This window comes from Mycoplasma suis str. Illinois (assembly GCF_000179035.2).
Lineage (GTDB): Bacteria > Bacillota_I > Bacilli_A > Mycoplasmatales > Mycoplasmoidaceae > Eperythrozoon_A > Eperythrozoon_A suis.
Map to the genome: position 1 here is coordinate 461,369 of NC_015155.1, position 115,343 is coordinate 576,711.

Annotated in this window: 167 protein-coding genes and 1 rRNA gene (2 of these 168 running past the window's edge); 11 read left to right on the top strand and 157 right to left on the bottom strand. The window is 31.5% G+C overall.

All coding sequences use genetic code 4. From position 1 onward, the window contains the following. The 14 genes from MSU_RS02695 to MSU_RS04640 all read right to left on the bottom strand — a co-directional run. Positions 1–895: the 5' portion of a hypothetical protein gene (locus MSU_RS02695; protein WP_013609931.1), read on the bottom strand. The gene continues 611 nt to the left of window position 1, outside the view; the window shows 895 of its 1,506 coding nt (coding positions 1–895); its start codon is at positions 893–895; its stop codon lies beyond the left edge, outside the window. A 115-nt stretch (positions 896–1,010) separates the two neighbouring features. Next, complete coding sequence (locus MSU_RS04775; protein ID WP_013609932.1) at positions 1,011–1,409, bottom strand: hypothetical protein; 399 nt, start codon at positions 1,407–1,409, stop codon at positions 1,011–1,013. Beyond that, positions 1,376–2,509, bottom strand: coding sequence for a hypothetical protein (locus tag MSU_RS02700; protein ID WP_013609933.1), 1,134 nt, complete (start codon positions 2,507–2,509; stop codon positions 1,376–1,378). Before MSU_RS02700 ends, MSU_RS04775 begins: the two co-directional genes overlap by 34 nt. Before the next feature lie 11 nt (positions 2,510–2,520). Continuing rightward, the gene (locus tag MSU_RS02705) at positions 2,521–3,627 is read right to left on the bottom strand and encodes a hypothetical protein (protein ID WP_148221844.1); all 1,107 of its coding nucleotides are present in this window, start codon (positions 3,625–3,627) and stop codon (positions 2,521–2,523) included. Beyond that, complete coding sequence (locus tag MSU_RS04360; protein ID WP_013609935.1) at positions 3,608–4,033, bottom strand: hypothetical protein; 426 nt, start codon at positions 4,031–4,033, stop codon at positions 3,608–3,610. Before MSU_RS04360 ends, MSU_RS02705 begins: the two co-directional genes overlap by 20 nt. Before the next feature lie 13 nt (positions 4,034–4,046). Then, positions 4,047–5,549: a hypothetical protein gene (locus MSU_RS02710; protein ID WP_013609936.1), complete on the bottom strand. Its 1,503-nt coding sequence runs from the start codon at positions 5,547–5,549 to the stop codon at positions 4,047–4,049. Positions 5,550–5,561: 12 nt separating this feature from the next. After that, the gene (locus tag MSU_RS02715; RefSeq protein ID WP_013609937.1) at positions 5,562–7,013 is read right to left on the bottom strand and encodes a hypothetical protein; all 1,452 of its coding nucleotides are present in this window, start codon (positions 7,011–7,013) and stop codon (positions 5,562–5,564) included. 129 nt (positions 7,014–7,142) lie between these two features. Continuing rightward, complete coding sequence (locus tag MSU_RS02720; RefSeq protein WP_013609938.1) at positions 7,143–8,351, bottom strand: hypothetical protein; 1,209 nt, start codon at positions 8,349–8,351, stop codon at positions 7,143–7,145. 235 nt (positions 8,352–8,586) lie between these two features. Then, positions 8,587–8,892, bottom strand: a complete 306-nt coding sequence (locus tag MSU_RS04780; protein WP_013609939.1) for a hypothetical protein — start codon at positions 8,890–8,892, stop codon at positions 8,587–8,589. After that, on the bottom strand, positions 8,852–9,832 hold the full coding sequence (locus MSU_RS02735) for a hypothetical protein (RefSeq protein WP_013609940.1): 981 nt from the start codon (positions 9,830–9,832) through the stop codon (positions 8,852–8,854). Before MSU_RS02735 ends, MSU_RS04780 begins: the two co-directional genes overlap by 41 nt. 237 nt (positions 9,833–10,069) lie before the next feature. After that, complete coding sequence (locus MSU_RS02740) at positions 10,070–11,431, bottom strand: hypothetical protein (RefSeq protein ID WP_013609941.1); 1,362 nt, start codon at positions 11,429–11,431, stop codon at positions 10,070–10,072. Between the two features lie 380 nt (positions 11,432–11,811). Then, positions 11,812–12,051, bottom strand: a complete 240-nt coding sequence (locus MSU_RS02745) for a hypothetical protein (RefSeq protein WP_013609942.1) — start codon at positions 12,049–12,051, stop codon at positions 11,812–11,814. Between the two features lie 48 nt (positions 12,052–12,099). Beyond that, positions 12,100–12,276 (bottom strand): hypothetical protein, encoded by a 177-nt coding sequence (locus tag MSU_RS04690; RefSeq protein ID WP_013609943.1) that lies wholly within the window; start codon positions 12,274–12,276, stop codon positions 12,100–12,102. 174 nt (positions 12,277–12,450) lie between these two features. Further along, positions 12,451–12,636, bottom strand: a complete 186-nt coding sequence (locus MSU_RS04640; protein ID WP_158304035.1) for a hypothetical protein — start codon at positions 12,634–12,636, stop codon at positions 12,451–12,453. A 223-nt stretch (positions 12,637–12,859) separates the two neighbouring features. On the opposite strand from MSU_RS04640, the gene MSU_RS04785 reads away from it, so the two are divergent. From MSU_RS04785 to MSU_RS04790, 3 genes are all read left to right on the top strand, one after another. After that, the gene (locus MSU_RS04785) at positions 12,860–13,015 is read left to right on the top strand and encodes a hypothetical protein (RefSeq protein ID WP_237696886.1); all 156 of its coding nucleotides are present in this window, start codon (positions 12,860–12,862) and stop codon (positions 13,013–13,015) included. Positions 13,016–13,551: 536 nt separating this feature from the next. Next, positions 13,552–13,683: a hypothetical protein gene (locus tag MSU_RS04920; protein WP_272941026.1), complete on the top strand. Its 132-nt coding sequence runs from the start codon at positions 13,552–13,554 to the stop codon at positions 13,681–13,683. A 107-nt stretch (positions 13,684–13,790) separates the two neighbouring features. Then, entirely contained in the window at positions 13,791–14,393 is a 603-nt protein-coding gene (locus MSU_RS04790; protein ID WP_013609947.1) for a hypothetical protein, read from the top strand. Between the two features lie 75 nt (positions 14,394–14,468). On the opposite strand, the gene MSU_RS04560 is transcribed toward MSU_RS04790, so the two are convergent. The 22 genes from MSU_RS04560 to MSU_RS04645 form a co-directional block, all read right to left on the bottom strand. Continuing rightward, complete coding sequence (locus MSU_RS04560; RefSeq protein ID WP_158304036.1) at positions 14,469–14,624, bottom strand: hypothetical protein; 156 nt, start codon at positions 14,622–14,624, stop codon at positions 14,469–14,471. A 36-nt stretch (positions 14,625–14,660) separates the two neighbouring features. Next, entirely contained in the window at positions 14,661–14,876 is a 216-nt protein-coding gene (locus tag MSU_RS02770) for a hypothetical protein (RefSeq protein WP_013609949.1), read from the bottom strand. 101 nt (positions 14,877–14,977) lie between these two features. Further along, the gene (locus tag MSU_RS02775; RefSeq protein WP_013609950.1) at positions 14,978–15,403 is read right to left on the bottom strand and encodes a hypothetical protein; all 426 of its coding nucleotides are present in this window, start codon (positions 15,401–15,403) and stop codon (positions 14,978–14,980) included. 53 nt (positions 15,404–15,456) lie between these two features. Then, a complete protein-coding gene (locus MSU_RS02780) occupies positions 15,457–15,777 on the bottom strand; it encodes a hypothetical protein (protein WP_013609951.1) in 321 nt (106 codons plus the stop codon). Between the two features lie 46 nt (positions 15,778–15,823). Next, a complete protein-coding gene (locus tag MSU_RS02785; RefSeq protein WP_013609952.1) occupies positions 15,824–17,245 on the bottom strand; it encodes a hypothetical protein in 1,422 nt (473 codons plus the stop codon). A 788-nt stretch (positions 17,246–18,033) separates the two neighbouring features. Next, the gene (locus MSU_RS02790) at positions 18,034–18,588 is read right to left on the bottom strand and encodes a hypothetical protein (RefSeq protein WP_013609953.1); all 555 of its coding nucleotides are present in this window, start codon (positions 18,586–18,588) and stop codon (positions 18,034–18,036) included. Between the two features lie 216 nt (positions 18,589–18,804). Next, positions 18,805–19,338, bottom strand: coding sequence for a hypothetical protein (locus tag MSU_RS04795; protein WP_237696887.1), 534 nt, complete (start codon positions 19,336–19,338; stop codon positions 18,805–18,807). A gap of 605 nt (positions 19,339–19,943) precedes the next feature. Continuing rightward, on the bottom strand, positions 19,944–21,038 hold the full coding sequence (locus tag MSU_RS02800) for a hypothetical protein (protein ID WP_013609955.1): 1,095 nt from the start codon (positions 21,036–21,038) through the stop codon (positions 19,944–19,946). A gap of 199 nt (positions 21,039–21,237) precedes the next feature. Further along, a complete protein-coding gene (locus MSU_RS02805; RefSeq protein WP_013609956.1) occupies positions 21,238–21,762 on the bottom strand; it encodes a hypothetical protein in 525 nt (174 codons plus the stop codon). A gap of 81 nt (positions 21,763–21,843) precedes the next feature. After that, positions 21,844–22,332, bottom strand: coding sequence for a hypothetical protein (locus MSU_RS02810; protein ID WP_013609218.1), 489 nt, complete (start codon positions 22,330–22,332; stop codon positions 21,844–21,846). A gap of 60 nt (positions 22,333–22,392) precedes the next feature. After that, on the bottom strand, positions 22,393–22,599 hold the full coding sequence (locus MSU_RS02815; RefSeq protein WP_043885166.1) for a hypothetical protein: 207 nt from the start codon (positions 22,597–22,599) through the stop codon (positions 22,393–22,395). A gap of 448 nt (positions 22,600–23,047) precedes the next feature. Beyond that, positions 23,048–24,558, bottom strand: a 16S ribosomal RNA gene (locus tag MSU_RS02825). Positions 24,559–24,753: 195 nt separating this feature from the next. Continuing rightward, entirely contained in the window at positions 24,754–25,251 is a 498-nt protein-coding gene (locus MSU_RS02830; protein ID WP_013609958.1) for a hypothetical protein, read from the bottom strand. Between the two features lie 157 nt (positions 25,252–25,408). Beyond that, positions 25,409–26,191, bottom strand: coding sequence for a hypothetical protein (locus MSU_RS02835; protein ID WP_013609959.1), 783 nt, complete (start codon positions 26,189–26,191; stop codon positions 25,409–25,411). Positions 26,192–26,341: 150 nt separating this feature from the next. After that, on the bottom strand, positions 26,342–26,818 hold the full coding sequence (locus MSU_RS02840) for a hypothetical protein (RefSeq protein WP_013609960.1): 477 nt from the start codon (positions 26,816–26,818) through the stop codon (positions 26,342–26,344). Between the two features lie 210 nt (positions 26,819–27,028). Then, complete coding sequence (locus tag MSU_RS02845; protein ID WP_013609961.1) at positions 27,029–27,604, bottom strand: hypothetical protein; 576 nt, start codon at positions 27,602–27,604, stop codon at positions 27,029–27,031. 63 nt (positions 27,605–27,667) lie between these two features. Next, positions 27,668–28,366 (bottom strand): hypothetical protein, encoded by a 699-nt coding sequence (locus tag MSU_RS02850; protein WP_013609962.1) that lies wholly within the window; start codon positions 28,364–28,366, stop codon positions 27,668–27,670. 223 nt (positions 28,367–28,589) lie between these two features. Next, on the bottom strand, positions 28,590–28,727 hold the full coding sequence (locus MSU_RS04800; protein WP_237696888.1) for a hypothetical protein: 138 nt from the start codon (positions 28,725–28,727) through the stop codon (positions 28,590–28,592). 115 nt (positions 28,728–28,842) lie between these two features. Further along, complete coding sequence (locus MSU_RS02855) at positions 28,843–29,874, bottom strand: hypothetical protein (protein WP_013609964.1); 1,032 nt, start codon at positions 29,872–29,874, stop codon at positions 28,843–28,845. Between the two features lie 106 nt (positions 29,875–29,980). Beyond that, complete coding sequence (locus MSU_RS02860; protein ID WP_013609965.1) at positions 29,981–30,652, bottom strand: hypothetical protein; 672 nt, start codon at positions 30,650–30,652, stop codon at positions 29,981–29,983. Beyond that, entirely contained in the window at positions 30,653–30,874 is a 222-nt protein-coding gene (locus tag MSU_RS02865; protein ID WP_013609229.1) for a hypothetical protein, read from the bottom strand. Positions 30,875–30,954: 80 nt separating this feature from the next. Beyond that, positions 30,955–31,119, bottom strand: a complete 165-nt coding sequence (locus MSU_RS04645) for a hypothetical protein (protein WP_013609230.1) — start codon at positions 31,117–31,119, stop codon at positions 30,955–30,957. Between the two features lie 343 nt (positions 31,120–31,462). Here MSU_RS04645 and MSU_RS02870 point away from each other — a divergent pair, with 343 nt between their 5' ends. Then, positions 31,463–31,666: a hypothetical protein gene (locus MSU_RS02870; protein ID WP_013609967.1), complete on the top strand. Its 204-nt coding sequence runs from the start codon at positions 31,463–31,465 to the stop codon at positions 31,664–31,666. A gap of 211 nt (positions 31,667–31,877) precedes the next feature. Here MSU_RS02870 and MSU_RS02875 read toward each other — a convergent pair whose 3' ends face one another. The 77 genes from MSU_RS02875 to MSU_RS03215 form a co-directional block, all read right to left on the bottom strand. Then, positions 31,878–32,312: a hypothetical protein gene (locus MSU_RS02875; protein WP_013609968.1), complete on the bottom strand. Its 435-nt coding sequence runs from the start codon at positions 32,310–32,312 to the stop codon at positions 31,878–31,880. Between the two features lie 136 nt (positions 32,313–32,448). Continuing rightward, positions 32,449–32,751, bottom strand: a complete 303-nt coding sequence (locus MSU_RS02880) for a hypothetical protein (RefSeq protein ID WP_013609232.1) — start codon at positions 32,749–32,751, stop codon at positions 32,449–32,451. 41 nt (positions 32,752–32,792) lie between these two features. Then, the gene (locus MSU_RS02885; protein ID WP_013609233.1) at positions 32,793–33,179 is read right to left on the bottom strand and encodes a hypothetical protein; all 387 of its coding nucleotides are present in this window, start codon (positions 33,177–33,179) and stop codon (positions 32,793–32,795) included. A 31-nt stretch (positions 33,180–33,210) separates the two neighbouring features. Beyond that, positions 33,211–34,332, bottom strand: coding sequence for a hypothetical protein (locus MSU_RS02890; protein WP_013609969.1), 1,122 nt, complete (start codon positions 34,330–34,332; stop codon positions 33,211–33,213). A 235-nt stretch (positions 34,333–34,567) separates the two neighbouring features. After that, complete coding sequence (locus tag MSU_RS02895) at positions 34,568–34,858, bottom strand: hypothetical protein (RefSeq protein WP_013609970.1); 291 nt, start codon at positions 34,856–34,858, stop codon at positions 34,568–34,570. A gap of 299 nt (positions 34,859–35,157) precedes the next feature. Beyond that, positions 35,158–35,424 (bottom strand): hypothetical protein, encoded by a 267-nt coding sequence (locus tag MSU_RS02900; RefSeq protein WP_013609971.1) that lies wholly within the window; start codon positions 35,422–35,424, stop codon positions 35,158–35,160. Positions 35,425–35,496: 72 nt separating this feature from the next. Further along, the gene (locus MSU_RS04925; RefSeq protein WP_272941027.1) at positions 35,497–35,625 is read right to left on the bottom strand and encodes a hypothetical protein; all 129 of its coding nucleotides are present in this window, start codon (positions 35,623–35,625) and stop codon (positions 35,497–35,499) included. A gap of 284 nt (positions 35,626–35,909) precedes the next feature. After that, positions 35,910–36,125 carry a hypothetical protein gene (locus tag MSU_RS02905; RefSeq protein WP_013609238.1) on the bottom strand — a complete coding sequence of 72 codons (216 nt, stop codon included), beginning with the start codon at positions 36,123–36,125 and terminating at the stop codon, positions 35,910–35,912. Positions 36,126–36,288: 163 nt separating this feature from the next. Further along, positions 36,289–36,489 carry a hypothetical protein gene (locus MSU_RS02910; RefSeq protein ID WP_013609973.1) on the bottom strand — a complete coding sequence of 67 codons (201 nt, stop codon included), beginning with the start codon at positions 36,487–36,489 and terminating at the stop codon, positions 36,289–36,291. Between the two features lie 10 nt (positions 36,490–36,499). Then, on the bottom strand, positions 36,500–36,622 hold the full coding sequence (locus MSU_RS04930) for a hypothetical protein (protein ID WP_013609974.1): 123 nt from the start codon (positions 36,620–36,622) through the stop codon (positions 36,500–36,502). 180 nt (positions 36,623–36,802) lie between these two features. Beyond that, positions 36,803–37,009 carry a hypothetical protein gene (locus MSU_RS02915; protein WP_013609240.1) on the bottom strand — a complete coding sequence of 69 codons (207 nt, stop codon included), beginning with the start codon at positions 37,007–37,009 and terminating at the stop codon, positions 36,803–36,805. 82 nt (positions 37,010–37,091) lie between these two features. Continuing rightward, positions 37,092–37,280: a hypothetical protein gene (locus tag MSU_RS04565; RefSeq protein WP_013609241.1), complete on the bottom strand. Its 189-nt coding sequence runs from the start codon at positions 37,278–37,280 to the stop codon at positions 37,092–37,094. 7 nt (positions 37,281–37,287) lie between these two features. Further along, positions 37,288–37,464, bottom strand: a complete 177-nt coding sequence (locus tag MSU_RS04650) for a hypothetical protein (protein WP_013609975.1) — start codon at positions 37,462–37,464, stop codon at positions 37,288–37,290. A 2-nt stretch (positions 37,465–37,466) separates the two neighbouring features. Beyond that, positions 37,467–37,673: a hypothetical protein gene (locus MSU_RS02920; RefSeq protein WP_013609242.1), complete on the bottom strand. Its 207-nt coding sequence runs from the start codon at positions 37,671–37,673 to the stop codon at positions 37,467–37,469. Beyond that, complete coding sequence (locus MSU_RS04655; RefSeq protein ID WP_013609976.1) at positions 37,674–37,850, bottom strand: hypothetical protein; 177 nt, start codon at positions 37,848–37,850, stop codon at positions 37,674–37,676. A 111-nt stretch (positions 37,851–37,961) separates the two neighbouring features. Continuing rightward, the gene (locus tag MSU_RS02925; RefSeq protein ID WP_013609253.1) at positions 37,962–38,189 is read right to left on the bottom strand and encodes a hypothetical protein; all 228 of its coding nucleotides are present in this window, start codon (positions 38,187–38,189) and stop codon (positions 37,962–37,964) included. 14 nt (positions 38,190–38,203) lie between these two features. Beyond that, positions 38,204–38,476 (bottom strand): hypothetical protein, encoded by a 273-nt coding sequence (locus tag MSU_RS02930; protein ID WP_013609254.1) that lies wholly within the window; start codon positions 38,474–38,476, stop codon positions 38,204–38,206. 98 nt (positions 38,477–38,574) lie between these two features. Continuing rightward, entirely contained in the window at positions 38,575–38,928 is a 354-nt protein-coding gene (locus tag MSU_RS02935) for a hypothetical protein (RefSeq protein ID WP_013609977.1), read from the bottom strand. 13 nt (positions 38,929–38,941) lie between these two features. Beyond that, positions 38,942–39,190, bottom strand: coding sequence for a hypothetical protein (locus tag MSU_RS02940; RefSeq protein WP_013609256.1), 249 nt, complete (start codon positions 39,188–39,190; stop codon positions 38,942–38,944). A gap of 59 nt (positions 39,191–39,249) precedes the next feature. Then, positions 39,250–39,711, bottom strand: coding sequence for a hypothetical protein (locus MSU_RS02945; protein WP_013609257.1), 462 nt, complete (start codon positions 39,709–39,711; stop codon positions 39,250–39,252). Positions 39,712–39,722: 11 nt separating this feature from the next. Then, positions 39,723–40,133 (bottom strand): hypothetical protein, encoded by a 411-nt coding sequence (locus MSU_RS02950; RefSeq protein WP_013609258.1) that lies wholly within the window; start codon positions 40,131–40,133, stop codon positions 39,723–39,725. A 32-nt stretch (positions 40,134–40,165) separates the two neighbouring features. After that, positions 40,166–40,387 (bottom strand): hypothetical protein, encoded by a 222-nt coding sequence (locus MSU_RS02955; RefSeq protein ID WP_043885167.1) that lies wholly within the window; start codon positions 40,385–40,387, stop codon positions 40,166–40,168. 9 nt (positions 40,388–40,396) lie between these two features. Beyond that, positions 40,397–40,795, bottom strand: a complete 399-nt coding sequence (locus tag MSU_RS02960; protein WP_013609978.1) for a hypothetical protein — start codon at positions 40,793–40,795, stop codon at positions 40,397–40,399. Positions 40,796–40,811: 16 nt separating this feature from the next. Further along, a complete protein-coding gene (locus MSU_RS02965) occupies positions 40,812–41,162 on the bottom strand; it encodes a hypothetical protein (RefSeq protein ID WP_013609979.1) in 351 nt (116 codons plus the stop codon). 9 nt (positions 41,163–41,171) lie between these two features. Continuing rightward, positions 41,172–41,594 carry a hypothetical protein gene (locus tag MSU_RS02970; RefSeq protein WP_013609980.1) on the bottom strand — a complete coding sequence of 141 codons (423 nt, stop codon included), beginning with the start codon at positions 41,592–41,594 and terminating at the stop codon, positions 41,172–41,174. Between the two features lie 88 nt (positions 41,595–41,682). Further along, the gene (locus MSU_RS02975; RefSeq protein WP_013609981.1) at positions 41,683–41,928 is read right to left on the bottom strand and encodes a hypothetical protein; all 246 of its coding nucleotides are present in this window, start codon (positions 41,926–41,928) and stop codon (positions 41,683–41,685) included. Between the two features lie 575 nt (positions 41,929–42,503). After that, positions 42,504–42,698, bottom strand: a complete 195-nt coding sequence (locus MSU_RS02980) for a hypothetical protein (protein WP_013609982.1) — start codon at positions 42,696–42,698, stop codon at positions 42,504–42,506. Positions 42,699–42,747: 49 nt separating this feature from the next. Next, positions 42,748–42,906 (bottom strand): hypothetical protein, encoded by a 159-nt coding sequence (locus MSU_RS04695; RefSeq protein ID WP_013609265.1) that lies wholly within the window; start codon positions 42,904–42,906, stop codon positions 42,748–42,750. 9 nt (positions 42,907–42,915) lie between these two features. Then, entirely contained in the window at positions 42,916–43,086 is a 171-nt protein-coding gene (locus MSU_RS04700; RefSeq protein ID WP_013609266.1) for a hypothetical protein, read from the bottom strand. A gap of 5 nt (positions 43,087–43,091) precedes the next feature. Beyond that, positions 43,092–43,262: a hypothetical protein gene (locus MSU_RS04660; protein WP_158304037.1), complete on the bottom strand. Its 171-nt coding sequence runs from the start codon at positions 43,260–43,262 to the stop codon at positions 43,092–43,094. A gap of 14 nt (positions 43,263–43,276) precedes the next feature. Then, positions 43,277–43,558 (bottom strand): hypothetical protein, encoded by a 282-nt coding sequence (locus MSU_RS02985; RefSeq protein WP_013609267.1) that lies wholly within the window; start codon positions 43,556–43,558, stop codon positions 43,277–43,279. Positions 43,559–43,635: 77 nt separating this feature from the next. Next, positions 43,636–44,373, bottom strand: a complete 738-nt coding sequence (locus MSU_RS02990) for a hypothetical protein (RefSeq protein ID WP_013609984.1) — start codon at positions 44,371–44,373, stop codon at positions 43,636–43,638. Positions 44,374–44,576: 203 nt separating this feature from the next. Further along, positions 44,577–44,702 (bottom strand): hypothetical protein, encoded by a 126-nt coding sequence (locus MSU_RS04935; RefSeq protein WP_272941028.1) that lies wholly within the window; start codon positions 44,700–44,702, stop codon positions 44,577–44,579. Next, the gene (locus MSU_RS02995; RefSeq protein ID WP_013609985.1) at positions 44,686–45,267 is read right to left on the bottom strand and encodes a hypothetical protein; all 582 of its coding nucleotides are present in this window, start codon (positions 45,265–45,267) and stop codon (positions 44,686–44,688) included. Before MSU_RS02995 ends, MSU_RS04935 begins: the two co-directional genes overlap by 17 nt. A 3-nt stretch (positions 45,268–45,270) precedes the next feature. After that, entirely contained in the window at positions 45,271–45,711 is a 441-nt protein-coding gene (locus tag MSU_RS04805; protein WP_013609986.1) for a hypothetical protein, read from the bottom strand. 59 nt (positions 45,712–45,770) lie between these two features. Continuing rightward, positions 45,771–46,340: a hypothetical protein gene (locus MSU_RS04810; protein WP_013609987.1), complete on the bottom strand. Its 570-nt coding sequence runs from the start codon at positions 46,338–46,340 to the stop codon at positions 45,771–45,773. Positions 46,341–46,521: 181 nt separating this feature from the next. Beyond that, entirely contained in the window at positions 46,522–46,968 is a 447-nt protein-coding gene (locus tag MSU_RS03005; protein ID WP_013609988.1) for a hypothetical protein, read from the bottom strand. Between the two features lie 114 nt (positions 46,969–47,082). Then, positions 47,083–48,171, bottom strand: a complete 1,089-nt coding sequence (locus MSU_RS03010; RefSeq protein ID WP_013609989.1) for a hypothetical protein — start codon at positions 48,169–48,171, stop codon at positions 47,083–47,085. 111 nt (positions 48,172–48,282) lie between these two features. Further along, positions 48,283–48,486 (bottom strand): hypothetical protein, encoded by a 204-nt coding sequence (locus tag MSU_RS03015; RefSeq protein ID WP_043885168.1) that lies wholly within the window; start codon positions 48,484–48,486, stop codon positions 48,283–48,285. A 7-nt stretch (positions 48,487–48,493) separates the two neighbouring features. Next, positions 48,494–48,676 carry a hypothetical protein gene (locus MSU_RS03020; RefSeq protein ID WP_043885169.1) on the bottom strand — a complete coding sequence of 61 codons (183 nt, stop codon included), beginning with the start codon at positions 48,674–48,676 and terminating at the stop codon, positions 48,494–48,496. A 236-nt stretch (positions 48,677–48,912) separates the two neighbouring features. Continuing rightward, the gene (locus tag MSU_RS03025; RefSeq protein ID WP_013609990.1) at positions 48,913–49,998 is read right to left on the bottom strand and encodes a hypothetical protein; all 1,086 of its coding nucleotides are present in this window, start codon (positions 49,996–49,998) and stop codon (positions 48,913–48,915) included. Positions 49,999–50,024: 26 nt separating this feature from the next. After that, entirely contained in the window at positions 50,025–50,447 is a 423-nt protein-coding gene (locus MSU_RS03030) for a hypothetical protein (protein WP_013609991.1), read from the bottom strand. A 109-nt stretch (positions 50,448–50,556) separates the two neighbouring features. Continuing rightward, positions 50,557–51,057 (bottom strand): hypothetical protein, encoded by a 501-nt coding sequence (locus MSU_RS03035; RefSeq protein WP_013609992.1) that lies wholly within the window; start codon positions 51,055–51,057, stop codon positions 50,557–50,559. Positions 51,058–51,067: 10 nt separating this feature from the next. Further along, positions 51,068–51,562: a hypothetical protein gene (locus MSU_RS03040; RefSeq protein ID WP_013609993.1), complete on the bottom strand. Its 495-nt coding sequence runs from the start codon at positions 51,560–51,562 to the stop codon at positions 51,068–51,070. Between the two features lie 26 nt (positions 51,563–51,588). After that, a complete protein-coding gene (locus MSU_RS03045; RefSeq protein WP_013609994.1) occupies positions 51,589–52,113 on the bottom strand; it encodes a hypothetical protein in 525 nt (174 codons plus the stop codon). Positions 52,114–52,122: 9 nt separating this feature from the next. Further along, entirely contained in the window at positions 52,123–52,650 is a 528-nt protein-coding gene (locus MSU_RS03050; protein WP_013609995.1) for a hypothetical protein, read from the bottom strand. Between the two features lie 15 nt (positions 52,651–52,665). Further along, the gene (locus tag MSU_RS03055; protein WP_013609996.1) at positions 52,666–53,160 is read right to left on the bottom strand and encodes a hypothetical protein; all 495 of its coding nucleotides are present in this window, start codon (positions 53,158–53,160) and stop codon (positions 52,666–52,668) included. 87 nt (positions 53,161–53,247) lie between these two features. Beyond that, positions 53,248–53,706 (bottom strand): hypothetical protein, encoded by a 459-nt coding sequence (locus tag MSU_RS03060; RefSeq protein ID WP_013609997.1) that lies wholly within the window; start codon positions 53,704–53,706, stop codon positions 53,248–53,250. A gap of 36 nt (positions 53,707–53,742) precedes the next feature. Further along, a complete protein-coding gene (locus MSU_RS03065) occupies positions 53,743–54,240 on the bottom strand; it encodes a hypothetical protein (protein WP_013609998.1) in 498 nt (165 codons plus the stop codon). A gap of 14 nt (positions 54,241–54,254) precedes the next feature. Further along, positions 54,255–54,806, bottom strand: a complete 552-nt coding sequence (locus tag MSU_RS03070) for a hypothetical protein (RefSeq protein WP_013609999.1) — start codon at positions 54,804–54,806, stop codon at positions 54,255–54,257. Positions 54,807–54,902: 96 nt separating this feature from the next. Next, a complete protein-coding gene (locus MSU_RS03075) occupies positions 54,903–55,355 on the bottom strand; it encodes a hypothetical protein (protein WP_013610000.1) in 453 nt (150 codons plus the stop codon). A 248-nt stretch (positions 55,356–55,603) separates the two neighbouring features. Continuing rightward, positions 55,604–55,927: a hypothetical protein gene (locus MSU_RS03080; RefSeq protein WP_013610002.1), complete on the bottom strand. Its 324-nt coding sequence runs from the start codon at positions 55,925–55,927 to the stop codon at positions 55,604–55,606. Positions 55,928–56,007: 80 nt separating this feature from the next. Beyond that, a complete protein-coding gene (locus MSU_RS04370; RefSeq protein ID WP_013610003.1) occupies positions 56,008–56,415 on the bottom strand; it encodes a hypothetical protein in 408 nt (135 codons plus the stop codon). A gap of 249 nt (positions 56,416–56,664) precedes the next feature. Beyond that, entirely contained in the window at positions 56,665–57,099 is a 435-nt protein-coding gene (locus MSU_RS03090; RefSeq protein ID WP_013610004.1) for a hypothetical protein, read from the bottom strand. A 17-nt stretch (positions 57,100–57,116) separates the two neighbouring features. Beyond that, positions 57,117–57,788, bottom strand: a complete 672-nt coding sequence (locus tag MSU_RS03095; RefSeq protein ID WP_013610005.1) for a hypothetical protein — start codon at positions 57,786–57,788, stop codon at positions 57,117–57,119. A gap of 187 nt (positions 57,789–57,975) precedes the next feature. Further along, entirely contained in the window at positions 57,976–58,548 is a 573-nt protein-coding gene (locus MSU_RS04445) for a restriction endonuclease subunit S (RefSeq protein ID WP_081453791.1), read from the bottom strand. Next, positions 58,491–59,165: a restriction endonuclease subunit S gene (locus MSU_RS03110; RefSeq protein ID WP_052293984.1), complete on the bottom strand. Its 675-nt coding sequence runs from the start codon at positions 59,163–59,165 to the stop codon at positions 58,491–58,493. Before MSU_RS03110 ends, MSU_RS04445 begins: the two co-directional genes overlap by 58 nt. Positions 59,166–59,355: 190 nt before the next feature. After that, complete coding sequence (locus tag MSU_RS04815) at positions 59,356–60,171, bottom strand: hypothetical protein (protein ID WP_013610007.1); 816 nt, start codon at positions 60,169–60,171, stop codon at positions 59,356–59,358. Positions 60,172–60,396: 225 nt separating this feature from the next. Next, positions 60,397–61,494: a hypothetical protein gene (locus MSU_RS03120; protein WP_013610008.1), complete on the bottom strand. Its 1,098-nt coding sequence runs from the start codon at positions 61,492–61,494 to the stop codon at positions 60,397–60,399. Positions 61,495–61,658: 164 nt separating this feature from the next. Then, the gene (locus MSU_RS04570; RefSeq protein WP_148221848.1) at positions 61,659–62,147 is read right to left on the bottom strand and encodes a hypothetical protein; all 489 of its coding nucleotides are present in this window, start codon (positions 62,145–62,147) and stop codon (positions 61,659–61,661) included. Then, positions 62,038–62,664, bottom strand: coding sequence for a hypothetical protein (locus MSU_RS03130; protein ID WP_013610010.1), 627 nt, complete (start codon positions 62,662–62,664; stop codon positions 62,038–62,040). The genes MSU_RS04570 and MSU_RS03130 overlap by 110 nt, the downstream gene beginning before the upstream one ends. A gap of 81 nt (positions 62,665–62,745) precedes the next feature. Next, positions 62,746–63,738 (bottom strand): coiled-coil domain-containing protein, encoded by a 993-nt coding sequence (locus MSU_RS03135; RefSeq protein ID WP_013610011.1) that lies wholly within the window; start codon positions 63,736–63,738, stop codon positions 62,746–62,748. 79 nt (positions 63,739–63,817) lie between these two features. Next, positions 63,818–64,162: a hypothetical protein gene (locus tag MSU_RS03140; protein ID WP_013610012.1), complete on the bottom strand. Its 345-nt coding sequence runs from the start codon at positions 64,160–64,162 to the stop codon at positions 63,818–63,820. A gap of 50 nt (positions 64,163–64,212) precedes the next feature. Then, entirely contained in the window at positions 64,213–64,794 is a 582-nt protein-coding gene (locus tag MSU_RS03145) for a hypothetical protein (protein ID WP_013610013.1), read from the bottom strand. A 148-nt stretch (positions 64,795–64,942) separates the two neighbouring features. After that, positions 64,943–65,434 (bottom strand): hypothetical protein, encoded by a 492-nt coding sequence (locus tag MSU_RS03150; protein WP_013610014.1) that lies wholly within the window; start codon positions 65,432–65,434, stop codon positions 64,943–64,945. 39 nt (positions 65,435–65,473) lie between these two features. Continuing rightward, a complete protein-coding gene (locus MSU_RS03155) occupies positions 65,474–66,025 on the bottom strand; it encodes a hypothetical protein (RefSeq protein ID WP_013610015.1) in 552 nt (183 codons plus the stop codon). A gap of 68 nt (positions 66,026–66,093) precedes the next feature. Continuing rightward, positions 66,094–66,534: a hypothetical protein gene (locus MSU_RS03160; RefSeq protein WP_013610016.1), complete on the bottom strand. Its 441-nt coding sequence runs from the start codon at positions 66,532–66,534 to the stop codon at positions 66,094–66,096. Then, positions 66,497–67,081, bottom strand: a complete 585-nt coding sequence (locus MSU_RS03165) for a hypothetical protein (protein WP_013610017.1) — start codon at positions 67,079–67,081, stop codon at positions 66,497–66,499. Before MSU_RS03165 ends, MSU_RS03160 begins: the two co-directional genes overlap by 38 nt. A 63-nt stretch (positions 67,082–67,144) precedes the next feature. Further along, positions 67,145–67,426 (bottom strand): hypothetical protein, encoded by a 282-nt coding sequence (locus MSU_RS03170; RefSeq protein WP_148221849.1) that lies wholly within the window; start codon positions 67,424–67,426, stop codon positions 67,145–67,147. Positions 67,427–67,541: 115 nt separating this feature from the next. Next, entirely contained in the window at positions 67,542–68,156 is a 615-nt protein-coding gene (locus tag MSU_RS03175; protein ID WP_013610019.1) for a hypothetical protein, read from the bottom strand. A gap of 66 nt (positions 68,157–68,222) precedes the next feature. After that, a complete protein-coding gene (locus tag MSU_RS03180; RefSeq protein WP_013610020.1) occupies positions 68,223–68,582 on the bottom strand; it encodes a hypothetical protein in 360 nt (119 codons plus the stop codon). Positions 68,583–68,608: 26 nt separating this feature from the next. Further along, positions 68,609–69,223, bottom strand: coding sequence for a hypothetical protein (locus tag MSU_RS03185; protein ID WP_013610021.1), 615 nt, complete (start codon positions 69,221–69,223; stop codon positions 68,609–68,611). Between the two features lie 59 nt (positions 69,224–69,282). Further along, positions 69,283–70,302, bottom strand: coding sequence for a coiled-coil domain-containing protein (locus MSU_RS04575; protein ID WP_013610022.1), 1,020 nt, complete (start codon positions 70,300–70,302; stop codon positions 69,283–69,285). A 56-nt stretch (positions 70,303–70,358) separates the two neighbouring features. Beyond that, positions 70,359–70,778 (bottom strand): hypothetical protein, encoded by a 420-nt coding sequence (locus MSU_RS03200; protein WP_013610023.1) that lies wholly within the window; start codon positions 70,776–70,778, stop codon positions 70,359–70,361. A gap of 100 nt (positions 70,779–70,878) precedes the next feature. Continuing rightward, positions 70,879–71,394 carry a hypothetical protein gene (locus tag MSU_RS03205; RefSeq protein ID WP_013610024.1) on the bottom strand — a complete coding sequence of 172 codons (516 nt, stop codon included), beginning with the start codon at positions 71,392–71,394 and terminating at the stop codon, positions 70,879–70,881. 61 nt (positions 71,395–71,455) lie between these two features. Beyond that, positions 71,456–71,854 carry a BAR domain-containing protein gene (locus tag MSU_RS03210; RefSeq protein WP_013610025.1) on the bottom strand — a complete coding sequence of 133 codons (399 nt, stop codon included), beginning with the start codon at positions 71,852–71,854 and terminating at the stop codon, positions 71,456–71,458. Positions 71,855–71,859: 5 nt separating this feature from the next. Then, positions 71,860–72,462, bottom strand: a complete 603-nt coding sequence (locus tag MSU_RS03215; protein WP_013610026.1) for a hypothetical protein — start codon at positions 72,460–72,462, stop codon at positions 71,860–71,862. A 279-nt stretch (positions 72,463–72,741) separates the two neighbouring features. Between MSU_RS03215 and MSU_RS03220 the strand changes: the two genes are divergently transcribed. Further along, positions 72,742–73,368 carry a hypothetical protein gene (locus MSU_RS03220; protein ID WP_013610027.1) on the top strand — a complete coding sequence of 209 codons (627 nt, stop codon included), beginning with the start codon at positions 72,742–72,744 and terminating at the stop codon, positions 73,366–73,368. Between the two features lie 62 nt (positions 73,369–73,430). On the opposite strand, the gene MSU_RS03225 is transcribed toward MSU_RS03220, so the two are convergent. From MSU_RS03225 to MSU_RS03340, 26 genes are all read right to left on the bottom strand, one after another. Beyond that, on the bottom strand, positions 73,431–73,904 hold the full coding sequence (locus MSU_RS03225) for a hypothetical protein (RefSeq protein WP_013610028.1): 474 nt from the start codon (positions 73,902–73,904) through the stop codon (positions 73,431–73,433). Between the two features lie 279 nt (positions 73,905–74,183). Further along, complete coding sequence (locus MSU_RS03230; RefSeq protein WP_013610030.1) at positions 74,184–74,654, bottom strand: hypothetical protein; 471 nt, start codon at positions 74,652–74,654, stop codon at positions 74,184–74,186. A gap of 19 nt (positions 74,655–74,673) precedes the next feature. Further along, positions 74,674–75,222 carry a hypothetical protein gene (locus tag MSU_RS03235; protein ID WP_013610031.1) on the bottom strand — a complete coding sequence of 183 codons (549 nt, stop codon included), beginning with the start codon at positions 75,220–75,222 and terminating at the stop codon, positions 74,674–74,676. 13 nt (positions 75,223–75,235) lie between these two features. Beyond that, positions 75,236–75,388, bottom strand: a complete 153-nt coding sequence (locus MSU_RS04665; protein ID WP_158304038.1) for a hypothetical protein — start codon at positions 75,386–75,388, stop codon at positions 75,236–75,238. Between the two features lie 23 nt (positions 75,389–75,411). Then, positions 75,412–75,945 carry a hypothetical protein gene (locus tag MSU_RS03240; protein WP_013610032.1) on the bottom strand — a complete coding sequence of 178 codons (534 nt, stop codon included), beginning with the start codon at positions 75,943–75,945 and terminating at the stop codon, positions 75,412–75,414. Between the two features lie 83 nt (positions 75,946–76,028). Then, complete coding sequence (locus tag MSU_RS03245) at positions 76,029–76,424, bottom strand: hypothetical protein (protein ID WP_013610033.1); 396 nt, start codon at positions 76,422–76,424, stop codon at positions 76,029–76,031. A gap of 58 nt (positions 76,425–76,482) precedes the next feature. Further along, complete coding sequence (locus tag MSU_RS03250; protein ID WP_013610034.1) at positions 76,483–76,689, bottom strand: hypothetical protein; 207 nt, start codon at positions 76,687–76,689, stop codon at positions 76,483–76,485. 53 nt (positions 76,690–76,742) lie between these two features. Beyond that, complete coding sequence (locus tag MSU_RS03255) at positions 76,743–77,285, bottom strand: hypothetical protein (RefSeq protein WP_013610035.1); 543 nt, start codon at positions 77,283–77,285, stop codon at positions 76,743–76,745. 36 nt (positions 77,286–77,321) lie between these two features. Then, positions 77,322–77,852, bottom strand: coding sequence for a hypothetical protein (locus MSU_RS03260; RefSeq protein WP_013610036.1), 531 nt, complete (start codon positions 77,850–77,852; stop codon positions 77,322–77,324). A 14-nt stretch (positions 77,853–77,866) separates the two neighbouring features. After that, positions 77,867–78,316 carry a hypothetical protein gene (locus MSU_RS03265; protein ID WP_013610037.1) on the bottom strand — a complete coding sequence of 150 codons (450 nt, stop codon included), beginning with the start codon at positions 78,314–78,316 and terminating at the stop codon, positions 77,867–77,869. Between the two features lie 145 nt (positions 78,317–78,461). Further along, complete coding sequence (locus tag MSU_RS03270) at positions 78,462–79,028, bottom strand: hypothetical protein (RefSeq protein ID WP_013610038.1); 567 nt, start codon at positions 79,026–79,028, stop codon at positions 78,462–78,464. A gap of 5 nt (positions 79,029–79,033) precedes the next feature. Further along, positions 79,034–79,615 carry a hypothetical protein gene (locus MSU_RS03275; RefSeq protein ID WP_013610039.1) on the bottom strand — a complete coding sequence of 194 codons (582 nt, stop codon included), beginning with the start codon at positions 79,613–79,615 and terminating at the stop codon, positions 79,034–79,036. A gap of 114 nt (positions 79,616–79,729) precedes the next feature. Then, positions 79,730–80,245, bottom strand: coding sequence for a hypothetical protein (locus MSU_RS03280; RefSeq protein ID WP_013610040.1), 516 nt, complete (start codon positions 80,243–80,245; stop codon positions 79,730–79,732). Between the two features lie 104 nt (positions 80,246–80,349). Continuing rightward, complete coding sequence (locus tag MSU_RS03285) at positions 80,350–80,886, bottom strand: hypothetical protein (protein ID WP_013610041.1); 537 nt, start codon at positions 80,884–80,886, stop codon at positions 80,350–80,352. Positions 80,887–80,935: 49 nt separating this feature from the next. Then, positions 80,936–81,460, bottom strand: a complete 525-nt coding sequence (locus MSU_RS03290) for a hypothetical protein (protein WP_013610042.1) — start codon at positions 81,458–81,460, stop codon at positions 80,936–80,938. A 14-nt stretch (positions 81,461–81,474) separates the two neighbouring features. Next, positions 81,475–81,696, bottom strand: a complete 222-nt coding sequence (locus tag MSU_RS04385; protein WP_013610043.1) for a hypothetical protein — start codon at positions 81,694–81,696, stop codon at positions 81,475–81,477. After that, positions 81,651–81,965 carry a hypothetical protein gene (locus tag MSU_RS03295; RefSeq protein WP_013610044.1) on the bottom strand — a complete coding sequence of 105 codons (315 nt, stop codon included), beginning with the start codon at positions 81,963–81,965 and terminating at the stop codon, positions 81,651–81,653. Before MSU_RS03295 ends, MSU_RS04385 begins: the two co-directional genes overlap by 46 nt. 3 nt (positions 81,966–81,968) lie before the next feature. Beyond that, a complete protein-coding gene (locus MSU_RS03300) occupies positions 81,969–82,484 on the bottom strand; it encodes a hypothetical protein (protein WP_013610045.1) in 516 nt (171 codons plus the stop codon). A gap of 3 nt (positions 82,485–82,487) precedes the next feature. Next, positions 82,488–82,853, bottom strand: a complete 366-nt coding sequence (locus MSU_RS03305; protein ID WP_013610046.1) for a hypothetical protein — start codon at positions 82,851–82,853, stop codon at positions 82,488–82,490. A 194-nt stretch (positions 82,854–83,047) separates the two neighbouring features. Beyond that, a complete protein-coding gene (locus MSU_RS03310; RefSeq protein ID WP_013610047.1) occupies positions 83,048–83,587 on the bottom strand; it encodes a hypothetical protein in 540 nt (179 codons plus the stop codon). 7 nt (positions 83,588–83,594) lie between these two features. After that, on the bottom strand, positions 83,595–84,230 hold the full coding sequence (locus MSU_RS03315; RefSeq protein ID WP_013610048.1) for a hypothetical protein: 636 nt from the start codon (positions 84,228–84,230) through the stop codon (positions 83,595–83,597). A gap of 156 nt (positions 84,231–84,386) precedes the next feature. Next, a complete protein-coding gene (locus MSU_RS03320) occupies positions 84,387–84,764 on the bottom strand; it encodes a hypothetical protein (RefSeq protein WP_013610049.1) in 378 nt (125 codons plus the stop codon). A 147-nt stretch (positions 84,765–84,911) separates the two neighbouring features. Next, a complete protein-coding gene (locus tag MSU_RS03325; protein ID WP_013610050.1) occupies positions 84,912–85,472 on the bottom strand; it encodes a hypothetical protein in 561 nt (186 codons plus the stop codon). 176 nt (positions 85,473–85,648) lie between these two features. After that, on the bottom strand, positions 85,649–86,200 hold the full coding sequence (locus tag MSU_RS03330) for a hypothetical protein (RefSeq protein WP_013610051.1): 552 nt from the start codon (positions 86,198–86,200) through the stop codon (positions 85,649–85,651). 14 nt (positions 86,201–86,214) lie between these two features. After that, positions 86,215–86,808, bottom strand: coding sequence for a hypothetical protein (locus tag MSU_RS03335; RefSeq protein ID WP_013610052.1), 594 nt, complete (start codon positions 86,806–86,808; stop codon positions 86,215–86,217). Positions 86,809–86,888: 80 nt separating this feature from the next. After that, positions 86,889–87,350, bottom strand: coding sequence for a hypothetical protein (locus tag MSU_RS03340; protein WP_013610053.1), 462 nt, complete (start codon positions 87,348–87,350; stop codon positions 86,889–86,891). A 35-nt stretch (positions 87,351–87,385) separates the two neighbouring features. Here MSU_RS03340 and MSU_RS03345 point away from each other — a divergent pair, with 35 nt between their 5' ends. After that, positions 87,386–87,847: a hypothetical protein gene (locus tag MSU_RS03345; protein ID WP_043885173.1), complete on the top strand. Its 462-nt coding sequence runs from the start codon at positions 87,386–87,388 to the stop codon at positions 87,845–87,847. Between the two features lie 140 nt (positions 87,848–87,987). Here MSU_RS03345 and MSU_RS04670 read toward each other — a convergent pair whose 3' ends face one another. The 5 genes from MSU_RS04670 to MSU_RS03365 all read right to left on the bottom strand — a co-directional run bounded on the left by MSU_RS04670 (position 87,988) and on the right by MSU_RS03365 (position 90,737). Beyond that, positions 87,988–88,140: a hypothetical protein gene (locus tag MSU_RS04670; RefSeq protein ID WP_158304039.1), complete on the bottom strand. Its 153-nt coding sequence runs from the start codon at positions 88,138–88,140 to the stop codon at positions 87,988–87,990. A 3-nt stretch (positions 88,141–88,143) separates the two neighbouring features. Continuing rightward, positions 88,144–88,410, bottom strand: a complete 267-nt coding sequence (locus MSU_RS03350) for a hypothetical protein (RefSeq protein WP_013610056.1) — start codon at positions 88,408–88,410, stop codon at positions 88,144–88,146. Positions 88,411–88,475: 65 nt separating this feature from the next. Beyond that, the gene (locus MSU_RS03355; RefSeq protein ID WP_013610057.1) at positions 88,476–89,606 is read right to left on the bottom strand and encodes a hypothetical protein; all 1,131 of its coding nucleotides are present in this window, start codon (positions 89,604–89,606) and stop codon (positions 88,476–88,478) included. 491 nt (positions 89,607–90,097) lie between these two features. Next, entirely contained in the window at positions 90,098–90,364 is a 267-nt protein-coding gene (atpE, locus tag MSU_RS03360; protein ID WP_043885225.1) for an ATP synthase F0 subunit C, read from the bottom strand. Between the two features lie 115 nt (positions 90,365–90,479). Beyond that, positions 90,480–90,737: a hypothetical protein gene (locus tag MSU_RS03365; protein ID WP_237696889.1), complete on the bottom strand. Its 258-nt coding sequence runs from the start codon at positions 90,735–90,737 to the stop codon at positions 90,480–90,482. Between the two features lie 295 nt (positions 90,738–91,032). Between MSU_RS03365 and MSU_RS03370 the strand changes: the two genes are divergently transcribed. From MSU_RS03370 to MSU_RS03385, 5 genes are all read left to right on the top strand, one after another. Further along, positions 91,033–92,268, top strand: a complete 1,236-nt coding sequence (locus MSU_RS03370; RefSeq protein WP_043885174.1) for a hypothetical protein — start codon at positions 91,033–91,035, stop codon at positions 92,266–92,268. Between the two features lie 77 nt (positions 92,269–92,345). Beyond that, positions 92,346–93,557, top strand: coding sequence for a hypothetical protein (locus MSU_RS03375; protein WP_013609340.1), 1,212 nt, complete (start codon positions 92,346–92,348; stop codon positions 93,555–93,557). Between the two features lie 151 nt (positions 93,558–93,708). Then, positions 93,709–93,930 carry a hypothetical protein gene (locus MSU_RS04820; protein ID WP_013610061.1) on the top strand — a complete coding sequence of 74 codons (222 nt, stop codon included), beginning with the start codon at positions 93,709–93,711 and terminating at the stop codon, positions 93,928–93,930. A gap of 7 nt (positions 93,931–93,937) precedes the next feature. After that, positions 93,938–94,849, top strand: a complete 912-nt coding sequence (locus tag MSU_RS03380) for a hypothetical protein (protein WP_013610062.1) — start codon at positions 93,938–93,940, stop codon at positions 94,847–94,849. Between the two features lie 81 nt (positions 94,850–94,930). Next, entirely contained in the window at positions 94,931–96,160 is a 1,230-nt protein-coding gene (locus tag MSU_RS03385) for a hypothetical protein (RefSeq protein ID WP_043885226.1), read from the top strand. Positions 96,161–96,830: 670 nt separating this feature from the next. Here MSU_RS03385 and MSU_RS03390 read toward each other — a convergent pair. From MSU_RS03390 to eno, 13 genes are all read right to left on the bottom strand, one after another. Then, the gene (locus tag MSU_RS03390) at positions 96,831–98,054 is read right to left on the bottom strand and encodes a hypothetical protein (RefSeq protein ID WP_013610064.1); all 1,224 of its coding nucleotides are present in this window, start codon (positions 98,052–98,054) and stop codon (positions 96,831–96,833) included. Between the two features lie 73 nt (positions 98,055–98,127). Continuing rightward, complete coding sequence (locus MSU_RS03395; protein WP_013610065.1) at positions 98,128–99,402, bottom strand: hypothetical protein; 1,275 nt, start codon at positions 99,400–99,402, stop codon at positions 98,128–98,130. Between the two features lie 111 nt (positions 99,403–99,513). Further along, positions 99,514–100,704 (bottom strand): hypothetical protein, encoded by a 1,191-nt coding sequence (locus tag MSU_RS03400; protein WP_013610066.1) that lies wholly within the window; start codon positions 100,702–100,704, stop codon positions 99,514–99,516. A 63-nt stretch (positions 100,705–100,767) separates the two neighbouring features. After that, the gene (locus MSU_RS03405) at positions 100,768–101,958 is read right to left on the bottom strand and encodes a hypothetical protein (protein ID WP_013610067.1); all 1,191 of its coding nucleotides are present in this window, start codon (positions 101,956–101,958) and stop codon (positions 100,768–100,770) included. Positions 101,959–102,004: 46 nt separating this feature from the next. Then, a complete protein-coding gene (locus tag MSU_RS04975; protein ID WP_334198810.1) occupies positions 102,005–102,676 on the bottom strand; it encodes a hypothetical protein in 672 nt (223 codons plus the stop codon). Next, positions 102,601–103,266, bottom strand: a complete 666-nt coding sequence (locus tag MSU_RS04980) for a hypothetical protein (protein ID WP_013610069.1) — start codon at positions 103,264–103,266, stop codon at positions 102,601–102,603. The genes MSU_RS04975 and MSU_RS04980 overlap by 76 nt, the downstream gene beginning before the upstream one ends. 68 nt (positions 103,267–103,334) lie before the next feature. Further along, positions 103,335–103,937: a hypothetical protein gene (locus tag MSU_RS05000; protein ID WP_408632407.1), complete on the bottom strand. Its 603-nt coding sequence runs from the start codon at positions 103,935–103,937 to the stop codon at positions 103,335–103,337. Next, the gene (locus tag MSU_RS05005; RefSeq protein WP_013610071.1) at positions 103,922–104,296 is read right to left on the bottom strand and encodes a hypothetical protein; all 375 of its coding nucleotides are present in this window, start codon (positions 104,294–104,296) and stop codon (positions 103,922–103,924) included. Before MSU_RS05005 ends, MSU_RS05000 begins: the two co-directional genes overlap by 16 nt. A gap of 108 nt (positions 104,297–104,404) precedes the next feature. Continuing rightward, complete coding sequence (locus tag MSU_RS03420) at positions 104,405–104,677, bottom strand: hypothetical protein (RefSeq protein ID WP_013610072.1); 273 nt, start codon at positions 104,675–104,677, stop codon at positions 104,405–104,407. Positions 104,678–104,696: 19 nt separating this feature from the next. Next, a complete protein-coding gene (rpoC, locus tag MSU_RS04985; protein WP_013610073.1) occupies positions 104,697–112,628 on the bottom strand; it encodes a DNA-directed RNA polymerase subunit beta' in 7,932 nt (2,643 codons plus the stop codon). 10 nt (positions 112,629–112,638) lie between these two features. After that, on the bottom strand, positions 112,639–114,252 hold the full coding sequence (gene pyk / locus MSU_RS03430; protein WP_013610074.1) for a pyruvate kinase: 1,614 nt from the start codon (positions 114,250–114,252) through the stop codon (positions 112,639–112,641). Positions 114,253–114,254: 2 nt separating this feature from the next. Then, positions 114,255–115,238, bottom strand: coding sequence for an ATP-dependent 6-phosphofructokinase (locus MSU_RS03435; RefSeq protein ID WP_013610075.1), 984 nt, complete (start codon positions 115,236–115,238; stop codon positions 114,255–114,257). Positions 115,239–115,330: 92 nt separating this feature from the next. After that, on the bottom strand, positions 115,331–115,343 hold the 3' portion of the coding sequence (gene eno, locus MSU_RS03440; RefSeq protein WP_013610076.1) for a phosphopyruvate hydratase. Its footprint extends 1,610 nt past the window's final position; only the last 13 of its 1,623 coding nucleotides appear in the window; the start codon falls outside the window, past its right edge; it ends in the stop codon at positions 115,331–115,333.

Genomic DNA, 115,343 nt, shown 5'->3' on the forward strand with positions numbered 1-115,343 from the left:
ATCTAATAAATTGAATCCCATTTATTTTTTCCAGTCCATTAGATACTTTCTTTAATTCTTTATTGACTTCTTCTTGAAGTCAAATATCTAATATATTTCCAAACTTATCTTCAAAACCTTGAAGTTTGGAAATATATATTATTCCCCTATAACCTATTAATTCGGCAAACTTAGGAAGTCTACTATCTCATCTCTTAGAAGCTAACTTATGTAAATTATCGAAATGTATTTTGAAGTTGCTACCTATTGAGGTAGCACTTCCATTCAAACTTATTGAGCTCTTGAATTTATCGCAATCAATAACTACATCTATTATTTGACATTTCTCAGGATCAGATAATTTTTCAAATCATTGACTTAAACTTCTTAATTCTTCAGGGTTTTGACTCAAAAATCCTTTTTTAAGTTTTGCTCACAAATCGAGAAGTTTTAGGTCTCCTAAAACTTTTTTATAGTCAGGACTATTTTCGTCTGTGAATGGAATCCTTCTGGAACCAAATCAACTATTGACTCTATCAATGAAGATTCCATCTCACATAAATCTTTGTTTTTGTCCGTGCAAGGAAGCTTCTATTTCTTTAACTTGACCTTCTTTATTTACTAAATAGATAGGATCGCTAGATCCCTCGCTTTTAGCTTCTCATTGATTAAACCAGTAATTTTGCAAACTACTTTTTCTTTCTTTAGATCTTCTAGAAGTAAAAGACTCTCTTTCATTTTTCTTCACCTCATTAGCATCAACTTGAAAAGGCAAAGAAAACTTTCTGTGCCCCCCCCCGCCAGCTGAAGGTTTAGGAATTACATCTCCTGAGGAGAATATATTAAGGTGCTTTTCTATCGAGAAACCAAAAACACCAGTAGCTCCAATAAAAGTAGCTAATAGTTTTTTAAACATAAAACTAAATTAACTTACTAAACACAGTCAGAAACTGACTGTAAGAGAATTTAGTAAGGTTTTAAAAACCTTCCTAAAGGAACATTTTTCTAAAAAATATTTTTATTTTTTCTTATTATATTTCATAAACTGAGCATCTTGCTCAGAACCTATTTCCCTTATTTCAGTTAGACAAAAAGAAGGGTCCGAACACTTGAGTTTCCTTTACAAAAGATGATGTTTTTGGAATTTCAAATAAACATCATCTTTTATCTTCTTTTTCCCCAGAAAACAGTAAATTGTAAAACTCGATACATCCTTTTCTTTCTAAAGGTTCTCCCGCAAATAAACTTCAGAATTTAGAAGATGAATCTAGTGATTCAATTTTTACGCAACTAGTATCTATAACTCCTTTTCAACCTTGAATGCTGTGAAATTTTTTGAAAGCCTCACTCTTTATGCTTTCCGGATAAACAGTTCAATCAAATATTTCAGGATTTTTTATTTGTTTTCTTGTTCTGGAAGAAGATTTCAAAAATTTTGAAGGATAATAAACTGGATAGTCTCATCATTTTCCAGCCTTAATCACATCAACAACTTTGGGGAAAAATATTCTTCCCCTCTAACATTAGAAATATTTTTTAAATCTTTTTCACTTTTAGTAACACATTCAGCATAAACAGTGGATTCTCCTTCATTTTTTGAATATTTTTCGCAACCCTCTCCATAAAGTTCTCCAGAAAATAGTCTTCTAATAATATCGACTCCATTCTTTTTAGAGTCGATATTTCTAGGAGTTCCTCTCAATTCTCTGTCTATTTCTTCTTTGACTCAAATATCTAACATTCTTCCGAATTTATCTTCAAAGCCGGATAGTCTCCCTATATAAAGAAAACCTTTAGAACCTAATAGATCTCCGAATTTAGGTAATTCATTACCTCAATTTTTAGAAGCTAATTCATTTAGCTTCTCAAACTTAATCTTCAAATTATTTTTGAAATTTTTGGAACTAAATCAACTACTTCCAGAAATTATTTCCAAAAATTTATTGCAATCTATAGCTACATCTACTATTTCACATTTAGATTCTTCAGTCAAAACATTTTGAAATCAACCACTCACTCCTTTTAGTTCAGAATGTTCTAGACTCAAAAAACTATTCTTAATTTTCGTTCAAAACTCTATTAAGGTTTGTTTTTCTTCTTCTGATAAATCAGAAGAAGATTTAGAGAAAGGGATACTTCTTGGTCCAAACCAAGAATTAACTCCATCTATAAATATTCCATCCTTTAAATTTCTTCTCTTTTGTCCGTGAACATTAGCTTTTATTTTTTTAGCTAATCCATCTTTAGTTACTAAAAAGATTGGATTTATAGCTCCTTCGCTTTGATGAGTTCAGTCACCAAAATGTTGGTGACTTAAACTATTTCAGTCTTTTTGGTAATTCCCTTTTCTGCTTATTGTCACCTTATGAGGTGACGAAAAACTATTTAATGCCCCCCCCCGCAAGAGTGAAAATTTCTTTTTAGATATTTGATCTATTGAATTGCCAGAAAATATATTTAAATGGCTTACTGCTGAAGTGCCAAAAAGTCCTCCAGCTCCGATAAAAGTAACTACAAATTTCTTAACCAATTATTTAATCTCTAAAGTCCATAGAAATCACATTTGGATCAAAATTGATTCTTTTTTCTCCAAGTGGAGAAAAAGAAAGGTCCAAATGGATTCATTTCTTTAACGAATGGTTGAGAATTAGGAATTTGGAAAAGACACAATCTTTTTTCTTGAATTGGCCTTACATTATTTCCAAAAAATAAGTTATAGAATTCTCAGCACCCCATTTGCTCTAAAGGTCTTCCTGTAAAAAAGCTAAGGAATGTCGAAAACATTCCTCCAGCTTTTACATTACTACAACTTGCATCAATTATTCCTTTTCAACTTCCCCTTTCCTGAAAGCCCTTCAAAACTTCACCTTCTAGGTTTTGTGGCAAGTTGTATCAATTGTTGTAATTTGTATTATTTTCTTCTTGTTCAGAACTTCCTTCTTTAGGTAAATATCTAGAAGATGAATACATCGGAACATTTCACATATCTCCAGCTTTAACTACATCAATTACCTTGGGAACAAAATATCTCTCTCCTTCAATAACTGGATAACCATTAAATTTCTTTTTACTTTTGGAGAAACATTCTCCAAAAACTATTCTTTCATCTTTATTTTTTCCATAAGATTCACATCCTTCTCCATATTGTTCTCCCAAAAGAATAGTTCTCGCAAATTTAATTCCATTAATTTTGGATAACTCTTCTTTTGGCAAACTATTAAGTTCTCTTTTTATTTCTTTTTCTATTCATATATCTACTAGACTTCCAAATTTATCTTCAAAGCCACTAAGTCTAGCTATATAAAAAACACCAAGATATCCTATTATGTCAGCAAACTTAGGAAATTCTTGATGTCATTCTCGAGAAGCTAAATTATTTAGCTTCTCAAAATTGATCTTTAAGTTATTTTTTATTAGTCCTCCTGATCCTGTAGGACTAATTACTTTCTGGAATTCATAACAATCCACAAAAACTTCTATGATTTCACATTTTTCTTCTTCAGGTAAATTGTGAAATCACTTACTTACTCCAGATAACTCACTATATTCCAGTGAGAGAAACTTAGATCTAAGTATCTCTCACAACTCTAAAAGTGTTTGCTTATTTTTCTCATTGAGTTCCTCTAATTTATCTGAAAATGGGGACACTTCTAGGACCAAATCAGGTATTTTTTCCATCTATGAATTTTCCGTCCCTCAAACTTCTTCTCTTTTGACTATGTAATTTAGGATTTATTTCTTTTAAAAGACCTTCTTTATCTACTAAATAAATGGAATAAATTCCTCCCTCACTTTGAGAAGATCATTCCCCGAAATAGTGAGGATTTAAGCTACTTTTTGCCTTTCGAGGAGAAAACCCCTCATTAATAGATACTTTGTGGGGTAGAGAAAAGTTGCTTAATGCCCCCCCCGAGTGACCAAAATCTTTATTATTTCTACTTTTGAATTGTTCATCAAAAGTAGAAGAAAAGAATAAAGAATTTAAGTGACTGAAAGCTGAAGCGCTGAATACTCCTCCAACTCCAGCAAAAGAAACTATTAGTTTCTTAATCAACTAATTTACTTTTTTAAAGTCCATAAGTGCTGCACTTGGCTCAAAATCTATTATTTTTATTTCAACTAGAAATAAAGAAAGGCCCAAACACTTGAGTTTCTTTAACAAAAGATGATGTTTCTGGAATCTCAAATAAACATCATCTTTTGTCTTTTATTTCTTTTGAGAAGACTAAGCTATAAAACTCAATACATCCTTTTCTTTCAATAGGTCCTCCAGCAAGTTTTTCCAAGAGGCTTCAATTTTTTTCTTCAGGACCAACCTTCGCGCAATCAGCATCTATAACTCCCTTTCAACCATGATTTTTATGAAAGTTTTGATGGGAAGGAACTTTCAAATTATTCGGATAAAGTCTTCAGCTCCCAAAATCATTATTTTTTGTTTGTTTTTGTCCTTCATCACTCGAAAGAAGAAATTTTGAAGAGGAGTAAACAGGGGAACTTCATCACTTTCCGGCTTTCACGACATCAATTACTTTAGGGGAAAAATATTTTTCCCCTTTAACTCCCGAAAAACTACTTAATTCTTTATCTCCAGTTGTGAAGCATTCAGCATAAACAATCTTTTCATCTGGATTTTTTGCATAACTTTCACAGCCTTCACTATATTTCTCTCCAGTCATCAATACTCTCAACAAATCAACTCCATTCTTTTTCTGAGATTGTTCTCTGGGAGTTTTCTTAATTTCCCTATCTATTTCTTCTTTAACTCAAATATCCAACATCCTTCCGAATTTATTTTCAAACCCAGAAAGTCTTCCAATATATAAAACTCCTTTGGAGCCTAACACTTCACTAAATTTAGGTAATTCATTTCCTCATTTTCTGCCAGATAATTCATTTAGTTTTTCGAAGTTGATTTTGAAATTATCTCTAATTTTTGGAGTTGATCAAAATCAAACTCCAGTGGAGCCAATTAACTTTTTAAATTCATCACAATCCATAACTACTTCAACCATTTCACACTTACTTTCTTCACTCAAAACATTTTGGAATCACTCACTCAAACTAGCAAGTTCTTCATAATCCAGAGATAGAAAGCTATTTTTAAATTTTTCTCAACCTTCAGTTAGAGTTACAAATTCCTCATCTGTCATTAATGAGGAATTTTTTGAAAAAGGGGCTGTTCTCGGACCGAACCAAGTATTAGTTCTATCTACTAACCTACCGTCTTTTAGACTTCTTCTTTTTTGTCCATGAACTTTAGCATCTATCTCTTTAGCTAATCCATCTTTAGTTACTAAAAAAATGGAATTAGTAGATCCTTCGCTTTGATTAGTTCAGTCTCCAAAGTGTTGATGGCTTAAGCTACTTCATTCTTTGTGATAACTTCCTCTTTTATTCATTGATACCTTATAAGGAAATGAAAAACTTTTCAATGCCCCCCCCCGAAAGGGGGTTGTTTTTTTAATTTGTTGTTCTAAATAATTTCCAGAAAATATATTTAAGTGACTGACTGCTGAAGTCCCCAAAAGACCTCCAGCCCCAGTCAGTGAAACTACTATTCTTTTGGTCATTAAAGTAAACCTTTAAAGACCATAAGTAGAACATTTGGCTCAAAATTTATCAGTCTTATATCAATGGAAATAAGGGAGTAAGCCTAAAAGTTGATATTCCCTAACATAAGATTTTCCTTCAGGAATTTCAAATAAACATCATCTTTTATCGTGAACATCCCCCTTAAAAACCATTTGTCAAGCAAGCTCACAACCTTCCTGCTTCCCCATATTCAATAAATTTCACAAAGATGTTCATCCAATTTTTCATTTTTCACATTTAACATCAACTATTCCATTCTTAATTCCTTTTTCTTTTCATTCGCGCTCAAATTCTCCAGCTTTTTTCGAATTTGTTTCTTTCTCTTCATGTATTCATTTCTTAATTTCTGCATCTTTATTAGTGTCAGATCTAACAGAAACTCTTATATCGTTGTAGCCCTCCACAACACCACCTTTAACAACTTCTTTTATTTTTGGAAGAAGAATTTTTTCTCCTTCTCTTTTCTTTTCTTCACTTATTTCCTGAATATTTCTAGATTTACATTCAGGAAAGAAATGTTCTAATTCTGAAGTCAAACTTTCACATTTTTGGAAATTTCCTTCCCCGGCAATTAACTTTTTTCCAATAAGGAGGGGATTAGCTGTCCCTTTCTTTTCTAAATTTTCTAATTCATTTGTTAAATATTCTTCAATTCATTCATCAATTGGTCCTCCAGCCAATCTTCCAATTTCCCCTCTAATAACAAAATCAATAAATTTTTCTTTCCCCAAAAGTTCTTGAACTTTAGGAAAATTGCTTGAGCTTTCCCTAAATGTTGAAACAAATTTTTCAGGTCTAATTTTTAAACCATCATTAATTTTGGTTTGTTGACCGCTTCTCCCAATATTTTCTTTTATGGTTTGGCATTCAAGAAAGATTTCTAATAAATCGCATTGTTCATGATCTGGCAACTTAGTCCACCATTCTCCTAAAAGTCTCATTTCTTCTACACTAATTCTTTTTAGGGATTCCTTATATTTTTTGATCTTTTCTAATGTTGAAGAAGTATCTTTTAATTCAGATTCAGAAGTTACCTGATGAGGTAACGTTCTGTAACTGAATCAGGTATTTATTCCATCTATTAGTATTCCATCATGCATTCTTCTCCTTTTTCTACCATGACTTTCAGGAGAAACTTCCTTAACTCTATTTTCAGAATCTACTAGATGTACTACATCTGTAGCTCCTTCACTTTGATATTTTCAATGATCAAAGTAATACTTATTTAGACTACTTGAGTTACGGCTTTTTGCCGTAACTCTTTTACTTGTATCTTCGTAATTTGTTTTTTGCTCTAAAAAACTTTTTGGAAAAGTCTTTAAGTTTTGTTGTTCTGGAAGTTTTTCCAAAACATCTTCCCTTCAAGAGAATCAATGAGAATTAATAGAAGTTCCAAAAATTCCGCCTAATCCAAGTAGGGAGGAAATCAGTTTTTTAGTCAATTGACACTACAGGAGAACATAGTTGTCTTCGGAATGCCCCCCCCCCGCAAACAAAGGGTTAATTAACTAAAAGAAATATTCTCACTATAAACCATAAGTAGAACATCTTGTTCAAAACTTATTGTTATTTTACCAATAAGCAATTTTCATGAAAGTTAATTGATATTCCCTTACATAACTTTTTCCTTCAGGGATTTCAAAAAGACAAAGTCTTTTATCGTCCACATCTCCCCTAAAAATTTGTTTTCAGGCATATTCGCAACCTTCTTTATCCCCTGTATACACAATAGATCAAAATCAACCATCTTTATCAAATCTTTTGCATTTAACATCTATGATTCCATCCTTTCTACCAAAATCATTGAAAGCTTTGTTATATTCCAGAGCCTGTTCAGTACTATCTTGCTGACCTTCTCAAACTCATTTTTTAACATCACTAGTTTTGTTCTTTACTGTACCGACAGAAACTCTGAATTCTTTGTTATTTTCTATAGTTCCTCCCTTAACTACTCCCACAACTTTAGGAGTTTCTAATTTTGCCTTACCTTTTAATGTTTCGTTATTTTTCAGTCAGGTTATTACTTCTTTTTTGCACTCTTCATAAAACTTTGTAGGTTCATCTTTGGAACATTTTTTGAAAGAATGTTCTCCCTTAGTTAGTTTTTCTAAAAGAGAGAATAAATTGACTCCTCCCTTCTCTTCTTCCTCCAAATACGAATCATCAATATACTCTTTAGTTCATTTATCTACTTCTCCTCCGGCAAGCTTACCAACCTCTCCCAGTTCCGGCAAATTTATAAATTTTTTTCTTCCCAAAATATCACTTAATTTTGGAGCTTTGAACTCTTTTTTGGAAAGCTCAACTAATTTTTCAGGAGAAATTTGCAGTCCCTTTTTAATATCGACTGACTTACCAACTTTTCCTCCGGCCAAAGCATTTTTAATGTCTTCGCATTCCGCGAAGATTTCTAACATTTCGCATTGTTTTTCTTCTGACTGTTCATTTCATCATTTTCCGAGAGACAAAAATTCATTTCCATCTGAAGCTTTGAATAGAGTAAATAATCTTTTAACTTTTTCAAAGTTACTTAATACTTGTTTATTGATTTCTTCTTTTTCGTGTGCCAATTTTCTAGGCCCAAATCAAGTATTATGTCTATCTATTAAAAGACCATCAGACATCCTTCTTTTCTTTTGTCCGTGATTTCCTGCAGGTATTCTAATTAAAGAATCTTCTGTACTCACAAGAAAAATGTCTTCGGTTGCACCTTCACTCAAATACTTTCACTCAAAAAAATGATCTTTATAAATATTGCTTGAAGTATTTTCTTTATTCACTTTCCGAGAGTTTATTTGTTCTAAATCTCCTGAAACTGCAAATTTTTTATTTTCTTTATCCAGCGTCTTTGAAGCTTTTTCAGCATCAGATCATCCAGATGTATGAGAACTAATAGAAATTCCAAAGACACTAGAGGAGCCAAGTAAAGAAACAAGAAGTTTCTTAATTTTTTCTTAGTAGAGGTGGTGTGAATGCCCCCCCCCGCGAGAAAGAATTAATAATAAATGTTTTATGTTAAAGAGCATAGTTAGAGCATTTAGTTCAAAACTTATTGTTATCTCATCAATAAGAAAGTTGAGCAAAAGCTAACTTATATTCTCTTACATAACTTTTTGCATCCGGAATTTCAAATAGACAAAGTCTTTTATCATCCACATCTCCTGAAAAAATTTGTTGTCAAGCAAATTCACATCCCCTTTTATCTCCCATATAAAGGAATGAAAGAAGTTTGTAATCAAAACTCTTACATTTCACATCAATAATTCCATCTTTTCTTCCTTTATTTTTGAAGGCTTCTATATATTCTTTTGCCTGTTTCACTTTCTTGCTTTCCTTCTTGAACTCACCGCTTAACTAAATTAGCTTTATTCTCATTAGAGCCTACAGAAACTCTAATTTCTTTTTCTCCTTCTATAGTTCCTCCTTTCACAACTCCAACAACTTTAGGAGTTATCGTAATTTCACTTACTCTTAATTTCTCATTTTTTCTAACTCATGAATGAACAACATTCTTGCATTCGTTATAAAACTGAGTTTTTTCTTCTCCCGAACATTCCTTAAAAGAATGTTCTCCTTTAATTGTTTTTTCTAGGAGGGAGAATAAATTCACTCCACCCTCTTGTTCTTTTTGTATATATTTATCACTTGTATAGTCTTCCATCCATTCATCAACCACTCCGCCCGCTAATCACCCAACCTCTCCTAATTTTGGGAAATGTATAAAACTTCTAGAACCTAGTAAATCACTTAATTTAGGAGGCTTAAATTTTCTTCTGGAAAGTTTGATTAACTTTTCGGGAGAAATTTTTAAACCATCTTTAATTAAGATTTTTTCTCCAGATCTTCCCCCATTTAAAGCGGTTTTAATGTCCTCGCAGTTTGCAAAAACTTCTAATAATTCACACTGATGCTTATCTGGTTGCTTATTTCATCAATCTCCCAAAGACTTGAATTCTTCTTCTTCAGAAGATTTAAAAATACTAAATAATTTTTTGACTTTTTCCAAATTACTCAATGTTTCTTCATTATGTTTTTCTTTCTGGTGAACTAATTTTCTTGGACCAAATCAAGTATTATGTCTATCTATTAAAAGACCATCAGACATCCTTCTTTTCTTTTGTCCGTGATTTCCTGCAGGGATTTTTATTAAAGAATTTTCTGAAGTTACTAAGTAAATATCTTCAGTTGCCCCTTCACTAAGAAATCTCCACTGAGAAAAATGATTTTTACTTATGCTATTTGATTGTCTTTGCTTAGGCACTTTTCTAGAATTTTCTTTCCCTAATTCTCCATAGGAAATAAACTTACTATTTTCCTGATTTATTTGCTTTATTTCTCGATCTTTTTCGTCTCAACCATTTGTATGAGAACTAATAGAAATTCCAAAAACACTAGAGGTTCCGAGTAAAGAAACGAAGAGTTTCTTGATCTTGTTTTAGCTGGTAGACCTTGAAAGCCCCCCCCGCGGAAAAGTAATGCAAAGAAATAACACATATTACTAAAGACCATAGCTAGAACATCTTGATCAAAATTTATTGTTATTTCATCAATAGGAGAATTTCATAAAGCTTAAGTGATATTCTCTTACATAACTCTTGCCATTAGGGATTTCGAAAAGACAGAGTCTTTTTTCATCTACATCTCCCCTAAAAATTAGACTTCAGGCAGCTTCGCAACCAGCTTGTTTTCCCATTTGAAGAAATCACAATCAACTTTGCTCGAATCTCTTGCACTTAACGTCTATGATTCCTCCTTCTCTCCCGGAACTCTTGAAAGATGAAATATATTTTTTAGCTTGTTCATTATTTTCTTGTTTTTCCTCATCTCTTCATCTTTTTATTTCACTGTTTTTATTTTTTTCAGTCCCTACTGAAACTCTTATCTCGCTACTACCTTCTATGGTACCTCCCTTGACAACTCCAGAAACTTTAGGAGTCACTAAAGATTCTTTTTTACCTAACTTTCTATATCCTGAAACTTTTGAATTAACTTGCTTACTACATTCTGCATAAAACTTAGATGTTTCATTATTCATGCATTCTTTAAAAGATTGCTCACCTTTAAAAATTTTTTCTAAAAGAGAGAAAAAATTTACGCCCCCTTCTTTTTCTTTATTTTCGAAATCTCCACTTATATAATCAACCATTCACTCATCAATTACTCCTCCGGCCATTCATCCAACATTTCCTAATTCAGAAAGATGTACAAACTTACTAGATCCCAAAATATCACTTAATTTTGGGGGTTTAAATTCTCTTCTAGAAAGCTCTGTGAGTTTTTCTGGAGAAATTTTTAAACCTTTTTTAATATCTACTGACTTTCCAGATTTACCTCCAGCTAAAGCTCTTCTAATATCTTCGCATTCTGCAAAAATTTCCAAAATTTCACATTGTTGCTCTTCTGACTGCTTATTCCATCAATCTCCTAAGGATTTCAATTCTTTATATTCAGAAGTTTTAAAAATCTCAAAAAGTCTTCTGACTTTTTCCATATTACTTAGTACTTGTTTGTTGGGCTCTTCAATTTCGTGAGATAATTTTCTCGGACCATATCAATTGTTATGTCTATCTATTAAGTGACCATCAGACATTCTTCTTTTTTTCTGACCATAAGTGCCTGCAGGAATTTTGATAACAGAATCTTCTGCAGTCACTAAATAAATATCTTCTATAGCGCCTTCACTAAGATAACTTCACTCAAAGAAATGATCTTTAGTGATATTGCTCACAAGATCTTCTTTAGGCACTCTATTAATTTCTTCTTTCTTTATTTCTCTAGAAGATAAGAATTTTTTATCTTCTTTATTTGCAGTCTCGGAATTATCATCTCCATTAGATCAACCAGATGTGTGAGAAGACAATGATATCCCGAAGACACTAGAGGAGCCGAGTAAAGAAACGAGAAGTTTCTTGATCTTTTTTTAGCTGGTAGACCTTGAAAGCCCCCCCCCCGAGATAAAAGAAAGTTGTATAAGTGTTAAATTCCATATTCTAAAAAGTTTTTAAATAACTAAATTACAGAAATTCAACTAAAAAACCTAATTCAACATTCTTTTTCTAAATAATATTTTGAAAATGAGAAAATGGCATAAATTGAACTTCTAAAAACTAGAAACAACTTAAGCCGGAGCTTAAGTTTTTGTTTTTCGGTAATGCCCCCCCCCAGAGGACATAAAGATACTTAATTTAAAACCGGCTAACTGCCGGAAGTAAAACTACTTAATTAGAAAAAATTTAGTATTTATCAAATTGCCCAAAGACTTCCCATGTAACTGGTATCTAAGTTATTTTCGGAACTTCCATTTTGTGTTTTTCAATCAATTATGAAATCTCAACCTAAATCAGAAACTTCTACTTTTCTCTCCACTTTAGGTTGTTTAGGTTGAGATTTCAAAAATGGCACAACTCCCATACTATAAGCTCCTCCGGCCATAGCAACTCCGCCAGCCAAAAGACCTAAAGCAATCTTTGCTGCCAACATTTTACTATCATTTTTTAACTATTATATGACTTTTTAAATAGAAAAAATTTAAAAAGTGATCATATCGTATTTACCATCAAAATTAAATTTCTTTAAATATTCAAGCCTTTCTCTTTTAGCCTTTTCTTTTTGATATTTCTTTCAAACTACTTCTGTTCCGTAGCCTGTCCCTACCACAGCAACTACAGGAGTAATTAATAAAAGAAGTTTAGTTCAACCTAACATTTTTTCCTTTTATTAATTTTTTGAGATGACATTATATCTCAAAAAACCTTATAAATAGTCTTAAGATCTTTTATATAAATATAAATAATATTTAGGAGTTAGATTCTTCCAATTTTGATATTTTCTAAATATTTATTGACATCAATTGTTGCTCTAACTGGAGGAGCTAACTCTCTAATCTTCTTGAGTCGCGGGGGGGGGCATTGGTCACTCTAATTTAGAAGTAGTTTTCAAAGATTTTGACTCTTCAAATGAGTCAAAAAATAAATTAATTGAACAAGAGGCTAAAAGAATACAAAAAGAGAGAGCTGAAAGTGACAAAAATTTTGAACAATTAAAAGCAAAAAACGAAGAAACCAAGCGAAAAAGAGAAGTTTCTGAGCAAGAAAAAACAAAACTAGAAAAAGCTAGTCAAGAATTAAGTGAAAGTTCTAAGACTAAACAAACACAGTTAGAAAAGAAAAGACAAGAATTACAAGAACAACTTAATTCCAAAATAAAAGAAATTAGTCAAAAAGTACAAGAGAAAGCTAAGACTATTGGAGAGGCATTTAAGAAAACTTATCAATCTAATGTAGAGAAATTGCAACAAGCTTTAACTAAATTAACTCAATCCAACCAAGAATTAATAAAGAAATTGGAAAAGGATATAGAAGATATGCCAAATCAAATCTTTAAGGATTTGGAAAAAGGGGCTGAAAGCTCCAACCAAGCAAGTAGTAGTAGTTCTTCTAAATAAAAAATATTTCTATCCCGTTCGGGAAAGGAAGAATATTTTTTAACATTTTTTATGAAAAAAATACTTTAATTTTCTTTAAAAATTGATTTTTTCTAAATACTTATTGGGTTCAGTTGTTGCGCTGACTGGAGGAGTTAATTCCATTATCTTCCTGGGGGGGGAGGCAATCAAAAAACTAAAGTAGAAAATACTTTTAAAGATTTCAATAGTTCTTTCGAAAAACAAAACAAACTAATACAAAAAGAAGAAAGCAGAGTTAAAGAGGAGAAAGAAACTAGCGAGACAAATTTCAGAAAACTAGAAGAAAGTAACGAGGAAACCAAAAAGAAAAGAAAATTATCGGAAGAAGAAAAAATAAATTAGAAAAGGCTAGCCAAGATTTACATAAGAAAACAAAAGAAAAGAGTGAAGAATTAAAAAGTAAAAAAGAACAACTAGAGAAAAACTTAAATGAAAAAATTCAACAAATTAATCAGCAAGTAAAAGAAAAAGCTACAAAAATTGGAGAAGCATTTAAAAAAATTTATGAAGAAAATGTGAAAAAATTAAAGGATGCTCTTGAGAAGCTACAAGAATCTAACAGACAATTAATAACAAAACTCGAAGAAGATATCAAAAATCTTCCAAATAAGATTTTTGAAGGTTTAGAAGAAAAAGAAAAACTTTAAAAATTAACGATTTTTCCCCCCCCATTAAAGAGGGTGTGAGTGGAATATTAAATGTTGTGATTTTAAGATTTTCTATAGATAAGAAATATTCTTAATTTTTTATAAATTTGATCTTTTCTAAATATCTATTAACTACAGTTGTAGCTCTTACTGGTGGGGTTAATTCAGTTATTTTCCTGGGGGGGGGCACACAATACTTAAAAGAAAAATCAGTTCAAGTTAATTTAGAGTTTGGGTTTGCCGAAAAGTCAAACCAAATCAAAGAGCAGGAAGAAAGACTTAAGACCGAAAAGCAAAAAAGTGAAACAGATTTTGAAGTTTTAAAAAAGAAAAATGAGGAAACTAAAGAAAAAAGACAACAATCTTTAGAAAGTGAAAAGAATCTAAAAGAAAAGAATGAAGAAGTTGGCGAAAAGTTAAAGCAACAAAATGAGGAACTTCAGACAAAAAAGAAAGAATTGGAAGAAAAACTAAAACAAAGTATTCAAAAAATTAATGGGGATGTAAAAGAGAAAGCTCGTAAAATTGGACAACAATTTAAAAAAATCTATGATTCCAATGTTCAAAAATTAAAAACAGCTCTACAAAAACTTCAAGAATCCAATAAAGAATTAATAGAAAGATTAGAGAAGGATATTAACGATCTTCCTAATAAGATTTTTGAAAATTTAGGAGATTCGTCAGAAAGTCAAGAACAAATCCAAAAATAACAAATTTTTAAATTTTTTAAAGTTGGCCTCTCGGCCAACCTAAAAACTTAACTAATTAAAAAAAATTTCAAAACTTTAAAAACCTATCATGTCTCCCAAATCATTGGAATATTTTCCTTGAATATCATGAATAACTATTACTTCACTTTTTGGGTTACCCTTTAATGACTTAAATAAAAAATCCGCCCCATAACCAGCCCCTATGACAGAAACAATTGGAGCCACCAGCATTAAAAATTTAGAAAAACCTATCATATTATTTTCTTATTAATCCTCCTCTTCATCTTCCTCACTTTTTTCTAAATCAGAATCTTCTTCCTCTTCAGGTTCTTGACCTTGATTTTGACTTCCACTTACATTATTTGGTTTATTTTTATCTTTAGATTCTTGAGTATCATTATTTCTCTCTCCTCTCATAATTCCATAACCACTTCCCGTAACAAATAGTCCTGAAATCAGGACTATTAGAAGTCTTGATTTCATAGTACTTTTTTATTTACTATTTAATCCTAATTTTTATTTAACTATCAGAGAGTCCCTTCTACTAGAGAAGGTATTAATTTGACTTTTTTAAAAAATAGTAATTAGTCTTTTGTGCAAGTTACTTGAATTTTGTTTTGTCCTTTTTCTTCTCTTTGACAATTTCAACCTTTATTAGTTTTTCATTGATGATTTTGTTGATTTAAATTGTCTGTGGTCGTCCCAAACTTTTCGATAGTTAATCTTGACTCTACTCTCTCTTTAATTCCGAATAAAATTTCTTTCTCTTTATTTTCTGAATTTGTATATTTTTTAGATCAATTTCTGCATTGTCAATCGACATTTTCTTCTTCTTTAATTACTCTAAAGCATGTTTTCTTTAAGTTGGAACTATCATTTTCTTTCTCAAAAGAAACTTGTTCTAAAAGTAAATCTTCTGGATTTTCAGACTCAAAAGAACTATGTCAACTTAAAAACTCTTTAACAAAATAACCTCCGCCAACTAAGCTCCCGAAAGAAAAGGTAGCCAAAGCTACCTTTGAAAAAATAGAAAAACCTATTTGTTGTTAAAAATTATTTTTCACTAATAAGAATAAATTACTTCTACTGGATTATTTTTATGTTGTGAATCTGTTCCTCCATTTCTACCGTTTGTATTAGTACATTCAAACAAGAAATTATCTTCCCCAACTGTTACACTTTGGCAAGTTTCTTCAAAATTTCCTTTAGGAAAATACTGACTTAAATTATCTTGTCCCTGATTCTTGCCCACCTTAACTGTTTCTTTAACTCTAACGGGATTTCTCCCGTTAATTATGTAATTACCTAGGAAATATCCCCCCCCAGCAGCTACAGTAGAAATTCCCACAACTACAGGAATTAAAAACTTAGAAATCCCTAGCATACTACTTTAATTTTGGATTAATTATAGTTTTCCGCAGAATATGAAATTAAAGACCATATTCTGAACATTTTGTTCAGAATTGATCATTCTTATATCAACTAGAAAGACTTAAGAAAGATATTTTGTATTCCCTTACATAATGTTTAGCTTCAGGAATCTTGAAAAGACAAAGTCTCTTCTGATCTATTTCTTCCTCTTTAAAAATTACTTTTCAGGCAGCCTCACATCCTTGTTGCTTCCCTAAAGAGGTAGAGGAAAAGAAATTTCAAATACTCAATTCAAATTGCTTACACTCAACATCTATTATTCCTCCATCTCTACCATTTTTCTTTAGGGAATCAAAAATTTGTTTTGATTTTTGATTATCCTTAAATTCTTCTTTTTCTGCCAATCTTCAAGAATTTGATTTCTGATTTTTACTGGAAACCTTAATATCTCTGCTGCCAGAAGTTACTCCAGCTTTTATTACTCCCTGAATTCTAGGTAAAATGACACTTTCCCCTTCAATTGAAGATTCTTTAATGCTCACTTCCTTAATTGGATCTGAGCATTCTAAATAAAGATCATCTTTTTCTTCGAGAGAGTTACATTTTTTATAAGCTTCCTCCCCTCTCATTAATTTTTCTCCTAGAGAAATTAAATTGACTCCACCTTTATTTTCGGATTCAACATGTTTATTTTCCAAGTATTCTTCTATTCAGTTATCTATAGCTTCTCCAGCTAAGATTCCTATTTCTCCTTTTTGAGGTAAGTGGATCAATTTACCATTCCCTATGATTTCCTTTAATAAAGGAAATCTTCTTTTAGTTCTTCCTAAATAAATTAATTGTTCTGGCTTGATTTTCAAGCCATCATCAATTCAAGTAATTCTCCCTCCTTTACCTAAAGATCTTCTAATAGTGTCACATTCAACAAAGATTTCTAATATTTCACATTGTTGATCTTCCCTAAGTTCTTCTCATCATTTTCCCAATAATTTCATTTCTTCTTCATTAAAAGATGACTGAACACTATTTTTATATTTCTGAATTACTTCTTGCTTGCCCTTTATTTCTTTTTCATCTCTTTCAAATTTATTAGAAATATCTCTTTTGCCGAATCAGAGATTATTTCTATCAATTAGTATTCCATCTTTTAGTACTCTTGCTTTTTGGCCGTAGTTAGAAGCCTTTATCTTTTTAACTACGTTATCCTTAGTCACTAAATAAATATCTTCTGTTGATCCTTCACTTTGGTATTTTCAACTACCGAAGTGAGATCCTCCTAAACTTCTTCTTTCTCCCGAATAATTAGTTTTCTTTAGTTCTGTTTTCTCTAAATCTTTAGAAACTTGTTGAAAGTAATTACTCTTTTTTGAAGAACTATTATTTCTTATATTTCCTGAATGATCTCCTAGAACATGAAACTTTAAGGAAGCTCCAAATATTCCACTTACTCCTACAAAAGAATAAATAAGCTTCTTTGTCAAAATTTATTCTTTTTGACCAAGAAGAAAGTGCCCCCCCCCAGGAAGAGAAAGTGTTAATTTCTCTACAAAATAAATAAGAAATTTTAGATGGTTTTTTAATTTAAAATTTCTTAAAAACTTTTAACTTTCTACTTGATTTTTTCTAAATATTTGCTTGGAACTATAGTCTCTTTAACTGGTGGAGTAAATTCTCTCGTTTTTATTTCCTCGGGGGGGGCGAAGCTTCAAGTCATAATTTAGCTCTAAAAGAACTAAATAACAATTTAGAGGAAACTTCCTCTAATAATTTAAAAAGAATAAAACGCGAAGAACAAAGAGTAAGGGGAGAAGAAAAATCTAGTGACGACAATATAAAGAAGTTAAAGAAGGAGAATGAAAAAATTAACCAAAAAAGAAAAGAATCTGAACAAAGTGCGCAAGAATTACAAGTTCAACATAAGAAAACTTCTGAAACTATAAAAGAGAATAATAAGCAACTAGAAGAGAAGCAAAAAGAAATTCAACAAAAATTAAATGAAAAAATTAAAGAAATTTATGAAAAAGTAAAAAGTCAAGCTGAACAGGCAAAAAATAAATTTAAGAGTTTTTATGAATCAAAAGTTCAACAATTACAACAAGCTTTACAAAATTTAAAAAATTCCAATGAAAAACTAATTGAAGAGGTTAGAAGGAAACTAGATAATATGCAAAATGAAATTTTTGTAGGTCTTGATTTAGAGGAACAAAAGAAAGAAAAATAAAAAAGGGGAAAGAGGGTTAGCCCCTCTTTCTTCTTTTTCCTAATTTACTTAAGAAGAAGCTGTTGAATTTGAAACTTGATCGTTTTTAGGTGTACATGATACTTCTAATTTGTCACTTTCTCCATTAACTAATTCAACTCCGCAAACATATTTCTTTCCTCCTTTTTCTACTGTTCACGAATCTGCCGTAAATTCACTTCCTTCGCCAAACATCATTTCAAATTTTTCTAGAGCAGAATCTACCTTATCTTTAATAACTTTGACTCATTCTCCGTCTATATTTTCTCCCTTTTCCATAACCCATTGGCCACAAACTTCAACTTCTTCTGTTGAAGTTTCACTACCTTTTTGAATATATTTCTTACATACTTTTTTGCCTGATTGATTATTTAAATATTCTGCAACTACTGTTCCTGATGTCCCTTCATCTCCCAAAGCTTGAGAACTATCTGCTGAACTTCCTTCAGTTTGTTCAACTTGTTGTCCTTCTAACTCTAAACCTTGTCCATATTTAACTAATGTCTTTATTCCGTAACCTGCTGAACCAACAGAAGCGATAATCCCTAAAGCTGAGAGAGAGACTTTTAGACTCCCTATAAGCATTTTTAACTACCTAGATTATTTTAGTTGAGTTTTAAGGTGAACTTCCCAAAACCTAAAAGTTCAGAACTTCTCTCGACTCTAAAAAATTTAAGGATTCAAAAAAATAAATGTGAAAAAATTATAACTTTTTCACATCCAAATGTTTTATATTACATGGAAATAAATAATTTTACCACTAAAGCTCTAAAAATACCTAATTAATTATTCATTTTCTTTTTAGTTTTTATTCAAGCCCAACATTTTCATTTGATCCATATCTTGAAGTAACCTAATAGTCACTTTCAAAACCAATATTTTCAAGAAATTCTCTTTTTCTCTCTCCAAATCTGATTCTTCAGAAAGACAAGAATTTCTCGAAGAAATAAATACAAAGCAAGCTCTTTTAGTTGGTCTGTTTTTTATTTGAATCTCTCTTTGAGTTAAGTAATCATACCTAACTTTCATTAACTTTTGAACTTTTTCTCCTAACAGAAAATCAGATACTTTTAAGTTCTGTTCTGGTCATCCTATTTCATTTAAAGTACTTAAAACCTCTTTGCACTGCGAAGAGTTTTTAAGAAAAGGAGAACTGCCCTCACTAACTTCTTCTAATTGTTTTGAAAGTTTCTCCTTGCCTTCTAATGAATCACAAAAACCTTTATAGAATTCTTGAACTGATTTTCTTTCCTGTCAAGTCAATAGATCAATATTTCTTCCATAAGAAATATTTCAAGTGGGATTCTGTTCTTTTAACCGTTTGGCTGCAATCATCCTCTTTATTGAATTTCCTACTTTATAAAGAGTGCTTTTGTAATTATCGTTATATTCTTTAACTTCTTCAGAAATTTTCTCTTTCTTTTCTACTGTTTGCTCGCCAATTTCTATAGTTTTTACTTCTTTTTTAATTTCTTGCGAAATATTTTGAATATTTTTTTCTTCCTTTTGTTCTATAACTTCAAAAGAAGAAAAAGGATTTCCTTGAAAGTTATCTAGTGAAAAATCTAATTCTTTATTCTCTAGTTCTATCTCTAAATTTGTTTGATGTTGAAAATCTGCTTGAGTTAGATTTAGTCTAGAAGTCTCTAAATTTAAATCTTTTCTATCTCCATCAATTTTTAATTGTTTAGGAGGAGGAAATTCTTTTCTTTTTCCAAAAAAATTTAATGAGTAATTGGGTGATTTCCAATCATTAATTAAAAAGGGGGCTGATATCCCCCCCCAGCAATTAACACTAAAGCATAAACTTCCTTACGACTGAGAAGGCTCAAGCCTTAAGAAGAGAAAGATTTAAAAAATCTTTTTAACTAAAAGAAAGTAGATTATCTATTATTATTTGACAAAACTCCCGATAATTCGGGAGAATTTGACCTAATTGCTTAATTTTTGGGAGTCCCAGAATTTGTTTTTTGCATTCTATCCATATCTTGTAATAACTTAATCATCACTTTTAAAACCAACGCTTTTAAAAGATTTTTCTTATCTCTCACCAAAACTTCTTCATCAGTTAAACATTTTTTAGCTGAAGGAATAAATAAAGCGCAAACTCTATTGATTGAACCTTCTTTTAATAATTCTTCTTTCATCTTTAATTGATCTGACATACTCTTAAATATTGTTTCAACTTTTGGTCCTAACAAAAGATTTGAGAAGGTCATATCATCTTCTGGTCATCCCATGCCAGTTAAAGCTTCAAGAATCTTTTTACAACTAGAAGATTCTTCTAAATAACTTCTAGTTCCTTGACCTTCAACTACTTGTAGTTTTCCTGTTAAATCTTCTTTCTTTGAAATTGAATCACAATAAGACTTATAGAATTCTTGAACTGACTTTCTTTCTTCTTTATTGAAATTCTCAATAACAGAAGAAAGAGAAGTCTTAGGAACATTTCTGCTTTGTGATTTAGATTTATTTGAACTTCAGACTGCGTGCATTTTTCTAGCTGATCTCTTAACTTTTTCTAAACTTGTTTGGAAATTAGTCTTATAAGACTCTAAATCTTTATCAGTTTTTTCTTTTTGATGAACGATTTCTACTTGAATTTCTTCAGTTTGACCTTTTTTGCTAATTTCTTTTTGAATATTTTCTATGTAATCTTTTCCGGAGATTTCTCCTAATCCTGAAAAATCATTAGAGGAGAAAACATTATTTAATAAAGATTCTTGGGAATTTATTGAAATTCCTAAAGAATCTTCTTGAACATTTATTTCTAGAGAACTTGAATTATGACTAGTTTGATTAGGAATTTTTATGGAACTGACTTCAGTTCCATCTATTAAAGAATTATTTATATGTAAATTACTTAAAGTATTTCCGTAATTTAAGCTACTTATAAGGGAATTTTTATTCCCTGATAATGAATTTCCAAAAGATAAATTATTTAAATCTAAATTTCCAGTCATAAAGGGAATAGTTGCTCCCGCAGGAATCAACAAAGCCAAAAGATATAAAACTTTTTTACCTCCGATTAACAAGTTTTTGGGAAGTTAAAAAGAAAAAGCTAAAAAACTAGCTTTTTGCTTTTTTAAAGTAACTAGTTTTTTATTTTTAAGGGTCTTAAGTTAAAAAAAAAATTTCTAAAAATCTCTAATAATTTTATTGTTTTTTGAGAGCTTTTAAATCTTTGAAATTTCCGAGAGAAATCTCGGAAAATTTCTTTAAAACCTTACTTTTTTATTTGTTGTTTTTTGTAGATTCTACGCAAGTAACCAATAGACTTTCTTGTTCATTTTCGAAATTTTTATTAGTACATGTTTTTTCGTCAACTTGTCAGCTATCTCCAATTTTTTCTTTTTGAGAAGAATCTTTAAATGCTGAGCCAAAAACATTTTTAGCTACTTCTTCAAATTTATTTTTCTTAGTTCAAAACCAAATTGAAGGTTGTTCTCCAGAATTTCAAGTTGAACTTGCTTCTTTAACCAAAGATTGACATTCTTCCTCTGATAATTCTTGAGAATTAGAGTAATCAGAAGACTTTCCTTCTTCTTTTTTATTTCATCGATAACAAGTGTTTTTTCCAGAATTATCTTTGGATTTGGAGATTTTTTCTCCAATTGTGTCAGTATCTCTCTTCTTTCAATCAATTTTTTCTGTCTTCGTCGCTTTAGATGAACTCTCATTAACTGCAAATCAAGCCGATGTTCCAGCTACAGCAGTAGAAATTCCTCCTAAAGTTCCTAAAAGTAATTGCTTAATCATTATTTATCTAAAGTTCTAGTTAAAAATTAAATTATAGTTTTTAGAAGATTTCTTCTGGAGGAAAAGGGGAGAAAACTATTTTTAGCTGGAGAAATTATTATTAGGTTTTTCTAAATTAGCTCCACAAGCTATAGCAACACTTTCTTGTTCTCCCTTAAATTCTTTTGCAAAACACTTTAGAGGTTTAGGCCCCTCAAAATATCCACTTTTCAATAAATCATCATTCAACTTTGAAAGTTCAGCAGTTATTTTTACCGAATTCAATTTATTTTTTCTCACTCACATTCAACTTGTTGATCTATTATCAAAATTTTTCTTTATAGAGTCCTCGAATTCCTTAATTAACTTACTGCATTCATTATTTTCATTTCCTATATTTTTAAGATCAACTCATCCTTCTTCTTCAATTCATCTTTTACATTCTTTTCCAATCACTTGTTCTGCAACTACCTCTTTACCTCTTGGAGTTCAAGAAGAATTTTTATTTAATAAATAATTTAAGGAGCTAGCACTTCCGCCAGCAATAGCTATTCCGGAAGCTCCAATTAGTACTACTTTTTTAAGAAACATTATTTCTATTTAAAAATTAATTACTGGGAATTCCCAGTAATTAATTTTTAAGTTTTTGTTTTATTCTGAGTCTTGGTCTCCGTAAGTTCCTTCAAAGCAATCAAATCTAACTGTTTTTTGACCTTCTGATGAATCAGAAACATAACAAGCTATTCCTTTTGGTAGTGAATCTCCTGAATTTGTCGTTGAAGTGGTAATTTGAGTTTCTTCTGAATTTCCTAATTTAATTCCTCAAATTCCTGAGGCTAGATTTTCAGATTCATTCAATAAAGGAGTTTGTTCAGAAGAATCTTCTTGATTTTTTCTAATTGAGTTTCTGTCGAAAGTAATAGAAAATTGTCCTTTAAGTTTTTCTGAAGTTATTGCTTCTTCATTACCTTTAGAACAATTTTCTTGTTCTTGAATTATTTCTTGACTTTCTTGAGGAGTATTTTTGAAACAAAATTGTCCCTTAGGGACAACAAAGTCCTTTAGGGAACTTTCTTTATATCCTTTGCCTAGTAGTTGGTGAATGCCCCCCCCGCAGTGAAAATGATTGGAGTAGAAATTCCTCCAGCAACTGCTGAAAAAGCAGCAACAAGAATAGATAATCCTTTAATTCCTAAAGCCATTTCTTAAATAATTTTAGACATTGTTGAAAAAAGAAAAGAAAAATAAATTAGATAGTTTTGAGAATAAAAGGTAAACCAGCCTGTAAAACCTCTTCCATAAAAAAATAAAAAGTTATCCACCCGCACGTTCTCGTACGGGTACCTTGTTACGACTTAACTCCAATCAAAATTACCAATCTAGACGTAATTAAATACGGTTTTAATTAGTACTTTCTTTCGTAGTTTGACGGGCGGTGTGTACAAGACCTGGGAACGTATTCACCCTGATATAGCTGACACAGGATTACTAGTGATTCCATCTTCAAATAGGCGAATTGCAGCCTTTTATCCGGACTGAGATAGACTTTAGGTGATTAACTCACTATCGCTAGATTGTAACACATTGTATCTACCATTGTAGCACGTTTGCAGCCCAAGGCATAAGGGGCATGATGACTTGACTTGGCCCCATCCTTCCTAGATCTTACGATTCAGTCATATTAGAACTAAACAACTAATATGAAGGGTTGCGCTCGTTACGGGACTTAACCAAACATCTCAAGACACGAGCTGACGACAGCCATGCACCACCTGTCATTCTGATAGCCTCCACTATATTTCTATAGCTTTGCAGAAGATTGCAAGCCTTGGTAAGGTTTTGCGTGTATGATCGAATTAAGCAACATGCTCCACCACTTGTTCAGGTCCCCGTCAATTTCTTTGAGTTTCATATTTGCATATATACTACCCAGGCGGGGTATTTAACGCGTTAGCTACATCACTCAACTTAAATTCAAATGACTAATACCCATCGTTTACGGCGTGGACTACTGGGGTATCTAATCCCATTTGCTACCCACGCTTTCAAGCCTCAGCGTCAATTATGTCCCAGGCACTCGCCTTAGCCTCTGGTGTTCCTCAATATATCTACGTATTCCACCACTACACATTGAATTCCAGTGCCCTCTAACTAATTCTAGAAGTGTAATCTCCACCGCGAACACTTGTTAAGCAAGTACTTTTAACAATGGATACACACTTCAGCCTACGCTTCCTTTACGCCCAATAAATCCGGATAATGCTCGTGACCTATGTTTTACCGCAGCTGCTGGCACATAGTTAGCTGTCACTTATTCAATTAGTACAATCAGGGCGCGACCATTTCCTGTCGCGCTTTTTTTCCTAAATAAAAGAACTTTACAATCAGAAGACCTTCATCGTTCACGTGGTATTGCTCCATCAGACTTTCGTCCATTGTGAAAAATTCCTCACTGCTGCTTCCCGTAGGAATATGGGCCATATCTCAATCCCATTGCGGCTGTTCAACCTCTCAGTCCAGCTACCCATCATCGACTTGGTGAGCCTTTACCTCTCCAACTATCTAATAGGACATACTCCTATTTACCCGCAAGGCCACCTTGCGGCAGCCTCCTTTAATTTAAGCTAGTTCCTCTAGCCTAAACCTATGGATTATTAATAGCTCTTTCGAGCTGCTATTTTCCTCAGATAAGTAAGTTAAGTATGCGTTACTCGCCCGTTTGCCACTAAAAAGACCCGAGGGCCTTTTTCGTTCGACTTGCATGTGTTATGCATACCACCAGCATTAATCCTGAGCCAGAATCAAACTCTCATCAAATTGTCCGGTTTACCTCCTAAACTATTCTCAAATAACTATCTTTAAACCCAAATTTAGACATTAGGTCTCTTTGATTTTAATAAGCAGCACTTTTTTAAGAAAAATCCGAAAAACTGATTTAACTTTTCAGAAACTTTCAATCAATTAATTTGTTAAGTCCCTCAAGAAGAGGGACTTAACTGAATTTTCTAGTTTTTATCTAGAGGGATTGGAATTTATTTTTTCCCTACAAACTATTTTTGTTTTTTCTTTTTGATTAATTTCATTTCCTGAAGGAACAATTTTCTTGCAAGTTAATTCTTTATTTTCTTTATTAATTGTTCAAATTTGTTCATTATTGCTTTCTACTCCCCTTTCATTACCAAATAATCCGTAACTTTTTAATATAGTTTCGACTTTCTTATTGTCAATTTCCAACCAATAAATTGGTTTTCCTTCACTATCACTTGAAGTTTCTTCAGTACCCAAACTAAAACAAGTGTCTGGATAAGTTATATCTTTCTTTCAGTCATAATAACCTCAAGATTCAAATCACTCCTCACAAAGTTCATTTCTTATTCCATCTTTTTTGTATACAAACTTAGCTATTGAAACTGCATCTTTATTTTTCAAGGCAGTAAAAACTCCATAACTAGTTCCGGAGAGAGCTAATCCTCCTCCGGAAATTAGAGCTATATGTATTGCCTTAAACATATTTATTTAATTATTTCCAGAAAATTTGACAAATTACGTAAATTTTAAAAATTTATAAAATACCAGAATTTAGTATTATTTTTTAAAAAAATTTTTTAAAAGCTACTTTTAGTAGCTTTCTTGAAACTAAAAAATTATTTCAATATTAGGAAATTGTTTAGACTTTGCAAGTTATTTCTATTTGATTATCAACTTCTCTAGCTGTACATCAACCAGATTGTGAAGAAAATCATCCATATCTATATCCTTCTTTATTTCCGGAATAATTAAATCCATAATCAGCCATTCCTCAATTTTCAGCCTCTCTAGAGATGTCCTGCTCAGAAGCTCTTAAAACTCTCAAAATTCTTCCATCCTCTCCCGAAACTGATTTAGCTCAACCTTCACATTCTTTTCTAGAAACTTCTATATCTTCATATTGTTCTTGTGTTGCTACTTGACAAATTCTTAATTCTTTATAAATTGTTCTTCCATCTGTTCTATTATTGTTATCTACTTCTTTCTTGTCTACTGCGACATATTGAGAAACTAATTTCACATTTGAAGATCCTGAATTAGTTCTATCAAACTCTTTTCACCCCTCTTCCCCTGAATCTTCAGTCTCTTTTAGAGAATTTGGAATATCAATTTCTTCCTTTTCTTGATTTCGATTATCCTCTCCAATTGATTCAGGCTTTTCTGGAATTTGAAGATCTTTTTCATTATCAAGTTTTTCTCTCTTAACTACTTCGCCTTCTTCGGCTAAAGGAATTTTCGGGCGTTTATCATCACTATGTTCAGAGCCATTATTAATGGAATCTTGTATGTCCTGACCTTCTCTAATTAATTCTTGACTTTTTATATCTTTATTTAGTAAAGTTCCAGCTAAAGAACCTCCTCCGATAGCTCCAGTACCCACTGTACCAGCAATAGTCATTAAAAGTCTTTTTGGTACTGGCATTTAAGTTTTTATTGTTGTCAGATGATTATATATTTAACCTTTGATTATATTCTCTAAATCTGTAATTTTTTAATTCAACTTCTACTACATTTTTCCAAAAAATTAAAAAAACTGAAAAGTTTTTAGAACTATCAGAAAAATAATTGTTAACTAGCTTTCAAGATTCACTTCAACTTGATTCATTACTTTTGGCTCACACTTAATTAAGAATTTTTCAAAACTATATAATTCCTCTTTTTTGCAAACCATTTCTTTAGTCTCTCATGTATCTTGTATTTCCTGTTTTTCCTCTATTAACCCTTCCTCTTCTAAAGATTTTTGTAATGATTCTTTTTCGACCTTCAATCATATTCTTTCGCCGATTGTTCTATCTTTATCTTCAAATTCTTTAGTTCATTCTCTACAACTTTCGTTAGTTACCTTTTCTTTTTGTTCTTTATTTTTTCACCTTATATAACAATTCTTCTCTTGACCTCCGGACTCAACATATTCTCACAATATTTCTGCTTCTTCCTTCTTTAAGTTTTCTCAAGCAACTAAATTTTTAACTCCGATTCCGACTCCAGTTAATCCTCCGATAGTTCCGCCAGAAGCAACTATGCCTCATAAGACTTTATTGCTAATCATTTATTCAGTAAAAGACTTCATTTCTACTTTTTTCTTAATGTTTGATTTTCAAAATTTTGCACAATAGCACTACACACTTTTTTCTCAAAAATTTGATTAAGGGTAAATTATATTTTTGCCACTTAAAGGTGGTGGTTTTAGAAGCTTTTATTATATAACTAAGTTTTTTAGTAAAAAGACCAACTTGGTCTTTTTTCTTAATCTACTAGTTTAAGAAATAATGTTCTGAGTTAATGGAGCATTATTCTCTTCCTTCCTTACACAGAGCACTTCTATAAGATTTTTCTCCGAAATATTTTCTTTTTTACATTCAAGAGAAATATTTCCTAATTTTTCTGTGTTAACTTTTACTGTTCAATGATTTTCAGCTTTATCTTTTGAAATTTCTCAATATCCACTCAAAATTTCTTCAATCTTTTCAGATTTTGCCCTTATTTTTAAATAATCTTTATTTTCTTCTTCCTCACTTCTTTCTCAGAAACTCTCACATTCAACTTTCTTTTCTTCTATATTTGGATCTTGATTTTGCTTTTCACTTTTAATAATTATTTGCTGATAACAAGATGTTGATCCTTTCGACTTTCCCAAATTTTTAATAATGTATTCAGACAATAAATTTGGATTTTTTTCAAATGAAGAAGAATTTACTTCTTGAGGAGAATCTCCATGATTTTCTCGTTTTCCTTCTGAATTAAAAGGTCAAGTTTTCATTCCATAACCGACACCAGCAGCTCCACCAAGGACACTCACAGACAAAACTCCTATTAATATTTTTGACCCTATCATCAACAAATTATTAAGTTTTTAATAAAAAATATTTTTAAGCTTCCGAAGAAGCTTAAAAAACTTCTATTGAAGTTGATTCATTATTCTTAACATTCTTCTTCCAATAAGAACTTCCATTGAAGATTCAGCTCTTTTTATTTTTCTTTCAATTTCAGCCAATTTAGGATAGCAAATTGAATTGACTGATAATCAAAAGAAAGCTACTCCGCAAGTTCTTTTACTATCCATATATTCTTTCTTTTCTTGTCTAGCTCCCTTAACTCTTGAGATTCAGTTATTTCAATCTTCTTGATTATCTAATAATTGTTTGAAAGGATTTTCTCCAGATTCAAATGACTTTTCACTATATTGATTGAACAAAGGAGCTCAGTCTAATCCTTCAGCAGTTCACTTAATCTTTTCGAGAGATTCTTTAGTTTTCTTTAATTCTTCAATAGTAGAAATAATTGGAGCACTTCTTCTACTTCTGCCATTTTCAGAAGTTATTCCTAAAGAACTTCCAAATTCTTTAGTCAAAATTTCTTGTTTCTCCCTAACTTCTAAATATTTTTCAAAATAACTTTTTAAAGACTCTCGCCCCTCTTTCTTTAAGAAATAAGTTAATTCAGAATTAACTGTTACTTCTCCTTTTTCGGAAGATTTCAAATAATTCTCTCCATTTTCCTTTAAATTCTTAAAAGCTTCTTGAAAATTTTCGGGAGAAGATGTTTTCTCCTTAGTTTCAGTAGAGATAATTTCTCTCTTGGAATTAATTTCATTCACTTTTCTTTCTCTTTTTATTGCAGAAAAAATTTCTGCAATTGGAGAAATTGGCTTTTCCTCCTTAACGTTTAATGTTGTTTCCGATAATTCTTCGCTCTTAACTTCCTCTACTGTTATAGAGGAAGTTCCTGCTTTTAATTGATTTAAATTTTGAGTTTCTAGTTTTTTGACAGAATTATTTTCGAAATTTAGATCCTGATCTCCTTTAACTACAAAATCATTTTTATTGAATGCCCCCCCCCAGGTAAGTTTCTGATGAAGATTGCTTAGAAAATCAAGAAGAAGGAGAGGAAGAAATTATTAAGGGAGTAGACCCTCCTCCCAAAGAAAAAATTGTTAGTAATGCTAAATTGGCTTTCAAAATGACCTAAAACTTGACAAATTATTTTTATTATAAATTTGACTCTTTAAGTCTCTAAAAGTCAGCAATTAGCTGACTTTTATATTTCTTTCTCTTAAATTATTTGTTTATTTTTTTAAGATTGTTTCATTTTTCTAAATAAGTTTCTTCCAATAAGTACTTCCATTTCGGCTTCAGCCTTCTTCACATCATTTGTATATTTGTCAAGTTCAGGATAGCAGAAAGAATTTCCTCCAAAAGCTAAAAATATTACTCCACAAGTTCTATGGTTATCCATATATTTTTGTTTTTCATCTCTTACCTTCTTAACTTTTGTGACTCAACTACTTCAATCCTTTTCATCTTTTACTAAAAATCTGAAAGGATTATCATTATCTCCAAAATTTTTATTTCCATATTTATCGAAAAGAGGGGCTCAGTCTAATCCTTGATTTGTTCAGCCTATACTATTCAAAGATTCAACTACTCTCTTCATTTCTTCTTGACTAGAAGAAGTTTGAACACTTCTTCTATTTCTTACTCCAATAGAACTATCAAAATCTTTAGTTAATTCATCTCTTTGTTTTCTTAAATTTATTTGCTCTTCAAAGAAAGTCTTAAGAGCCTTTCTACCCTCTTCCCTTAAGTAATAAGTAACTTCTGGATTAACTGTCTTCACCTCTCGAGAGATTGAGTCTGAAATATCTTGTTCATTAATTTTTAGAGTCTCAAAAACTTCTCTAAATTCTGCCGAAGAAGTTAACTTTTTCTTAGAAGCTACAGTAATAGCTTCTCTTCTTGAGGCAAATTCTTGTACTTTCTGTTCTTGACTCATTGCGGAAAAAATTTCTTGAATGGAAAAACTTTGACTCTTTTTTTCAGGAATTACCTCTTCTTTGGGCAATTCGGTTTTTTCGGCTACCTCTATTTTCATTGAAGAAGAATTGGATAATTGACCCAATCCTTTTGTTTCTAATTTTTCAACTGTAGAGCCACCAAAATTTAAACTTTTGTCACTTTTTGCCTCAAAATTGGTTTTTTGCATGCTTGACGCATGCATTGAATTTTGGTTAGAAAATAGTGAAGATTGAGATGACGAAAGAATTAATGGGGTTGTGCCCCCCCCCGCGAGGGAAATAGTAGTTAAAACAGCTAAGCTAGTCTTCAATTTTTCTTAAAAACTTGACAAATTATTTCTATTATATATTTATTCTTTTAGAGAAATAAAAAGCCAGCCAATTGCTGGCTTTCTATCTATAACTAATTAACTCTAATTAAGTTTTGTAATAATTGCAAGTTACTTCTACTCGATTATTTGAACTTAATAATTTTTCTGTACATCTAGCTAAAAATGTACTTCAACTTCTAGTATTTTCAAATTCATCAGAAATATCTTGTGACATTAATTGTCACTCTCTAAGTTGTTTGTGAACTTCATTTTTATCTCCCCTTAATCATTCAATTTTTGTATCTACATTTCCTAATTCAAAATTCTTGGTTCATTCTCCGCAACCCTTCTTTAGTTGATCTTTTTCTTTAATTCATCTATCACATATTTTGGAACTTTCTCCTTTCTCTACAGCTATATATTCTCATAGAGTTTCAGCATTTTCAGAAATATCATCTTCTAATTCTCCATAATCCATATCTTCTTCAGAAAGTTGCAATAAATCTTGTTCAGGATCATTAATTTCTTGGAAATCTTTCAATTTTGGTTCTAACTCCTCTACTCCCTTTTCTGACAAGATTATTTCCGTTTCCGTCAGTTCTTGTGACTTTTCTGAATGATCGCCAGAATCGCTTTCCGGAGAAACTCTTTCATCTGCACTTAATACTTTATGTTCTTCAGTAGAAGAACTATTGTAAGCTAAAATACCTCCGCCGGTGGCAACAGCTGTTCCTGTCAGTAATGTTCCAACGAGAGCATATGCTCTCGTAATTGCCATCTAACTCTTTTTTACTTTTTTATTTTTCTTAGATTCTGCAATAGCTTTGTCTAGTGATTCCAAAGTTTGTTGCAGAAGATTTCTTAATCCTTGATCGCTAATCTCATCAATACTTTCTTTATTACTATTATCTTTTTCAGTTTTTTCTTGACTATCTTCTCATTCCAATAGTTCTTCTAGAATCTCTTCGAAAGTAAGATGATCCTTCTTTTTCTTTTTCAATTTACCTAAGTATAACTTTTATATCCCTTTAGTTTTTTGATGGATATTTAAAGAGAAATTTTTAAACTCAATAGCCAAAATTATACATTTTGCTTATTCGACTTTGTTCTATTACTTCTAGAACAACTTCTTTTGAGTTGATAGAATCACAAAAATCAACTCCTTTCATCTTCAGGAGTTGGATTAACCAACTTAACTGTTCTAATTCTCTGGTCAGAAGAATTTCTTCTGAAGAGACTCCTCAATCAAGAAATTTTCTCTAGTCTTCTTATTTCTTACTCTTTATTGCGGGCCAAAATGCCAACCAAACCTAAAAACTTAAATCTACTTTTGCTCTTCCTTACCAGCTAATTAACTCTATTTTATTATTGTTTTTAAAACTTTGAAATAGCAAAAAATTTTTGAACTTACTTACTCTACTAAAAGATAATTAAGTTTAAAACTTTTTAAACTATTAAATTTACTTTTTAGTTTTTTCTTGAAAGTTAATGAAAACTTTAACTTTTCTGAATTTATTTAGTTAGTTTTTCAATTTTTTCTTCAATTTCTTGTTGAAATTTTTCTAACTTTCCTTCTTTTTCTAATTCATTGAAATATTCTTCATCTCTTCTAGTTCAAGATCATTTCTCATCTTTTTTGGATTTAGTTATTTCAGTTATTAAAGAAAGATCGCAATCTTTCTTAATTTCGATTGTTTTAGTTGTTTTTTCCTCAAAAAGGAATAAACAATCTAATTTATCTTTATTGTCTTTATTACTTGTTCACCCTTCTTTAGGTAAAACATATCCATAAATTAATCTATAGTCCTCTAAATTTTGTTTCTCTGAATATTCCGTTAAATTTATGCCCCCCCCGCAAGAGCAAAAATATAGGAACCGGAAAATACAGCTCCCAAACTAACAATAATCGCCTTTAAGAAAGTAAGCATCTAAATTTTCTTAAATTCTTATAAAAAACTATTAAGTCGAACTAAGTCGACTTAAAAATTTTTTAACTATCTTTTCTATTCAGCTTCTTGAATTTGTTGCTGTTCAAGTTTTTCTTTTATCTTTAACATCAACTCACTAATTTCTTTTTGCTTTTCCTCATTGTCCTTAATTTGTTCTAAGTAATTTTGATCTCATCTTTCTCATAGCCCCTTTTCTTTGTCTTTTCTAGAGCTCGCAACCTCTTCTACTCATTGAGGAGAACAATCAACTACTGTTTTAATTTCTTTGGTACTTCTATTTTCCAATAGAAATCCACAAGTTAATTTATCTTTTGAATCATTATTGTTGTTTGTTGATTCATCAGTAACAACATAACCTCACAATAGTCTGTGATTCCATTTTTCTACTCAATTATTTATTTTTTGGGCGCCCCCCCCAATTGCAAAAATAGAAGCACCTGAAGCTAAGGTACCTGATCCTAACAGAATAGCTTTTAAAAGTGTAAACATCTTAAATTCTTATTTATTCTAAACAAGGAGATAAATTTTTTAAATTATTTCCTTGTTTAGGGAAGAAAAACACTTACTTTTTTTACATTTATAAGTCGACCAAATGGTCGACTTAATAACTTTCTAAATTATTTCTTTATTGCTTTTTGAAGAAATCTGGACACAAGAAGCTATTTTTAGAAATTTGGGTACATTGAACTGGCTCTTTACCTTCTTTCTTTATTTGAACCTCCTTATTCATAAATTCTTCTGAATCTTCAACAACTTCAGATCATTCTTTTCAAGGAGACTTCTCTTCAACCTTTTTTATTTCAACTACTACTTCAGTAATATCTTTAGATCTTTTTTTACTTAATTCCATTCCACTTCCCGCAATCATTCCAAATGAACTAACAGCAATCACAACTATTGGAAAAAGTTTTCCTATTCCTAAAGCCATAGAAAAATTAAATTATATTAATTTCCTAAAAACTTAGGATCTTAAAAATCTGTCATATTATATTCTCCGTTGTAATTTTGTGAATAAGGAAAAATAGGTTTTGGTGCAGGCTTTCAGCCAACAAAAGAAGAATCTTCACAAACAAAATCCATTTTTGAAATTTGCTTGCAAGTTACGGAAGAACTTCCTACTTTTTGAACTTGAACTTCTTTTTCCTTAAATCGTTCTACTCTATCGACAACTTTTTCTCAACTTTCATATTTTGGAGTAATTTCCTTAGTTACTACTTCTAAACTAATTTCTGCCGCTTTCGCGGCAACACTAGAAGAAGATTTAACTAATTCAACGCCCCCCCCCGCGATTAAACCTACAGAACTACCAACAACCAAAACAACTGGAAATAATTTTGCAAATCCTAAAGTGGCCATCTTTTAAAAAACAACTTATATATTAACTTAACTAACTTTTAAGAGATGATGAAAGTTGATTCATTTGTCTCAAAAGACTCTTACCTACTATTACTTCCATTCCGGCCAAAGCTTTTTTAATTTTCCCTTCATAACTAGATAATTCTGTGTAACATCAGTTGTTAGATCCGAAAACTATAAGCCCTACACATCAAATTTTCCCCCTTAAATATTTTTCTTTTTCTTCTATAGCTGATTTAACTTCAGATAACCAATTATTTCATTCTTGTTCGTTCTCTAAGAAAGGACTAAATGGATTATTGGAATCATTTCACTTTTTTTCTTTATGTGCCTTATAAAGAGGATCTCAATCTAAACCTCTTTGTTTTCAATTAATTTTTTGAAGAGCTTCATTGAATTTTTGAATATTCACGACAGGAATATTTGTGGGAGAAGTTGTTGAGGAAACTTCATTATCGGAAAGACTTCTCCTTCTTCTGCTAGGAGTTTTATTTATTCCTGCGCTTTCTGTTTCCAATTTTTTTCTTAATTCTTGTTGTCTAGTTTGTATTTCTGAATATTTTTCTAAATAATCTTGAATCGCATTTCTTCCCTCTGGTTTCAAGAAATAAGTTGATGCTGCCGCGGAAGATTCTGAATCAGTCCCCTTTAATGTTTTAAAAGCTTCTTTCATACCTTGAGAGGAGGAAGACAAATTTTTTAAAGTTTCTGAAGGAACTTTCTGTCTTTCTTCTTCAATTTTTTGAATATTTGTTTCTCTAGAAGATTCTTTAAAAATTCCTTGGATAGCTGAAACTGGAGATTCTTGCTGTTCAGTATCTAGGGAGAAAACTTCAACTTCAAGATTTGTTTTTTGTTCTTCTATTTGATTTGTGACCTCCAAAGAAGTTGAGGTAGTAGAAGAAGTAGCTGATAAGCTACTTACTTCTTTAGCTTCTAAGCTACCTAAATTAGTATTTTCAAGTTTTAGATCTTTATTTGTTTGAGAATTGAAGTTATATTGATTTGTTCCTCCACTAGAAAAAGAATTTTTCAGATCTAATAGTGAAGTTCAACTAAAAGAAGAGTTATTGGAAGATACTAAGGTGTACGAACTGCCCCCCCCAAGTGAGAGGGCAGCTAATATGGGGGCACAAACTTTTAAACTTTTCAAGCGTTTTTAGTTTTTTCTCTAAAGAGTTTAAAAATCGATTATTTGTCTATTAAAAACTTAATAAATTATTAGTTTTGTGTTATAATTACGAACTTTTTTATTTTTGATGATCGCTTTGTCCTTTATTTTGCTCTTCCCGAATAACGGGAGGAGATTGCTCGAAAAAAGAACTAACTAAAGCGCCCCCCCCGCTACACTTGCAAGAGCAATTAGCAATTTATGAATTCCTTCCAGACTACCTTATTAAAGATCCTTTTCTCAAGGTAATGTTGTCGCAAGAGAATTTATTTTCTGAAACTTTTTCACAAGTTGTCTTTTGGATATCTCCGTTATAGTAACTAAAGATGATTTCTTGCTTATTGTCTTTTGTTTTTTCTACTTTTAAAGCTTCTTCTGTTGAATGTGTATCACTTCCTTGTGAACTGCCTTGAGAATCTGTACCACTATGTGATTGAGCGGAATGAGAAGTATTTCCATTTCTAGAAACTAATGAACTAGAGGTAGATGAAACGGGCTTTTCACTCAAGTGATAGCCCCCCCAGCAGCTATTCCGATTGAACTAACAACCACCAAGGAAACAGGAAATACCTTACCAATACTCAATAAAGCCATACCAAAAGAATTTTATATTTGGCTTATACTCTTTTTTCTCTAGTTCTTAAATTACTTAGACTTTTTATACATTTTTGCTTTGATTGAAATTAATTACTTTTCTGTAACTCCCCTCTCTTTAGCTCAGAAAGTCAACTTAATTTGACTTTCTTAATTATTTATTTCTTAAAGTAAAAGCTCTTTTTTTCCTTAGCTTTTAACTAAAAACTAAATTTATTTGTTTTTTGTCTTTTTGAATCAAGATTTTCAGATTCTAGAAATTTCTTTCTTAATGGGATTATCTTTGTCTAAACGTCAAGGTCTTCAGAAAAACTTAACACTTGTTCCTCATTCATAATTAACTGTTGAATTTTCTTCCGCTTCTTCTGAAATTTGTTCTTCTTTTTCTGAAATTATTTGTTGATTACTATTTTCATAATTTTCTAAAACTTCAATATCTGTCAGATCTTTTTCTAAAGACAAAGAATCAGCATTACTCATTATTTCTGAACATTATTTAATTATGATGTTTTTTGACATTTCTATAAAAGTTCTTAAAAACTAAAAATATTGTTATGCTGCCGCTGCGGGAGCTCCCGCTCCACTACAAGAGCTTTGTTGACCATTTTCTGTTGCTGGAGGCTTACCAACCAATAAATAAGTTGTGCCTATAAATGTTCCTCCTATTAAGAGATAAAACAAAACCTTAAGCTTCAAGATATTTTATAAGTAACTTTTTTAGTTACTTAAGGAAAAATAAAAAACATTAAGTTTTTCTTTTTATTTCAGAATTCTTATATTTTCTTTCTTCTTTAATAACTTTTAAAACTTTTGATAATTAAGTTTTACTTTGGTTAATTTTTGTAATTTTATTTCCTCCTTCTAAGGACTTCCTATTTCCATTTCAGAATCTTCTTCATTTGATTCTTGTTTAGTTTTCTTCGCCTCTTAATCTGTTTTTAATTTAGTCAGAAAAGTCAAAATGACTAATTGACTTTTTTGGAATAATCTATTTCAAATTTCAAAGTCATAACATATTTTCCTGAAGCTCCATTTTTATGTTCCTTAGGGAGATTTACTTTAACAAGAATATCTCCTTGGTTACTGGAATTTTGTGTATTAGACACATAACCTCCAGTAACTATGGAAATACTAGATCCTGCTAATAACAATCCCATAAGTATTTTTGACAAAAGAGTCAAGCTAAATTAACTAAAAGTATGAAAGTTCCAAATTTTCACTACATAAATAACCAAAAAACTATTTATCAATTTCCTTTCTTTCATATAGCTGTTGGCAGCTATAGCTGAATATTTTTTTAAAAAATTCTTACAAAAACTACAAATGGATTAATTGATAGGTTTTTTAGAAATAACTATTTCAAACGCCAAAATCATTACCTATTTCTCCCAATAAAGATTTATTTGCGTTGAGAGAATGATTTTCATTTTTTTCTTTTAAAGGTTTTGTATGTTGTTGATTATTAGATAAGTAACTAACAGAAACCGCAGAACTTCCGGCACCGACTGTCAAGATTCCAAACAAAATCTTTGTTAAGAATTTCAACTTAATTTTTCTAAATATCTAGTGAAGTAATTATTTTGTAAAGTTCTTCATTTAATTGCTTATTTCTCTCCTCTTCGGGAGAATTTTTTATATTAACTGTTCGTGAATTATATTTATTTAAGTTATCTCTCAATAAATATCCTCCTAAGATTACTGTTCCGGAAAGAAAGCTGTTACTCCGAGAAAAATCATCTTTGATAAGAAAGTCATTTAAAAATTATTTTCTTTCTCCTGCTTTTAGGGTTAAAAGAATGCTTTTAACCCGAAAAATCAAGTTAACTAATGTCTAATTTTTCAAATAATTTTTTTCATATTAGATAACTCCAGCTCAAGTTTCTGGACTGAAATATAATTCCTCCTTCATCATTTGTTCTTCATTTTTTTGACTTGGTTTTCCTTGACATTTAGTTTCTTTCTTTAATAATTCTTGAACAGAAACTTTACTTTCTGTTTCCCCCAAAAATGAATAACCGATTCAGGCTACAGAACCTCCAGCCCCAAGAGTTAACAATCCAATCATTATCTTTGCTGGGAAAGTAATTTTACTTTTTAACTATTGGGGTAACCAGTATTTTAGTTAAAGCAGTAAAAACTGCTTTTTACTAAATACCTAGAGAGTAAAGAGTATCATAAAAACTTTGATCCATTTCTTTAACTTCCGGAATTTGTGTCTTTTTCTGCTCTTGATTAGAAAAAATATTGTCTTTAGCTACATATCCTCCAATAGCTACTAAAGCTCCACTAGAGCCCATAACCAACATTCCTGTCAATATTTTTGACAGGAATGTCATTTATTTTTTAAAGATCTATTCCAGTAAGTTGTTCGTAAAATCCCTGATAAACTTCTTTTCCATAAAAATCTTTTGACTTTTCTTCATGTCTTGAAAAATAATTGACTTTTAAGTAAGTTCCAGCTGCAACTGCACTAGAACTAATAGTAAGAATTCCGATAAGAACTTTAGTCAATAAAGTCACAGCTAAAGACCTATAGACATCAAAGTCTCATAGAATCCATCATGATTATTTGCGGAATCAGAAGAACCATTATTGTTTTGGTTCTTTGGATTTTCTTGAGTTTTAGAGATTCTAAAAGGATTTATTCCCGTTAAATAACTTCCTGCAATTACAGCTGAACTAGAACTAATTCCTAAAACTCCAATAATGAATTTCGATAAGAAAGTCATTTAAAAGTCCATTGAAGTGACGATTCTATAAAAATCGTCATATTTTTTATATTCTTCATCATTAACTTTTTTCTCTTCAGAAACTCTATTTTTAGGAAAAATTCCAGTAGCAACTACTGCAGCTCCAGAAGCTCCCACTAACATCGCACAAACAAGACCTTTAATTCAAAAACTCAATATCTACCTAATTAATGTATTGATTCTTTATTTTCGGAATAATTCTTTTTTTAAGTGATTATTTAACTAAATAGATTCCCGAAAATACTTTTTTAGGCACCTTCAATTCAATTAGCAATAAGTTGTGGCTCTAGTAAAAGTATTTCCATTCCATCAATCAATCTTTGTTGAACATCACTTTTGTGATTGTTTCTGGCTGTTTGTTGGGGTGGTACTAGAAATTTGATTTCCCTTATTTTTCTCTCCCAAATAATTACTAAAAACATAACCTCCAGTTACGGCACTTCCAGAACCAATCATTATTCCTAAAGTCAAAAGTCCCTTCATTAAAGAAGTCAATTTATTTAATTACCTTATTTTTCTAAAGGAAAACATTTAGTTGTTGATTTTTTAGTGAAATATTTTCCTTTAAGTCTTACAGTCTTCGTATAACATCATTCTTTAGCTTCTTGACTTGAAGTCCCCTGCTGGGAACTGTGATTATTGGAGTCAGTGGAGCTTGAGCCACCATTTTCTGTTCTCTGACTTAATCCTGAAGAATTATTTAAGTAATAATTTCCAACTACAGCCCCTCCAGAAAGTCCAATTACCAAAAAACTAATAATTCCTTTAGCTAATAAATTCATTGTCTATTTAGTTAATGTCTTGAATTAATAATTTTGGAATAAATTTTCTTCATTTCCCATAAAGAATCTAAAGATTCTTTATTGTAGTGGACATTTCCTTATGATTGTTTAGATGTTACTGGAGAACCGGAAATTGAAGAAAGAGATTCTCTACTAATGTCAGTTGATGAGATATTTCCAGAACCACTATTTCCGCCACTTGAATTTTCTTGTTGTTCTTTCCCTTTACTAGACTTCTCTGCGGCATGTTCATTACTGTTTCTGTTTCTGTCGGAATCCCCTTTACTTGCATCTTGAATGACCGTTTCAGCTTCAACACCAGAATTGGAATTTTCTCCTATTCTTTTATTGCCAAGTCCTAATTGCTCTTTGAAAAAATAACTTCCAGTTACTACTCCACCAGATCCAACTAATAATCCTAAAGTAAGAAGTCCTTTGAGAAAGATAGTCAAATTAACCTAACTTCTAAAAACAATACTTAGTTATTTTTTCATAGTGATACTTTCCTTTTCACTTAACTTTTGTTCAGCATCTCCCTTCTCTTTCTTCCTTAGTCATAAGAGCATCAGAATTCTCAAAATTAGATCTTTCTTGTTCTTGATTCCTATTTTTAGTATTTGTTCCTCCCTTAACTAAATAATTACTTCCGACTACTGCGCCGCCAGAACCAATTATTGCCATTGCAAAAATAAGTCCTTTAACTCAGGCAGCCATAACTAGCTAATTGATTTGAAAAACTTTCCCTGCAGGACCTCCTCCCTTTTACTAGAGATCTAAAAATATGATCAAATATCGAAATTTAGATTCTGCAGTCAATCTCTATTTTCTTCATTTGTTTGAGTTATTGTCTTTGATTGTTCATTTTCTGATGTTTGTCTATTTCCGGACTCTTGAACCTTTAAATTTTCATCAGAAGAATCTACTCTAGTAGTTTTTGAAGAAGTATTTAGAGAGCTATCAGAATGTTCTTGATTTTCTTCTAAATCATTTTTAACTTGTTGTGAAGAGACGGAAGAAACAACTGAACTCTCTTCACCTATTTTTTGATCTTGACTTACGGAATTACCTTCCCCCAATTCTTGGCCACTTTCAGGAACATTTCTAGAATGTTCCTGATCTGATGTGCTATTTACTTCTTTATTACTTAATTCCTTTAAATAACCTCCACTAACTACTGCCCCTCCAGTACTAACAACTACTAAACCAGTTAATAGAGCTTTAACTCAAATAGTCATTTATTTAAAGGCTAGAAAGATGTTCAAGTATCGTAATCTCTTTCTGGAGAACTATCTGTTGTAGCGGAAAAACCAGATCTCTCGGCATTTGAATTAGGTGTTGTTTCTCGCGAAGGACTAGCCTCAGAATTATTTCCTGACTCCGAACTTCTTACAGCTGTATCTTGAGTATTATCTCCTTGGCCCAAAGAAGCTTCTGTAACATTCGATGAACTTGCATCTCTATTAGTTCCGAATGATGATCCTTCCTCAGGACTTTTAGTAGTTGCGGAAGTTCCCGTTTCACCATTATTTTCGGGTTGTTGAATGTTGGGAGCTTGATCTTTTTTATTTAAGTTACTTAAATAATTTCCTCCCAATACAACTCCGCCAGAAGCTCCTAACACTAAAAATCCAAGAATACCTTTAACTAGAATTGTCATCTAAATTTCTTGACAATTCATGAGAACTAGAACTAAAAAGAAACCAAATCTTTTAGTGAAACTATTTGTTTTTCAATTTCTGAAATTCTTTCCTCACTTGAACTTTTTCCCATAATACTTTTCTTTGAACTTTCTTTAGAAGCTGTCTTTACCTCTCTTCCATTAAATATTGAGTCACGGAACAAATAAGTAGTTGTTCCGCCAACTCCAAGAGTTGTTACTCCCAACAATACTGTCTTAATTAAAAGAGTCATTCTAAATGACTAAAGAGAGAATCAAAAATCTTCATATGTGTTATTTCCCATCTCTACTCTTCCTTTAGATTCTTTTTCAATAGAAGTGGAAATATTTCCTTCTTGAAGGGATTGGGCTTGAACTTCAACTTTTGAGGAATCAGAACCATTTTCTGAAGTCTCTTCACTTTCTTGGGTGTGTTTTTCAGAATTTGTCTGCCCCCTGCCTTCTTGATTATCCCCTTGTAACTCCTGATTTCCCTTTTCGGAATGAGAAGCAGAGATTGAACCTCCTTCTACATCACTATCGGAATTATTAACTAATTCTTTGCTTTGATTCGGAGAATTAATCATTAAATATCCTCCAGCAATACCTGCAGAACTTATTACAGTAAGGCCAAAAAGTAAGGGCTTAATTCAGAAGGCCATAACTACTTAATGTTGTCTAAAGGTGAAATCAAAAGTCTTCTTGACTAGTTTGATCGGAATTTACTTGTCCGGAGGAAATTCCTCTTGAATCTAAGGAATCACTTCTAGTTGAATCGTTCCCATCTCTACTTGTTATTTGAGAATCACGATTTTCATGCGAATTATTTTCCAAATCTCTATTTTGTTGTTCATCCCCGCTACCTGCATCTTGAGAGCCTCTATCTCCCCCTGAACTAGAGATTGATTCCCCTAAATTTTTAGAACTTACACCATTTCTAATACTTTGTAAATATCCACTACCAATCAAAGCCCCACCAGCACTAACTGCTGCAAATCCAAGAAGTAAAGACTTAACTAAAACTGTCAAATTATTTAACTAAAGAGAAAATAAGAAATCAAATTCTCCCGATGGATATGGATCCTTGTCTTCATTTCCTCCTTGGGAACTTGTAGTATTCCCTAATTGTCGAACATTGGTATTGCGAGATCTGGAAGATTGTGATTCCGAATCAGTTCCTTGATTGTGAACTTCAGAATTTGAACTTAAAGAACTAGATTGTAATGAAGAAGAAATTGGTGAAGATCCTTCGCTCCCTTTTTGCTCTTGAGTTCCTGTCCCTGAACTATTTTGATTTGAGTGATTATCAGCTGTCTGTCCCGCCTCACTACTTTCTACTCCTAAAGATGTAGGTGTCTCGGGAATATTAACTGAAGGATTAATTACCAAATAACTTCCCGCAACCCCACCAGCACTAAAAAGTGTTAACGCACTAACTAAACCTTTAACTCAGAAAGTCATTCTTAAACTCCCTTAATTGAAGAAACTAAGGATTTTTAGATCCTTGTTTCCCGAAACATGTTATTAAATCACTTCTTTAATGAACTTTTTATTTTCAAATGATTTCTATTTTCTCTTTTCCCTGCAATTCTGTAACTCTACAAAAATCTCTTAATTTCCCAATTCCTCCTTCCTTAGATCTGTTGTACCAATCTACTCCATCAAAAGCTCCATAATTCGAAAATCAATCACTTAACATTTCCTCTACCTTTTCAGTTTTTCCCTTAACTCATAATTCAAGTCTTCCGCTTCTTTCAGAACTTATAGCTTTTTGAGCTCATTCGGTATTACACATACCTTTTATTTCTCTATTACCTTCAAGTCTCTCGCAATTCCTAGAAATATTTCCATTACTTTTAGAAGAGTCAGTTGAAATGTATTCTCATAATATTTCTCCTTCATTTGGAGAAATAATTTCTTCTCCGAACTCTAAATAATCTTCATTATGTTGTTGATTAGTTGGATCTAATGATTGTTGAGGTCTCTCTTCCTCTGGAGAAATAACTTTCTCTTGTTTTTCTTGCGGATTCTGTAAAGAAACTTCAGGAGAATCTTGTCGAATAATTAATTCTGCTTCTTGTCTCGGAAGCTCTTGTTGATTTTCTTGAATATTGTCATCTATTTTTTGTCCAGAATCTCCGGTATTTACCGGAGTATTCTTTTCTTTTAAGTTTTCATTATTTTTTCAAAGACCTAACGAATGCCCCCCCCCCCAGCAATTCCTCCACTAACTGAAGCTACTGAAAAGAAAGATAAAAGTAATCCTTTTAACTTGGTCACCTAATTAAACTTTTTTAAGTTTTTCGAAAGTTTCTCTTTATTATACATTCTTTTTTAAAAAAATGAATGACCACTCTTTAAAGCTTTTAACTAAAGACCTCAACTGTTTTCTTCACAAGCCACAAATCTCTTCCCAACTCTAGAGGGAGAGAAGTCATCTTCTTCTCCACCTAATTTTTTAATTGCACTAATTATTGATTCTTTGAATACGTATCCTCCAGTTGCTGCTGTTCCAGCTCCAACTAATAAAGATCCATAAAGAAGTCCTTTTAATCAAAAAGCCATACCTTTATTTACTTAAAGTCCTCAACTTTCATATGGATTAGGTTGATATCTAGTTTTTGCTCTCGCAGAAGAAAACTCAGGCTCTTCTTCCAAAGATTTCTTTAAAAATTTTTTTAAAGAAATCTTTAAATATATATCCTCCTGTAACAATTCCTCCCGAACCAATTAAAGCTGTACCAAATAGAATGCCTTTCAATAAGAAAGTCATTATATTTTTCTATAAACCTCAATTATTTTCTGGATTTATATTGTCTATTTTCTCTTGAACTCCCTTAGATTTTCGAAATATTTTTGACAAGTTATCTCTAAAAATATAACCTCCAGCCATTACTCCTCCAGATCCTACTAAAAGTATTCCAGAAAGAATACCTTTAAGTAAGAAAGACAATTTTCTTAGTTAGTCCCTGAAAGGGACTTAACAAAAACTTTTGCATTATTTAATAAATTACTAAATTTTTCGGCAAAAGCCGAAAAACTTTTATTCTTTAAATTTGTTCTATTTTGATAATTTGTATGTTGAATTCCCCCCCCGCTAACAAAAAATTCAACTGACATAAAAAACATATGAACTAGTTTAACTATTTTTTATGCTGACTACTTGTAGTTTCGGTTCTTCACATATTCTTACATGTAAAGTAATAGGAATTTCCTCCTCCCTTTGTCTTTGTACATTGAATAACGAATGAAGGGGTTCCTTCATACTTAACTTCAATATTTTGAGTTTGCTCTTCTTTTCTTTCTATGGCTTTCTCAGCCATAGAAGTTATTCGATTACTTAATTCGACACTTCCGCCCACAACACCTAAAGTTGAAGTAACAATCACTAAGACAGAAGAAATATATTTAGAAGCTTTAGTCATTCTCCAGAAAGAGCTTTAATTTCCCAGTTTACAGAAAATTGGTTTTTTGATTTTACAAAAATTAAACAAAAACCAATTTATTGAGAATTGGGAGCACAAGAACTCTCTGAATCCTTATATTGAGAGTTCTTGCACATTGAGTTTTTTACCTTTCCAACATAATGATTAAAGTTAACTACTTGTTCTTTTACTTCCTCTAATTCTTTATAGGTTGTTCTTAGAGATTCGTAGGATTTATTTAATTCATCGACTGTATTTTTTGCTTCTTCGGCCTTTTCTTTCATCTTTTTTTGTAATTTTTCAATTAACTGATTCAAAAGTTCAACATCAGTTTTCAAAATAATTTGCATTGTCTCTAATTGCTTTTCTAACTTTTCAGATTTTTTTCAGAAAAGAATTCCTTCAATAAGTTTTTCTCTAATCTTTACCTGATTATCTAGAAATTCCCCTTTAACTTCTTGTAATTTTTGTGAAGCTATTTTTCCCTGACTATCATCACTATTCCCTTCTTGACTTTGATTTTTATCCTGCTTTCCTTTCTCTATATTTTCCTTACTTTTAAGTCAGCTATCTTCCACATTTTTACATTTCTCATCGCCTTTTCCTTCACTATTTATGTGGCAAATTATTTTTTCTAAAAAGCCTCCTCAAGAATAAAGCATTCTATTAAATCTATGAATTGATTCGCCAACTCTTTTCATTTGTTCCTCTTTAGACTGAGTATCTAATTTATTTTTTAGGACAGAAGTTAAGTTTTTGTTTTGTTTCTTTAAATCTTCTAAATCTTTTTGATTTTCTTCATAAGATTTTTTCAATTTTTCTTCTTGTTGAGAAATTTTTTGAAAAGTTTCTTCAATAGATTGAAACTTTTCTAATTTATTTTTTAAGAAATTTTGGAGAATTTCATTTAAATTCTTAAATAATTTTTCAAGAATTTCGAGAGCCTCTTTTTCATTTCCATCAAATTTTTCTAAACCTTTCTCCCCTGAAAGGAAGTTAGATTTAGAAAAAAGAAAATCTAAATTATTTTTGGAATCGCCCCCCCCAAGTGGCTGTAAAGCTTATATGTGGCAAAATATGATGAAATACCTAATGCTCCTGCAACTGCGGCAACTAAACTGGAAATCTTAGCTAGCGGGAACATCTGGAAGACTTTCTAGTTGTCCCGAAACTTCTGTTCTTTTGACATCCTGCGTTTCTTCTTGTTTTAAGCATTTTATTTTTACTTTTTCACTTTCTGATGTCTTTTGACATTTATAAGTAAATTGCTTTAATTTTTCTGCACTATAACTTTTTACAGTTCATGAATCTTTTTCAGTGCTGTAGGAAGAATCTACTCCTTTTAAGTCTCAATTCTGAAGAACTAAATCAACTTTGTCTTTTTTAGTAATTATTCAAATTCCTGTTTGATTATTTTCTGAATCGCTTAATTTTCAAAAATCATCTTGACAATCTATTTTTTCTTCTGTTGCAGCATCATCAGAACTTTTTTGAACTTGCTTATAACAAGATTTACTATTTTGCCCTTCTAAATTCAAAAGCATATATTTTTGGACAAAACCTTCTTCCTCTACTGTTTTAGGGAAATTATTAACTACACCAGAATTTGTTGATTGTTGTTCTGGAAAAACAAAAGTTTTTAAGCCATAACCAACTCCAGTAAGCCCTCCTAAAGAACCTACAACAAGAGAAGGTATTAAAAATTTCATACTCTAATGAAAATTAGAAATTACTCTTTTCATACCTTTCATCAAACTTTCTCCAATTCTCAACTCCAAGCTTTTCTTAGCATTTTTAATTTTTTGCTTTAAGGATTCTTGCTCCGTATAACAAGAACCTATCATTAGTAATCCGCAAAATCTTCTTCATCCGTTATTAACATATTCGTCATGTTCCTTTTGCGCTTCTTCTACAGTCTTCAATCATTCTTTCCAAATCATTTCACTCTCTAATAATGGATAGAAAAGATTTTCTTCATTTCAATTTTTAGAACTTCAATTTTTGTGAAGTGAATCTCAATTAATTTCTTCATCTCACTTTATTTGCTCTAGAGCTTTCAAAACTTTTTTATTTTTTGAGTCGAGAACTACACTTACTTCTCTCCTTCTTCTGGATCTTTGAGATTCAGAAGAAATATTTTGAACTTTTTTCAATTTATTTCCTAATTCTTCTCTTTTATCTCCTAAGTCAGTGTATTCAGAATAAAAACTTTTTAGTGCTTTTCTTTTTGTTTATCTAAAGAAAATCTTTCTGAAGTATTTGTTTCTATATTTTTCTTTTTCTTAATTTCTTTTAAAGTTGGAGATTCACTAGAAAATCTAACTAATGATATTGTTGCATCTTTGAAGTCTTGCGATGATTCAGTTAGTTTTTCTTTAGAAGTTTTTAGATTTTTTTCATATTCTCCTTTAATTGAATCGGCTTCTTCCTCCCTTTTTATTTCAGTGAAAATTCCTTGAACAGATTCAATAGATTCTTCTTGCCTTTCTTCTTCCATTTCATTAAGTGGAAGAGATAAATCTTCTTTATTGACATTTACTGTTTCGGGAGTCTCAAGACTCCCTACAGAATTTACATCTGTTTTTTGTACATTTTCAACTTTTACTCTAATTTGTTGATTTTTCCTGGATCCAAAAATATTTACAAAAAGATTATTTACAGATCCTTTAGAAATTAAAGAATCAAATAAGCGAGAAGAACTATCTAGAGAAAGAAACGAAGTTGAACTCCCTCCTAAGGCAATTAATCCCAGAACTGGGAGATAAATTTTTAAATTTTTCACAAAAAAGAACTCTAGGTTAGAATTTCCAAAAGAAAAAGATGCATAAAAATTATTTTGAAATTCTTAAGCATTTACCATTTTATAGAAAAAACAAAAACCTTAAATTTTAGAAATCTAATTAACTAATCTAAGGGAAATAGCAACAAGAAGCCCATAAGGGCTTTTTTCTGCTTTTACCTAACTATTTATTATGCCTCGAACTTTGTTGATTATCGTTCCCTTCAGAAATTGAAAAGCACTTTATATTTTTGTTGTTATTTTCTTTTTCTTCCATTTGACATTCAAACTTAAAGCTTTTTAATTTTTCGTGATAGCCTCTAGAAGTTCATTTTTTAGATGTGAATGGATTTCCTTCCCCAATTATTTCTCATCTTCTCAATATTTCCTTTATTCTTTCTTCTGTGTCATTAATTTTTATTAGTAATCCCGATTTTGATTTATTTTCTTCCTCTATTCTTCAGAAAAAGTTATCACAATTTATTTTTTCTGAATGTTTCTCAAAATTCTCATTTTCTTTCTTAATGTGCCTGTAACAAACTTTGTCTTCTCCATTTTCTAATTTTCAAAGCATATATTCATAGCCTCCTCGTTCTAATCCCTTAACTTTTTTCAAAATATCAAAATTCAAAAATTGATAACCAGTCCCTCTACAATAGCTCCAGAAGCTCCTAAAAGAGTTACAAGAACTCCTTTTAATCAGAAAGTCAATTTATTTGTTTATTGAAAAATTAATGGGCATAAATTAATTTTGAACACTAGGTGTTTTAATTACTCTCCCCATATCTCCCATTAATTTTTCTCCAATACGTAATTCCAAACTACTTTTAGCTTTAGCAACTTTTTCTTTATATTTTCCCAAATCTTTATAGCAATTACTCATCATGGCTAAACCACAAAGTCTTCTTCACCCATTACTTAAATAATTATCTTGTTCATTTTGTGCATCTTGAACCTTCTTTAATCACTGTTTTCATACTTCTTCACTTTCTAATAGTGCGCGAAATAAATTCTTTTCTCCCCATTCAACATTCTTCCACCTATTGTAAAGTGAATCTCAATTAATATTTTTGTCTCAATTTATTTGTTCTAGAGCACTTAAAACTTTTTGATTGTAAGGATTAGAAAAAGGGCTTTCGGAATTTCTTCTCCTTCTGGCTCTAGAAGATTCACTTTCTATAGAAATTACTTTTTGTAATTGACTATTTAATTCCCCTTTCTTTTCTCCCAATTCTGAATATTGATGGAAAAAATTTTTTAAAGCTTGCCTATTTCCCTGCGACAGGGAAAATCTTTCTTCTGGATTTACTTGAATTCCAGATTTTTCACTTATTCCTTGCAAAACAGGAGATTCTGAAGAATATCTAACTAGAGAAATTGTTGCTTCCTGAAACCCTTCAGAAGAATCTCTTAATTTTTCCTTAGAAGACTTTAAGTCTCTTTCATAACCTCTTTTTACTTTTTCAGCACCATCTTCTCTTTTTATTTCCGTGAAAATACCATCAATAGATTCTGATGGTTCTCTTTCCTGCTCTTCAGTAATTTCTTCAGCGACAGGGAAGAAAACTAAATTTTCCTTACTAACTTCTACACTAGAGGTAGTTTCTAAACTACCTAAAGAATTTATATCTGTTTTTTCAACTTTTTGAGAATCAACACTAATCTGTTGAATTAACTTATTTCTAAATAAATCTTTTACCGAAGATCCTCTCTCAATAAGAGATCTGCCAAATAACTTATTTAATTGATCTCCTGAGAATAAGAGAGAAAGGGAAGCTCCGTTAGCTCCTAAAAATATAAGGAAAGATATAAGTATCTTTCCCCTGAAATTCAAGGGTTATTTATATTTTTCCTTAATAAGAGAAACTATTTGCTTCTTTTTCTGAAAAATCTTTTAGTTTTTGGTTTAGTTGGAAAAATTAAGTGGTTATTAAACGAGCAATTTTTACATTAAATCAAGTCATGGACATGGCTCACATTCACCTACTTGATTTTCTTCTTGAATTATTTCTTTACAAACTTCTTCCTCCAATTCTTCTAAAGTTTTGGGAATAGCCTTGGGAGGTTTCTTAAAAAATACATAACTTCCGGCAGCTCCCGCAGAACCAATTAAAGAAAAAAATAGTAAACCTTTTGCCCAGAAAGCCATTCTTTAATTAAAGATCAAATAATCCGCAATCATCATCTTCCTCATCATTTTCTTGACTATTTTCATTTTCTGATTGTTGTTGCTGAGTTTTAGGTAGAAAAGAATCTCGTAATATATAGCCTCCCCCAACTATTCCTCCCGAAGCCATTACAGCCAAGGAAGTGAAAAGACTTTTTAATCAAAAAGTCATTCTACTTTAATAAAAAATATTTATATTTCCGGCATTTGCCGGAAAATAATTAACCTTTAAGGGTTTCTTTTGTGCTTAACACAAAATTTCAAGTGCCCCCCCCAATTAGCAATATGAATTTCTTGACTCTCTCTTTCAACCTTCTCACTTGTAAATTTAATTATCTGGTTTTTTCAATTTTTTATTTCTATTAGTTTTTCTGGAGTTTATCCAGAAAAACTTTTGTGTTTGGAAAACTAATGCAATCTTTTCATTTTTTTAAGTAAGTGTTCACCAATTTTTAAGCCTATACTAGCTTTAGTGTCCGCAATAGTTTTTTCATATTTAGGCAATTCTCCATAGCATCACTCCTTACTACTAGTTGATCAAAACGTAAGAAGTCCACAACCTCTATTTGAGATAACATAATTGTCTTTGGCCTGTATTGATTCCTTAACTTCTTTTATTCATTCTTGTCTTTCCTCATCACTCTCTAATAAAAAATAAAGAGGATTTTGTGCATCCCATTTTGTTTCTCTCTTTATTTGTTGTTGATACAAATTATTTCAGTTAACTTCTCTATTCTTTCATCCTATTTGTTGCAGAGAATTAAGAATTTCTTCTCTAGTGGGAGAAGTTTTCCGCAAACTTCTTCTTTTTCGACTTATGGTTTCGCTAGAAAGAGTTTTTGCCTCTGTTAGATCTTTGGTTAATTCTTTCTTTTTATTTCCTAATTGAGAATATTCTTCATAAAAGTTTTGAAGAGCTTCTCTTTTTTGCTGATTTAGTGAAAATTTTTCTTCAATGCTTTGCCCAGAAGCTTTATTTCTTTTTTCCCTACTTATCCCTCCTAAAACTTTTTTCTCATCTTGATATCTAGCTAAATCTGCAGCAGAACTCTTATAACCTTCTGAATGATCTTTCAATTTATTTCTTGAAGTTTTTAAATTTTCTTCATATTTTCCTTGTATTTCTTCTACTCGCTCTTCTCTTTGAATTTCTGTGAAAATTTCTTGAATTGAAGAAATAGATTCTTCTTTCTTGGAACTTTTTAGTTCAGAAGAAAAATTTGCTTCTTCTTTAGTTAGTTTTATTTCTGCAGGATCTTTTAAGCTCCCTACAGAATCTACAGTTGTTTTTTCAGCCTTCTCAGAATCGAGTGAAATTAATTTACTACTTTTATTTCCAAAAAGATTTTTTAAGGGTTGGGTAACGCCCCACCCCGCAAAGGGGAAGCTAAATAAGTTAGAAAGTTGATTTATTGAAAGAAAAATAGGGAAGGATGCTCCATTGGCTCCCAGAAGCAGAATAAAAGAAATGAGTAATTTTGCTTTTATTTGCAACTCTTATTTCTTGTCTAACTATATTTCTAACTCTTTTTCTTCTTTTTATCTTTCATCATATTATTGAATTTTTCAATAAGAACTTTTTTATCCTCTCCTATTTCTCTTATTCCTTCCCCTTCTTCTTCGTCATCATTCTCCATATCTTCCTCATAATCTTCTTCATCCTCCATACTCAATTCTTCTTTAGAGAGAGGTTTTCTTCCAATCATCTCTTCTTCTTGTCTTTCTAATATTTCTTCTATTCTCTGTAAGGTTTTATCTATAGTTTCGTAAAAAACATTAGATTCTTCAGGAACTTCTGACTCAGAAGTTCCTTCTTTATCTTTAGATTTTGATTTAATTTTTTCTTTTTTTAATTCTTTTTGTTTATTTCAGTTCTTTTCTAGCTCATCTAATTCTTTTAGTATTCTTTCAACAGGAGTAGTTTCTAACTTTTTCTTCTTCATTTGTGAAGCTATTTTACTCTTCTAAAAAATTCTAATTATTTAAGGCTTTATAGGATTTTGTAGTTTTCTAATTTGAAACTTTCCCGTGTTAGGGAAAGTTTTTTACAAATTATCTAGATTTATCGAAAAAAGGGAATAATTTAAGATTTTCTTCCTCAAATTTACAGAATACAGTCACCTTTCCTTCTTCATTTTGAACAGCTCTTTCCACTTGTATGCAAGTTTCTTTAGTTTCTGTAGTTCATTCACTTTCTTTTATGGACTCTCCGTAATTAAGTAAGTTTTCTTCCTTTAATCTTTTTACAACTTCATCTTCTTTCCCTCTAATTCACATTTCAAAATATGAATTCGCTTGACTTCTTGATTTAGTTTTCATAAAGTATGTGTCATCGCATCACGGACTTTCAATATCTTCTTGACCGCCTATTTCTCTATATAGGCAAGCAGCTTTTGGTTGGTTTCCACCAAATCCTTTACTGTGAACAGTTACTATTTCCAAATCAGTTTCTCTTCAATTGTTATTGAAGTAATAGCCACCTCCTAAAAGAGCCCCGCCCGAAAGGGTGGCAGCCACTGGAACTCAAAAAACTAAACCTTTACCAAACAACATATCTAGACTATTAAGCTATCTCCAAATTGTATGAATTGATATCTTTTTCTTCAAATCTGCAAGAAACTACTACTTTTTCATTATTATCCCCATAAGTTTCTTCTTTTTTACAAATTTCTTTAGTTTCTGTAGTCCACTCACTTTCTCTTAGTCCTTTGTAATTTTTCTCCAAAAGATTTTCTTGTTTTAATTTATCGATGACAGAATCTTTGTAACCTCTTAACCAAACTTCAAAATGTGAATTTGTTTGTTTTGAAGATTTTTCTTTCATGAAAGCAGTTTGGTCACATACTGGACTTTCAACATCTTCAGAATAACCTCTTAATTTATAAGAACAAGCAGTTAAACGTTGTTTCTCTGTAAATCCTCCTTTATGAATAGTTACAAGTTCTCACTCTATATCTCTCAAATAATTAATTAAAGAATTACTTGCCCCATAAATTGCCCCCCCCGAAAGGGTGGCAACTACTGGAGCTCACAAAATAACTCCTTTACTCAACAACATATTTACTTCTTAACAAATTTAAAAAATTAAAAATCTTGACATTTAATTTCTATTTTTGGATTATTGTCTATTTTTGAAATTTCACAACCTCAATTATTAAGCGTTGAAACACTTGGAAGCTGAGTTGGCCAATTATCTCTAGTCAAATCGGAAAAGATTCTATTTAAGTGAGAAGTTGAATCTTTCAATTCTTTATCAATAATTCCCTTTTCTCCCTTAATTAATAATTTGTAACTTTCTTCTTGATCTGACTTTGAACTAGTTCAATCAGCAAAACAGCCTTGTCCATTTTTCCCCTTTTGTTTATCGAATCAATGACATAATTTATTTTTCTTATCTTTCCCATAACTTAAGACGAATTCTCAAGAAATATTTTCGTCATGAAGTACTTTTATTTTTTGTCCATTAATTTCTTTGAAATTAGATTCTTCTTGACCTAAATTCCCATTTGATTGACCTCTATCGAGCAAAAAATTTCTTGCAACATATCCAGTTCCTGCTAATCCTGCAATTGAACTAATGACAATAGAGCTCAAAGCTAAATAATTCATATTTAGTTATTAATCGAAAACTTGACAATTGAGATTTATTTTCTTTCCCTCATTCTCTTCAGTAAGATTACATCCTCACTTATCTAATTCATTTAATTTTTTTGACTTTCCAGTCCACTCTCCCGAAAGACTATTGAAAGATAAGTTATTGATTAAAGAATCAGTATTTCCCATTATTTCTTCTAATTTATCTTTATCTCCCATTATTCAAAGTCCCTTTTTTCCCTTATTTCTTTCAACAATTGATTTAGCTCAAGTAGTTTGACAAATTACAGGAATTTCTTGAAAAATGCCTTCTTTACTTTCTTTGTCGCTTTTTGATTGCCCAACTTCTTGAAAATCACACATTGCTCCACCTCCATATAACAAAACATATTCTCATAAATTTGGATTTTCTCTCTTTTCATTTAAGTGAACCTCTCCTCCTTCTTGTCTTCGAGGTTTATCGCCATTAAAGAAAGTGCTGGCAAAATAACCTGCTCCCGAAAAACCTGCTGTAGCTCCCAACAATACTGTTCCTCAAGTCAAATAACTCATTGTTATTTAATTTCTTTAATTTTTGCAGAATATTTTTATTCTTTCACCTTCGGAAGGTTCTTTAGTACATTCTCTTTGCAAACCCTCAATTCCTTTATTTTCCGATTTCTCATCTGCTCTAGGAAGTTGAAAGTCTGTTAATTCCCCTTCCTTCAATAACTTATCTACTTTTTCTCTTTCCCCTTCCATTCAGAAAAAAGTTTTTCCTTCTTTCTCTAGAAGAATTTCTGAAGGCAATAATTCTTGACAATTAATTGAATTTTCTTCGAATGATACTCTTCTTCTTTCGACTTCTCTTTGAGTTTTTCCTACTTCCAAAAAATCACATACATGAGATCCGTCTCCAGAAGAAACATACCTTCACACAAATTTCTTTTCTTCTGGTTTTTTGTCAAGAATTTCTTTTGCATCTTCTTTATCACTTTTGAAATAAGTTGTAGCAAAATAACCGGCCCCAGATAATCCCGCAGTTGCGCCCAATAGTATGGAACCCAAAGTTAAATAATTCATTATTACTTAATTACTTAAATCTTTAATTTTGGCATAATATTGTTATGTTTTTTCCTTCACTATTTTTTTCCTTCTTACATTTTTCACCTAATTTTTCAAATTCATTATTTTGGGCAATACTTCCCAATTCTTTTTTTGAAACTCCAACAAAATTAATTCTTCACTTTTTAATATTTTTTCAACTTCTCGCTCGATACCCTCTATCCAGAAAAAAGTTTTTGCATAATTTCCCCTAACTTTTATTTCTGGAAAAACTTCTTCACAATTAATTTCATCTAATTCAAAATATTCTTTCTTCCTATCCGATTCACTTTTTTCTGCATCTTGTTTAAAGAAATCACATTTTTTAGAACTTTCATTTACAAAAATATATCTTCAAAGAAATTCACTCGAATTTCCTTTTGTTTTGGGAGTATGAAGATTAATAACTTCTTTACTTCCTTTATTTTTTGACTTACTTGTAAAGGTATTTGCTAATAAATATCCCGTCCCAGAAAGTCACGCAATAGATCCTAAAAATATAAATCCACGAGTTAAATGGTTCATATCTTATATGGGAGGTAAATGGCCAAAACTAATTTTTTAGTTTTGACAAAGTATTTTCATTACTTTCTTCTTTCCTTTTTTGAAAGTTTTGGAACAACTATTTAATAATTTTTGAATTCTTTTATGATCTTTAACTACTTTTTTATTAAGTTTCTGGAAATTAGAAAACTCTAATATTCCAGATTTCAATAATTTATCTATATATTCTTCTTTCTTCTCGCCCCAAAAGAAAGATTTTTCTTTCTTTTTTAAATTAATGGATTCAGAAAATAATTTTTCGCAATCAATGGATTTTTTCTTTTTGCCTCTCTCTTCACTCTTTATTCAAAAATCACAGATATAAGAAGAAGTATTATCGGAAGAAATATATTTTCAGAGAAACTCTCTTTCTTCCCTTTCTTTATCTTCTGCTATTTTTTGCTCTATTTCTTCCTGAACTTCTTTTCTAGTAGAGATTGTGTTAGCTATTTTTCCAGAACTTGGAATGCCTACTGCGGATCCCAAAATAATAGAACCTAAAGTTAAGTGACTCATATTAAATAAAGTGCCTAATTAACTTGACAAAATATTTCGACTTTATTGTTCAATTCTTTTTCAAAATTACAAATATTTCTTAATTGATCAATACTTTTAAATTTCTCTATTTCTTCTCATTTGGTCTCTTTTATTTGAAAAGGAAAACTCTTTAATGAAGAATTATGTTCCGACAATAATCTCTCATTTATTGAATCAATATTCCCTTTAATTCACAAACCTTTTTGATTTTGGTTCTTAGAGATTATTTCTTTTGCTCAAGAGGTTTTACAAATATCTGGGGTTTCTTCAGATACTATGATCTCTCTTCTTTCTTCGCTGTCAGTTTGCCCTCCCTCACTACTTAAGAAATCGCAAGTTTGATTATTTTCTGAAAACTTCAAAACATATTCTCACACTTTTTCTTCTGCGGACCCTTTAATTCTCGTTTCAACTTTCAAAGGTAACTTTTCGGTAATTTCTTTATTTTTTCTCTCAGTAAGAAATCTATTTACTGTTAAAAAGCTAGCTCCCGAAAGGGTTCCAATAGAACCCAACAATACAATACCTTTAACTAAGTAATTCATATAAAGTTACTTAGTTAACTGGACAATTAATTATTATCTTTCCTTCTTGTCCTTCTTCATTTGTTACCTTACATCCCCAAGAAGATTCCAAACTATCTAAGTTTTTGTCTGTCCCGTTCAACTACCTTTTTGATTGTCAAAAGACAAATTGTTAACTAAAGACTCTGAATTTTCCAATAACTCTTTAATCTTTTCTGAATTTCCTGAAATTCAAAAACCTTTTTTATCTTTATTTGTTCCTATAATTTCTTGAGCCCAAGTAGTTTGGCAAACTTTTGGGGTTTCTCCAAATTTCCATTTTCTACTTTCTTCATAACTTTGTTCTTGTCCTTCTTCTAAAAAGTCACACATCTGAGCTCCATCCCCATACTTCAAAACATATTCCCAAACTTTAGGTTTTTTATTGATTTGTTCCTCGGAAGTATTTTCTTCCTGTTCTGTTTTTAAATTATTTGAATCTCTATTGAAAAAGGTACTGGCAAAATAGCCAGTACCCGAAATGCCAACGGTAGCTCCCAATAATATGGATCCTCAAGTTAAATAACCCATACTAATTAGGTCCCTTAATTATAGGCTTTTAAGATTTCATTAATTTTTGACAAATTAAAAAGAGCTTTAATGGCCTATTTATTTCCTGAAATCATAAAAATTAAATTTTACATTAATCTCTAAATAAAGTTTTGGAGAGAAGAGAAAACAATCGACCTCCTTCTCCCTCAAATTTTTCTCCCAAAAACGACTTAAAAAAGAGTAAAGGGGGGCTTAGCCCCTTACTTTTTTAGTAGTGGGTTATTTTGTTAAGCCTTTAGATTAGCTTCAGAATTAAGCTCACATTTTTGTTTTTCGTTATTTTCAGAATTTTTACAAATGGAATTTCTTATTTTTCCTTCATAATTTGCCAATTCCAATAAAAAATCTTTTAATTCTTCCCACTCTTTATTTACCTTTTGTAAATCAATTCTTAAAGAATTCAAACGATCTATTGTCCTGTTTGAGTTTTGATGTAGAGCTGTTCCGCTAGATTTCAACATTTCAAATAATTTTGAAAAAGAATTAATATTTGACTTTAATTTAGAAAGTTGAGATTTAAGAGGCCCTCCTTCTTTAGTTAGTATTTCCAAAATTTGGGAATGACCTTGCCCTTCGGCAAGTATTTCCTTAATTTTTTTATTTAGGGAAGAAAATTTACTTTTAACATCGTCTAATGTTTTCTTAGCTTTTTCTCCTTCTGACTGTTGATCTCCCCCCCTCCAGAATTATTTTCGCTGGAGCTTCTTTGCTCCTTATCTCCCTTCTCTATAGCATTAATAACTGCCTCTAATGCTTCTTTTCCTTTCTTGAATAGTTTTTCATTTAATTCTTCTCAAATTTTCTTTTGAGAAGAAAGCTCCTGAATTTTTACCAAAATGTTCATTTTTTCTTCTTTTTGTTTTGAATCTTCCTCAGATACTTTAGATAATTCTTTTATTATTTCGGAATGTTTTTTATAGAAATCTTTTAATTTATTTTCTAAGTCCAAAATGGACTTCAAAAATTTTTCCAATTTTTCATATTTAAGTTTTTTAAATTCTTCGGAATTTTTAATAATTTTTGACCAATCTTCAAGCAAAATATTTAATTCTCTTAATTTCTCCTTTTCTTTTTCCGAAAATTTAGAAATATTATCTTCTTTTCCGGAAGAATCTTTCTCTTCCAGAAGTAATTTTTTATTTCATTGACTTAATCCATAGGGAACTAAATAGGCCGAAAGGCCTGTTGTAGTTCCTGTGACTAAAAGACTTAGGGTTGCTAGTTTAGAAAATAGAAAAATTTTCTACTAAAGTTCTTCGTTTTCTTAACTACCTTTTTAAATTTTCGCTTATTTAGTTTGCACTTGTGAATTCAGAAAAGAAGACAACTTTACTTCTTCCTTAATCATCTGCATGTCAAAAAGTAATTTAGAGCTAATTTTTAAATCTAAGAACTTTTCAACCATTAACTTATTATTTTCCAATTTTGTTGTGTCTGATCCGCAACTATAAAAGAAGGGCATAAATACTAAAGAGCAAAACTTGATTCAAGTATTTTCTCTTTTCTCTTTTATTGATTTCTGAATATTTGAATGAGATTCTTCAAATATTTTTCATTCATTTTCATCCATGAAATAGGTATATGGTTTTTCTTGCTCTTGACCCTCTTTTAATTGATTTATCTTTGTTTCGGAAGAATCTCCTCATTTAATTTTTTGCAAGAAACTTAATATTTTTTGACCTTTATTTTGTTCTTCTATCGCTTTTCTTTCGGAAGAGCTCACTTTAGTAAGTTGATCATTTAAATTTTTCTATCTTTCTTCAATTGAAGAAATTGTTCATAAAAGGACAAGATACTTTTCTTTTCATTTTTTTCTATATTAGAAGTTTTTTCAGTCTTCAATTTTGAAAAATCTTGTTGACCATCTGAACTTTTCAATTTACTCAAAACCTCTTTAACTGTTTTCATGCTGTCTGCTCAACCTTTCACATTCTTATAAGATTTTTTGAAATTTTCTAAATGGCTCGAGAGGGTTCCATTTGATTTGGAAATTTTTTCAATCATTTCATTATCAATTCCTGTAACTCCTTTTTCTTTTTGAATTTCCGAGAAAAGTCCATTAACAAAGCCAGAAGGAGAGGATTGTTTATTTTCTAAATTCACTCCTTCAAAAACTAATTGATTTAAAGAATCTTCTGTCTGTATATTTAGTTCTTTGTTTGTGGAAAAATCAGAGACTTTTGTCTCTGACTCTTTTTTCTCTACCTTATTGTCTGAAAAACTTAAAGAACTATTACTTTGTTTCCCTGAACTAGAAAATAAATCGGAGAATAGGCTTGCAATCCTATTACCTACTAATTTTTCGGATGAACCAGAAAAATCATTTTCTGAAATTCCATTAGAAAATACAAGCCCTCCAGCCCCTAATAGGGGTAAGGAAAGTAAAAGAGTCTTACCTCTAAGTCGGCCCAAACTCTACTTATTAACTTTTTGATAGGGCTTTTAATTATACATAAGTAAGTTTTTCTAAAATAGAGGGGATTTATAATCCCCTCTATTGTTTTTTGGCTATTTAGTAATTTTGAAAAATTTTTATTTTTTGAAATTAAAAGTTAAGAGAAAATAAAAAGATCCGCAGAGGCTCTTTCTCATTTATTAACTAATAGACTTGAATTTCTTGAGAGAAAAGAGAATCCAAAAGTTTCTTTTTAATTTCTTCATATTTTTGCATTTTTAATTCCAACTTTTTAATCTTGGAATGAATATTTTTCCAAAAATTATTGAATTTTTCAAGAATTTTTTGGTCTGGAATTAGGATTTCTATTTCTTTAAGTTTTTGGGGAGATAAATGTTTTAAAAAAGTAGTTGCGCAGGTAACCCAATTAATTTGTGGGAGGTAAATGATATTTAAAAATTCAAGCATTAAATATATAAAGTCAGTGGTACCTAGTTTAACAATGAAAGTATCTGTGCTGGCTTGAAATTTTCCAAAGAAAACTTTTGCGTGAAATTTGCTTCCCCCAGAAGAAACCAAAAGGGCTGGAAAATCATATGAATATGTATAAGATTTTTTGGTCTCAAAAGAACATGTAAAAAATGGATATTTTCCATTCCCTTCTAACAAATTAGCATAGTTTGCTGGTTTAGTTCCTTTAAGAATTCTTGAAATTTCTCCTATTTTGACTCTCTTCCAGCCTTCAGGTAGCCCCCCCGAATAGAGTGACTTTCATAATCAGGAAACCTTAACTTAACAAATCATTCCTTAAAAAGTGATACTTTTAAATTCTTCAATAATTCAATTTGTCTTTCATGATTGTCAAGAATTAAATCGTATCTAGAAAGAATTTCTCCTATTTTTTGTTGAATTTCTAAGGGGGGTTTGGGGAATTTAATAAAACAAAGTTTATGAAGAGGTAAGGCATTTCTCTTTGTGGTGGTAAAAGAAAATGAATTTATTTGTTTTTTTACTTCTGCAAAATCGAAAGAATATTTAATGAACTTAGGGTCTGAAATTTTTTCTAGAGAATTAAATCCGTAAATGTTATTGGAGATGCAGGACTCATCTTTAGTGATAGAAGATTGCCCAGGAAAACTTCCGACATTAACAAAGCAAACTGTGTTTTTTGGAAAAATTTTTATTATAGGTAGGTTTTTAATCTTTCTTTTATGGTAGTATCTTTGAGTTTGTTTTATGTATAAAAAGTTTTTAATTGCGTTTCCGTCTACGAAAAAAATTCGATCTTGAATTTTTTCTATTGTCGGAAAATAACTATATTTATTTTCGAAATTTTTTCCTGTGCTAAATGTTCCCAACTTATCCAAAGTAACTCATTCTCAGTTAGACCCCATAAAGTTAATTAATTAAATGGTTCAAAAAATTCCTTAAAAAAATTTAAGTTTTTAGAAATTAGATAACTTAATAAAAATTTCAAAATGATTAATCACTAATTATTTCCAGAAGTAACTTCTAAATAAATTAGAGAAAAAATAAGGGCAATTTAAATTGCCCTTAATCCTTTTCCTGTATTAAATTAGATACTTATTTTTTGACTGACTCTAAATTAATTTCACATTTTCGCTGCTCTTTATTTTGAGAATTACTACACATAAAATTTCTTACTTTTCCTTCGTAATTTTTCAAAGAAGACATAAATCCCTTTATGTCTTGTCACTCTTCATTAACTTTTTGTAAGTTTTTTCTAAGTTCATTTAATTGATCTATTACTTTATTTGATTCCTTGTGCAAAATATCTGCACTAGACTTCAGAATATTAAATAATTTCTCTAAAGCAACCATATTACCTGTAGTTTTTATAAGTAAGTCGTACAAAACTCCCTCTTGAACTAGCATAGATATTTCATATTTATTCAATTTGTAAATTATTTGTTCTATTTCTCTATTCTTATTAGAGAAATCTTTTCTAATCTCTTCTAGTGTTTTCTTAGCTTTTTGACCTTCAGTTTCTTGTTGTTCTCCAGTGCCCCCCCCCGAGGAGGCTGAGGAAGAACTTTCAGAAATTTTATGTTCTTTCTCTCCTTTTTCTATTGCCTGAACAATGGAATCTAATATTTCGCTACTCTTTTTAAATAATTTTTCATTCATCTCTTGTAATGCCTTTTTCCTTACTGAAAGTTCTTTTAGTTGGACATAAATCTTTAATTTCTCTTCTTTTTGCTCGGAATCTAAAGAAGAAATTTGTCCGAGTCTTTTTATTATTTCTTCATGATTTGAATAAAAATCTTTCAAAGTTTGTTCAGAGCTAACAATTGAACTAAGAAATTTATTTATTTCCTCTTTCTTTATGTCTCTTAATTCTCTAGATTTTTCTAGAGAATTAACTAAATCTCGCAACAAAAGTTTTAAGTCCTCTAATTGTTTACTTTCTTCTTCTTTGAATTTAGAAATATCTTTCTCAAGTGAAGAAGATTTTCCTTCTTCTGAATTTCAAACTCCTAAGCTGTAGGGAATAATATAGGCTGAAAGGCCTGTAGTTGCTCCCGCAACTAAAAGGCCTAAAGTAGAAAGCTTAGAAAAAAGAAAAATTTCTCTTAAATCTTCTGATTATCTATTTTTTAATTTTTATTTATTTTCTGGAATAAACATCTTAGTCTCTCCCTGAATAATTCCCATTTTATGTAACAATCTGGAAGCAATTCTTAAGTCTAAAAATTTTTCGACAATTAATTTGTTACTTTCAATTGTTTTTTCTGGTCGCGAATAACACGCGAAATTAAAAGGGAATATACATAATTTTTCGAAAAAAGTTAATTTAGACTCTTCTTCTTTGATTTTTTGTATATTTTCTGAAGATTTTTTAAATAATTCTCATTCTTGTTTATCCATGAAATAAGAATATGGTTCTTTAGAATCTCCTTCTCCTCCGGAAAATTGATCTAAATTAGTTTTCACATTATTCCCTCAATCGATTCTTTTCAAAAATTGAACGATACTTTTTTCTTGATTATCTGTTGTCTCTCTAGCATTTCTTCTTTTTGTTCCCTTTTCAGAGAGTTGATCGTTCAATTTTTCACTTTCTTCCTTCAATTCAAGAAATTTTTCATAAAAAGAAAGCAAACCTTTTTTGCCTTCAATTGTTAAGGATTCTAAGGATTTGGTTTGCAAATTCGAAAAATCTTTTTCTTTTATTTTTCTTTCCATATCTTTTAGCAATTTCATATTTTCTCCTCAATTTTTAATTTCGGACATTACACCTTTAAAACCGTTAGCGAATTCTTTCAGCCCTTCTTCAACTTTTAATAACTTTTCCGACATTTTTTGATTAACTTCCCGGGTTTTCCCTTCTTTTTGAATTTCTGTAAAGATTCCTTTAACAGAAATATCTGAATCTTGATCTTTCTGAATTTTTAATTCTTCAAAAATGTCTAGACTTCTTGTTTTTTCTTCATTCTGAATTTCTAAATTACTAGAAGAAAAATCAGAGACTTTTGTCTCTGATTTTGTTCTTTCTACTTTGTTTTCATAAAAACTTAAAAAGTTTTCTTGTTTTTCTTTTTCATGAAAAAGAGAAGAAATTAAATTAGAAAATTTTTGGCCCAATAAAGTTTTGGGATGGATGGAGGAGTTGTTATTTGCAATTCCATTAGATAAAACAACTCCTCCAGAACCAGCAGCTACAGGTAATGAAAATAAAAGAGCCTTAACCCTCGAATGGCCCAAGCTCTAGTTTTTAGTTTGTAAATAGAGCTTCTAATTATAGAAAAGTAACTTTCCGCAAAAATAGAGGGACATTAAATCCCTCTATTCGTTTACTTTTATTTTTTTAAGTTTGCGAAAATAACGACCCCTTAGGGTCGACTTTTTGAAAATTACTTAGAAATTTTTTAAGTTACTTGGCTCGTTGAAGTTTCACATTTTTGAATCTCTGAATATTGAGTATTTTTACAAAGAGAGTTTTGTATTTTTCCCTCAAAATTTTGAAAATAAGATAATTTGATTTTCAGTTCTTCTCACAATTTAAGAGTTTCTTTTAATTGTTTTCTGAACTCATTCAGTTTATTTATTGCCTCATTAATTTCCTCTCTTTTATCCAACGATTCAGCATTTAAAACTTCAGAATATTCTCTCATTTTCTCTATAAATTCTTCCAATCTTAAAAGAAATCTTCTTGAATTTATTGTGTAATTAGTTAATCTACTTTCTTCTTGTCAAATACTTAATTGTTTATTTTGTATTTTTTCGCTAATAGAAGAAAAATGTTTTTTAACTTCTTCTAAAGAGTTTTTGGCCTCTTTGCTTGCGCTCTGCTTTCCTTCTTGAGTGCCCCCCCCCCGCAGAGGAAGAATTGGAGTTAGATGATTGACTACTTTCATTTTTTTCTATTTCGGAGACAACAGAATCTAATAAATTTTTTCTAGCTTTCAAAAATTTATCAATTTCATTCAATAAATTTCTTCAATAAATCGATTTTGAAAGAAAAGATTGAAATTTCATTCTATTTTCATTAATATCAGTTATTCTTTTCAAATTTTCAGATAATTTTTGTAGTATTGAGGAGCTCTCTTCATAAAGTTGGGTTAATTTATTTTCTGATTGAGAAATAGACTGAAATAGCTTTATCATTTCTTGATTTTTTAGATCTCTGAAAGTTTCTGAATTTTTAACAGCTTCTTCTAACTTTTCCAATAAAGGTTTAAGGATCTTTAATTTTTGATCTTCTTCTTCCTTAAATTCTTTTGAATTTTTATTTTCGGCAAAAGGATTGGAATTAGAAAATAAAGTGTCTTGAGCTGCAGTACTTCCCATTTCATAAGGAATTAAATATGCTGAAAGGCCGGAAGTTCCAGCTAATAAAACCCCTAAAGTTATTACTTTTGAGAAAGTAAACATTTAATTACTTAAGAAAATTTATATATAAAAAACTAAAGAAACCGCTTCTAGAGCGGATTCTAAACTCAAAATTTGTAATTTTTACTTAGAAACTTTTAGTAATTGGTCAGAACATTTTTCTAAATTTTCGAATTGAGTATTTTTGCAAACTGAATTTTTTATTTTTCCCTCAAAGTTTCTGAAATAAGATAACTTATCTTTTAATTCTTCTCAATTTTTTAAAGTTTTTCTCAATTGCTCTTTCAAATTATTTAGATTGTTTATGACCTGATTTATTTCAGACTCTGTCTCTTTAGAATCGATTTGCAAATCAGAAGAAAGAGATTCTAAGAAACTGATAGTTTCTCCCAATTCAAAAAGAAGTAATTTCAACTTAATTTCATAATTAGATAAATCTTTCTGAGAGATTCAAATTTTTAATAACTTTTGCTGAATATTTAAATTAACAGTTAAAAATTCTCTTTCTACGTCACTTAATACTCTTTTAGCTTCTGCGCTAGCTCCTTTTCCATTACTGGAAGATCCAACAGTTTCCTGAGAATTAGAAGAATTTTCATTTTTGTTTATTTCTGAAATTACTGCTTGCAAAGCATTTTCCTTAGATCTGAAAAATTCATCTAATTTACTAAACAATTTTTTGTAATAGTTTGCTCCCAAAATATTTGCTTGAACTTTATTTTTGTTTTCATATTGTTTAATTGTTTCTTCCAGAGACTTAGATAATTTCTCCATAATTTCTTTATTTTTCTTGTAAAGTTCTGACAATTTATTTTCAGTTTCAAGAATTGTTTCAAAAGATCTTTTCATACTATCATTCTGAAGATTTTTAAATTCTTCAGAATTTTTAACTGCTTTATTTAACTCCGCTAATAAAGGATCTAATGTCTTAAGCTTTTCTTTCTCATTTTCAATAAATTCTTTTGAATTTTTTCCCCCAACTAAAGAATTTGAAAGGCTAAATAAAGTATTTTGAGCTGTAGCGTTTCCAAACTTATAAGGAATTAAGTAGGCTGAAAGGCCGGAACCTCCGGCCAAAAGAGTCCCTAAAGTTATTGCTTTAGAAAAAAGAAACATTTTTTAGGCTAACAAAAGGTTTTATATAAGGTTGAGAAATCCACTCCAGGAGAGGACTTCATTTATAAAATTTGTGATTTTATTTAGAAATTTTTAATGACTGTTCAGAACATTTCTCAAACTCCTTAAATTGAATATTCTTGCAAATTAAATTTTTTATTTTTCCTTCAAAATTTTGAAATAAATAAATTTTTTCTTTTATTTGTTCTCACTCTTCATAAATGCTATTTGACTTTCTTCTCAATTCATTTAATTGAGAAATTACATTATTCGATTTTTCTTGAAGTAAGGTTCCTTCAAGAGCTAAAGCTTCAATAATTTTTTCTAAAGAAGTTATGCTGACAGTTATCTTAAAAAGATTTGAATCTATCAATTCTTTTTCCTTTTCGAGAGAATTTCTCTCTAACTTGTCACTTTTATCCAAAAGCTCTCTTATTCCTTTTCTTGAGGAAGATATTTCATTTTTAACTTGATTTAATGTTTCTTTTGCTTGACTTCCAGCCGTAACTTCTTGTTGTTGGTTGCTGCCCCCCCCGCAGGATTATTTCTATTTCCTTCATTTATTGCATCTTCTATTGACTCAAAAACTCCTTCTCATTTTTCAAAAAATTCATTAAATTGTTTCAATAATTTTCTCTCGGAAGAAAGACTTTCCAAAACAGATAGAACTTTCAATTTTCTTTCTCTTTGATCTTTTAGTCAAGAGGAAACTTCGGATAAGTTACCCATGACATCGGAATGCTTTTTATAGTTTTCCTTTAATTCGCTCTCTTCGCTAGTAATGGAATTTAAAAATTCTTCCAATCCTTTATTCTTTAAGTCTTTTAAATCTACTGAATTCTTAATTGCTTTAGTCAATTCTTCACTCAAAAGACTTAATGTCTTTAACTTTTCTCCTTCCTCTTTTAAAAATTTCTCTGAATCTTTATTGTCTGAAGAAGAGGCTCCAGAAAACAAAGAGAAATTTCCTAATCCATAAGGAATTAAGTAAGCTGAAAGGCCGGATGTTCCGGCCAATAAAATTCCTGCAGTTAATGTTTTGGAAAATAAAAACATTTTTTATCTATTGAAAACTCTATATAAAAACTAAGAAATCTGTTTCCAGAGCGGACTTCATAGTAAAAAAATTGATTTTTTAGTATTAAGAATTTCTAATAAAAAATTTAAATTCTCTCTTTTCGCATAGCAAATAGATATGGTATTGTTAAGTTGTTTTTTCTTTATAGAAAGAACAACTAATTTCTACTCTGATTCTTTCCTCCACCACTTTACATTTCTTTCTTAAAGAAGGAAATCCTTTGTCTAAATCCAAATTATCATTAATTTCTTTATTTTCTAAATCGTTTTGTTGAGTTTTTCAAGTTTTCAACATTTCATTAACTTGTTGTTTTTCTCCAGTTATTCACAAACCGATTATTTGTTCATTTTTATTTCTTTCATTAATCTCTTTAGTCCAGGGAGTATCACAATTTTCTAATATCTTTGCACCTTCTTCTTTGTTTTCCCTAGAAAGAGTTCCGCATTCTTGTTTTTTTCCATTTTTAAATAAATATTCTCAGGTAAATTCAGAATTTTTAGCTAATTCTGAAAGCTTTTCTCCATTTAATCTGTTATTCAATTCAAGACCTCCTATTGCTAAACCGCTACCAAGAATTCCAATAGCTAAAGATGTTAGGACTCCTTTAAGTCCTATCACTTAATTATTTAAAGAATATTTTTAAACCTTTTCTTTAAATTATTGGTTATCTGACTGCGTCTCTGACGAGTCAGATGGTTTAGATTTTTTCTCAAATTTACAAATTATTTCCACATTTCCTTCCTTCTCTTTAATTTCACATTTACTTTCTGTTTTTAGAGAATTAATTCCTCCTTCCGTTTTTATTTGTTCGTTTAATTCTTTATTGTCTATATCATTATTGGAATCTTTTCAAACATTCAGCATACTCTCAACAGATTCTTTATTTCCGGAAACCCACAATCCTAAGATATTCTCTCCAGAATTTTTATTTTTTATTTCTTTTGTTCAAGGGGTGACACATTTTTCTTCTCCAACTTGAGCGCCCTCTCCGTCATTTAATTTCAGACTACCACAGATAACCTTCTTATCATTTTTCAAAACATATTCTCAAGAAAACTCTTCACCTATTTGAATATCTTGTTTTAAGTCTTTATTAGTTAAATTCTTTAAGCCCATATATTCTTTACCTGCATATACTGCTCCACTACCAGCAATTCCAACCAACAACATTCCTGAAAATATTTTTCCAATTAAAGCTAAACTTGCCAATTTAGTTCTTTATATATAAATTAAAGAAGCCGCTCTGTAAGCGACTTCAAAAGTCAAAAATTGAAATTTTATTTATTTCTTTCCACCAAAGCATCACATTGATTTTTTTCTTTAAATTGGGAGTTTTTGCAGATAATGTTTTTTATTACTCCTTCATAATTTTGGAAAAAAATCATTTTTTCTTTTACTTCTAATCATTCTTTGTGAATTTCCGATAATTTTTGCTTAGTTTCATTCAATTTCTTAATAATTTCATTGGATTTTTCTTGAAGTTCTTGCCCATCGAAATAAAGAGAAGAAAACAATCTTTCTAAAGAGAGAATATTTAAAGAAACATTAAGAAGTGATGAATCTATTAAATCTTTTTGTTTGGAAAGGGAGGTTCTTTCCAATTCATCACTTTTTTGAAAAATTTTTTTAATATTCTCTCTTTCTGAAGAAATTTGTTTGCGAACTTCTCTTAATGTTTCTTTAGCTCTTTTTCCCTCGGTTTCTTGTTTCCCCCCCATTAGAATCTGAATTTTGAGCTCTTAATTCATTATTCTTATCTCCACTATCTATAGCTTCTAGGATTGAACTAAATAATTTTTCTCAATTTTCAAAAAATTCATTAAATTTTTTCAGTAACTTTATTCCACTTGAAATATTCTCTAATTCTGCTAACACTTTCATTTTTCTATTTCTTTGATCTGAAATCAAAGAAGAAATTCTGGAAAGATTTTTAATTACTCCTGAATGATTTTCGAAAACTTCAGACAATTTACTTTCTGTTTGAGAGATTGTCTTTAAAGCTTCTTCTATTCCTTGATTTTTTATATCCTTAATACTCTCTGAATCTTTTATTGCTTTGGATAATTTTTCAAGTAAGGGTTTTAATATTTCCAACTTTTCTTCCTCTTCTTTTATGAATTTTTCTGAACTTCCATCCTTCAAAGAAATATTGTCCGTAGAAAATATGGAATTTTGTGCCAAGCTATAGGGGATTAAATAAGCTGAAAGTCCTGAAGTTCCTGCCAAAATAACTCCTAAAGTTATTACTTTTGAAAAAGTAAACATTCCTAAATATTCAAAGAAAATTTACACTTATTCCCCCTTAATGAGGATCTCAAGAATTTTTAATTATTCTTTCGATAAAGTTAAACATTCATTCTCATCTGAATTTTGAAAATTCTGGCAGATTTTATTTTTAGTTTGTCCTTCATAATTTTGAAAAACAAGAATATCTTTTTTTATTTCTTCCCACTCCTCATTAACTCTCTTAATTTCTTTCTTCAAATTATTCAAACTATCTATTGTTTGATTAATTTGAATTTTCTTTCCAGAAGCTTCCGCACTTAAATAAGAAATTAAGACTTTTAGGGAAGTCATATTCAATTTCAGTTTGAAAATGAAATCAAACAATTCTACCTCTTTTTTCACTAATTTCAATTCGAGTAAATCTTCTCCTTTGAGGAGGATGTTTTTTAATTCTTCGGAAATTGAAGAAAATTCTCTCTTAACACTTTCTAATGTTTCTTTAGCTTTTTCTGATTCTCTTTTTTCTTGACTTCCTGATTGCCCCCCCCCCAGCAGAACCGGAAGAGGAAGAAGAACTTTCTGACATTTGTGGTGTATTTTGTGAGCCTTTATTTATCTCTTCCACTATTTTTGTGGAAGATCCTTCTCAACTTTTAATAGCTTCATTCAATTTTTTCAATAATTTTTTTTGATAAGAAACATTTTCTAATTCAGATTGTTTTCAGAACGATTCTAGATTTAATCTATGCAATTCTTCCGACAACTTAAGAATTAAATTAATAATTTTTAAATCTTTTTCGTAAAGATTAGTTAAGTTTCCCTCTTCTTTCGAGATAGAGGAGAAAAGTTTTTCTATTTTTTCTTGCTTAAGATTTCTCAATTCAAATAAATTTTTTAGAGCTAAAAATAATTTTTCTTTCAAAGAATTAAGGAGATCTAAGTTTTCTTTTTCTGAGATAGAAAAATTTTCTAATGTTTTTTCTGAAGAGATGGGGGAAGAAAACAAAAAATCTTTAGATTTTCCTCCCAAACCATAAGTAATTAAGTAACCTGAAAGTCCGGAACTTCCGGCCAATAAAGCACCTAAAGTTATTATTTTTGAGAAAGTAAACATTCTTTCTATAAAGTTAAAAGATCCGCTCTCAGAGCGGGTTTAATGTTAAAAATTCATAATTTTTGACTATTCTTTTTCATTTGAGACTAAACATTTATCTTTTTCTGAGAACTGAATATTCTTGCAAATAATTTTTTTAATTTTTCCTGCATAATTTTGGAAATAAATAATTTTTTCTTTCAGTTCTATTCATTCTTCGTGAACTTTTCTTAATTCCTCTTTCGAAATATTTAATTCAGAAATAGTTTTATTTATTTGCAATTGAAGCTCAATGGAAACCATATTTAGATCTACAGAAAAATCTTTAAGTATAGAAGCAGTTTCCTCTAATCTTTCCAAAAGTAATTTTTGTCTAACTTCAGACATTTGCAATTCATTTTCTGTTTTTCAAAATTTTGCTAATTCTTGTTGCAAACTTACTTCCATTAAAGAAAAAGTTACTCTAACATCTTCTAATGCATTTTTTGCATTTCTGCTGGCTTCACTAGCTTCCTTATTATGTTCATTCTCAGTATTTTGTGCCCCCCCCGAGATTCTGAACTTTCAGAATTATTTCTATCTATTTCCTTAACCACAGAACTCAATAATTTTTCTTGCGCCTTAATGAACTTATCTAATTGATTCAATAAATTTTTCAAATAATTTATTGTTTTTAGATTTGATTGAATTTTTAACTTATTCTCGTTTTGATTAGAAATTTCTTTTAAAGTGGAAGATAATTTCTGAATTATCTTCAAATTTTTATTGTGAAAATCTATTAGTTTATTTTCTGTTTCCAGAATTTTTTGAAAAAATTCTTTCATTTTTCCATCTTTAATATCTTTTAGATTTATAGAATTTTTAACAGCTTTTTCTAATTCTTCCAGAAGAGGATTCAAAGTTTCTAACATTTTCTTTTCTTTTTCAGAAAAATCTTTAATATTTTCGGAAACATTGGAGTCGCTCTGAGAGGAAAATAAAAAATCTTTAGCTTTTTCTCCCAAACTATAAGGAATTAAATAGGTTGAAAGGCCGGTTGTTCCGGCCAATAAAACCCCTAAAGTTATTACTTTTGAGAAGGTAAACATTTAACTATTTTTAGAAATTACCACCCCAAAATTCAAGCCTTTCAATTGTTCTCTAACTATTATTTTTGAAATAAATTTTTTGAAAAATCTTTGCAATTCACTGTTTCTTCTCGAGAATCACTTATATATTTATGTTCAGAATTTTTGCAAATAGCATTTTTCAAAATTCCTCCATAATTTTGAAAAGAAGCTATTTTCTTTTTAATCTCTTCTCAATCTTGATTTGCTTGTTTTAACTTTTCTCTTAATTGGTTCAATTCTTCTATTTTTTTATTAATTTCTTTTTGTTTTTCTAAAGATTTTTCTTGTAGGCCGGCAACCGATAAGTTTAGAAAAGCTATGCTGGTACGTAAATTCACGAAATAAAAAGTTAAACTAGTTTCTTCTTTCAATAATTCTCCTTCCTTTTTACTTTTTTCCAATAACAAAGAAGTTAGAGAGGCTTGAACTTTTTGAAAATTTTCATTAACTTCTTCTAATGTTTTCTTTGCTTGCGTTGAAGCGCTAGTGCCCCCCCCCGCAGAAGAAGTTGTGCTAGAAGTTTGATTTTCTTTATCTTTCTCTTCTATTAATTTCACAATCGGCTCTAAGTTGCCATATAAAGAATTAATGGATTCTCCTATTTTTTTCATCAAATTTTGCAAGTACTCATTTCTTCTTAAATTTGCTTCAATCTCCATTTTTCTATTACTTTGTTGTTTAGCTTCTCCAAGCAATTTTTCTATATTTTCTATGAGCTCTTTATTTTTCTGATAAAGGGATGAAAGTAAGGAATCAGTGCTAGTTATAGATTGCATAAAGTTTTGCATAGATTGATTAATTAAGTCCCGCAACTCAATAGATTTTTTTAGAGTTTTTGTTAATTCAGAGAACAAAATTCTTAATTGCTCTAGTATTTCTTTTTCTTCTTTCGAGAAATTTTCCCATTTTCCTGAAGAAGAAGAATATGAAGATTTAAAGAGGGCTTCATTGACTGAATTTTTTGAGCCACTCAAATAATAGGGAATTAAGTAGGCTGAAAGCCCAGAACCTCCAGCCAACACAACTCCTAGAGATATTACTTTAGAGAAAGTAAACATTTAGTTATTCATGTAAAACTAAAGAAACCGCTCTAGAAGAGGGTTAAATTTAATTTTTATTCTTTCTTGTTGGGAGAATTTTCTTCTTCTTTTTCGCAATCTATTTTGAAATATTTCTCCGCTATTGAAAAATTTTTGAGTTGTGAATTTTGACAAATAGCATTTTTAAGAGAGCCTGAATAATTTTTAAAAACAGGTATTAAATCTTTTAAGTCTTCTCACTCATCATTAATTTCTTTAAGTTCTTTTCTATATTTGTTTAACTCATTTATTTGTTTATTAATTTCTTCTTGTTTTTCTTTTCTCTTCTCATTAAGTCCTGAAATTAACAAATTCAAGAAAGCCATGTTAGCTTGTAAGTTGTAAATTGCGGAAGTAAATTTTGCTCTATTCAATAAAAATCCTGTAGTTAATTGACTTTGTTGAAGAGACATAGAAGCTAAAAATAATTGAACTTCTTCAAATTTCTTTTTCACTTCTTCTAATGTTTCTTTAGCTTTTCTTGAGGCTTCGCTGCCAGAGCTTTTTGTTCCTGTGCCCCCCCCGAGGAATTATTTTTATTCATTTCTTCTTTATTTATTGCTTCTGTAGTTGTCTCGAAAATTTATTTAAATGATCAATTAATTCTTTTAGCTGGGACAATAATTTTCCATAATATTCGGATTCCTTCAATTTAGACTCATTATCCAACTTATTCTTAGTTTGCTTCTTTATCTCCTCATACAATCCCTCAACTCTACTCATTATTGTTTGACTTTCTTTATAAAGAGAAGATAACTTTGTATCTGAATTGAAAATTTTTTCCATAAGTTCTTTCATAGATTTATATTTCAAATCTCTTAATTGAATGGACTTTTTAACAATTTCTGCAAATTTTTCATATAAAGGATTCAAATCTTTAAGTTTTTGCTCTTCTTCTTTGGAGAATTCTCCCAAATCATCAAAAGGGTGTGGAAGATTTCTGTCCTCAAAGAAAGTTTTTCCGGCAGTATTTTCAGAATCTTTTAGATAAAAGGGGATTAAGTAAGCTGAAAGTCCGGAACCTCCGGCTAATAAAACTCCTAAAGTTATTACTTTTGAAAAAGTAAACATTGATTAATTCAAAAAACTATATAAGATAGCTTAAAGACTCTGTTTTTTTGGTCAAAAACTATTATTGGGATGATTTTTCACAATTTATTTTTTCCTCATTTTCAATTAATTCATCTAATTGAAGTTCCGAATTCTTACAGATAGCATTTCTAAGAACTCCTTCATAATTTTTGAAAAAAATAACTTTTTCCTTAATATCCTCTCATTCTTTGTTAATTTCTCTCAATTCTTTTCGCAATTTATTTAATTCCTCTATCTTTTCATTTATTTTTTCTTGATTTTCTTTTGATTTCAAGTTAAGGGATGATACTAACAAATTAAGTAAAGAAATATCTGCCCTTAAAGAAGATAGATAAAGTAACAGGTCTGCTCTTTTATTCAAAACAATTGAAGTTAATTTTTCTTTTTGTGTTGACAAATCAATAAAAAATATTTGTTGTTTTTGGAAGTTCAATTTCACTTCCTCTAATGTTTCTTTTGCTCTTTTAGAAGCTTCGCTATTGGAATTTTCTTGATGTCCCCCCCCGAAGTAGAGGAGGATTCTTGTCCTTTCTCTATTGCCTCAATAGTTGTTTCGAAAAAACTAAGTAATTTTTCTATTGAGCTTCCCAGTTGTTTTAATCAACTTTCAGAACTTTTACTTTGAATTAATTCAGATTCGGCACTCAACTTACTTATTTCTTTTTTCTTAATAATTTCACTAAATTTTTCTAATTCTGAGATAATCTTTTCTCCATTCTCGTAAAGACTAGATATTTGTGAATCTGTATCTAAAGATGATTTAAAAAGCTCTTTCATTTTTTCATACTTAAGACCTCCGAGAACAAAAGATTTTTTCAAAATTTCAGATAATTTTTGGAAAAGAATTTTTAAATCTCCCAATAATTCTTTTTCTTTTGAGGAAAAATTTTCTAGATTGTCTGACTTATCGTAGGAATTGGAAAACAATGTTTTGTTTACTCCTTCTGGCTTTGCTTCGCTTAAGTAATAAGGAATTAAATAGGCAGACAACCCAGAAGTTCCGGTCAATAAAACTCCTAAAGTTATTACTTTCGAGAAAGTGAACAATTTAGTTAGTTAAAAATTCTATATATAAAAACTAAAGAATCCGCTCTGGAAGCGGTTTCAACATTCAAAATTTTCATTTTTTTAATAAAAACTAATTCTGATTTTTCTTTAAATCTCTTTTATATATTTATTTCTTTATTTTCGAAAAAAGAATAATTCTCTGGTATTACAAATGTTTATTAAAAATTATTTAAAGTTAAGTGGTTCTTCATAAGCCCTTTTATTATAAGGTTTTTTTAATAACATGAAATTGTATATTAGGTAATTACTGATAGTTAATTGATATTTTTTAAATATCTATTAACAGCTATCATCTCCTTGACTGGAGGGGCTAACTCTATTATCTTTCTTACCCCTGCGGGGGGGGGCATCACAAACCTAAGTTGACAAAAACTTAACAAAGATTTAGAAAAAGGGTTTGCCAAACAGGCAAACCAAATTGATGAACAAACCAAAAGAATTAAAAAAGAGGAACAAGAAAGTAAAAAGAATTTTGAAACACTAAGCAAAAAGAACGAAACAAATAAAAGAAAAAGAAGGGAAACTGAACAAAAAAGAGAAGAATTAGAGAAACAAAGTGAACAAACAGCTGAATCTATTAAGCAAAAAGAAAAAGAACTTAAGAGTAAAAAAGAAGAAATAACAAATAAATTGAAAGAGGAAAATAAAAAATTATTTGATAAGGCAAAAGAATCTGCCCAAAAATTTAATGCAAAAATACAAAAGGTCTATCAAGAAAATTCCAATAAATTAAAGAAAGCTCTAGAAGATTTGAAAACTTCAAATGAACAATTAATTTCTGAATTAGCAGAAAAAATTAATGATTTACCAAATCAAATATTCAAATTTAACGAAAAAAACCAAGAAAATGGCTCTTCCTCTTCTAAAAGCGAAAAACAAAAATAATTTTTAAGAAGTAATGAAGAAAAAAGAGGCTTACGCCTCTTTTCTTTTTTATCTAATTTCTCCTACTCGTGTTCTTTTCCTCTTTCAAACTTACAAGCTATTTCAATTCTGTTATCTCCTTCTTTTCTATTTATTTGACATTTTTGACCCATCGACAAGTAGGAAGCACTTCTTGAAATAATTCTTAATTTATCACTTAATTCTTTATTATTCAAATCATTTCTTTGGTTTTCTCATCACTGAGAAAGCATAGAATCAATAATTTCTTCCTCCCCTATTATTCATCAACCTATTACATTATTTCCAATATTTTCTCTTCTAACTCTAGAAGATCAATGAGTGTCACATTTTGTTTCTTCATTTTCCTTACCAAATCTTTTAAACTCTTCTTTATTTCCAGTTTTTAAGTAGTATTCTCACTTAAAAGATTCTTCTGGAGAAATTACTTTCTTTAATTGATAACCACCTACAGCTAATCCACTACTAGCTGCCCCAACAGCTAATAATCCTCCCACAACTTTAGCCAATAGAGTCATTATTTAATATTCTTTTTCCTTAATTAAAAATATTAAGGAAAAAATAAAGAATTAATTAGTAAAAATGTCTTTTCAAAGATCTTTCAAATTTTCTTTCAATTCCAATAAATTTTCCCTTAAATAGAAATTTTCAAAACCTTTTATATCATCTTTCTTTAACAAGCCTTATATCTCTTTCTCTAAAGAAAATCACTTTCGCTTATCAGCCTGAATTTTCTTTAGATATGACAAAGCTCTAGTGGAAATTCAACTTTCATAAAAATGAGAGTTTAAACATTATTACTCGCAAAAAATTTCTACTTTTTTCAATTTCAAGTCTTCTTTAATGTGACATTTATTTTCCTTATCTTTTTTAAGAGAAGAAATTCCTTCTTTGGTTTTTCACTTATAGGTATTTTCTCCTTTAAAGGTTTCCCAACTTTTTAAGAAAAGATCAACTTTTTCCATATCTCCTATTATTCATCATCCAATCTCTTTCTTTATATTCTCTGAACTAACTTTTTTAGATCAAGGAGTTATACATTCGACAACCTTACCTTCTTCATTTTCTAACCTACCACATTCTTTTTTATTCTTATTGCTTATTAAAAAATACTCTCAAGAATATTCTGATGTCTTAGCTAATTCAGAAATACTTTCATCTATAAATCTTTTCTTAAATTCATAACTTCCAAAAGTTAATCCTCCGCCAACAGTTCCTGCAAGAGCTATCCCTCCTACAACTTTAGTTAGAAGTGAAAGGGATGTCATCCCTTACTTCTCTAAAGACTTAATTTTCCAAACAAACTATTTCAACTCTATTGTTCTCATCTTTTATTTGACATTTATTTCTAACCTCTAATTCTTTAATATCTGACTCTATCTTGTAACTTTTACTCTCTCCTCTTAAATCATTATCTTTTCATTCTGACAAAATTTCGGTCACTTTATCTTTTCTACCTCTTATTCATAAACCTTTCTTATTTGGATTCTGTTCTTTAATTTGCTTGTATCACTGAGTAACACAAACATATTTCTTCTCAACTCTTTTTATTTCTAAATCTTCATGATATCCTGCAGCCTTAACTTCTATTTCCCATTGACATATATCCTGTTCATTTCCCTCAACAGATACAGTTTCCCATAATAAATCCTCTTCTTTTGGAGCTTCAACAACTTCTTCGATAATATCATCTCCCGAATTATCTACTCTTTCATTCTTTTGGTTTTGTTCCCCTTCAGGTTTTTCTAAAAACTTAAAAACACCATAACTACCACCAGCTAATCCAGCGAAAGATCCGCCTGCAATTAATAATATTTTGGAAATGCCTAAAGTCATTACTGGTTAAAAACTAGCTTTTTAACTTTTTTCTCTTATCTTCTTCACCCTCAACTTCCATTTCTTGCTCAACATTTTGTTTATTCTCCCCCACCATAGCATCTCTTAGAAGAATGTTGTAAGATAAATAGCTTGAACCGAATATGCCTGCGGTTCCCACAATCATGGACATAATTTTGCACCTAAAACTTACCGACATTTATATTCGATTAAACCATTACTTCCCTTCTCTTGCTTTTGACAAATTTGATCTAATCCCTTAACTCCTTCAACTTTTTTCTTAGCTTCTTCTGTTAAACCTTCCAAAAATTTTTGGAAGGAACTATTAGATTCATTTATTGTTTCACTAATTATTTGTTCTTGTCCTCTTATTCACAATTTGTATTCACCTCCTCCTGAATTAAATTGATGAGATCAATTGGTATTGCATCCAACTTTAATTACTTCGTTTTCTAATTGCGTTTCATTATCTTTAGTTTTTTCTCGTCTTACACAAATTTTTTGAATATCTTGTTTTCCCTCTAGATTTCCAGAAGTCATCACCATTTCCCACATTATTTGTTCATCTTTTACTGTGATTTTGTTTTCTTCTTCATATCGTTTTTTATCTGGAGAAACTATTTGAGTATCAGTTCTAAATCAAGTGTTAATTCCATAACCACTTATAGAAAGTCCCCCTAAAGATCCCATCAAAGCTAGTATTGCAGCTGTTTTAGGAAACATTATTGTTTTTTTCTAATACTTAATTATTTATGAAAAGGAGAATAAAAACTCCCTTTTTCACAAGAAGAATTAAATAATTTTTTCTATCAACCTCTTCTTTTTTTAATAATTAAACCACTTCTACCTATTTCCACATCTCTAAATCTAAGTTTCTTTATATTTTCTTTGATCAATGTATCAAATAAACTAACTCTTCCAGTCCTTAAACTTCTTACTCTCAATCTATCAAAACTAAAGTCTTCAAGATCTGGAGACTTTAAGTGAAAAATTGAACTTCTACTTCTAAATAAGAAATTTCTTCTAAGGAAAAAAGGTCTTGAAGTGAGCCTCCTGAAATATGGAATTTCACTCCTTCTTTTTCATAACTTGCTATTTTTAACAAATTCAATTATTGGTCTCGCGCAGATCTCTATCCTTATTCTTATAGATTCCTTTAAGAGGTGCCTGCGCAACTCACTTGAGTCCATTTCTTTAACCACGTTAATTTTTTAAGACTGCTCCTCCTTAAAAATTTATACTTCTTTGCCTTTTTTATGTTTATGAACTAGATGGTGGGACAAAATTTTCTCCAGCCAATCAAATTTCTATATTTTTAGATCTTTTATTTTTTCTTAGTCTTCCAGATTTTCTAGGAAGTCTAATCTTCAAGAAAGATTGTTCTTTTTCTCCATTAAGTTTTGGAGAATTCAAAAAACAATTTCCTTTCAAATAAGTTATTCCGGTATTCTTAATCCCTCCGAACATTCTCTACTTACTTAATGTTTTGAATTTCCAAAAAGGAATAAATAAATATTACTTTAATCTTTCGGGCATGTAATTTCAACTCTCTTTTTAAAGAAATTTCCATCTTGCACTTCGCATACTCCCCTTAAATCTTGAACAGTTACTGGTTGTTTCTGAATTTCGTTATCTTGTTCTGAAGCACTTTGATTTCTACCTAACTTAGTAGCTAAATCTTCTCCCAACAAAATCTCGTATTTCAACATTTCATTAATTGTTTCTTCACTTCTACCTCTTATTCACCATCTATCTTTTTCGTCTTTTTTATTTTTGTAATCCTTTATTAGCTTCTGAAACCAATTAGAGTCACAGAAACCTTTTGTTTCACATTCTTGAGGCTCTGATTGTAAATTTTTATCTCTCTTTTTCTTATTGACAATTTCTTCAGGAAGTTCACAAATTATTCTTTTCTCAGAACCTTCTTTATCTTTCAAAATTCATAAGGATTGTCAGGGAAATTCTTCCCTTTCAAATAAATAAGTTGAACCATAAAGACTACCTCCAAATGTAGCTGCAGTGAAGAAAGTTAGAGTTACAACTTTCGCGACTTCCCCAGACAAAAGTTTTTAAATTATCTCCCCAGAAGTATTAATTTTTTAGCTTTCTAGACAAACTATTTCTATTTTTCTTCTAAAGAAAGTTCTGTCTGTTACAGAACAAAACTTTCTTAAATCTTCAATTTTTAAATCAGGCTGTTCTTCTTGGGAGGGGGGTTCATTTTTTCTTCCTAATTTTTCAGGTATTTTTTCTCCAGCTAAAGGTTCTCCCTTTAGCATTTCACTAATTGTTTTTTCATCCCTACCCCTTAATCATCAACCATCTTTTTTCTTTTCCTTGTTATTTTTTATGATTTCTTGGAATCAAGGGGAAGAATTACAATAACTTTCTATTTCTCTATTTGTTTCGGAATCTTTTTTCAATTTGCTCTTCCGAACAAAATCATTAGGAAGATTGCAAATTGTTCTTCAATTTTCATTATTTTCTGCTTGTTTTTCTTTATATATTCATAAAGACTGTCAGGGAATTTCTTCCTCCTTGAACAATATTGTTGAACCATAAAGACTACCTCCGAATGTAACTAAAGTCAAGCAAGAAAGTGTCGCAATCTTTGCAGTTCCTATTGACAAATTAATTTACAAACCTATTCTCCTGAGCACATTATTTCAATTCTTCTATTAAAGAAACTTCTCTCCTTAACTTGACAAGCACCCCTTAATTCTTCTACTGTTAAATCTTTTTCTAGAGATTTTCCTCCAGTAGTTTCTGTTCCATTCTCTTCACTTCTTTTTAATTTCTTAGATATTCCTGCTCCCCATAAAGGTTCGTGCTTCAACATATCATTAATTGTTTTTTCATCTCGTCCTTTTATTCATCATCTATCTTTTCCTTGCCCCTCATCTTTATGTTTTCTAAGAATTTCTTGAAATCATTGCGATTCACAAGGACCTTCAATTTCTTTTTTCTCTGAAGGTTCTTGTGTAACTTTTTTGATTGGATTACTTTCTGGTAATTCACAAATTACTTTTCTTCCGTTTGAATTATCCTTTAGTATTCAAATGGATTTTCAAGGAATATCTTCCTCCTTGAACAATATTGTGGATCCATAAAGACTACCTCCAAATGTAGTTAATGCAAAAAAATGTAAGTGCTGTAACTTTTACAGCACTTACTGCCAAAAGTCCTTAATCCATTACTTTAATGTCTTTATTTCTAGAAAAGGAATAACTTAGCCATAATTACTTTTCTAAACAAGTTATTTCAACCCTTCTCTTATATCAAGTTCTTTCTTTTACTTCACAATTTTTCTTTAAAACTTCAACAGTTAGTTGAGGTTGAGTAGATTCATCCGACTGTGTCTGTCTTTCTGGCTTTGTTTCTTTTCCTAACTTTTTAGGAATTCCATCTCCCAATAAAGTTTCATGCTCCAACATTTTGTTAATTGTTTCTTCATCTCTACCCCTAATCCATCAGCCATCCCCTTGTATGTTTTTATTCTTCTCAATTATTTCTTGAAATCATTTTGAAAATTTGCAATTATTTTCTAAATCAAAAATATTTGGCTCTTGCCCAGAAACAAGATCTCTTTTAGATCTTCCTTTTGGATCTTTATTTTTAGTTAATGAATCTGGGAGTTCACAAACTTTTCTTCAATTTTGATCTGAGTTTTTTTCTTTATATATTCATAAAGATTGTCAAGGAATACTTTCTTCCTTAAAAATTTGTGTCGAGCCATAAAAACTTCCTCCTAATGTAGACAAAGTTAAACAAGTAAGGGCTGTAACTTTTACAGCCCCTCCAACCAAAGTATTTAGTCTTTCTTTTTAATACTTTGTTGATCTTCCAAGCAAGTTATTTCTATTTTTCTACTAAAGAAAGTTCTCTCCTTAACTTCGCAATATTTTCTTAAATCTTCAACTTTTAAAGAAGGCTTTTCTTCAACATTTTTAGGTGGATTCTCAACTTTTCTTTCTAATTTTTCTGGTATCTTATCTCCCAGTAAAGGTTCATTTTCCAACATTTTGTTAATTGTCTCTTCATCTCTACCCTTAATTCACCAACCATCTTTCTGCTTACTTTTGTTATCTTTTATGATTTTTTGAAATCAATCAGAAAGATTGCAGTGATTTTCTGCTTCTGGACTACTAGGTTCTTGTTGTGATCCCTGTAAATCTCTTTTTACTTTTTTGCTAGATTTATTCTTTTTGGTCAATTCTTCAGGAAGTTCGCAAACTTCTTTTCAAGTTCCTGAATCTTCTTGTGAATCTTTGTAGATTCATAAAGATTGTCAGGGAATTTCTTCCTCCTTAAAAATTTGTGTTGATCCATAAATACCACTCCCAAAAGCTGCCAAAGAAAAACAAGTTAAAGCTGTAACTTTTATAGCTCCCAAAAAATTAATTACTTATTTTTCTTTCAGAAAGAAATTAATTTAACTTTTTATTATATTTAGAAATTTCAATTCCTTCTCCCTAAAGGGAGAAGTAGAAAAAGAAACTTTATTTAATTAAGTGGTTGCTTGAGGCTTTGAACATTTTATGTTTATTCAACTATCTTTATCTGTTTTTTCTTTGTAATCGCATTTTTCTTTTAAAACCTGAAGGGTTATTTTCTCAGAATCATCATTGGAATTATCACTAACTGAAGAATCTCCTCTTCTTTTATTGAAAAAATCTTCATAAAAAGTTTCAGTTCCTAATATTCCTAAAACTGAGTCTTCACTTCTAGCTCTAACAATCCATTCTGCTTTGGAACTTTCTTTATTCTTCTTGAGATTTTGCGCTCAAGAAGTAAAACAATTTCTTGTGATTTGCCCTCGTTCATCAATATTGTTTTTGACTCCTTCTTTTCTGTGAGAAATACTGCAAATGTTTTGTTGACCTTCTCCCAAAATTCAAACAGATTCTCACTCTACATCATTTTCCTCTAGATAATTGTCAGTAAGTAATCTATTTAATTCGAAGCCTCCTCCTAGGGAGGCTAAGGAAATAATAGAAATAGTGATAGCCTTTAAAGCTCTCAAAAAATTAATTAGCTAATCTGTTTTGCATTCAAAAACACAAATTTAACTTTCTATTATATTTTGGGAACTTAAATCCTTCTCCTTTCGGAGAAGAATTAATTTAACTAAGTCGTTGGATTTTTAGGACAGTTCAAAAATACTCAACCGTTTTTTTCTTTTTCATCTTTATATTCGCATTTTTGTTTCAAAAATTCAAGATTTATATCTATAGAATCTTTCTCTTGTCTTTGAGAGTCATTAACTCGATTAATTACTCCTTCGGGCTTTACTGTTCCACCCTCAAAAACACTTCCATCATAAATAGCTTCTGAAGCCAACATCTTTTTTATAAATTCATCATTTCTAGCTCTTACTTTTCATTCAGTTTTATCTCCTTCTTGACTTTTCTTTAAATTTTTTGCTCAAGAGGTAAAGCAATCACTAGCCACTTCACCTTTGCTTCCTATATTACTTTTCACTCCTTCTGTTGAGTGAGAAATACTGCAAATATTTTCATTTCTATCTTTAACTATTCAGACAGACTCTCACTCAATACCTTTTTCAAAGTCACTTTCATCAGTTAGAAATCTATTTAGCTCAAAGCCTCCACCAAGGGAAGCTAAGGAAATAATTGCTATAGTGAGAGTTTTTAAAGCTCCCAAAATTTAATTTTTCACTTAATTAAATTTTCTGTTTCGCCCCATAAAAAGCTTAGATACTTTCTAATTGTTTAGGTTCTTCTTTTGGACACTTAATAACAATTAAACCATTTTGTCTTACTTTCTCGTTGTAATGGCAGTGATTTTTGAAAACATCCACACTTAATCCATTGGAGAATTGTGGATATTTTTGACTATCTCTTAATTCACCAGCCAATATTTCTCCATTAACTAAATCTTCTATAGATTTTTGATCTTTGGCTCTAATAAATAATTCAGTTTTTAACTTACTGTTTTCCTTCGGAACATTTTTAGATCAGTAAGTTAGACATTCTTCTGAATATTTATCATTTTTTGATTTATGATTTGTTAACTTATCTTTTTCTTCTTTTTGTTTTTTAGTTAATAATTTACAGATTCTCTCTTTACCTCCTTCTAGAATTCACACAGACTCTCAGTAAACATTCTCATCTTTCTCATATCTATTCGATAATCAAAAACTAATTCCATAGCCTCCACCAAGAGAGGCTACAGTGAAAAAAGTTATTGTTGAGGCTTTTAAAGCTAAAACTCCCAAAACTTATATTTAATTTATTTCTCTGAAGCTGCAGGACAACTTATAACTATTCAATCTTCGACTTTGTCTTCTCCAGTGATATCACATTTACTTCTCAATAATTCCAAATTTATCTTGGCACTCGAGTTTTCTTTTCTTAAATAGTTTTCTATATTTTCACTCAATTGGGGTTCATTTTCCAAAAATTCATTTAAAGAATTCTTTTCTTTACCTCTAATTCATCATTCAGAATTCAACTTATTTGATTTTTGGAAAGATTTTTAGATCAAGATGTAAAGCAGGATCTTGTTGGGTGTCCATCCATTCCCAAATTAGTTCATTCTTTTTTATCGACATCCACTAAATTACATATTCTTTTATTACCTCCTTCTAGAATTCATACGGATTCTAAAGTTACTTTCTCTTCCTCTATATTTTGAGGAATTATTAATTTACTTAAACCATAGCCTCCTTCTAGGGAGGCTATAGTAAAAGTTGCTAGAGCAGCAACCTTTAAAGTTTTCAAGATCTATGACTTCGTGGGTTCAGTCGGAGGATTCTTTGGACATTTAACTATTATTCAAGATCCTTCAACATTTTCATTGAACTCACAGTTCTCTTCAAAAAAAGAAGTATTTTTATTTTCTTGCGAAAACTGTGGATACTTTTGAATGTCCGATAAATCATCTAATAATACTTCTTGAGTTAATACTTCTTTAACTACTTTTTCTTTTTCTCCCCCTCTCACTCATCACTCAGTTTTTAATTTTTTGTCTTTTATTCTGAGATTTTCTGCTCAAGAAGTAAAGCAAGGACCTTTAGACTTAATTCCTTCTGTTCCATTTTCAAAATTGTTAATTTCTTGATTATCTTTGGTTTTTAGTCAGCACAACTTTTCCTTTCCACCTTCCAATAATCAGACAGACTCTCACAAAACCTTTTCTTCTGGAACATAGTTTTTAAAAATTAATTTACTAAGTCCGTAGCCTCCCCCAAGAGAGGCTACAGTAAAAGCGCTTAGTAAAGAAACTTTAAGAGCTTTCAATCTCTAATGAAACTTTTTGGGACAACTAACTATTACCCACTTGTTTCCTTCTTCATTCCTAAAGTCACATTGTTTCTTCAGGAAATCTATATTCAATCCACTTGAAAGTTCAGGATTTTGAGATTCTCACAAATCTCCCATGATAGGTTCTTGACCTATCATATTTTTTATATTGTCCTCGCTCCTAGCCCTTATTCACAATTCAGTTTTCGATTGACCTTCTTTTTTCGCAATATTTTGCGATCAAGAAGTTAAACAATTTCCTGAATCATCCCCTACTCTACCTAAACTTTCTTCCTTCTTAAGCCCTTCTTTTTCTTTTTCAGAAATTCTACAAACCTTCTGCCCACCATCCCCCAAAATCCACACAAGCTCCCAAAATACCCTCTCCTCTGCAACATAACTGGGAAGTAACAGCTTACTTAATCCATAACCTCCACCACCTAGGGTGGTTATGGATATAAAAGTTAAAGCTGTAACTTTAACAGCCTTCAGAGTTAATCCAATCTATTAATGTCTCAAATTCCAAAAAAGGAATAATTTAAACATTTTGGAATAAAGAATTAAGGAGAAGGTGCTTGTGACTGTAATGTTTTGGAAAGCTCTTTAGGGCATCTAACTATTACTCAATTACCTTCTCCTTTATCTCTGAACTCACAATTATCTTTCAGGAATTGAATATCCTTATTATCTGCTTGAGAAAACTTAGGATATTTAGATTCTTCTAGTAGATCTCCCATTAAGGGTTCTCCAGCTATTAAATCTTTAATAGCTTCTTCACTTTCTCCTCTCATTATTCATTCAGTGTCTAACCTACTGTCTTTTTTAGAAACATTCTCAGATCATTTAGTTAAACACTCTCCACTATCCTGTTCACCTTTAATTACTTTTTGCTTAAGGGAAGATTCCCTTAAGCTTTTTTCTTCTTTAGTTAATAATCTACAAAATCTTTTATTTCCCTTATCGAGAATCCATACAGATTCTCAATATACCTTTTCTTCTGGAACATAATTTTTAAGTACTAATTTACTTAGTCCATAGCCTCCACCGAGGGAGGCTATAGAGAAAGTAGTAATTAAGGAAACAACTTTTAAAGTCTTCAAATACTAATTATTGTTGTTTAGAAGTTAAAGAAGAATTTTTTAGACATTTAACTGTTATTCAGTTATTTTCTTCTTTAACTTCACAATAATTCTTTAGTTTTTCAACATCTATAGATTTGGAGTTAGTGCTGGAAGAAGGAGTTGTTTCATTAGGTTTTGGGTTTGGAGAGGACTCTTTATCCATCTCTTCAATTAACTTTTCTAATCCAATGACATCACCTAAAGGTTCATTGGAAAGTAACTTATTAAAGTTATCTTTCCCTTGACCTCTTATTCATAGTTCTGTTTGGTGTTGCTGCTTTGCAACACTATCAGAATCAGTAGTAATTCCTTCTACTGATTTATTGATATCTGTAGAGCCAATAATATTATTGGCTCAATAAGTAGAACAAGAATTTAAAAACTCTTGTGAATTATGACTACTTATTACTTTTTGAATAAAAGAACTTATATCTACTTCTTTTTCAGGTTTCTCTAGAAGTTGACATTGTTTGGAACCATTTTTACTGTTAACTCTAACAGTTTCTCAGAGTACTTTTTCTTCCTTGACATAATTGGGGAAAACAAATTTACTTAAACCATAGCCTCCACCTAGGGAGGCTATAGTTACTAAGGAAAGAGTTACAACTCTTAAAGTCTTCAAAAATTATTTATCTTATAAATTCAATAATTTAGTGAAGACTTTAAGGGGAAAAGTAAGTAAAAAAATTAGCTCACTCTATTTTATTAATGAAATAAATTAAACTTTTTTCTTTCCCTAACTCTCCCATAGGGAGAGGAAAAATCTTTAATTAGTTATTTATGAAATATTTTTCTTGGGGCACTTTACAGTTATTCAATTATTTTGTGATGCTTCTTCAACATCACAAAATTGCTTTAAAGATTCTGTGGTGGCACTTCCATCAAAACTATCTAATCCCAAAATATCTCCAAGACTTTCATTAGTTAATAACTTCTGAAAGTCTTCCTTTCCCTTACCTCTTATTCATAACTCTTTTTTCTCTTTATCTTGTTCTTTATTCCTTGTATTTGATCCAATAACACTATTGGATCAATAAGTAGAACAGGTCTTCTTGACTTTGTTATTTTTATCTCAATTCTTGATTATTTCCTCTAAGTTATCTCCTTCTTTTAGTTGTTCTAGAAATTCACATTTTCTAGAACCATCTGCACCCACTCTAACAGTTTCTCATAGTACTTTATCTTCCTCAATATAGTCGGGGAAGATAAAGTCTTTAGAAAAATAACCTCCACCAGCAAAAACAATTAAGGAGGTTAAAGATAAAGAAGCTAACTTAATTGTTTTTGTGATGTTCCTTTTTTTCTAATTCCTTTTAGTGACGGAAGGACATTTAACAATTACTCAATTAGTTTGTGATGTTCCATCAACATCACAAACTTTTTTCAAATCTTCTATTGTGTAATTAGAAGACTCACTAGAAGAATCAGGAACACCTGATTCTTTTTGGTTACCTAAATCTTCTAGTACTTGGATTCCCTGATAGTTTTCTCCTATTAGTAACTTATTAATTATTTCTTGAGTTCTTCCTCTTATTCAGAACTCAAGAACTTGTAAGGATTCTTGAATATTATTTCCTATATCTTTTCCTACCAATCCATTAGATCAAGAAGTAATACAGATATCCTGAATTACTTCTTCAGGCTTTTTAGAAACTTGTTCTAATAGATTGGGTATATCTTCTTCCTTTTCTGGTTTTCGCAATAATTGACATCTTTTAGTTCCGTTATTGTGGACTCTAACAGTTTCTCATAGTACTTTATCTTCCCCAACATAATTGGGGAATATTACCTTACTTAGTCCATAACCTCCTCCAAGGGAGGCTATTGTGAAGGTAGTTAAAGTAACAATTTTTAAAGTTTTCAAGTTATTGCAACAAAAAGATAAATCTTGAAAGCTTTAAAGAAAAAAGAAAGATATTAGTTTATTTTTTAGTATTTATTGGGTTTTCAGTTGAAAACCCTATTAATCAGAAACTAAATTTATATTCTTTTGATTGCCCCAATATAGGTAATTAATCAAAAGAATATTTATAGATATTCTTAAGAAAGTGTTTGAGAGTTTTTAAGACATTTGATAGTTATTCAATCACTTTCTTCTTCTACTTGGCATTTATTTTTCAAACTATCTACTGTAGTTTGAGGGTCAGTAGATGAAGAAAGTTCAGATAATGGAGATCTTGGGGAGGATTCCTCTTCAAAAACTTCAATTTGATTGAAGTCTTCTTGAGAAAGCATTCCATTAAGTATTTCTTTACTTTTTCCTCTTAACCAATACTCTACTATCTTGTCATCTTTACCTTGAACCTTTTTCCCATAAATACTATGGGATCAAGAAGTAGAACAAGATTCATTAACTTTTTCTTGTTCTACTTGTTTCAAGGTAACTTGATGTAAATCTTTTTGTTCTTTGTTTTCTTGTTTTAAGAGTATTTGGCATTTTTTATTTCCATTACCAAATACTCTTACAGTTTCCCAGAGTACTTGCTTGTCATCAATATACTTGGGGGATATAAATTTATTCAATGTATATCCCCCTCCAGCAACTACAACTAAAGAACTAAGTAAAAGAGTAGTTAACTTAATTACTTTCAAAGTAATTTATTTAGTTAACTACTCTTTTCTGCAGAAACTGAATTTTTCTTAGTTTCTTTAGAACATTTAAGAATTATTCATTGACTTCCATCTTTCTTATTGTCTACATGACAAATGTCTTGTAGACTATTTACTGTATAGCCAGAATCTGTAGATTCTTTAGTACTAGGTTCTGGAGGATCTTGTTTTTTCTTTTGCAATTCATCATCTAATTCTTCGAATACTTCGACATTTGCGAAGTATTCGTTTTTTAATACCTTATTAATAATGTCTTCTGTTCTACTTCTGATCCAGTATTCTAGAATCTTGTTCTTTTTATCTGGGACTGTTTTCCCAGATATATTACTTGATCAATAAGTAGCACAATACTTATTGATCTGGGAAGAAGATTCTCAAGTTTTAAGTATTTTCTCTAAATCTTCCTCTACCTTTAGTTGTTCCATATAGTTACATTCTTTAGTTCCATTACTATGGACCTTTACTGTTTCTCATAGTATTTTTGAATCTTCAACATATCTGTTGAAGATAAATTTATTGAGGCTGTAACCTCCTCCTAGAGTAACAACTAAAGAACCTAAAGTAAGTGAAAACAGTTTAGCTGTTTTCAAACTTACTCTATATTACTTTCTTATATAAGTTGGTTTCCACTAGCATGGAAACCAACTATATAGAAAAAACTAAATCAGTTCTATTGTGATTTTTGAAGTGAGACACATTTAGAGCTATCTGTGCTTTCTGTATTTCTACAGATAGCAGTATTTACTAATCCTTTGTAATTAGTAAATACAATAACTTGATTTTTTAGAGTTTCTCACTCTTTACTTAAAACTACTAAAAATTTTTTTAGTTTATTTAATTGTTCTGTTTGATTTTTAGTATCTTCTTGAACATTATTAGATTTCTTCAGTAAATCTTTAGAAAGATAATCTAAGAAATTTATGTTTATTCCCAGAAAGGAAATAAATTTATTCAAATCTATTTTCCTTTCTGAAAGATCCATTCTCAAATACATATTTTGATTGAGAATTAAATTTAACTTTTTTACTTCTTCTGAAAGTTTCCCTTTAATTTCTTCTAATGTTTTCTTTGCCTTGGCCCCTTCTTGGCCTTCAGCGCCCCCCCCTCGAGGACGAAGAAGATAATTCTTCACTAGTTCTTGAACCCTCAGAACAAGTTTGCCCTTTATTGTCTATTGCGCAAACAAAATTACTAAATGATTTTTTTCATGATTCAAAAACTTTTTGATCTAGTTGACTCAATAAGTTATCTAAATTACTTAATATTCCCTGCGCAGCAGTTCAATCCATTCTAGACTTATTCAATTTAGATAACTTTTCGAAAGTTTCTGATAATTTACTCATAAGCTCAAGATGTTTTTTAAAAAGAGTCTTTAATTTTTCTTCTGAACTTGAAATGGAAGATAAAGTTTCTTCCATTTCTTTACTTTTAGATGTTTTGTTTTTATCAGTTTCTTCTGATACTTCTCCCAAAAGAAGAGAAAGAGGAGTCAATACTCCCAATCTTTCTTTTTCTTCTTTAGAGAAGTTATCTAACTTTTGTGAACTATCTAAAGATTCAGAAGAGGAAAAAAATAAATCATTTAATTTTTTTCCTGAAGAATCTTTAATACTTAGAGGTATTAAATAAGTAGATAATCCTATAACTCCAAAAGTGAGAGTGCTTAGAGTAAGTATCTTAGAAAATAAAAGAATCTTAGTTAAGTATTACTTTTGGAGTTAAGTTAAATATTAAGAAAAAGGGCATCTTATGCCCTTTATCTTTTCTATTTACTTGGTTTCTTTTTCTTCTTCTTTTTGTCTTCTTTCTTCCTTCTTAAGTATTTCTTTAATAATTCTTTTTACATCTTTAGAAAACTTTTTATATGCTTCTTCATCTCTGGCAAAGTTTTCTAAAGAAGAATTATTTTGAATTAAAAGCATATCCTAAAAGAAAGAGTTAAAAAGTTTGAATGTGAATTCAAACTTATTTAGTAATTTTTTATCACTATCTTTTAAATCTTTAGTTACTTCAGTTAATTTAGAAGATACTTCTTCTAAATTCTTTGAGCCAGAAATAATATTTTCTTTTTCATTCTTTATTTCTGAAATTGAAGAACTCAAATTCTTATTTGAGTTACTGGAAGATACAAAAGTAGTTATTCCTGCTGTTCCAGTAGTTAAAGATAGTAAAGTTATTAACTTAAACAACATCTTTGACTACTGGTCTTCTTTTAAAAACCTATAAATTTCTAAAATATTTTAAACAAAAATAATTTTTATTTTGTCAACTCTTCAACCACTTCAGTTACTCCTAGTTGCTCCATTTTTTCTAATAATTTAACAGCTACCAAAAGCTTAATTTCGTCATGAATCTTTTTTAAAGATTCTTTCAAACTCTTCTTCTTTTCTTCTTCTGCACCTTCTCTACTCTCTTTTTCATTCTCAATTATTCTGAACATATGAGCTTTTCATTCAACTTCATTATCAAAAAGTGCACTAAAAGGGTTTTCTTGTCAATTTTCTCCTCAACCAAAATTTCCTGATTCACTTTTCTTTTTATATTTGTAAAGAATGTCTTCATTTTCAATATCTCAATGTATTTCTTTTAATTTTTGAAGTATATTTTTAATTTCTGTTTTCTTTTCTTCATTTCTAGTTGCCTCTATATTTCTATTCCCTTTACCCAATTTCTCCACTAATTCTTCAGATCTTTCTTGCAACTCCAAATAACTTTTGAGGAAATCTTTCAAAGCTTTTCTTTCACTGTTATTTAATTCTGTCACTTTACTTGTTCTATCCTCAAAACAGTAGTATCCTCCTTTCTCGTTATTGACACATCTTCCTAATGAATTTTCACTAATTTCATGTTCTTGTATTTCAGACACCATCGGAATAATATCCGTTCTATATTTTTTGACTTTTGAAACTGCTTTAACATAATCTTCTTTTAAATTATTCAAACTCTCCAAAGCTTCTCTAACTACTCTTATTTGTTTTTGTTCTACGCCTGAAGCTCCTCCTTCTCTCTTTATCTCTCTTCTGATTTGCTTTACTGCTACAGCAAAACCTGTTTGACTTAATTCAGAAGAGAGATCTGATAAAGCAGGAAGTTGTTCTTGATTATCTAGATGAATATTGGTTAATTGAGAATTCAGCTGAGCTGAATTATTAACTAACTCTAAGTATTGAGAGTTATTTTCAGAGAACTGTATTCTTTCTTTAGGGTCAGTCCCTAAAGAAGTAGTAGAACTATTACTTAATGTATTTAAACTACTAAGACTTAAGTTATTTGGTGAAGGACTAAAGTAGTCCTGAACAATATTACTTTTAAGTACAAATGGAATTGCTGTGGAGTTCGCTCCCGCAAAAGCAATTAGGGAGCCAATTAATTTGTACTTAAGTTGCATTAATACTTCTATGTAACTTAAGAGAAGTTATCAAAGTTAAAGATTTCAAAAACAAATAACTATATAGAGAGGGAATAATAAATCCCACAAAGGGATTTATATATTCTCTAAAGTTATTTATTTCTTTAACTTTTGAATATTTGTTTAGTAAGTTACTAATTGTTATTTGGTAAGTAATAAAAACTAGATTATAAACTATTGGATTTTGGGTTTTTAAGTTTTTAATGGTTTTGGTATATGAAATGCCAAAACTTAAATTAAATTTTTGTATTTAAAAAATAATTTAGTTAATTTAAATTAGTCTTTACTTTCTTTAATGATTTAAGTGTGGTTAAAAAAGATTATTTTCTGGCTTTAGATTTTGAATAATCTTTTTTAACTAAAAAGAAATAAAAGTTATCTAACTATTGATTTTGTTGAAATTAAAAATACTATAAGAAATATTCCTTTGAGAGGGCTTTAAAAAGCCCTCTTAGGAAAGAACTACTAAATTATCCTACTTTAAGAATGATAGCTATTATTAGACCATAAATAGCTACTGATTCACAGATAGCTGCTCCTACAATAAATTGCTTAAAAATAAGTGTTTCTACTTCTGGGTTTCTAGCTAAAGCTTCTATAGCTTTACCTCCCATATAACCTTGAGCTAGTGCAGCACCTAGACCTGCTAGTATAGCTATACCTGAACCTATATTTTTTCCAGTATCTTGATTAAAAAATAAATTATCTTCTAAAAATCTATCGAAGATATCTCTTAAAGAAGTAATTCAGTGAGAAGACAAAACTATTTTTGAATTACTTTATTTTTATATCTTTCTTTTTTATTTTCTAAAAAAGAAAGAAAAAGAGAATAATTTATTTACTTTTTAAAGATTAGTTTTGATTAAAGATAGTTTTTGAAAGAGAATCAAATTTTTGAGGAGATAATAACAAACTATTTTGGTTAAACAAAAACATAGTATTAGGTCTTATATAAACTGAAAACATTCTTTTGAAGAAGGAACTATAAGATCCTTCTTCTTTGAAATTATTGTTTCCTAGGGAGTCATAATTAATAGCTCTATCTTGTAACTTAAATTTTTCAAATAGATTTTCTCCTTTAACTAAGAAAACTATATTAAGAGAAACCAATAGTACTGTTATTAAGGCAAAAACAAACATTCTACTACTGGGTAGAGCCCAGTAATGATTGCTAAGTACTACTGGTTTCTTTGAGTGAAACACTTAAAGCCTAAAAACTTTTTAATAGATTATATATTAACTTTTTATGCCATTTTTATGTTGCGAAAATGGCAATAAAAAGATTAGGGAGAAGAGAGTAAAAATTCATGTGTTTTTTAGAAGTCAGTTGTAGTATTTAGCATTTTTGAAAATCGCTGCCACGCAGCGATTCAGCAATGATGGCGACGGGACCGGAACCAAGGCCATGCTTGATTCCGAGAGTAAGTTTGAGAAAGTCCAAGGAATCTGGTTTGATGACATTGATTGGGGTGTTGATGTGAGTTACGACAAGGTGAATGAAGGTGAAAGTGCTGAAAGTGATTGTGTCTATTTGGATAGTAGTGGATATGCATATGGATGCAAGAAGGTAAATGGATGAAATGATGGAAATAATCAAGGTACAGCATTTCAAAGGAGACTGGGTAAAGAAAAGATTGGGTTACAGAAAAATGGTTGAGGAATGATGGTTGGAAAGGTGTCTTTTGTTATGGGGTTGATTGAGATGGTTAAAGGGGATCGGAGTAATGGAGGAGGGGAGAGATTTGAGAATAAATGAAATGAGTGATTTGAAGAAGATAGTAGTGAAAAAAGTTGTTTGAAAGTTTCCGAAGAGGAGAAAAAGAGAGGGAGTAGTGAGAATCACAAATATGAGAAGAAGAAGTGCAAATGAAAGTTGAGGGAAGATAAGAGGAGAAGTGTTTTAAGTATCTTTAAAAAAGTATTTGCTGATGAAAAGACATGAGCTGAAAAGAGTTTCAAAAAGGAACATATAAGGGGGTTGTGTGAGGAAAAGAGTAAATGGCAGGAAAGTAATTTTGGAAGTAATGGAGGAAATGTTATGGAAAGAATAAAAGGAGAGCTCAAAAATACTCACTGTAATAAGTGGGAGAGTAATTATGGAGGTGGAGGAGGTGATTATGTAAAAGGATGAAGTGTTAATGGAGAAATCAAAGTTATTGAGGGTCAAGTATTTGAGTTTGGCGAAGGAAGTAGAGAGGGTGATACGGAACTACTTGCTTTCGAAAAAGAAGGTAATGGATCAGATGTTTTTAAGGATGAAAAGGGGGAGGGAAGAACAAATGAAAAAGTTACTGCTGGTGACTGACTTAAGTCAGCTCGCTGAGATGGTAAGCTAGGCGATCAAAGTTGTAGTAGCGTAGAACAATGAAGGACTAGGTTTGATTCAAAAGCAGGAGGGAGCAGTAATGATTGCTTGAGTAGTAGCGGGAGTGGAAAGGAAGGGAAAATAAGTAATAATTGATTACATGATCAAGACTGAGAGAAAATTAAGAAAAAATTTGGATTTATGAAAAAGAGTGAAGAGAATAAATGTCAATGATTAATGAAAGAACCATTTACTGGTAGGGAACATAAAGATCTAAGACCAGAGCATACTATGGTAATGGGTTTCAGATTGGAAGGTTCTTTCATTAATTACTAGTAAAAGTATGTAAAGAAAGTAGATTCGCTGCCACGCAGCGATTCAGCAATGATGGCGACGGGACCGGAACCAAGGCGATGCTTGATTCCGAAAGTAAATTTGAAAAAGTTCAGGGTATTTGATTTGACGACATCGATTGGGGTGTAAATGTGAGTTATAGAAAGGTAGATGATGGAGAGGATGCAGATGATGATTGTGTTTATTTAGCTAGTGGTTACGCATATGGATGCAAAAAAATAGGGGTTAAGGAGAATGAAGGTACTTCATTTCAACAAAGAGTAGGTAAAGAGAAAGTTAAGTTGAACAAAAATGGATGAGGTTTGAAGATTGGTAAAGTGGCTTTCTCTATGGCGTTAGTTGAAATGGTTAAGAAAGATGAGAGGAAAGGGGAATTTTCAAAAAAATGAAATGATTGATTTGAAGAAGATAATGAAGAGAGTTGCTTAGAGGTTACCGATAAGGGAGGCGGAAGAGAGCACAACTATAAAAAGAGGAAGTGTAAGTGAAAGTTGAAAGAAGGTAAGAAAAAAGAAGCTTTAGAAATTTTTAAAAAAGTATTTGCCGATGAAAGTGGCTGAGCTAGAAAAAGTTTTAAAAAAGACACAATTGATGGTTTGTGTAAAGATAACAGGAAATGAATAGCAAATGATTTTGGAAAAGATGGAGAAAAGGTTATGAATGAGGTAAAGGAAAAGTTTAAGAAAGCTCACTGTAAGAGAAACGAAGGTGAAAGTAATTATGGAAAAGGAGGAGATTATGTAAATGATTGAAGTGTAAACAGCAGCATAAAAGTAATTGAAGGTGAAGTATTTGAATTCGAAGGGGATAAAAGTAGAAGTGACAAAGAACTACTTGCTTTCGAAAAAATGGGCGAAGGACAAGATATTTTTGGGAAAGAAAAGGGAGGTAATAGAAAAATATCAGCAGGTGACTGATTAAAAGCTGCTAGATGAGATGGAACTTTAGGAGATCAGAGTTGTAATAGCGTTGAACAATGGGAATCGAGGAAATGAGGGGTGGGAGATGACCAAAATCAATGTGCAAAGGGGAGAGATGGAGGAGATAAAAAATGAATACATGATCAACGATGGGAGAACATTAAGAGAAGGTTCGGACTAGGGAAGAGTAGTAATAAAGATAACTGTCAATGACTAATGAAAGAACCATTCAAAGGAACAAGACATGAAGATCTAAGGCCAAAACACACTATAGTAGTGAAATTTCTTACTGATTTCTGAAAAATGTTTTATTTTGAGGAAACAATAATTAATTCCCTCCCCATTAACTAACTTCTTCGCTTTATTAATAGGGCGGGCTTCCCGCCCCACGCCCGTTTTTTACTTCTTATTCATTTTTTAAAGAAAAAATTGTTAACTTAATTTCTTTTTTTAATCGCTATTAAACAACGATTCAAAAATTAAAAAATGGAATTCTTGAGCATTGCTTGATTCCGAAAGTAAATTTGAAAAAGTCCAAGGTATTTGGTTTGATGACATTGATTGAGGTGTCAATGTTGGTTACAGAAAAATAAGTGAGGAAGGAAATGAGCAAGCTGAGAGTGATTGTGTATATCTAATGATTGGATATGCGAGTGGATGTAAAAAAGTAAATGGTGAAGTAGAAGGAAGGGAAAGGTACAGCCTTCCAAAGAAGGCTTGGTAAAGAAAAAGTGAAGTTAATAAAAACTGGATGAGGATTAATGATTAGTAAAGTAACTTTTTCTGTAGCTTTAATTGAGATGGTTAAAGGAGGAAGTAAGGAAAATGAAAAGTTTAGTGAACAATGAAATAAATGGTTTGAAAGGGAGGAAAAGAACCAAAAGAGTTGTTTAGAAGTTACTAGAGATAAAAGTAAGGGAGATAGTGAAGAGGGAAAAGATAACTATAAATATGAAAAGAAAGAATGCAAATGAAAGTTAAGGAAAGATAAGAAAAAAGATGCAGTAAGTATTTTTAAGAAAGTTTTTGGGGATGAGAGATCGTGAGCCAAGAAAAGTTTTAAAAAGAATGAAATAGATGGGTTATGTAGTGGTGGTGGCAGTAAATGACAAAAAGATAAGTTTGGAAAAAATGAGGATGAAGTTGTAGAAAAAGTAAAAAATGCGTTTCAAGAAACGCATTGTGAGAACGGTAGAAATAAATATAGAGGGACGAGAAATGGAGAACATGTTAATAACTGAGAGACAAGCAACAATATCAAAGTAATTGAAGGTGAAGTATTTGAATTTGGAGAGAAAGACAATAAAGAATTATTGGCTTTCGAAAAAGAAGGAGATGGTAAGGAGGTATTTGAAAAAACAGAAGAGACAAAAAGTAGAGAAGGAGTAACTGCGGGTGACTGACTAAAACTAGCTAGATGGGGAGGTAGTAGAGCTGATCAGAGTTGTCATAGTGTTGAACAATGAGAAACACGAAATGATGAGGGAGCTAATTCAGAGACCAATCAATGCTCTAAGAGCGAAGATGGAGAGGGAGGTGGTAAGTGACTAAATGATCAAAACTGAGAAAACTTGAAAGGATGGTTTGGGCTAGGGAAAGAAAGTAACTGTCAATGACTAATGAAAGGATTATTTTTGGAATAACAAAAAATATGTAAATATATATTGTTGATCGCTGCCACGCAGCGATTCAGCAATGATGGCGACGGGACCGGAACCAAGGCCATGCTTGATTCCGAGAGTAAATTTGAAAAAGTCCAAGGTATTTGATTTGATGACATTGATTGGGGTGTTGATGTAAGTTATGACAGGGTAGGGAATAATGAAAAAGCTGAAAATGATTGTGTCTATTTGGATAGCAGTGGGTATGCATATGGGTGCAAAAAAGTAAATGAAAGGAATGGAAACGGTAATCAGGGTACGGCATTTCAGCGAAGAATAGGTAAGGAAAAAATTGCATTACAAGATAATGGTTGAGGGATAATGGTCGGTAAAGTGTCTTTTGTTGTAGGATTGATTGAAATGGTTAAGGGAGATGGGAATGGTGAGGAAAGCTTTAATAACAAATGAAAGGAATGGTTTGAAAAAGATAACGATGGAAAAGGGAAATGTTTGGAAGTTACTAGAAAAGATAAGAATAAGAGAGGGACAGGGGAAGGAGAGTATGAATATAAACCTAAGAAGTGTAAATGGAAATTAAAGGGGGAGAAAAAAGAGGCTGCAGTGAGCGTTTTTAAAAAAGTGTTTGCAGATGAACCTAGATGGGCTAAAAAGAGTTTCAAAAATGAACACATGAAAAATTTGTGTGGGGAGAAAAATTGAAATGCAGATAATTTTGGAGGGAATAAGGAGATGATGGGGGCGGTAAAACATAAGTTCATTAGTAATGTTTGCGAAGGAAAAAGTTGAAAGGAAGAGGGGTATGTTGAAAACTGAGATACTAATGGGAGCATAAAAATGATTGAAGGTCAGGTGTTTGAATTTGGGAGGGGAGGAAGTAATAATGGAGAACTATTAACTTTCGAAAGGGAAAGCGAAGGTCAAGATATTTTTGGAGGGGAAGAAAAAGGGGAAGCGGGAGGTAGAGGAGTATCACCAGGTGACTGACTTAAATCAGCTCGTTGAGATGGTAAGATGAGTGATCAAAGCTGTAGCAGTGTAGAACAGTGAAATGCTAGATTTGATGCGGGAGCTGAGAATGGCAGGAATGATTGCTTGAGTAGCGAAGGAGGTAATGAGAAGAAGAGCAACAAATGATTACACGATCAGAGCTGAAAGGATATTAAGAAAAAATTTGGGTTCGGTAAAAAGAGCGAAAAGAATGAATGTCAATGACTAATGAAAGAGCCATTTACTGGGAGAGGACATGAAGATCTAAGACCAGAACATACTATGGTAATGGGTTTCAGATGTGGGTCAAAGATCTTGCGGATCGATACCGAAGGTAAAAGTTAGAAGGATCCTCAATCAAGGAACCATGATTAATGTGCGAGTCGTGTTTTCAATTTTTAGCAAAATTTTCCATTTTTAAACCCTTCGAAAGCCTTGATTTTCAGGGCTTTTGTTCATTTTTGACTACTAATTTTTTTCAACTACCCGACTTTTCAAAAATTAAATTCTTTTAAAATCCTTTTTTAATGGCTGAATAATCAGCCATTCATCTTTTTTAAATACTTATTCTGGTAATTTCTTATACCAGAATCTTTAATTTTTACTGTTCTACAACACTAATTAGTTAAATTTCTTCTTCTTAGAGAGCTGACCTAGGTCAGCTCCTTTCTTTGTGTAGCTATATATTTCTATTTATTTTTTCTCCAAAAATATTCTTTCTAGTATCTTCTTTCTCGAATACGAGTAACTTCAATGTCATTAAATTAGATTCCCTTATAGCTTTTTCGAATTTACCCCACCTCTTTTTCTTTAGAACACCTGTAACTCAAAAGGTTCCCCCCCCCCTTCTAGTCGTTGCAATTGCAACGACTAAAAAATAAAACTAAATTACTTTAAAGAAAAAAATAACAAATAACTATTTTTCGATGTAGTTAGAAATTAAATGAAAGAAAAAGTTAACTGAAATAAATAAGTGTATGTTAAATCAAATAAATTTAATTATTATTTTTTATTCTTATAACTCTTTCAAGATCTTTGACCCACATCTGAAACCCATTACCATAGTATGCTCTGGCCTTAGATCTTCATGTCTTGTTCCTTTGAATGGTTCTTTCATTAGTCATTGACAGTTACCTTCACTACTCTTTGTCCCTAATCCAAATCTCTTTTTGAGCTTGTCTCATTCCTGATCATTCAACCATTTACCACTTTTGCCTTTACCTTCTCCCTCATCTCCCACTACACAGTCATTACTTTTTCTGTTTGCCTCCGGATCATTTCTAGTATTTCACTGTTTTATACTACTACAGCTTTGATCAGCTAATTTACCTTCTCATCGAGCAGCTTTTAGTCAATCACCTGCAGTTACTTGTCTTTTTCTTTCTCTAGCTTCCCCAAATATATCTGAACCATTACCCTCTTTTTCAAAAGCTAATAATTCTCCATTACCTCCTCCCCCAAATTCAAAGACCTGTCCTTCAATTACTTTGATATTCCCGCTAGTGCTTCATTCTCTTACATAATCATTTCCCTCTTTTCCATATTTACTCCTTCCACTTTTACAATGAGCACTCTTAAACTCTTCTCTTACTTCCTTCATAACATTACTCCCATTTCTTCCAAAATTGTTCTCCTTTCACCTAGTCCCCTCTCCACACAAATCATCAATATTCTTTCTCTTAAAACTTTTTTCAGCCCATGTCTTCTCATCAGCAAATACTTTCTTAAAGATACTTAAGGCATCTCCTTTCTTATCTTCTTTCAACTTTCATTTGCATTTTTTTCTCTTATAGTCGTAATTATCCTGTCCATTATTCTCTCCCACCCTCTCAGTAACTTCTAAACAACTTCCCTCTCCTCCATTATCTTTTTCAAATCATTTACTTCACTTACTTTTAAACTCTTCCTCTTTTCCACTACTCCCATTTCCTTTAACCATTTCAATTAACGCCATAACAAAGCTAACCTTACCAACCATTATCCCTCAACCATTTTTCTGTAAACCAATCTTCTCCTTTCCTATTCTTCGTTGAAATGCTGTACCTTCACTTCCACCTTCTCCATTTCCTGTAACTTTTTTACATCCATATGCATATCCAGTGGTATCCAAATAGACACAGTCCTTTTCAACTTTCCCATCACCTCCATTTCCATTCTCATAACTCACACTGACTCCCCAATCAATATCGTCAAATCAGATCCCTTGAACCTTCTCGAACTTACTTTCGGAATCAAGCATGGCCTTGGTTCCGGTCCCGTCGCCATCATTGCTGAATCGCTGCGTGGCAGCGATTTCAACAATTACAAAAACTTTAGATTTTTCTTAAGTGAGAAAAAAGAAAGAAGGGGTGTTGATTTCAAACAAATTTTTTAAAAAAGAACACATTTAATGTTTGCGGATAAAAATGGGTTTCATATATTTTGAAACCCATTACCATAGTATGTTCTGGTCTTAGATCTTCATGATCTTTTCCATTAAATGGTTCTTTCATCAGTCATTGACAGTTTCCTTCCTTACTATTTTTTCCAAATCCAAACTTCTTTTTAAGATCGTTTCAATCTTGATCATTCAATCATTTACCACCTTCTCCATTATCTCTATTCTTTACACATTGATTATTGTCCTCATCTACTCCACTATTCCGAGTTTTTCACTGTTCAACACTACTACAACTTTGATCTGCTAACTTACCATCTCAGCGAGCCGACTTAAGTCAGTCGCTCGCTGATATTTGATTCCTTCCCACATCTCTCCCTCTTTCTCCGAAAATATCTTCTCCAGAACCCATTTTCTCGAAGGAAAGTAGTTCTGAATTCCTCTTCTCCCCTTTTTTCCCAAATTCGAACACTTGACCTTCAATTACCTTTATTTTTCCATTTACATCTCAGTTATCTACATATCCCCCTTTTTCTCCGTACCTACTCCCTTCTCCACTACAATGTGTTTCTTTGAACTCGCTCCTCACCTCATCCATAACATTTCCTCCACCTTTTCCAAATTTATCTGCTTTCCACTTATTGTCATCTTTACACAACCCATCTATATGATTTTTCTCAAAACTTTTTGTAGCTCAACTTTTCTCATCAGCAAAAACTTTCTTAAAAACCTCTAAAGCTTCTCCTCTTTTTTCACTTTTTAGCTTTCACTTACACTTCTTTTTTGTATATTCGTGATTTCTTCCTCCACTCTTTTCAGTAACCTTCAAACAACTTTCTCCACTATCTTTCTCAAATCATTTTCCTCATTTCTTTTCAAACCCCTCACTACTACCTCCATTCTTCTTAACCATTTCAATCAGCCCAATAACAAAAGACACTTTTCCAACCATTATTCCTCATCCATTTTTTTGTAACCCAATCTTCTCTTTACCTAATCTTTGCTGGAAAGCAGTTCCATTATTCCCATTTCCATCTTTTTCTAACCTTCTGCAACCATACGCATATCCGTTTACTAAATAAACACAATCATTTTCAGCTTTTCCCTCTCCATTCTCTCCCATTGTTTCATAACCCACCTCAACACCTCAATCAATGTCGTCAAATCAAATCCCCTCAACTTTTTCAAACTTACTAGCGGAATCAAGCATAGCTTTGGTTCCGGTTCTTATTCGCTGCAACGCAGCTATGAAAATTGTTTATCTACATATTTTTATAAGTGACTAATGAAAGAACCATTTAAAGGATCGGGACATGAAAATCTAAGACCAGAACATACTATGGTAATGGGTTTCAAATGGTTCCTTCATTAGTCATTGGCAGTTATCTTCACTACTTTTCGCTCCTAATCCAAATCATCCCTTTAGGTTTTCCCAGCTTTGATCATTAAGCCATTTACCCCCACCATCACCACCCTCTGTAGCTTCATCTTTAACACATTGATTGCTACTTGTGCTTGCTTCCTTATGATTCCTTGTATTTCACTGTTTTACACTATGACAACTTTGATCAGCTCTACTACCACCCCATCTAGCAAGTTTTAGCCAGTCACCAGCTGTTATATTATTGCTTTTCCCCTGTCTCTTTCCATTTTCTGCTTTCTCAAAGACCTCTTTTCCATCACCCTCCTTTTCGAAAGCTAAGTATTCTATGCTTTCTTTATTTCCGAATCCAAAAACTTCACCCTCAATTACTTTGATATTGTTGCTTGCACCTCAATCTTTAACGTAATTACTATTTCCTTTTTCATATTTACTTTTTCCTTCGCTACAATGTGCCTCTTCAAACCCTCTTCTTACTTCTTCCATTACATCCTTTCCATTATTCCCGAAACTATCTTCCTGTCACCTACTGCCTCCTTTCTCACACAACCCCTCTATATGTTCTCTTGTGAAACTTTTTTCAGCTCATGTTTTTTCATCAGCAAATACTTTTTTAAAGATTTCTAAAGCATCTCCTCTTTTATTACTTCTTAATCTTCACTTACATTTCTTCTTTTTGTATTCATATTCCTTACTACTACTTTCTGCCCCCTTTTCTTTGTTTTTATTTTCAGTAACTTCCAAACAACTTTGATTATCTCCATTCTCCACCTCAAATCACTCATTTCACTTACTTTTAAAGTCTTCACTGTTTTTATTCCCTACTCTACTTTTAACCATTTCAATTAATGCAACAGCGAATCCAACCTTACCAATCATTACTCCTCATCCAGTATTTATCAACTTAACTTTTTCTTTACCAATCCGTCTTTGAAATGCTGCTCCACTTCCTCCATCACCCTTTCCTGTAATTTTTTTGCAACCTCGAGCATAACCACTTGTTAAATACACACAACCTTTTTCAGCTTGTCCACTACTCCCTACCATTTCATAACCCTCTGTGACACCTCAATCGATATCGTCAAATCAGATCCCTTGAACCTTCTCGAACTTACTTTCGGAATCAAGCATTGCCTTGGTTCCTTGTCCAATACGCTGCTAAGCAGCGCTTAAATAATGATTATTTACATACCACTATAGATGACTACTAATAAAGAAGTCATCTTTAAATTTTTTTCTATCCCTAGGATCCTCTCTATCTTTCTTTCTCATTAGTCATTGACATTTATTATTCTCACTTTTCTTATTGAATCCAAATTTTCTCTTTATGCTCTCCCAGTTCTGATTATTAAGTCATTTCCCACCTTGTTCTCCATCCCCCTGATTATTATCTTTAGCACATTGATTATCCTCTGCTCCAATACCACTTTCCTTAGTTCGTCATTGTTCAACACTATGACAACTCTGTTCTCCCAAGAGACCCTCCCATCTCGCAATTTTTAGTCAATCACCAGCTGATACTTGTCCTTTTTCCCTATCTCTTCCAAAAATTTCTTCTCCAGTACCTTCTTTTTCAAAAGCTAGTATTTCTCCGCCACTTCCCTTTCCAAACTCAAATACTTCACCTTCAATTACTTTTAGATCTCCTGTAACCTCTCAATTTTTTACGTAATCATTATCATTTCCACTTCTTCATGATGCTCCATTCCTTCTACAAACCCCTTCCTCAAATTTTCTTTTCACTTTTCCCATTACATTCCCATAGTTCCCAAAATTATCTGTATTTCACCCACTACTACCCCCATCTTCACACAATTTCTTTAAATCACTAACTTTAAAACTCTTCTTAGCTCAGCCTTGTTCATCAGCAAATACTTTTTTAAAAGTACTCAATACTTGTCCCTTCTTTTCCTCTTTTAGTTTTCATTTACACTTCTTTTTCTTATAGCTTTCTTTTACTTCTTCACCTCTTTCTTTTTCTTCAATAACATCTAGACAATTTTTTTCGTTACTCCTTACCTCTTCAAATCAATCCTTTCACTGCTCTTTAAAGTCCCTTCTATCTCCATTTCCACCTTTAACTAGCTCAATCAACCCCATAACAAAACCAACTTGACCGACCATCAATCCTCAACCAGTTTTCTTTAACTTATTACGCTCTTTACCAAGCCTTCTTTGGAAGGCCGTTCCCTGCTCCCCTCCCTGTCTCCCATTTTCAACAACTTTTTTACAACCACGCGCATACCCACCACTGAGTAAATACACACAACCGTTATCAGCCTTTTCACTACCCTGAACACTCCTATAACTTACATTTACACCCCAATCAATGTCATCAAATCAAATACCTTGGACTTTTTCAAATTTACTCTCGGAATCAAGCATCGCCTTGGTTCCGTTAATTCGCTGCCACGCAGCGATCTCACAATATTTACCTACATATTTCGTTATTAGTAATTAATGAAAGAACCAAACCGAAATCCATTACCATAGTATGCTCTGGCCTTAGATCTTCATGTCCTGATCCTTTGAATGGTTCTTTCATTAGTCATTGGCAGTTATCGTTTTTACTCTTTTTCTTAAGTCCAAATCTTTTTTGAATATTGTCTCAACTTTGATCATTTAGTCATTTTCCACTGTTATCACCCTCTTTCTGCACTTCATTCTTAGTACATTGATTAGTTCCTGAATTTGCTCCCTTGTGATCTCGTGTCTCTCATTGCTCGACACTATTACAACTTTGATCACCTAGATTACCCTCTCATCTAGCAAGTTTTAGTCAATCACCAGCAGTCACTCTATTTGTTCCTCCGCTTCCTTCTCTTTCTGTTCCGAAGATATCTTGACCTTCACCCATTTTTTCGAAAGCTAAAACTTCACCTCTTTCTTTTCCCCCAAATTCAAATACCTGACCCTCAATTACCTTGAAATTACCGTTTGTATCTCAGTTACTTATATATTCATTCTCCCTTCCATTCTCATAGTTTCCTTTATTGGTGTTACAAACTCTTTCCATGAAATTATTCCTTACTTTTTCCATAACCCCTGCACCATTCTTTCCAAAATTGTTTGCCTGCCACTTACTACTATCCCCCTTACACAATTCCTTAATATCTTCTCTCTTAAAACTTTTCTTAGCTCACATTTTTTCATCAGCAAACACCTTTTTAAGAGCACTCAATACTTCACTTTTTTTGCCATTCTTCAACTTTCATTTACATTTTTTTTCTTATATGTATATTCTTCTTCCTCTCTTTCTTGTTTTCTCTCCTCATCTGTTCTGTAAGTGACATCTAAGCAGTTATCTTCCTCCTTGCCTTCTTCAAACCATTCCCCTCATTTTTCTTCAAAATTGCCACTCCTTTCATTCTCTTGACCTTTAACCAGCTCAATTAAACCCATAACAAAACCAGCTTTACCAATCATTAGTCCTCATCCATTTTTCTGTAATTTAGCTTTCTCCTTACCTACCCTAAGTTGAAATGATGTCCATTCCTTTTCACTACTTCCCGCCCTCACCTTTCCACTCACTTTCTTACAACCATACGCATATCTTCCAGAAATATATACACAATTTTCTTCAATATTCTCCTCATTACTTCCCGCATTACTATAACTCACATCAACACCTCAATCAATGTCGTCAAACCAAATACCTTGAACTTTCTCAAATTTACTTTCGGAATCAAGCATCGCCTTGGTTCCGGTCCCGTCGCCATCATTGCTGAATCGCTGCCTCAGCGCAGCGTTCTAGCAATAATTTACATGCGCATATTGTTGAGGGTGATTAATGAAAGAACCTCCAATCTGAAACCCATTACCATAGTATGCTCTGGTCTTAGATCTTCATGTCCTCTCCCAGTAAATGGCTCTTTCATTAGTCATTGACATTCATTCTTTTCGCTCTTTTTACCGAACCCAAATTTTTTCTTAATATCCTCTCAGCTCTGATCGTGTAATCATTTGTTGCTCTTCTTTTCATTACCTCCTTCGCTACTCAAGCAATCATTCCTGCTATTCTTAGCTCCCGCATCAAATCTAGTATTTCACTGTTCTACACTGCTACAGCTTTGATCACTCATCTTACCATCTCAACGAGCTGATTTAAGTCAGTCACCTGGTGATACTCCTCTACCTCCCGTTTCCCCTTTTTCTTCTCCTCCAAAAATATCTTGACCCTCGCCTTCCCTTTCGAAAGCTAATAGTTCTCCATTATTACTTCTTCCTTTCCCAAATTCAAATACCTGACCTTCAATCACTTTTATGCTTCCATTAGTATCTCAGTTTTCAACATACCCTTCTTCCTTTCAACTTTTTCCTCCGCAAACATTACTAATGAACTTATTTTTTACCGCCCCCATCATCTCCTTATTCCCTTTCTCTTGTTACTAAAACCCTCTTCACCATTCCCATCTCCCTTAACCATTTCAATCAATCCTACAACAAAAGACACTTTACCGACCATTATCCCTCAACCATTATCTTGTAATGCAATTTTTTCCTTACCTATTCTTCGCTGAAATGCCGTACCCTGACTATCGTTTCCAATCCTCTCATTCACTTTTTTGCACCCATATGCATACCCACTGCTATCCAAATAGACACAATCATTTTCAGCTTTTTCATTATTCCCTACCCTGTCATAACTTACATCAACACCCCAATCAATGTCATCAAATCAAATACCTTGGACTTTTTCAAATTTACTCTCGGAATCAAGCATCGCCTTGGTTCCGGTCCCGTCGCCATCATTGCTGAATCGCTGCGTGGCAGCGATTCAGCAACCGTTTCCGCTACATATTACAGCGAGTATTAACTTGCCTGTAATTTTCTAAGAGGAAGAAGGTTCAGTAACACCAAGTACATGCTTAAGCTCCTCGAACGAAACACTAACACCACTATTAGCTTCCTCATTCCCGTGATGACTAGTATCAAAATTAAGTTCACTCATAACCACATATTTCCCCTCATCCTCTTGAGTAAACCCAGCCATCCTTTTCTCAACATCTCTAATATCCATAGATTTCCCCCCAAGCTTGGAGACTCCACCAACAGCCCCTCCGAGAACTCCATTAAGCATGAGAGCTTTAGCGAATATATTCATATTCGCTAAAGCTTAGAAACTACTTCAATCCTATTAATTCCCCAACAATTAGATTGGATTTTAGAGACATGATGCTGTCTTGTTCTCCCTTAACAGCTGCATCAGTCAAGACCTTTCTAGTGTCTTGGAACGCAGCAGCTGCTAGGAATGATCCTGATCTCATTGGAACATCCTCCAAGTTTAGAACTTCTATTTCAGCTACTGGCATTTCTTCCTTTTCGATAATTATATTATCAATTCTATTCTTGAAGTTTTCACCTTCTAGAATTTCACCAACACTGACTTTAGTGTTGGTTGACTCTAGAACTTTTCACTTATTAGTCATTTGATTTACTATAACTTCAACATACTTGTCTGATAAGTCTAGACCATGCATTCAGTAAACCTTCAGAACTTCTTCAACCATATAAGTTCTAGTCTTTTCAATACCTAGACTTCTCTTAATTTCGTCTAGACTTAGAAGACCTTCAGTTATTAGAGTACCAACATTAACTTCTTCTCCAACTTGTACTCTAACCTTAATAGCCATTCCAACTTCATAAACTCTCTTTCCAAGAGGTCCTTTAATTTCTATTATTCGAGAGTTTCCTCTTCGAACAATAGACTTAACAACTCCCTTAATATCTGAGATTATTGCTTGTTCTCAAGAGTGAGGTTTAATTCCATCAAATAGTTGTCTTAGTCTCTCAAACCCTTGAGTAATGTTGGATTCACCTGCAACACCACCAGAGTGGAATGTTCTCATGGTAAGTTGTGTTGCAGGCTCACCAATTGATTGAGCTGCAATTATTCCGACAGCAGTTCCGACCTTAACTGGTTTCTTAGTCTTAAGGTCGTAACCGAAACATTTTTGACAAACACCTCGTTTTTGTTCACAAGTAAATGCTCCTCTCACTTCTACTTCTTCGAATCCAAGATCTTGTATTTTCTTAGCTATCTTAGGAGTAATGTATTCTCCTTCAGCACACAGTACTTCTCCTGTTTGAGGACATACAATGTCCTTAAACGCACATCTATATCTAAGTCTCTCTTCAAGAGTCTTAACCATACTGTCACTTCCCTCAGCCTTAATAGCTCTTATTAAGACTCCCTTCTTAGGATTACAGTCTATGGATCTAACTACTACTTCTTGTGAAGCATCCACAAGTTTTCTAGTCATGTAACCTGACTTAGCAGTTTTCACTGCTGTGTCAGCCATACTCTTTCTAGATCCATAGGAAGAGTTGAAGAATTCAATTATATTAAGACCTTCTATGAAGGAGTTCTTAATAGGAACTTCTATGATGTCCTTAATTATCTTGGAGTCATTACTTTGTCCATAGTTATAGGATCTATTCATAAGTCCTCTCATACCTGATAGTTGGACAAAGTTTGACAAGCTACCTCTAGCTCCAGATTTTTCCATGATAGCCATTGGATTATCTCTATATTCTTCTCCTCTGAACCAGCTCTTAACTTGTTCAGATACTTTATCCTTAACTTCACTTCAAAGATTGATTACTCTTTGATATCTTTCATCATCAGTAATCATTCCTAATTCAAAGAATTCCTTTTGTTCTCTTACTTTCTTTTCAGCTTCAACTATCAAATCTTCCTTAAAGGAATCTTTGAATCTAGGAATATCAAATGGAGAGATAGTGATGCAAGACTTTGTAGAGAACTCGAATCCTAGAGTCTTGATATTATCTAACATCTCGGATGTTTTTTCTAGTGGATAACCTTCATAGACTTCTTCTATGATGGTTTGCATTACTTTCTTACTGAAAGGAGCTTTCTCCTTAATATTTGCAACCACTTCAGTGTAATCTACTCCTAGCTCTACAATGTCTTCTTCAGAAACTCCTTCTTCTGAAGAGTCATTTACATATCTGTAATCAGAAGGTAGAGCTAGGTTAAAGATTACCTTACCTGGAGTGGTAATAAGAAGCCCCTTCTTATTTCACTTCTTATTGCTGAAGATAGAAGTACCTACAAGAATGAATGCATTTAAGTCTATTTCTCCTATTTCGTATAGGTACTTCACTTCTTCTACTGAGGAGCAAAGTCTTCCTTCTCCCTTTGCTCCTTTTCTTGTATTAGTTAGGTAGTAAAGACCTAATACCATGTCTTGAGAAGGCATCAAGATTGGTTGACCATTCTTAGGTGCCAATACATGGTGAGGGGCTAGAAGAATATCTCTAGCTTCCTTAACTGCTTCTTCAGATAGTGGAAGGTGTACTGCCATTTGGTCTCCGTCAAAGTCTGCGTTGAACGCAGTAGTTACTAGAGGGTGGAGACAAATAGCTTTACCTTCCACAATAATAGGTTCAAAAGCTTGGATACCCAAGCTGTGAAGAGTAGGAGCTCTGTTTAGAAGAACAGGTCTTTCTTTAATTACCTTTTGAACTACAGGTCACAGAACATCTTCTTGATCTTCAATGATCTTTTCAGCTACTTTGATGTTCTGTGCAATTTGAACTCTTTCGCCTGTTTCTTCATCTATATAACTTCTAATAAGTTCTCTTATTATGAATGGCTTGAATAACTTCAAGACAATCAAGATAGGAAGACCTACTTGGTGAAGTTTTAGTTCAGGTCCTACTACCACAACAGATCTACCAGAGTAGTCTACTCTCTTACCAAGTAGGTTTTGTCTGAAGAGACCTTGCTTACCTTTTAGGTGATCAGTTAGGGACTTAAGCGGGTGCTTGTCCTTAGCTAATAGAGGCTTCTTTCTACTTGAGTTATCAATTAGAGAATCTACAGCTTCCTGTAACATTCTCTTTTCATTATTAGCGATAATTGAAGTTACATTTAGACTTAAGATCTTCTTAAGTCTTTCATTTCTAATAATGATTCTTCTATAGAAGATATTTAGATCGCTGGTAGTAAATCTACCAGCATCTAATTGAACTATAGGTCTTAAGTTTGGAGGAAGAACAAGAATGTTCTTCAGAATCATTCATTCTGGTCTATTACCAGATTGTTTGAATCATCTAACAACTTCTAGTCTAGAAAGAAGTTTCTTGTACTTAGGTTCATTACTTGAAGAAACTTCTTTCTTTCTACCTTCAAGTTGTTTTAGAATAGAGTGTTCAAGTGAATCTAGATCTACTTTCTTAAGTAGTTCATAGATAGCTTCAGCACCTGTACCTATCTTGATACCACTTCACTTGTAGATGTATTCAAATACATCGTGAAGTGAGAAAGGAAGGTTAGATGAAGAAAGAGCTTTGTAATACACTCTTCCTTGTTCATAGGAAACAGAATCTGTTCCTTCCTTTTCAGCTATTTCTTCATAGATTAGACGCAGAAGCTTTCTAATCTTGAATAGAGATCTCAGAGGACTATTTTGATCAGAAACATTAACTAGTTCTAGTCTTTCAAAGATACCAGAATATCTCTTATTTTCTGAGTTCTTTATTTCGATAACTATGTAGTTAACGAAATAAACTACTTCTTCTACACTCTTGTACTTAATACCAAGTATTAGAGATACCTTTGATGGCAAAGGTAGCTCTTTGATCATTCAGATGTGTGCAATTGGACATGCAAGTGCAATATGTCCCATTCACTCTCTTCTAACTATTGATTCTGTGATACATACTCCACACTTTTCACAGTATTTACCCTTATATCTAACTCTCTTATACTTTCCACAGAAACATTCATAGTCCTTAACAGGACCAAAGATTGCTTCACAGAAAAGTCCACCCTTTTCTGGTTTGAATGTTTTGTAATTAATTGTTTCTGCTGACTTAACTTCTCCTCTAGATAGAGATAGAAGGTATTCGGGAGAAGTAATACTTACTTGGAAACCATTAATTGTTAGGTCTTCTAGTTCGCTCTCTTGAGCGAAGTTAGAATCTCCTAGCTTGTACTTCTCTTGATCTTCTCTTACAGATTGGTTATTTCAACTCATAAGTTGAATCTTTTCATTCAACTTCATTCTTCTAGCAAGATAGTCATCAAATCCTAATACTTCTCTTGCAGCTCCAAAGCTTATATTTACTCTAAGTCCTAGAGCTTGAAGCTTCTTAACAAGAAGCTTGAAGGACTCAGAAATTGTAGGCTTTGGAAGTGCTTGACCCTTAATAATTGAGTAGTAGATCAAGTTTCTAGCTTGGATGTCATCTGACTTAAGAGAAAGAAGTTCTCTTAAGTTGTGGGCAGCTCCATAAGCTTCAAGTGCTCATACTTCCATTTCCCCAAATCTTTGACCACCATTTTGACACTTACCACCTAATGGTTGTTGAGTAATCTTGGAGTAAGGTCCAACTGATCTAGCATATATCTTGTCATCAACCATGTGATCCAATTTCAGCATGTAGATAATACCTACAGAAATTGGATCTTTGAATTTTTCACCTGTTCGACCATCGTACAGTGTGAATCTACCATTGTGATGCTTGAAGTCCACTCCAGCATCAGCCATGATATTTATTAAGTCACTATTTTTGCAACCAGCAAAAATAGGAGTTAATACTTTAATTTCTAGTTCATCATACTTAATACCAGCATGTGAAAGTATGATTGAGAAGTCTAGTTGAGTTAACTTAGAAAGAGCTTCTTCTCTGCTCTTTATATTCTTACTTTCTAGGTAGGACTTAATCACTTTTCCAAGTGATTCAAGTTCTACCTTAGATCTAGAGAATAGAGTATCACATGATTCTAGACTAGAGTCAAAGAATGCTTCTAGAATCTTCTTGAATACTAGCTTTCTAGCAGAGAATGCTAGATAGCTTTCAAGAATTTGACCAATGTTCATTCTTGAAGGAACACCTAGAGGGTTTAGTAGGATGTCTACAGCTGTACCATCCTCTAGGTAAGGCATATCTTCTACAGGAACAACTTTGGAAACTATACCTTTGTTACCGTGTCTACCTACCATCTTGTCACCAATTTGGATATTTCTCTTTGAGGTAACAAAGATCTTTATAGTTTCCAAAACATCATCTCCTAGTCTGTCTCCCTTAGCTGCAGAGTATCGAAGTATCTTTGTAACGATACCTTCAGATCCTGAAGGTAGTCTTAGAGATGAATCTTTTACGCTCTTAGCTTTTTCAGAGAAAATTGCTTGAAGCAATTTTTCTTCTGGAGTTACTTCTCCCATTGCCTTAGGAGAAGTCTTACCTACTAAGATGTCTCCTTCTTTAACTGCAGCACCTACTAGAATAACTCCATCTTCATCTAGATATTTCTTTTCTTCTGCAGTACATCCAGGAATGAATCTTGTAATTTCTTCATCACCTATCTTGGTTCTCATACAGTTCACTGTATATTCTTGGATGTGAAGAGATGTATATACATTCTCTTGAACTAGTCTAGAAGATAGGATGATAGCATCCTCATAGTTGTAGCCATACCAAGAGGTAAAGGCTACAAGTATGTTTTGACCTAGAGCTAGCTCTCCATTTTGGATAGCATGTCCATCTACTAGTATGTCTCCCTTCTTAACTTCTCTAGAGTTTCTAGGAACTACTAGTTGGTTCTTACATGTGTTTTGGTTAGTCTTTATGAATTTTTGAAGACTATATGTTTTTTCACCTAGTTCTCCTCTATACTTAACTCTTATTTGAGAGCTATCCATGTAGGTGATGATTCCATCATCTTCTGCTTGGATAACTACTCCTGAGTCTCTAGCTATTCTACTTTCTACTCCAGTAGCTACAATTGGAGACTTAGGACTAATAAGTGGAACAGCTTGACGTTGCATGTTAGCTCCCATCAGAGCTCTGTTTGCATCGTCATGTTCCAAGAATGGAATTAAAGATGTAGAAATAGATGTAATCTGTGTACAGTCTACATCTATGTAACTAACTTCTTCTGGATCCACAGATTCCACTTCTTCATCTCTTCTTACTGTTACAGGACCAATAAGTCTTCCGTTTTCATCTCTTTCTGTAGTAGCTTCTGCTATACAGAAACTTCTTTCTTGAATAGAGTTCAATCAAACTTTTTGATCTTTTTGAATAACTCCATTCTTAACTCTGTAGTATGGAGTATTCAAGAAACCATACTTGTCTACTCTTGAAAGAGAAGCAAGTGCCATAATAAGTCCAATATTCATACCTTCTGGAGTTTCAATAGGACACACTCTTCCGTAGTAAGAGTAGTGTACGTCTCTAATACTTAAGTTAGGGTCTTCTCTCTTGATACCTCCAGGACCCATAGCAGAAATCTTTCTCTTATTAGTAATTTCAGAAAGAACATTTTGTTGGTCCAAGAATTGGACCAATTGGTGAGAATTAAAGAATTCTTTAATTACTATTTGGAAAGGCTTTGTGTTCATAATAGAACTCAAAGAGAAGTAGTCTTCTAGCTCTCCATCTTGAAGAGAGAAGTAGCTTAGCTTAGACTCTAAGCTATTCATTCTATCTACAGAGAATTTTTGAATTCTTGTTAGAGCTATAGCTATTCTGTCCTTAAGTAATTCATCGATTAACTTAAGTCTCTTATTACCTAAGTTATCGATGTCATCATATTCTCCTACTTTCTTCTTTAGGTGAAGCATGTAGGAGATAATAGCTAGAGCATCAGAAGGATTTAGAGGTTTTTCATCTTCTAGGTAAGGAGTACCTAGAAGGGTAATAACCTCACTATCTAGTCCTCCTGAGTAAATAGATACTTTTTCATATTCGATTACATCGAAATCTCTATATCTTCCTTCGATATCATCAAATGTTCTGGTGATATCGAACTTATGTCTAATATTTAGTTTCTTAGCAATAGCTGCTTCTTTGAATTCAGATAGTTTTTCAAAGTCCATAAATGTGTCCTTTGCAAAAACAACACTACCTGATAAGTCACAAATATCTTGAGCAAGATATTTGTTTCTCATTCTTTCTCATACAGAAAGTTTGTAGTTAAGTTTGTATCTTCCTGCTGGAAGAATGTGGTAATAATTCTTGTCATAGAAGTATGACCACAGTAATTCTTGATAGGAGTGAATTTCTCTTCTAGCAATTTCTGTATTAATTGAGAAGGAGCTAATTAATTGCTTTGCAGCCAATTCAATAGCTATCTTCTCAAGAATATCTTCTTTTACAGCTCTAGAAGCTCCTTCTCTTTCAGCTTCTGTGTATCTCATACACAGAGAGTAAAGAGTTTCTCTAATTCATCCCTTAGATAGATCTCTCATTTTTTGTGCTCCCTTAGCACTTGAGATTTCAGAAAGAATAGATACAACAAGAGAATCATTAAGTGCTCCTGAAGGATTAAAGCTTTCTTGTGAGAAAGCTCTCATAAGCTCTGGATTCTTTTCAAACAAAGACGTAATTGTCTTTGTTGAAATACCAAGAGCTTTCAGGAATACTGTTACAGGGAATGAGTAAGCATTATTACCTGAAGTATTTCTTGCAATTAACTTAATTGAAGTGGATTCTTCTCCTCCATCTTTCTTATCAGAAGGATTAGGAAGATGGAATAATAGAAGAACTCCCTTAACTGGAAGAAGTTCGCAAACTATTCCTTCTTGAGTTCTCTTTCTAGAATTTGAAAGTCTTATTTGTGCTTTATTAAGCACATATAGACCTGGCGATCTTACAATTTGACAGATTACAAACTTTTCAATTCCATTAATAATGAAATTGGAAGATGAAGAGAAGATAGGCATATTACCAAAGAAGATTCTTGAGGTAGATAGCTTACTCTTTCCTTCACTATACTTAGAAACTAATCTAAGTTTTAGATATATAGATCGTTGATAGCTCTTAGAGCTATTAACAGCTTCTTCTTCTGTTACATCAACTTCTGTTATTTCTATTCCATCTAGGAATACTTGTGTATTTCCAGAAGCTGATGTAATAGGGAAGTATTTTGAAATAAGTTCTTGAATTCCACTTTCAAGGAACTTCTTATAGGAATCAATTTGGATTCCTCTAAGGTTTGGTAGAGACCAATCAGCTGTAGGATACTTAGAGAAGTCAATTCTCTTTACTACAGAATTTACCTCTTTTAACTTGTAACTCATAACCTAGCTTTTAAAAGGGAATAACTCTTAGTTCTCCCTTTTCATAAAGCATGAATGTTTGTGTCTTTCTTCCTGAAGCTCCAAATGTTGAACTATCTTGTTCAAATCCAGCAAGATTTAGGAACATTTTTGCACAATCTTCCAAACTTTCTTCTGTGGAATTTAATAGAGATACTCTATAAATTCCCCTAAAGATAGAGCTAACTTGAGAACTCATATCAGAAGTAGCTTCTTCAAAGCTCTTCTTTCTAGAAAAAATAACTAGAGGGAATATTAGCTTTAGCTTGGAAAGAGGAAGAAGCTCTTCTTCAGAAATAGATTCTTCAAACATGAAACAAGCTAAAGCATATGGGAACTTATTGTGTTCTTCATGAAGAAGATTACTCAAGTTAAATAGTCTTGAAGACTTTATTTCCTTTGTGTAATATCCTTGTAGTTTTAGGTAGTTACAGTGCTTTTCTCCAGCTTGAACTATTTTTGCCATAGTAGAAACTGCTATTAGAGGGAATAGCCCTTGAGCAGTTTCTCCAGAAAGCATAGTGCTGTCAGCACTAAGTTCAGCTGCTCTATATACATCTGATACTTCAGCTCTTGTAGGTACAACTGTTCTTTCTAGCGAATCAAGCATTTGAGTCGCCACAATAACAGGTTTACCTACTTGAGCAGCTTTAGAAAGAATCTTCTTAGTTCAGAATGGAACTTCTTCAAAAGGAGTTTCAAGAGCAAGATCTCCTCTTGCTATCATTATTCCATCTGAGTGAAGAATAATTTCATCAATATTTTTCAAAGATTGAGTAGTTTCAATCTTTGAAATTATTAGAGGAGATTTCTTTCCTTCTCCAATATTTTCGGAAATAAGTTTCTTAACTTCTAGAATGTCTTCTTGCTTATTCACGAATGAAAGAGCAATAAAGGAGAATCCATTCTTTAGAGAGAATAGGATATCGTCCTTATCTCTTTCACTTAGGAATTCCATAGAGTATTCAGCATTAGGAAGATTGATTCTCTTATTGCCTTTCAAAATGTGATCATTTTCAACTACTACTTCAACTATCCCTTCTTCTACATTTACATCCTTAATAAGAAGGGATAGTTTTCCATCATCTACTAATACTTTTTCTCCTACTATGCAGTCAGCTGCCATATTGTATTTACCAGTAGAGTCAGTTACTGAAAAACATTCACTATTACCTACACACTTGTCAATACAGTGAATTCTCACTGTTTGACCTCTCTTATATTGTTGTCCATCTTTTTCTTGCATAGCACATACTCTAATTTCAGGACCTTTAGTGTCACACATTTCTGAGATTGGGAATACAAATCTAACTTTGTGTGGAGAATTGCCATCCTTGTCAATTCTGTTGAAATAATTAAAGAATTCTTTCTTAGCTTCTCTAAGAAGATTTAGTCTGAATATTCTCTCCTCATCATTTGAGTGAGAGAAATTAAATCTAACGCAGTTTAGACCATTAAAGAATAGTTCATTGAATAGGGAAAGAACTTCTCCATATTCAACTGGATTCTTAGCTTTTGTAGCTGAAGGATCCAGTTTCAAAGTAACAGCTGGACCTATAGTTGCAACTATCTTAGTGCACTTTAATGGGAATTGCTTAATCATCATAACTAGGAAACTAAACTATTCTTTTCTTCAATAAGAGATAGTCTATCTCCTTTTGAAGAACTATCTAGCTTATCAATTGAAGTCTTATAAAAGCTAGATCCATTAAACCCTATAGCAATATCAAATTCTTTAGAGTCGAAAGCTTCAAAAGCTTTTCGACCAAATTGAGAAGAAACAAATAGTTCTCAGGAAGTTGGAATAGCTCCTCGTTGTGTATGTCCTAATACACAACCTCTAACAGTGAAACCAAGTTCACTTTCTAGTTTTGATGTCAGTTCTCCCATAGAAGGTAGAACTGACTTACCAAGAATTTTTTCCACTACTAGGATAACAATACCTTTTCTTCCTGAACTCTTAAGAGAAGAAATTCTTGACTTAAGTTCTTCAAAGGATGGAACATTCTTTGAAGTAATAACATAGTCAACTAGTGGAGAAGCACTAGAAGCTAGTACAGCTAAATCAGAACAATCTCTTCCCATAACTTCTACAAAAGTTAATTGGGAATGAGATTCAGCTGTATATCAAATCTTTCTAATTGATTGGGAAATTTCTTCTAGTGCAGAGAAGAAACCTATAGTGTATTCACTAGAAGTAACATCATTATCAATTGTTGCTGGAAGCAAAATAACTGGAAGTCCCAGCTTAGAAATTAATTCTGCTCCTTCATATGATCCATTACCTCCCAAAACTACTAGTGCTTCCACTCCCTTATCTTTTAGTTGTTGAACTCCTTTAGCTCTCGCTTCAGGAGAAGACTTAAATTCAGGAGATCTGCTTGAACCAATAACTGTTCCAGGAGAATAAACTTCTTTCTTTAATTGATTTAGATCGATAGATGTGAATTCACCATTAATGAATCCTTGATATCCATTCTTAACATATAGAACTTCGTAACCTTTTTGAGTAGCTAGCTTACTGAATGAGTATAGGGAGCTATTCATTCCAGGGGCATCACCTCCTGAAGTTAAAATAGCTACCTTTCTCAAAAAGTGGTGGAGTTCTAGCTTAAACTAATAAAAAATAAACAGAAGAAACCTCTGAGCAAGAAAAGGCCCAGATACTTATATTAAGCTAAGTATTAGGATTTTGAA